General features: G+C 75.8%; 78 protein-coding genes and 1 pseudogene. 49 read left to right on the forward strand and 30 right to left on the reverse strand.

The annotated features are described in order from the left end of the window. The coding region (locus AB0L25_RS28315) for an ACT domain-containing protein (protein WP_500175757.1) at positions 1-715 on the reverse strand (715 nt) is incomplete at its 3' end. A gap of 196 nt (positions 716-911) precedes the next feature. Here AB0L25_RS28315 and grpE point away from each other — a divergent pair. The 8 genes from grpE (at position 912) to AB0L25_RS28355 (ending at position 13483) form a co-directional block, all read left to right on the forward strand. Beyond that, positions 912-1655, forward strand: coding sequence for a nucleotide exchange factor GrpE (gene grpE / locus AB0L25_RS28320; protein WP_500175758.1), 744 nt, complete (start codon positions 912-914; stop codon positions 1653-1655). Between the two features lie 10 nt (positions 1656-1665). After that, positions 1666-3249, forward strand: coding sequence for an Hsp70 family protein (locus tag AB0L25_RS28325; RefSeq protein ID WP_500175759.1), 1584 nt, complete (start codon positions 1666-1668; stop codon positions 3247-3249). A 59-nt stretch (positions 3250-3308) separates the two neighbouring features. Further along, positions 3309-5921: a SaeA-related protein gene (locus tag AB0L25_RS28330; protein WP_500175760.1), complete on the forward strand. Its 2613-nt coding sequence runs from the start codon at positions 3309-3311 to the stop codon at positions 5919-5921. After that, the gene (locus tag AB0L25_RS28335) at positions 5918-7201 is read left to right on the forward strand and encodes a TRAFAC clade GTPase domain-containing protein (RefSeq protein WP_500175761.1); all 1284 of its coding nucleotides are present in this window, start codon (positions 5918-5920) and stop codon (positions 7199-7201) included. The genes AB0L25_RS28330 and AB0L25_RS28335 overlap by 4 nt, the downstream gene beginning before the upstream one ends. Positions 7202-7203: 2 nt before the next feature. After that, positions 7204-9603 carry a GAP1-N2 domain-containing protein gene (locus tag AB0L25_RS28340; protein ID WP_500175762.1) on the forward strand — a complete coding sequence of 800 codons (2400 nt, stop codon included), beginning with the start codon at positions 7204-7206 and terminating at the stop codon, positions 9601-9603. Between the two features lie 4 nt (positions 9604-9607). Then, positions 9608-11356 carry a TRAFAC clade GTPase domain-containing protein gene (locus tag AB0L25_RS28345; protein WP_500175763.1) on the forward strand — a complete coding sequence of 583 codons (1749 nt, stop codon included), beginning with the start codon at positions 9608-9610 and terminating at the stop codon, positions 11354-11356. Between the two features lie 85 nt (positions 11357-11441). Continuing rightward, complete coding sequence (locus AB0L25_RS28350) at positions 11442-12050, forward strand: malonic semialdehyde reductase (protein WP_500175764.1); 609 nt, start codon at positions 11442-11444, stop codon at positions 12048-12050. An 83-nt stretch (positions 12051-12133) separates the two neighbouring features. Further along, complete coding sequence (locus tag AB0L25_RS28355) at positions 12134-13483, forward strand: multidrug effflux MFS transporter (protein ID WP_500175765.1); 1350 nt, start codon at positions 12134-12136, stop codon at positions 13481-13483. Here the strand turns inward: AB0L25_RS28355 and AB0L25_RS28360 are convergent. Next, complete coding sequence (locus AB0L25_RS28360; RefSeq protein ID WP_500175767.1) at positions 13465-14097, reverse strand: TetR/AcrR family transcriptional regulator; 633 nt, start codon at positions 14095-14097, stop codon at positions 13465-13467. The genes AB0L25_RS28355 and AB0L25_RS28360 overlap by 19 nt on opposite strands. 110 nt (positions 14098-14207) lie before the next feature. Between AB0L25_RS28360 and AB0L25_RS28365 the strand changes: the two genes are divergently transcribed. Next, the gene (locus AB0L25_RS28365) at positions 14208-15185 is read left to right on the forward strand and encodes a phosphotriesterase family protein (protein WP_500175768.1); all 978 of its coding nucleotides are present in this window, start codon (positions 14208-14210) and stop codon (positions 15183-15185) included. A 3-nt stretch (positions 15186-15188) separates the two neighbouring features. Here the strand turns inward: AB0L25_RS28365 and AB0L25_RS28370 are convergent, their stop codons facing one another. The 3 genes from AB0L25_RS28370 to AB0L25_RS28380 are packed head-to-tail and all read right to left on the reverse strand — an operon-like array spanning position 15189 to position 18294. After that, positions 15189-17054: an FtsX-like permease family protein gene (locus AB0L25_RS28370; protein WP_500175769.1), complete on the reverse strand. Its 1866-nt coding sequence runs from the start codon at positions 17052-17054 to the stop codon at positions 15189-15191. After that, complete coding sequence (locus tag AB0L25_RS28375) at positions 17054-17782, reverse strand: ABC transporter ATP-binding protein (protein WP_500175770.1); 729 nt, start codon at positions 17780-17782, stop codon at positions 17054-17056. The genes AB0L25_RS28370 and AB0L25_RS28375 overlap by 1 nt, the downstream gene beginning before the upstream one ends. After that, positions 17779-18294 (reverse strand): PadR family transcriptional regulator, encoded by a 516-nt coding sequence (locus AB0L25_RS28380; RefSeq protein ID WP_500175771.1) that lies wholly within the window; start codon positions 18292-18294, stop codon positions 17779-17781. Before AB0L25_RS28380 ends, AB0L25_RS28375 begins: the two co-directional genes overlap by 4 nt. 117 nt (positions 18295-18411) lie before the next feature. On the opposite strand from AB0L25_RS28380, the gene AB0L25_RS28385 reads away from it, so the two are divergent. The 3 genes from AB0L25_RS28385 to AB0L25_RS28395 all read left to right on the forward strand — a co-directional run bounded on the left by AB0L25_RS28385 (position 18412) and on the right by AB0L25_RS28395 (position 22601). Further along, positions 18412-19512: a S1C family serine protease gene (locus AB0L25_RS28385; protein ID WP_500175772.1), complete on the forward strand. Its 1101-nt coding sequence runs from the start codon at positions 18412-18414 to the stop codon at positions 19510-19512. Between the two features lie 113 nt (positions 19513-19625). Beyond that, positions 19626-21908 (forward strand): FdhF/YdeP family oxidoreductase, encoded by a 2283-nt coding sequence (locus AB0L25_RS28390; protein ID WP_500175773.1) that lies wholly within the window; start codon positions 19626-19628, stop codon positions 21906-21908. A gap of 39 nt (positions 21909-21947) precedes the next feature. Beyond that, the gene (locus AB0L25_RS28395; protein WP_500175774.1) at positions 21948-22601 is read left to right on the forward strand and encodes a DUF1707 SHOCT-like domain-containing protein; all 654 of its coding nucleotides are present in this window, start codon (positions 21948-21950) and stop codon (positions 22599-22601) included. Here AB0L25_RS28395 and AB0L25_RS28400 read toward each other — a convergent pair. Beyond that, complete coding sequence (locus AB0L25_RS28400; RefSeq protein ID WP_500175775.1) at positions 22598-23365, reverse strand: TetR/AcrR family transcriptional regulator; 768 nt, start codon at positions 23363-23365, stop codon at positions 22598-22600. The genes AB0L25_RS28395 and AB0L25_RS28400 overlap by 4 nt on opposite strands. A 164-nt stretch (positions 23366-23529) precedes the next feature. Between AB0L25_RS28400 and AB0L25_RS28405 the strand changes: the two genes are divergently transcribed. After that, positions 23530-24549 (forward strand): alcohol dehydrogenase catalytic domain-containing protein, encoded by a 1020-nt coding sequence (locus AB0L25_RS28405; protein ID WP_500175776.1) that lies wholly within the window; start codon positions 23530-23532, stop codon positions 24547-24549. Positions 24550-24576: 27 nt separating this feature from the next. Here the strand turns inward: AB0L25_RS28405 and AB0L25_RS28410 are convergent, their stop codons facing one another. Beyond that, positions 24577-25968 (reverse strand): amidase, encoded by a 1392-nt coding sequence (locus AB0L25_RS28410; RefSeq protein WP_500175777.1) that lies wholly within the window; start codon positions 25966-25968, stop codon positions 24577-24579. Continuing rightward, a complete protein-coding gene (locus tag AB0L25_RS28415) occupies positions 25965-26993 on the reverse strand; it encodes a D-2-hydroxyacid dehydrogenase (RefSeq protein WP_500175778.1) in 1029 nt (342 codons plus the stop codon). Before AB0L25_RS28415 ends, AB0L25_RS28410 begins: the two co-directional genes overlap by 4 nt. A 271-nt stretch (positions 26994-27264) precedes the next feature. Between AB0L25_RS28415 and AB0L25_RS28420 the strand changes: the two genes are divergently transcribed. The 9 genes from AB0L25_RS28420 (at position 27265) to AB0L25_RS28460 (ending at position 36166) form a co-directional block, all read left to right on the forward strand. After that, a complete protein-coding gene (locus AB0L25_RS28420; RefSeq protein WP_500175833.1) occupies positions 27265-27747 on the forward strand; it encodes a DUF3830 family protein in 483 nt (160 codons plus the stop codon). Positions 27748-27763: 16 nt separating this feature from the next. Then, entirely contained in the window at positions 27764-28525 is a 762-nt protein-coding gene (locus AB0L25_RS28425) for a maleate cis-trans isomerase family protein (RefSeq protein ID WP_500175779.1), read from the forward strand. Positions 28526-28558: 33 nt separating this feature from the next. Then, the gene (locus AB0L25_RS28430) at positions 28559-29341 is read left to right on the forward strand and encodes a maleate cis-trans isomerase family protein (protein ID WP_500175780.1); all 783 of its coding nucleotides are present in this window, start codon (positions 28559-28561) and stop codon (positions 29339-29341) included. Positions 29342-29357: 16 nt separating this feature from the next. Beyond that, positions 29358-30023 carry a GntR family transcriptional regulator gene (locus AB0L25_RS28435; RefSeq protein WP_500175781.1) on the forward strand — a complete coding sequence of 222 codons (666 nt, stop codon included), beginning with the start codon at positions 29358-29360 and terminating at the stop codon, positions 30021-30023. Between the two features lie 101 nt (positions 30024-30124). Further along, positions 30125-31378: an aspartate aminotransferase family protein gene (locus AB0L25_RS28440; RefSeq protein WP_500175782.1), complete on the forward strand. Its 1254-nt coding sequence runs from the start codon at positions 30125-30127 to the stop codon at positions 31376-31378. 133 nt (positions 31379-31511) lie between these two features. Then, positions 31512-32564, forward strand: a complete 1053-nt coding sequence (locus AB0L25_RS28445; RefSeq protein ID WP_500175783.1) for a hypothetical protein — start codon at positions 31512-31514, stop codon at positions 32562-32564. Positions 32565-32653: 89 nt separating this feature from the next. Next, the gene (locus AB0L25_RS28450; protein WP_500175784.1) at positions 32654-33763 is read left to right on the forward strand and encodes an agmatinase family protein; all 1110 of its coding nucleotides are present in this window, start codon (positions 32654-32656) and stop codon (positions 33761-33763) included. Positions 33764-33792: 29 nt separating this feature from the next. Continuing rightward, complete coding sequence (locus AB0L25_RS28455; RefSeq protein ID WP_500175785.1) at positions 33793-34983, forward strand: MFS transporter; 1191 nt, start codon at positions 33793-33795, stop codon at positions 34981-34983. A gap of 43 nt (positions 34984-35026) precedes the next feature. Further along, a complete protein-coding gene (locus AB0L25_RS28460; protein WP_500175786.1) occupies positions 35027-36166 on the forward strand; it encodes an acyl-CoA dehydrogenase family protein in 1140 nt (379 codons plus the stop codon). Positions 36167-36178: 12 nt separating this feature from the next. Here AB0L25_RS28460 and AB0L25_RS28465 read toward each other — a convergent pair whose 3' ends face one another. The 3 genes from AB0L25_RS28465 to AB0L25_RS28475 are packed head-to-tail and all read right to left on the reverse strand — an operon-like array spanning position 36179 to position 38709. Continuing rightward, on the reverse strand, positions 36179-36844 hold the full coding sequence (locus AB0L25_RS28465) for a TetR/AcrR family transcriptional regulator (protein ID WP_500175787.1): 666 nt from the start codon (positions 36842-36844) through the stop codon (positions 36179-36181). Positions 36845-36898: 54 nt separating this feature from the next. Continuing rightward, positions 36899-37558, reverse strand: coding sequence for a response regulator (locus tag AB0L25_RS28470; RefSeq protein WP_500175788.1), 660 nt, complete (start codon positions 37556-37558; stop codon positions 36899-36901). Continuing rightward, entirely contained in the window at positions 37555-38709 is a 1155-nt protein-coding gene (locus tag AB0L25_RS28475; protein ID WP_500175789.1) for a sensor histidine kinase, read from the reverse strand. The genes AB0L25_RS28470 and AB0L25_RS28475 overlap by 4 nt, the downstream gene beginning before the upstream one ends. Positions 38710-38832: 123 nt before the next feature. On the opposite strand from AB0L25_RS28475, the gene AB0L25_RS28480 reads away from it, so the two are divergent. From AB0L25_RS28480 to AB0L25_RS28490, 3 genes are read left to right on the forward strand one after another with little or no spacing between them, the layout of a single operon-like run. Beyond that, the gene (locus AB0L25_RS28480; RefSeq protein WP_500175790.1) at positions 38833-39744 is read left to right on the forward strand and encodes an ATP-binding cassette domain-containing protein; all 912 of its coding nucleotides are present in this window, start codon (positions 38833-38835) and stop codon (positions 39742-39744) included. Beyond that, the gene (locus AB0L25_RS28485) at positions 39741-40601 is read left to right on the forward strand and encodes a hypothetical protein (RefSeq protein WP_500175791.1); all 861 of its coding nucleotides are present in this window, start codon (positions 39741-39743) and stop codon (positions 40599-40601) included. Before AB0L25_RS28480 ends, AB0L25_RS28485 begins: the two co-directional genes overlap by 4 nt. A gap of 59 nt (positions 40602-40660) precedes the next feature. Further along, complete coding sequence (locus tag AB0L25_RS28490; protein ID WP_500175792.1) at positions 40661-42094, forward strand: MFS transporter; 1434 nt, start codon at positions 40661-40663, stop codon at positions 42092-42094. 63 nt (positions 42095-42157) lie between these two features. Here the strand turns inward: AB0L25_RS28490 and AB0L25_RS28495 are convergent, their stop codons facing one another. Beyond that, positions 42158-43294 carry a CaiB/BaiF CoA transferase family protein gene (locus AB0L25_RS28495; protein WP_500175793.1) on the reverse strand — a complete coding sequence of 379 codons (1137 nt, stop codon included), beginning with the start codon at positions 43292-43294 and terminating at the stop codon, positions 42158-42160. Positions 43295-43369: 75 nt separating this feature from the next. Further along, positions 43370-44863 carry a hypothetical protein gene (locus AB0L25_RS28500; protein WP_500175794.1) on the reverse strand — a complete coding sequence of 498 codons (1494 nt, stop codon included), beginning with the start codon at positions 44861-44863 and terminating at the stop codon, positions 43370-43372. A 363-nt stretch (positions 44864-45226) separates the two neighbouring features. On the opposite strand from AB0L25_RS28500, the gene AB0L25_RS28505 reads away from it, so the two are divergent. Beyond that, positions 45227-46942, forward strand: coding sequence for a serine/threonine-protein kinase (locus tag AB0L25_RS28505; protein ID WP_500175795.1), 1716 nt, complete (start codon positions 45227-45229; stop codon positions 46940-46942). 94 nt (positions 46943-47036) lie between these two features. Here the strand turns inward: AB0L25_RS28505 and AB0L25_RS28510 are convergent, their stop codons facing one another. The 6 genes from AB0L25_RS28510 to AB0L25_RS28535 all read right to left on the reverse strand — a co-directional run bounded on the left by AB0L25_RS28510 (position 47037) and on the right by AB0L25_RS28535 (position 56898). Next, positions 47037-49133, reverse strand: a complete 2097-nt coding sequence (locus AB0L25_RS28510) for a fibronectin type III domain-containing protein (protein ID WP_500175796.1) — start codon at positions 49131-49133, stop codon at positions 47037-47039. A gap of 91 nt (positions 49134-49224) precedes the next feature. Next, positions 49225-50166 carry a threonine ammonia-lyase gene (locus tag AB0L25_RS28515; RefSeq protein ID WP_500175797.1) on the reverse strand — a complete coding sequence of 314 codons (942 nt, stop codon included), beginning with the start codon at positions 50164-50166 and terminating at the stop codon, positions 49225-49227. Positions 50167-50220: 54 nt separating this feature from the next. Further along, positions 50221-52479, reverse strand: coding sequence for a transglutaminase TgpA family protein (locus AB0L25_RS28520; RefSeq protein WP_500175798.1), 2259 nt, complete (start codon positions 52477-52479; stop codon positions 50221-50223). Beyond that, a complete protein-coding gene (locus AB0L25_RS28525) occupies positions 52476-53630 on the reverse strand; it encodes a DUF58 domain-containing protein (RefSeq protein ID WP_500175799.1) in 1155 nt (384 codons plus the stop codon). The genes AB0L25_RS28520 and AB0L25_RS28525 overlap by 4 nt, the downstream gene beginning before the upstream one ends. A 10-nt stretch (positions 53631-53640) precedes the next feature. Next, positions 53641-54624 carry an AAA family ATPase gene (locus AB0L25_RS28530; RefSeq protein ID WP_500175800.1) on the reverse strand — a complete coding sequence of 328 codons (984 nt, stop codon included), beginning with the start codon at positions 54622-54624 and terminating at the stop codon, positions 53641-53643. Between the two features lie 147 nt (positions 54625-54771). After that, positions 54772-56898 (reverse strand): hypothetical protein, encoded by a 2127-nt coding sequence (locus AB0L25_RS28535; RefSeq protein ID WP_500175801.1) that lies wholly within the window; start codon positions 56896-56898, stop codon positions 54772-54774. Between the two features lie 281 nt (positions 56899-57179). Here AB0L25_RS28535 and AB0L25_RS28540 point away from each other — a divergent pair, with 281 nt between their 5' ends. The 11 genes and pseudogenes from AB0L25_RS28540 to AB0L25_RS28590 all read left to right on the forward strand — a co-directional run bounded on the left by AB0L25_RS28540 (position 57180) and on the right by AB0L25_RS28590 (position 68365). Beyond that, positions 57180-57941: a M50 family metallopeptidase gene (locus AB0L25_RS28540; RefSeq protein ID WP_500175834.1), complete on the forward strand. Its 762-nt coding sequence runs from the start codon at positions 57180-57182 to the stop codon at positions 57939-57941. Positions 57942-58020: 79 nt separating this feature from the next. Further along, the gene (locus AB0L25_RS28545) at positions 58021-58479 is read left to right on the forward strand and encodes a hypothetical protein (RefSeq protein ID WP_500175802.1); all 459 of its coding nucleotides are present in this window, start codon (positions 58021-58023) and stop codon (positions 58477-58479) included. 140 nt (positions 58480-58619) lie between these two features. Beyond that, a pseudogene (locus AB0L25_RS28550) lies at positions 58620-58865 on the forward strand (DsbA family protein); the annotation flags it as partial. After that, on the forward strand, positions 58862-59716 hold the full coding sequence (locus tag AB0L25_RS28555) for a cytochrome c biogenesis CcdA family protein (RefSeq protein WP_500175803.1): 855 nt from the start codon (positions 58862-58864) through the stop codon (positions 59714-59716). The pseudogene AB0L25_RS28550 and the gene AB0L25_RS28555, both read left to right, overlap by 4 nt. A gap of 225 nt (positions 59717-59941) precedes the next feature. Further along, positions 59942-60874, forward strand: a complete 933-nt coding sequence (locus tag AB0L25_RS28560) for an SWIM zinc finger family protein (protein ID WP_500175804.1) — start codon at positions 59942-59944, stop codon at positions 60872-60874. A gap of 55 nt (positions 60875-60929) precedes the next feature. Continuing rightward, complete coding sequence (locus tag AB0L25_RS28565; protein ID WP_500175805.1) at positions 60930-62438, forward strand: DUF5691 domain-containing protein; 1509 nt, start codon at positions 60930-60932, stop codon at positions 62436-62438. Then, entirely contained in the window at positions 62435-63535 is a 1101-nt protein-coding gene (locus AB0L25_RS28570) for an ATP-binding protein (RefSeq protein ID WP_500175806.1), read from the forward strand. The genes AB0L25_RS28565 and AB0L25_RS28570 overlap by 4 nt, the downstream gene beginning before the upstream one ends. Then, positions 63532-65745 carry a DUF5682 family protein gene (locus AB0L25_RS28575; RefSeq protein ID WP_500175807.1) on the forward strand — a complete coding sequence of 738 codons (2214 nt, stop codon included), beginning with the start codon at positions 63532-63534 and terminating at the stop codon, positions 65743-65745. The genes AB0L25_RS28570 and AB0L25_RS28575 overlap by 4 nt, the downstream gene beginning before the upstream one ends. Next, positions 65742-66935, forward strand: coding sequence for a VWA domain-containing protein (locus tag AB0L25_RS28580; RefSeq protein ID WP_500175808.1), 1194 nt, complete (start codon positions 65742-65744; stop codon positions 66933-66935). Before AB0L25_RS28575 ends, AB0L25_RS28580 begins: the two co-directional genes overlap by 4 nt. Positions 66936-66977: 42 nt before the next feature. Next, complete coding sequence (locus AB0L25_RS28585) at positions 66978-67361, forward strand: ArsR/SmtB family transcription factor (protein WP_500175809.1); 384 nt, start codon at positions 66978-66980, stop codon at positions 67359-67361. Then, positions 67358-68365, forward strand: coding sequence for a cation diffusion facilitator family transporter (locus AB0L25_RS28590; protein ID WP_500175810.1), 1008 nt, complete (start codon positions 67358-67360; stop codon positions 68363-68365). The genes AB0L25_RS28585 and AB0L25_RS28590 overlap by 4 nt, the downstream gene beginning before the upstream one ends. Positions 68366-68396: 31 nt before the next feature. On the opposite strand, the gene AB0L25_RS28595 is transcribed toward AB0L25_RS28590, so the two are convergent. Both AB0L25_RS28595 and AB0L25_RS28600 read right to left on the reverse strand, forming a co-directional pair. Further along, a complete protein-coding gene (locus AB0L25_RS28595) occupies positions 68397-69296 on the reverse strand; it encodes an amidohydrolase family protein (protein WP_500175811.1) in 900 nt (299 codons plus the stop codon). Positions 69297-69305: 9 nt separating this feature from the next. Next, positions 69306-70238, reverse strand: coding sequence for an alpha/beta hydrolase (locus AB0L25_RS28600; protein WP_500175812.1), 933 nt, complete (start codon positions 70236-70238; stop codon positions 69306-69308). A gap of 175 nt (positions 70239-70413) precedes the next feature. Between AB0L25_RS28600 and AB0L25_RS28605 the strand changes: the two genes are divergently transcribed. Further along, entirely contained in the window at positions 70414-71400 is a 987-nt protein-coding gene (locus tag AB0L25_RS28605) for a diacylglycerol/lipid kinase family protein (RefSeq protein ID WP_500175813.1), read from the forward strand. Positions 71401-71456: 56 nt separating this feature from the next. Here AB0L25_RS28605 and AB0L25_RS28610 read toward each other — a convergent pair whose 3' ends face one another. The 4 genes from AB0L25_RS28610 to AB0L25_RS28625 form a co-directional block, all read right to left on the reverse strand. Then, positions 71457-72044 carry a PadR family transcriptional regulator gene (locus AB0L25_RS28610; RefSeq protein WP_500175814.1) on the reverse strand — a complete coding sequence of 196 codons (588 nt, stop codon included), beginning with the start codon at positions 72042-72044 and terminating at the stop codon, positions 71457-71459. A 69-nt stretch (positions 72045-72113) separates the two neighbouring features. Beyond that, positions 72114-73667, reverse strand: coding sequence for an MFS transporter (locus AB0L25_RS28615; protein ID WP_500175815.1), 1554 nt, complete (start codon positions 73665-73667; stop codon positions 72114-72116). Continuing rightward, positions 73664-74218 (reverse strand): TetR/AcrR family transcriptional regulator, encoded by a 555-nt coding sequence (locus tag AB0L25_RS28620; protein WP_500175816.1) that lies wholly within the window; start codon positions 74216-74218, stop codon positions 73664-73666. Before AB0L25_RS28620 ends, AB0L25_RS28615 begins: the two co-directional genes overlap by 4 nt. Before the next feature lie 65 nt (positions 74219-74283). Next, the gene (locus tag AB0L25_RS28625; RefSeq protein WP_500175817.1) at positions 74284-75153 is read right to left on the reverse strand and encodes an oxidoreductase; all 870 of its coding nucleotides are present in this window, start codon (positions 75151-75153) and stop codon (positions 74284-74286) included. 96 nt (positions 75154-75249) lie between these two features. On the opposite strand from AB0L25_RS28625, the gene AB0L25_RS28630 reads away from it, so the two are divergent. Next, positions 75250-75942 carry a helix-turn-helix transcriptional regulator gene (locus tag AB0L25_RS28630; RefSeq protein WP_500175818.1) on the forward strand — a complete coding sequence of 231 codons (693 nt, stop codon included), beginning with the start codon at positions 75250-75252 and terminating at the stop codon, positions 75940-75942. 2 nt (positions 75943-75944) lie between these two features. On the opposite strand, the gene AB0L25_RS28635 is transcribed toward AB0L25_RS28630, so the two are convergent. From AB0L25_RS28635 to AB0L25_RS28645, 3 genes are read right to left on the reverse strand one after another with little or no spacing between them, the layout of a single operon-like run. Next, positions 75945-76337, reverse strand: a complete 393-nt coding sequence (locus AB0L25_RS28635; protein WP_500175819.1) for a hypothetical protein — start codon at positions 76335-76337, stop codon at positions 75945-75947. Then, entirely contained in the window at positions 76334-78835 is a 2502-nt protein-coding gene (locus AB0L25_RS28640) for a DUF4132 domain-containing protein (protein ID WP_500175820.1), read from the reverse strand. Before AB0L25_RS28640 ends, AB0L25_RS28635 begins: the two co-directional genes overlap by 4 nt. Positions 78836-78848: 13 nt before the next feature. Continuing rightward, positions 78849-80873, reverse strand: a complete 2025-nt coding sequence (locus AB0L25_RS28645; RefSeq protein ID WP_500175821.1) for a DUF4132 domain-containing protein — start codon at positions 80871-80873, stop codon at positions 78849-78851. Between the two features lie 118 nt (positions 80874-80991). Between AB0L25_RS28645 and AB0L25_RS28650 the strand changes: the two genes are divergently transcribed. The 5 genes from AB0L25_RS28650 to AB0L25_RS28670 all read left to right on the forward strand — a co-directional run bounded on the left by AB0L25_RS28650 (position 80992) and on the right by AB0L25_RS28670 (position 85545). After that, positions 80992-82449, forward strand: a complete 1458-nt coding sequence (locus tag AB0L25_RS28650; RefSeq protein ID WP_500175822.1) for a flavin-containing monooxygenase — start codon at positions 80992-80994, stop codon at positions 82447-82449. Positions 82450-82458: 9 nt separating this feature from the next. Continuing rightward, on the forward strand, positions 82459-83226 hold the full coding sequence (locus tag AB0L25_RS28655; RefSeq protein WP_500175823.1) for an SDR family NAD(P)-dependent oxidoreductase: 768 nt from the start codon (positions 82459-82461) through the stop codon (positions 83224-83226). Positions 83227-83328: 102 nt separating this feature from the next. Further along, positions 83329-84255: a DMT family transporter gene (locus AB0L25_RS28660; protein WP_500175824.1), complete on the forward strand. Its 927-nt coding sequence runs from the start codon at positions 83329-83331 to the stop codon at positions 84253-84255. 50 nt (positions 84256-84305) lie between these two features. Continuing rightward, positions 84306-85214 carry an NAD-dependent epimerase/dehydratase family protein gene (locus AB0L25_RS28665; RefSeq protein WP_500175825.1) on the forward strand — a complete coding sequence of 303 codons (909 nt, stop codon included), beginning with the start codon at positions 84306-84308 and terminating at the stop codon, positions 85212-85214. 10 nt (positions 85215-85224) lie between these two features. Then, on the forward strand, positions 85225-85545 hold the full coding sequence (locus tag AB0L25_RS28670) for a GroES family chaperonin (RefSeq protein ID WP_378300658.1): 321 nt from the start codon (positions 85225-85227) through the stop codon (positions 85543-85545). Here the strand turns inward: AB0L25_RS28670 and aztA are convergent. After that, complete coding sequence (gene aztA, locus AB0L25_RS28675) at positions 85536-86198, reverse strand: zinc ABC transporter ATP-binding protein AztA (protein WP_500175826.1); 663 nt, start codon at positions 86196-86198, stop codon at positions 85536-85538. The two genes, AB0L25_RS28670 and aztA, sit on opposite strands and share 10 nt — an antisense overlap. Before the next feature lie 48 nt (positions 86199-86246). Between aztA and aztB the strand changes: the two genes are divergently transcribed. From aztB to aztD, 4 genes are read left to right on the forward strand one after another with little or no spacing between them, the layout of a single operon-like run. Then, positions 86247-87125: a zinc ABC transporter permease AztB gene (gene aztB / locus AB0L25_RS28680; protein ID WP_500175827.1), complete on the forward strand. Its 879-nt coding sequence runs from the start codon at positions 86247-86249 to the stop codon at positions 87123-87125. Continuing rightward, complete coding sequence (locus AB0L25_RS28685; RefSeq protein WP_500175828.1) at positions 87122-88333, forward strand: PQQ-binding-like beta-propeller repeat protein; 1212 nt, start codon at positions 87122-87124, stop codon at positions 88331-88333. The genes aztB and AB0L25_RS28685 overlap by 4 nt, the downstream gene beginning before the upstream one ends. After that, entirely contained in the window at positions 88327-89274 is a 948-nt protein-coding gene (gene aztC, locus AB0L25_RS28690) for a zinc ABC transporter substrate-binding protein AztC (protein ID WP_500175829.1), read from the forward strand. Before AB0L25_RS28685 ends, aztC begins: the two co-directional genes overlap by 7 nt. Before the next feature lie 44 nt (positions 89275-89318). Beyond that, on the forward strand, positions 89319-90506 hold the full coding sequence (gene aztD, locus AB0L25_RS28695) for a zinc metallochaperone AztD (RefSeq protein ID WP_500175830.1): 1188 nt from the start codon (positions 89319-89321) through the stop codon (positions 90504-90506). A gap of 111 nt (positions 90507-90617) precedes the next feature. Here the strand turns inward: aztD and AB0L25_RS28700 are convergent, their stop codons facing one another. After that, the gene (locus AB0L25_RS28700; protein WP_500175831.1) at positions 90618-90845 is read right to left on the reverse strand and encodes a hypothetical protein; all 228 of its coding nucleotides are present in this window, start codon (positions 90843-90845) and stop codon (positions 90618-90620) included. Positions 90846-91124: 279 nt separating this feature from the next. Here AB0L25_RS28700 and AB0L25_RS28705 point away from each other — a divergent pair, with 279 nt between their 5' ends. Next, positions 91125-91328, forward strand: a complete 204-nt coding sequence (locus tag AB0L25_RS28705) for a cold-shock protein (RefSeq protein ID WP_500175832.1) — start codon at positions 91125-91127, stop codon at positions 91326-91328. Positions 91329-91416: the final 88 nt, after the last annotated feature.

Raw genomic sequence — 91416 nt, forward strand, 5'->3', positions numbered from 1 at the left:
CGCCCGCAGCGTCGCGGCCTTCCGCGCGGCGTCCTGCTCGGCCTTCTTCGCCGCCTTCAGCTCGACGCGGGTCTTGTTGTACTGCTCGGTGAGGACCGACGCCCAGCACCGTCTCCGCCGCGCCGACGAGCTGCTCGAGGCGGTACACCTCGGTCCGGTGGAACGGCGGCGCGCCCGTCCGGGCGACGACCAGTACGACCCTGCCCGCGGCGAGCGGGCAGATGGCGTACTGCGCGCCGTCCGGCGCGGTGAACGCGCGCGGCCGCAGCGGCGCCAGCGCGGGCAGCTCCTCCTGGAGCACGCCGCCGACGCTGGCGTGCGCGAGCATGGCGTGACCGTCCTCGTCGATCTCCGCGAGGCCCGCCCAGTCGGCGCTGAGCACCCCCGGCACCGCGTCCGCCAGGATCTGCGGGCCCCGGTCGGGGATGGCCGCGACCTGCCCGATGACGGCGGCGTCCGGATGGACGCCCGCGGGCTCGACGGTGGGCCACACGCCGACGATCTCCACCCCCGGGACCGCGCCCAGCCCGTCCACCAGCCGCCCGATGCCCGCCCCGGCGGGCCACGCCACCGTGAAGTCGTCCAGCGCCCGGCCGTTGTCGCGTTCGAGCACGGCCATCTGCACGACGTCGGCGCCCGCGGCGCCCAGCGTGCGCGCCACCTTGCCCAGCGACCCCGGGCGGTCCGGCAGTCGTATGCGAATTCGCAGCAACACGGTCACCTCCTATCCGCGATCGTGCACACGGGGTGCTACAGCCCCGTATCCCCCCTGTTACCCACGGATGAAGATGTCGAGGGGGCAGACTCGGCAAGTTCGGTGCTGGAATGGCGGGCTCGGGTCAAACTAGAGTTCACGGAAGGTCAACTGCGCTCTATCGCCTCTTGCCGCCTCACCATTAAGGTCACTGCACGTGTCGAGCGACGGGGAAGATCCGGTCAAGGACGGCCGGGACGACGCGGCGTTCCGCGCCGAGGTCAGGGACGCCCTGGCGGGGCTCGCCGCCCGGCTGGACCGCGAGCACGAACGGGCCGCGCACCGCGAGTCCGTCATCGACCGTCTCCACGAGGAGAACCAGCGGCTGCGGCGGGGCGAGCTGCAGGCGATGCTGGAGCCGGTCCGCACCGCGCTGTACCGGGTGCACGACCAGGCCCGCCGCCTGGCGACCGCCGAGGACGCCGGCGCGACGGCGAACCTGCTGGACGCGCTGGCCGACGACGTCGCGGACGCGCTCGCCCGGCTGGGCGTCGAGCGGTTCCGGGCCGAGCCCGGCCAGCCCTACGACCCGTCCCGGCACCGGCCCGTGGCGGTCGCGGCGGTCGCCGAGCCCGGCCGGGACGGCACCGTCGTCGAGGTGCGGTCCGACGGGTTCGAGGAGGGCGGCCGGGTGCTGCGCAAGGCGGCCGTCAGCGTCGGCCGGCTGGAGCCCCGCGCGAACGGCGCGGCGACGGCCGCCGCGGACGCCCCGGGCGCCGCCGACGAGGACGGCGCGGCGGACGACGCGAAGGACGACGGCATCGAGGACGGCGGCATCGAGGACGGCGGCGCGGACGATCGCGCGCCGAAACCGGCGGCTCCGATCGTCAGGTCCGGGTCAAGTCGCCGCGAGGCGGCCGGGCGCGGCGAGAGCATGAACAACTCGACTCGGGACCGATAGTGAGAGGGACATGGCTGTCTACGGCATCGACCTGGGAACCACGTACTCCTGCATCGCCGCGATCGACGACGTGGGGCGGCCGGCGGTCCTGCGGAACCTGGAGGGCACCGACACGACGCCGTCGGTGGTGTACTTCGAGAGCGGCGAGAACGTCGTGGTGGGCGCGACCGCGAAGGACACCGCGGTCCTGGAGCCCGAGAACGTCGTCAGCCTGATCAAGCGGGACATGGGCCGGGACGTGACGCGCCCGATGCACGGCATCGACTTCACGCCCGAGGAGCTGTCGGCGTTCATCCTGCTGAAGCTGGCGACGGACGCGCGGACGACGACGGGCGAGGAGGCCCGCGACGTCGTGGTGACGGTGCCGGCGTACTTCGGCGCGGCGGAGCGGGACGCGACGCGCAAGGCGGGGCGGATCGCGGGCCTGAACGTCATCGACATCGTGTCGGAGCCGATCGCGGCGGCGATCAACTACGGGGTGCTGAACCCCGACCTGAACCGGACGATCCTGGTGTACGACCTCGGCGGCGGCACGTTCGACACGACGGTCATCACGCTGCAGGACGGCCACATCGAGGTGGTGTGCACGGACGGCGACCACGAGCTGGGCGGCGCCGACTGGGACGCGCGGCTGGTGGAGCACCTGGCGGAGCGGTTCCGCGCCGAGCACCCGGACGCGGGCGACCCGCTGGACGACCCGCAGACCGAGCAGCAGCTCCGCCGCGACGCCGAGGACGCGAAGAAGGCGCTGACGACGCGGACGGCGCACACCGTGCGGGTGATGCACGGCGGGCGCGTCGCGGCCGTCGAGGTGACGCGGGAGAAGCTGGAGGAGCTGACCAAGGACCTCCTGGACCGGACGGTCGAGATCACCGGCCGGACGCTCGCGGCGGCCGCCGACAAGGGCGTCCACGACTACGACGACCTGGTGCTGGTGGGCGGGTCGACGAAGATGCCGGTGGTCGCGGCGCGGCTGGAGACCGAGCTCGGCATGATCCCCCGGCTGCAGGACCCCGACCTCGCGGTGGCGAAGGGCGCGGCGCTGTACGCGTTCGAGGAGACCTACCGGCGGCTGGTGCGGGAGGGCGCGGCCGAGCGCGCCGCGGACATGGCGATCCGGGCGGGGCTGTCGGCGGAGCAGCAGAAGCAGATCGCGGGACGCCGGATCCGGACGGTCGCGTCGCACGCGTTCGGGATCGTCGTGGTGGACCGGGACAGCGGCGACGAGAGCGTCGCGCACCTGGTGCACGCGAACGACGAGCTGCCCGCGGCGAAGACCGAGGACTTCTTCACCGTCTACGACGACCAGACGTCGGCCGACATCCGGGTGATGGAGCAGGCGGGCAGCGTCGAGTCGCCGGAGCTCGGCGACAACAACGAGATCGCGACCGGGGAGATCCGGGTGCCGCCGGGCAAGAAGGCGGGCTGGCCGGTCGAGGTGACGTTCGCGCTCGACTCGTCCGGGCTGCTGAACGTGACGGCGGTGGAGAAGGAGACCGGCGAGCGGCTCGACCTGAAGGTGGACGTCGGCCGCATGTCCGAGGAGGAGGTCGAGCGCTCGCGCAAGGCCCTCTCCAGGGTCAGGGTGAGCTGAGGACGGGCCGAGGTGCCGGGGGGTGCGGGGGATCGTCCCCCGCAGGGAGGCAGACGGTCGTGACGTTCGACGAGGAGTACCGCCGGGACGTGCTGGAGCCCGCGCGCGCCGCGGGCGACCAGCCGCCCGAGGACCTGCGCGTCCGGTACGCGCTGCCCGACCCGCTGGAGCCGGACGCCGTCACGGCGCGGGTCCGGGAGGTGCGGCAGTGCTGGCGGCGGGCGCGGGGGCAGCTGAAGTACCGGCGCCTGATCGACCGGCTGGAGGCGGAGCACCGGACGCTCGCGCCGCTGTTCGCCGCCGCCGAGCGCGGCGATCCGCGCGGCCTCGCCGACCGGCTGCACGGCGGGGCGGAGCGGGCGGAGCGGCGCCGGGCGGGAACGCGGGCGCGGCTGGTGGACGCGGCCGGCGCGCCGCGGATGGCGACGCCCGGCGAGGTCGCGGCGATCGCGCGCGCCGGGGGGATGGCGGCGGACGAGCTGGCGCGGCTCGCGGCCGCGGACGGCATCGAGGTCCGCGAGCCCGACCCGCTGCCGGCGTCCGCGCCGTACCCGGCGTTCCGGAAGGTGCGCGAGTCGCTCGACGTGCTCGGCGAGCGGCACCTGGCCGGGTTCCTGTTCGGTGAGCGGCCGACCGGGCCGATGCACGTGCTGGACGGCTTCGCGGCGGCCGACCGCACGCTGCGCCCGGACCGCGCGGCGGTCGCGGCGGCGGGCGAGCGGTGGGCGCGGCGGGCCCGCGACACGAGCACCACGCACGCCGAGACGATCCTGGCGGCGCTGCGGTCGGCCGACCCGGCGGAGCTGCTGCGGTACGACGTCGTGGACCGGCTGCGGGAGCGGTTCCGGCAGCGGGCGTCGGACCGGGCGCTGCTGCGGCACGCCGCCGAGGACCTGGGCGTCGCGGCCGGGGACGCGCGGCGGCTGGTGTTCGCGGTCGTGCGGGAGGCCGCGCCGGGCGGCGGCGGCCTCGCGGGGCGGCTGCGGGCGCTGCTGGACGCCGGCGAGGTGTTCGCGGCGGCCGAGCTGGCGGACGCGTCGGACGTCCCGGCGCCCGACGGCGGCGGGGAGCAGCCGGAGGAGCTGCTGCTGGCGGCGGAGGCGCGGCGGCGGCTCGACACGGCGCTGCGGCTGCGCGAGACGGCCGCCGCCGAACGCGACCCCGACCGGGCGTGGCGGCTGCTGGCCGACGCGCTCAAGCTGGTCCGGGACCTGCCGGGCGCCGCCGAGCACCAGCGGCGGCTCGCGCCCGCGCCCGTCCCGTCCGTCCGGGCCGACATCGAGTACGGCGACGGCGGCGGCGCGGTGCGGGTGTCGTGGGAGCCGTCGCCGTCGACGGCGGGCGAGGTGCTGTACCACGTGGTGCGGCGCCGCGGCCGTCCCCCGCGCGGCCCGGCGGACGGGCGTCCCGTGCAGGGCGGGCGCGACCCGGAGCCGCCGGTGAACGCGCCGCTGTACTACGGGGTCGTCGCGGTGCGGGGCGAGGCGGCGGCCGCGCCGGCGGTCGCGGGTCCCGTGGTGGTGCGGCCCGAGCCGTCCGGCGTCGAGCTGGTGCCGGGCGACGGGCGCGTCACCGGCCGGTGGCGGGCCCCGGCGGAGGCGGCGCGGGTCCTGGTGGTCCGGGACGGGACGGCCGTGCCCGCGGGGCGCGACGGGTTCGGCGAGCGGGTGCCGAACGGCCGCGCCCACACGTACCGGATCAGCGCCGTGTACCTGGACGAGGACGGGCGCGAGGTCGTCACGCCGGGCGTGCGGGCGGCGGTGACGCCGAGCGCGCCGCCCGACCCGGTGATGGAGCTGGCCGCCGTGCCCGACCCGGGCGATCCCGGGCTGGTGCGGGTGCGGTTCGCGCCGCCCGCGAACGGCCGGGTGGAGCTGGTGTTGGCGGACGGCGAGCCGCCGTGGCCGCGCAGCGCGCTCGTCCCGCTGGAGGAGGTGCGGCGGGAGACGCGGCGCGTCCCGGAGACCGCCGAGAGCGCCCCGGCCGAGGGACGCCTCGCGGTGCGGCCCGGGTCGGGCGGCTGGCTGGTCGCGGTGACGGTCGTGGAGGGCACCGCAGCGATCGGCGCCGCGCACCGGCACGTGAACCTGCCGCCGCCCCGCAGGCTGGTCGCCGAGCGGCGCGGCGGGCACGTCCACGTCGGGTTCGACTGGCCCCGCGACGTCGCCGAGGTCGACCTGCTGCACCGGGTGGCGGGCGCCGAGCCGGGGCACGAGGCGGTGAGCCGCGCCGCGTACGACGCGCACGGCGGCATCCGGGTGCCCGCGCCGGAGGACGCCGCCGTGGAGGTGACGCTCGCGTCCGCCGGGACGGTCGGCGGCGTCCGCACGACCGGGCCGCCGGTGACGGCGGTCGTCGCGGCGCGCACGGTCGTCCACTACGACGTGGTGCGGTCGGGCCCGCCGTGGCGGCGGTCGCTGACGATCCGGCTGACCGCGTCCCGCCCGGTCCGGGTGGGCCGGCTGTCGCTCGTCCTGCGGTCCGGGCGGGTGATGCCGCACCGCGCGGGCGACGGGGAGACGCTGCGGGCGTGGGAGCAGGTGCCGGTCCCCGGGGAGTTGTCGGCGCCCGCGCCGGACGCCGCCGGCCCGTACTGGCTGCGCTGCTTCACCGCCGACGACGACGTCGAGCTGTCCGACCCGCCCGTCGACCGGCTGCGGGTGCGCCGGTGAGCGGGCCGCCGCCCCGGGCGGGGCTGTCGCGGGCGGCGCTGGCGCGGGTGCCGCTGCCGGGGCTGCCGGGCGGGCGCCGCGAGGTGACGTGCCCGTACTGCTTCGCGGCCACCGCGCCGCAGCGGATCCCGTTCCGCTGCCGGGGCCGGGCCGGACGGCAGCAGGGGTGCGCGCCCGTGCTGGACGAGGAGCTCGCCGCCTACACCGGGTCGACGGCGGGCGCGTCGCTGCCGCCGGTGTTCGACCCGCCGGGCCGCCGCACCGCGCAGGCCGGGCGCGCCGACTGCCCCGCCTGCGGCCGTCCGACCGGGAACCGGGTGTGCCCGCGGTGCCACAACCCGCTGCCGCCGGCGTACTGCGACTCCCCCGGCCGGATCGTCGCGCTCGTCGGGGCGAAGAACGCGGGCAAGAGCACCTACATCGCGGTGCTGCTGCACGAGCTGATGAACCGGGTCGGCACCGAGCTGGACGCGTCCCTGGTGGCGTGCGACGACCGCACCATCGAACGGTACAAGCGGGACTTCGCGCGCCCCCTGCTGGAGGAGCGGCGGCTGCTGCCCACCACGGCGTCCGCCGCGACGAGCCCCCGCGAACCCCTCGTCTACCTGCTGACCCGCACCCGCCGGGGCCGGTTCGCGCGGGCCCGCAACGACTCGCTCGCACTCGTCCTGTTCGACACCGCCGGGGAGGACCTGCGCAGCCGCGAGGTCACCGACCTGCACCTGCGCTACCTGGAGGCCGCCGACGCGGTCATCTTCCTGGTGGACCCGCTGGAGCTGCCGGGCGCCCGGCCGGGCCTGCGCGACGCCGTGCCCGCCCCGCGCGTCCCGGGTGAGGACCCCGACAGCGAGCCGCTGAACGTCATCGCGCGCGTCACCGACACGCTGCGGGGCCGGCACGGCGCCCGGCCCGGCGAGCCGCTGCCCGTCCCGGTCGCGGTCGCCCTCACCAAGATGGACGCGCTGCGCCCCGACCTGCTGCGGCAGTCCGCGCTGCACCGGACCCGGACCGGGGCGGGCGTCCTCGACCTCGACGACCGCGACGCCGTACACGAGCAGGTGCGGGCGCTGCTGCACGACTGGCAGGCCGGGCAGCTCGACACCTACCTCGGGCAGCAGTACGCCGAGCACGCGTTCTTCGCGCTCTCCGCGCTCGGCGGCGTCCCCGAGGACGGGCGGGTCGGCGCGGGCGGCGTCCGGCCGCACCGCGCCGAAGACCCGCTCCTGTGGCTGCTGTACCGGTTCGGGATGCTCGACGGGGTTCGTCCGGGAGGCGAGTGACGATGGCGTGGCAGCTGCACTACACGTCCGTGCGGCACGGCCCGACCGGGCGGGCCGGGTTCCAGTTCGTCGCCGAGACCCCCGGGCTGCCCGAGGGCGCCCGCGCGGGCGTGCTGCCGCACCTGTCGTACCGTCCGCCGCCGGAGGCCCCCGCCGAACCGGGCGACGCCGAACTCGGCCGGTTCCCCGTCTCGCTGCTGTACGACCGGGTCGACGGCCGTCCGGTCCTGGTCCGGTGCCGCTACCTGGGGCGGGACTACTCGGGACGCTACGGCAACTTCTTCGGGCACGCCGTGGTCGCCGAGCCCGAGGAGCTCGAGGGCGTCCGCCCGGCGGAGCTGTGGCGGTCGCCGATCTGGGATCCGCGCCCGGCCGCCGGCGACCGGCTGGACAATCTGGACGAGCTGCCGCCCGGCGCGGCGCTCGCCCCCGAGGACCTCGCCCGCTGGCTCCCCGCGTCCGGCCCCGCCGACCCGTTCGGGACGCTCGGCGTCCTCGTGGGCGCGGTCGGCGAGCGGATCGCCGCCGGCGACGGCCGGGTGGTGCTCGTCGCCGACGACGTCGACACGATCGCCCGCTGGATCGCGCTGGTGTCGTACTCGCTGCCCGTCGCGGCCGCCGAACGGCTGACGTTCGTCACCTACAGCGCCGACCCGCAGCGCGCCGCCCAGCACCTCGTGGGCACGACGCCCGACGTCTGGACGGACGTCCGGCAGCACGCGTCCCACGCCCTGGCCGTCGATCTGCGCGAGGGCGTCCCGGACGCCCCGGCCTCCCGGCTGGCCCGCACCGTCACCCGCTGCTGGCGCGACGCCGACTTCGCGGGCCTCGACGCGCTCGCCGAACTCGCCGAGCTCGACGGCCTCGGCGCCGGGCCCGCCGCCGTCCTGCTCGCCCTCTGCCGCCCGGACGCGCCGGTCACGGCCGACGAGGAGCGCGCCCTCGCGGCCCTCCTCACCGCCCGGCGCCCCGCCCTGCCCGACTGGACGTGGCGGGACCTGCTGCCGCGCGTCCCGTCCATGTCCCTCGACCTGGCCGTCGCGATCCGCGCGGCCGCCGACGCGGCGGACGTCCCCGAGCTGGCCCGCGAGTGCGACCTGCGCGTCGCCATGCTGGCCCTCTCCGACCCCGCCGCCCGCCCCCACATGCCCACCCACCCCCACGACCCCCTCACCCCCGCCCCACCCCCCGCGCAAGCACCAGACCCAGCGGACGGGCGGGCGGAGTTGGGCACCCGGATTCCGGCGGCGCTCGCGGCGGCGCCGGACTTGGGCGAGGTCGCGGCCGTGGCGAGCGTGGCGGCGCGGGCGGGGGTGCCGGTCGGGCCGGACGAGCTGGCGGACGCGGCGGCCGGGTGCGTCCGGCGCGGCGCCCGCGATCTCGCGACGGCGCTTCCGGCCTGCCCCGGCGACCTCCGCGGCGCCCTGGTCGACGGCGTCCTCACGGGCCTGGCGGACGCGAACGGCGGCGACCTCGCCCCCGACCTGTGCGACTCGCTTTACGAGCACCTCGGCCGGCTGCGCGCCGTCCCGCACGTGGCCGTCCGGGTCCTGACGTCCGTGGCCCGCCGCGCCCCCGCCCATCGCCTGGAGATCACCACCGCCCTGCTCGACCTGGCCGACACCGCTCCCGGCGACGATGGCGCCCGGGCGGGCGCGGGCCGGGCGCGGGGGACGGTGGCGGTCGGGGGCGTGTCGAGCGGGGACTTGGACGCGGCGTTCGGGGAGGTCTGGGGGGCGCCGCCTTCGGTGGCGGAGTGCACGGCGCTGCTCGATGAGCACCAGGCCGTTGTGGGCGGGTATCCGGCGCTGGCCGTACTGCCGCGGCGGACGTTCGGGCGGCTGGCGGAGGGCGCGTTCACCGACGCCGGGGTGCTGCGGCTCGCGGCGCGGGTGGAGGCGGTCCTGCCGGGCGGGGCGGCGGCCGGGGACGCGGCGGTGGTGCGGGCGCACGCGGACGCGGTGACCGCCGACCGGCCCGGGGCCGCGGCGAAGGCCCTGACGGCGCTCGTCGGGGCGGGCGCGGCCGAGCGGCTGGCGGACGCGGCGTTCGGCGGGGCCGCGCGGCGGCTGTGCCGGCGCCCGCCGAAGTTCCGTGCGGCGCTGCTGGCGGCGCTGGACGCGGGCGTGCGGGCGCGGCTCGCGGGCTGCTGGACGGACGCGCTGCCGGCGCGGGCGCGGGCGGGACGGGCGCCGCTGCGGGGCGCGGAGATCGAGCAGCGGAACGAGCTGGTGGAGGTCGTGCTGCGGCTGCGGGGGCGGGACGTGCGGGAACCGGGCCTGGAGGCGTGGGCGCGGGCGGCCGCGGGCCGGTGGCTCGCGGGCCGGCAGCTCGACGCGTACCTGGGGCGCGCGCCGGAACTGCGGCCCGCGCTCCGCGAGCTGATCGCCGAGGGGAGGTGACCGGGTGCAGGGCGTCCTGGTGCTGATCCTGTTCGCGGTGTGGGCCGCGGTGATGTTCCTCGGGTTCGTGTACGTGTTCCCGGTGCTGTTCCCCGTGACGCTGGTGGTGGCGGGGGGCGCGGCGCTCGGGCTGTACTACCTGCACGCGTGCCGCACGCTGGCGCCGTCGACGTTGAAGGGGCCGTCGCCGGTCGCGGCCCCGGACGTCGCGTACCGCAACTACCTGCTGGTGCAGGTGTGGCGGGACTGGTGGACGATCACCCGGACGGTCGTGCCGCGGGTGTGGACGACGGCGTCGCGGACGGTCGCGTGGCTGACCCGGACGCTGCTGCTCGGCGGGCCGTGGGGGTTCTTCGCGTTCCCGTTCTGGCTCGCCCTGTGCGCGGGGATCGCGGCGGCGGCCGTCCCGGCGGCGGTGTTCGTGCTGGCGCTGACGGTGATGTACGGGGTCGTCGCGGCGGTGGGGCTGGTCGGCTGGCTCGCGTGCGTGCTGGTGCTCGCGGCGGTCGAGCGCGGGTTCATGACGTACGGGCGGATCCTGCAGACGTGCCCGCATCCGTTCTGTTACGAGCGGATCGCGCTGCCGGAGTACGAGTGCCCGGGGTGCGGGGCGCGGCATCCGCGGCTGGCGCCGGGCGCGGCGGGCGCGTTCCGGCACGTGTGCCGGTGCGGGGCGCGGCTGCCGACGACGGTGCCGCTCGGCCGGTTCCGGCTGGCGGCGTACTGCCCGCACTGCGGCGGGCGGCTGCCGGAGCGGATCGGACGGGTGCGGGTGGAGCCGCTGCCGTTCGTCGGGGGCCCGGCGGCGGGGAAGACGACGTTCATGGTGCTGGGCATCCGGGCGCTGCACGCGCGCGCCCACGCGGCCGGGGGGCGGCTGTCGTTCGTGGAGCGGCGGCACGCGGAGGCGTACGCGGCGGCGATCCGGGAGTTCCAGCGGGGCGGGCGGCTCGCGAAGACGGGCCCGGAGCTGCCGCTGGCGACGATGGTGGACGTGGACCTGCCGGGACGCGCGCGGCGGATCATGTACCTGTTCGACCCGGCGGGCGAGCACTACACGGGTGCGACGGAGGTCGAGTCGCTGCGGTACCTCGACCACGGCGAGGCGCTCGTGTTCGTCGTGGACCCGTTCGCGCTCCCGCAGGTGCGGCGGGCGCTGACCGGGAAGGAGCGGGAACTGGTCGACCGGGCGGCGGCGTCGTCGGACGAGGATCCGGCCGACACGCTGCAGCGGGTGCTGAACGAGCTGCGGTCGCGTCCCGACCGGGGCCGGCAGAAGCGCGTCGCGGTGGTGGTCACCAAGACCGACCTGCTGGCCCGCACCGAGATCGGCCGCGGCCTGGACGGCGGCGTGCGCGAGTGGCTCGCGGGCGTCGGGCTCGGCAACACCGTGCGGACGCTCGAGCAGGTCGCGGGGCGGGTCCGCTACTTCGCGTCCGGGCTGGGCGCCGAACCGGCCGACGTCGCGGATCTGCTGACGTGGGCGGCGGGGCTCGCGCCGGGCGCCGCGGCGGACGGCGCGCCGGTCGCGGCGGCGGATCCGGAGCCGCCGGGGACGGCGCCGCTGCGGGCGCCCTGGCCGGTGCGGGGGCGCGGCGCCGAGCGCGTCCCGGCCGGGTACCGGCTGGGACGGCTGGCGGTGCTGGGCGGGCTGTCGCTGCTGACGGTCGGGACGGTGACGGGCGCGGTCGTCGCGGCGGCGCAGCGGCTCTCGGACCTGACGATGCTGGCTCCCCCGCCGTTCTGGATGTGACGCACCCCACTGCCTGACGCGGCAGATAACGGACGGTCATCTCGTTGCACCCTGCGGAACCTCTCTTCCGACGAAAGGCTGCACGATGACCGCGATCGCGCCCGACGGCCTCCTCGCCCTGGCCGAGGACGCCCAGGACCTGCTGTTCCGCGAGGCACGCACGGCGAACACGTTCACGTCCAAGCCGGTGACCGACGAGCAGCTCCGCGCGATCTACGAGCTGGTGAAGTGGGCGCCGACCGCGATGAACGCCCAGCCGCTGCGGATCGTGGCGGTGCGCAGCGCGGCGGCGAAGGAGCGCCTGCTCCCGCTGATGGCGGAGGGGAACCGCGCGAAGACCGCGGCCGCGCCGATCTCGCTGATCGCCGCCGCGGACGAGGACTTCCACGAGCACATGCCGTCCATCTGGCACGTTCCGGACGCCCGCGAGCGGCTCGCCGCGAACCCGGGCCGCGCCGGGATGGCGCGGTTCAACGCGACCGTCCAGCTCGGCTACCTCATCCTCGGGGTCCGCGCCGCCGGGCTCGCCGCCGGGCCGATGGCGGGCTTCAACGCCGAGGCCGTCGAGAAGGAGTTCCTCGCGGGCGGCAACCTGCGCGCCATCGCGATCGTCAACGTCGGCCGGCCCGGCCCGGACGCGTGGTTCGACCGCAACGGGCGTCTGGAGTTCGACCAGGTCGTCACCGCCGTCTGAGTCCCGCGGGGTCCCCACCCCGGAGTCCGCACCGCCCGGCCGCGCACCCGCGGCCGGGCGCAGGCCGTTCACGGAGCACCCCCATGACCCAGTCCCCCCGGTCCCCCGACGCCACCCCGCCCGCCGGTCAGGCGGCCTCGGCCGATCACGCCGCGCCCGCCGCCCCCGCCGCGCACTCCGGGCACCCCGCGCCCACCGGATCCGGCACCGCGCTCGACGGCACCGCGCCGTCCGCGCCGTCCAGGCCCGGTGCCCGGTTCGGGCTGATCGCCGTGCTCGGCGCGCTCACCGCCATCGCGCCGCTGTCGACCGACCTGTACCTGCCCGCGCTGCCCGAGGTGGCCGACGACCTGGCGACCGGCGCGGTCCCGACGCAGCTCACGCTGACCGCCTGCCTGGTGGGGCTCGCGCTCGGGCAGGCCGTGGCGGGTCCGCTGAGCGACGCGCTCGGCCGCCGACGCCCGCTGCTCGCCGGGATGGCGATCTACACGATCGCGTCGCTGCTGTGCGCCGTCGCGCCGACCGTCGGGACGCTGATCGGGGCGCGGTTCGTGCAGGGCGCCGCCGGGGCCGCCGGGATCGTGATCGCCCGCGCGATCGTCCGCGACCTGTACGACGGCGTCGCGGCCGCCCGGTTCTTCTCGATGCTGATGCTGATCAGCGGGATCGCGCCCATCATGGCGCCGGTCGCGGGCGGGCAGCTGCTGCGGCTCGTGCCGTGGCCGGGCGTGTTCGCCGTGCTGTCCGGCGTCGGGGTGCTGCTGTTCCTCGCGGCGCTGCTCGGCCTGCGGGAGACGCTGCCCGCCGGGGAGCGGCAGACCGGCGGCGTCCGCGCGACCCTGCGCACGTTCCGGGCGCTGCTCACCGACCGCCCCTTCGTCGGGTACGTGCTGACGGTCGGGCTGTCGTTCGCCGCGATGTTCGTGTACATCTCCGGGTCGCCGTTCGTCCTGCAGGACGTCTACGGCATGTCGCCGCAGGGGTTCAGCATCGCGTTCGGCGTGAACTCGGTCGGCATCGTCGCGGCCGGGCAGGTCGGCGGGCGGCTCGCCGGGCGGGTGCCGCTGGGACGGCTGCTCGCGATCGGCCTCGGCATCGTCGTCGCGGGCGCGGCGCTGCTGCTGCTCGCGGTCGCCGCCGGACTGGGCGCGGCGTGGGCGCTGCCCGGCATGTTCCTCGTCGCGTCCGGGCAGGGGCTCGTCCTGCCGAACGCGACCGCGCTGGCGCTGTGGGGACGTGCGCCGCGGATCGCCGGGAGCGCGTCCGCGCTGCTCGGCGTCGGGCAGTTCACGCTGGGCGGCGCCGCCGGGCCGCTCGCGGGGATCGGCGGCGAGGACACCGCCGTCCCGATGGCGGTGTCCATCGCGGTGCTGGCGGTGCTGGCCGCCGCCGTCGCCCTCGCCGCGCGGTCCCGTCAGCCCGCCGGCGGCTGAGCGGTCCCGTTCTCCAGGGCGGCGAGGACGAACCCGGCGACCTCGTCGGCGAGCGCCTCGGCCGGCTTCGGGCCGTCCGCCCTCCACCACGCGGGCATCTGGTTGACCATGCCCAGCGCGACGATCGTGACGGTCTCGGCGGGGGTGGTGCGCGCGAAGACGCCCTCGCGCTGCCCCTGCTCGACCAGTCCGCGGAACGTCACGTGGTAGCGGCGCCGCTGCGCCCGCACCGACCGCATCCGGCCATGGTCGAGCCGGTGCATCTCGCGGCTGAACACCTTCGCCTCGTCGATGTGCTCGGCGGTGCTGCGGATCAGCCCGGTCAGGACGGCGCGGACGGCCTCGCGCGGCGGGGGCCGCTCGGCCAGCACCCGGTCGAGGTCGGCGAGCTGCCGGGCGATCAGCGAGTGGTAGATCTCGTAGAGCAGGTCGTCCTTGGAGTCGAAGTAGTGGTAGAGGGCGCCCTTGGTGACGGCCGCGGCCTCCACGATCCCCTGCACGGACGTCCCGTCGAACCCGCGTTCGGCGAACAGCCGCAGTGCCGCGGCGAGGATCCGCCGCTCCACCGGGCTCTCCCGCACGGGCCGGACGTCCGGGCGTTCGACGTCGGTCACCTGCGCACCTCCGCTGGGGTAGGGCATTGACGCGGCCGCGTCCCGCGTCCTAGCTTGCCAGAAACCGACCGGTCGGTATGCACCCCGGTGCATGTTCGGAGGTAGTTCGCATGGCCGAAGTCCAGACCGTCCGCGGCCCCGTCGACGTCGGCGCGCTCGGCCGCACGTTCATGCACGAGCACGTGTTCGTGCTGAGCACTGAGCACGTCGAGAACTACGGCGCGGGCGACTGGTGGGACGAGGACGAGAAGGCCGACGACGCCGTCCGCAAGCTGCGGCAGCTCGTGGAGCGGGGCATCACCACCATCGCCGACCCGACCGTGTGGGGCCTCGGCCGCTACATCCCGCGGATCGCGCGGATCGCCGAGCGGGTGCCCGAGCTCAACATCATCGCCGCGACCGGCATCTACACCTACAACGACCTGCCGTTCCAGTTCCACCACCGGGGCCCGGGCACGCTGCTCGGCGGCCCCGAGCCGATGATCGCCGACTTCGTCCGGGACCTGACGCAGGGCATCGGCGACACCGGGGTGCGGGCCGCGTTCCTCAAGTGCGCGGTGGACGCCCCCGGCCTCACGCCCGGCGTCGAGCGGGTGCTGCGGGCGGTCGCGGGCGCGCACCGCGAGACGGGCGCGCCGATCACCGTCCACACCGAGAGCTCGATCCACGCCGGGCGCGAGGTGGTGCGGGTGCTGCGCGAGGAGGGCGCCGACCTGGCGAAGGTGGTGATCGGGCACGCGGGCGACAGCAACGACCTCGACTACCTGAGCGAGCTCGCCGACACCGGCGCGATCCTCGGCATGGACCGGTTCGGCCTCGACGTGATCAACTCGACCGCCGACCGGGTGAGCACGGTCGTCGCGATGTGCGAGCGCGGCTACGCCGACCGGATGGTGCTGAGCCACGACGCGAGCTGCTTCATCGACTGGTTCGGCCCCGACCCCGACCTGCTGCGCGGCATGGCGCCGAACTGGAACTACCGGCACATCAGCGACGACGTCCTGCCCGCGCTGCGCGCCCGCGGCGTCACCGACGCGCAGCTCGACCAGATGCTCGTGGAGAACCCGCGCCGCTACTTCTCCCCCTGACGCTCACAGGACCCGCGCGACCGGGCGGTGCGCGGCCCGCCGCGCCGGGACGGCCGCGAGCAGCGCGACCGCGACGAGCACGCCGGGGACGACGGCCGCGAGCAGCGGCGCGGGGACGTCCACGGCGGCGGACCCGCCGCCGCCGAGGGCGAGCGCGGCCCGGTGCACCAGCAGGCCCAGCGGGATCCCGGCGACCGCCGCGACGGACGCCGGCAGGAGCTGCGCGGCGGCCAGCCCGGACGCGACCTGCCGGGGCGTCGCGCCGACCGCGCGGGCGAGCGCGGCGGTGCGGGAGGTGTCGAGCGCGGTCGTCCAGGCGGTGAGGACGGCGTTGACCGCCGCGAGGAGCAGCAGCGCCAGCGACAGCACCAGCATGATCTGCCCGACCCGCTCCGTCACCGGGTTCCCGGCGCCCGGGACGAACGCGGGGCCGGCCGCGCCCGCGTCCTCGGCGTCGACCTGCCGCCGCATGGCGAGCGCCGCGACCAGCATCGCGGCGGTGACCGCGGTGCTCGCGGCGGCGAGGACCGTGCGGCGGGGGCGCCGCGCGGCGATCCGCACGCCCAGCAGCAGCGGGACGGGCAGGCCCGCGGACAGCCCGACCAGCCGGGGACGGCGGCCCGGCCCGCGCACCGGTTCGTGCAGCGCGCGCGCCGTCCGGACCCGGGCGCCGCGCAGCGCCGGGACGGCCGTCGACGCGGCGGTGACCGCCAGCGCCGCGAGCAGCACGGCCGCGACCACGCCCGGCGTCGGGACGGGCGCGGTCGCGGCGCCGAGCAGGCCCGCGTTCGGCCCGGTCAGCAGCGGCGACGCGGCCCAGCCCGCGAGGAGCCCGGCGACCCCGGCGGCGAACGCGATCACCAGGTGCTCGGCCAGCAGGACGGCGCCGACCTGCGCGGGCGTCGCGCCGGCGGCCTTCAGCAGCCCGGCGCGGCGGCCCTGCTCGGCGAGCCGCCCGCCGACCAGCAGCGCGACGCACAGCCCGGCGAGGATGGCCAGCGCCCACGTCCCGGCGAGCAGCGCCCGGTCTGCGAGCCGCAGCTCCGCGGTCGCGTACGCGGCGATGTCCTGCGCCGCCACCACGCGCGCCGCCCGGGAGGCGGGCACGCCGCAGTCCCCCGCTCCGGGCGCGGGGCAGCCGTGCGCCGCGGCGAACGCGGGCGCGGCGGCGGGGTCGGTGAGCCGCAGCGGCATCGTCCAGGTCCGCTCCCGCGCGTCCAGCCGGGCGGCGTCGGCGCGGGTCGTCCAGACGAGGCCGGGGGCGGACGACGGGTAGGGGGCGCGGCCGGTCGTGACGGCGATGCCCGCGACGGGCAGGCGGCGGCCCCCGACGACGATCGCGTCGCCCGGCCGGACGCCCAGCGCCTCGGCGAACGCCCGCTCCACCACGGCCGTCCCGGGCGCCGCCCACCGGCCGTCCGTCACGTACGGCCGGTCGAGCCCGCCGGGCTCCCCCGGCGACCCCGCCGCCGAACGGCCGCCGGTGCCGTCGGTGGCGTCCGGGCGGGCGGGGTGCGCGGGGGCGGGGTCGCGGGCGTGCACGACCGCCTGGACCTCGACGTCCCCGGCCCGCAGCGTGGTCGAGAGGGTCGGGAAGGGGCGTCCCGCCGCGGCGACGCCCGGCTCGCGGGCGAGCGCCGCGAGGGCGGCCGGGTCCGGTGCGGCGGCGACCGCGTCGGGGCCCGCGGTCGCGGCGCGGGTGCGCTCCCACGGATCGTCGGCCGCGCCCCGGACGAGCAGGCCGAGCGTGAGGGTCGCGGCGGTGGCGGCGATCGCCACCAGCAGCAGGAGCGCCTGCGCGGGGCGGCGGCGCAGGTCGCGCAGCGCCAGCCGCAGGACGAGCGCGGCGCGGCCGGTCGGCGCGGCCATCAGACGAGCCCGGACAGCGAGCCGAGGCCGCCGGTCCGCCCGGTGAGGATCGTCTGGTCGACGAACGCGCCGTCCCGCATGGTGATCAGCCGGTCGGCGGTTCCGGCGATGCGGGAGTCGTGCGTGACGACGACCAGCGTGCGGCCCTCGGCGCGCAGCGCGGCGAACAGCCGCAGGACGTCGGCGGCGGCCGCGCTGTCGAGGTTGCCGGTGGGCTCGTCGGCCAGCAGCAGCGGCGGGTCGTTCACCAGGGCCCGCGCGACCGCGACCCGCTGCCGCTGCCCGCCGGACAGCGCGCTCGGCAGGTGCCCGGCGCGGTCGGACAGCCCGACGCGCTCGAGCAGGTGCGCCGCGCGGCGGCGGGCGGTGCGCCGGGACGCCCCCGCGAGCAGCGCGGGCAGCTCCACGTTCTCCACGGCGGTCAGCTCGTCGACCAGGTGGAACGCCTGGAACACGAAGCCGACGCGATCGCGCCGCATCCGCGCCGCGGCGGCCTCGGAGAGCCGGTCGATGCGGCGCCCGGCGAGGCGGATCTCGCCCGCGTCCGGACGGTCGAGGCCGCCGAGCAGGTGCAGGAGCGTCGATTTCCCGCAGCCGCTCGGGCCCACGACGCCGACGGTCTCGCCGGCCGCGACGTCCAGCCCGACGCCGTCCACGGCCCGGACGAGCGCGGGCCCGGACCCGTGGTGCCGGCACAGCCCCCGCGCGCTGATCACGTACTCGTTCACTCGGCTTCCTTCGTCCAGTGGGTCGCGCAGGCGTCGAGCCAGCGGAGGTCGGCCTGCAGGCGCAGCACGGCGCCCTCCAGCAGGAGCGCGGCGCGGCTCCCGGGCGGTTCGGCGAGCGCGGCGCGCTGCACGCCGGCGAGGCGGCGCAGCAGGTCGCGGCGCTGGGCGTCGACGATCTCGACGGGGTCGGCGAGGCGGGCGGCGCGGGCCGCGACGAGCTTGAGGTGGAACTCGGTGGGCGCGGTGCGCTCCCAGGCGGGCTCGGCGAGCCACGCGGCGACGCGCTCGCGGCCCGCCGGGGTGAGGTCGTGGACCTTGCGGTCGGGACGGTCGGACTGGCCGACCACGCGGGTCTCCACGAGCCCGGCCTTCTCCAGCCGCCGCAGCGTCACGTACACCTGGCCCGCGTTCAGGTCCTCGCCGAGCGGGCCGAGCGCGTCGCGCAGGCGCGCGCGCAGCTCGTACCCGTGCGCGGGTTCCTTGGCCAGCAGCGCCAGGACGATGTCCTGCATCGGCCCCCCTCCGTCGAGGCTTATAGATAACCGTTAGGCACAGCCGGGGTCAACTCGGCCGGGGACTAATCACCGGGGATCGGGAATTATGGGTGGAAAGGGGTGAGGAGGGGCCCAGTGAGCGAACTCCCCGGACGTCGCGGACACGGACGTCGCGGACTCCGTGCCGTGCTGCCGCCGGTGCTGCTCGCACTGCTGGCCCTGCTCGTCCCGTCCTGCCGCCTGCCGGGCGAGGAGACCGAGACCGCCGTCCCGCCCGTCACCGCGACGGAGGTCGCCCCCGAACGGACGGACTTCGCCGAGCGGCAGCCGGGCGTCGTCAACATCACGGCGGTGCGGGGCCTGGAGAGCACCCGGGCCGCCGGGACCGGCATCGTGCTGGACGCCTCGGGCTTCGTGCTGACCAACAGCCACGTCATCCAGGGCGCCACCGGGATCGAGGGCACCGACACCGACAACGACCGCACCTACCGGGCGCGGGTCGTCGGGTACGACACCTCCCAGGACATCGCGGTGATCCGGCTGACCGGCGCGACCGGGCTGCCGGCCGCGCGGTTCGCGCCGGTGTCCACGGTCGCGATCGGCGACCCGGTCACCGCCGTCGGTAACGCGGGCGGCGACGGCGGCGAGCCGAGCGTGGTCACCGGGCACGTCACCGCGCTGGGGCAGACGGTCACCGCGCGGGACGACAGCGACGGCAGCGTCGAGCGGCTCGCCGGGATGATCGAGGTGAGCGCGCCGATCAAGCCGGGCGACTCCGGCGGTCCGCTGCTGAACTCCGCGGGCCGGGTGATCGGGGTCAACACCGCCGCGTCGGCCGCGCTGTCGGCGCGCTCGCCGGACGGCGAGAAACCGCGCGGCTACGCCATCCCGGCGGACCGGGCGCTGGAGATCGCCGCGCAGATCCGGCGCGGGGAGGCGTCCGCGACCGTGCACATCGGCGAGACGGCGATGCTGGGCGTGATGGTGCGGAGCAACGGGACGGAGCCGGGCGCCCGCGTCGTCGAGGTCGTCCCGGGCGGCCCCGCCGACGCCGCCGGGATCCCGGTCGGCGCGGCGATCGTCACGTTCGGGGGGCAGGGCGTCGACTCGCCGTCCGCGCTGACCGGGCTGATGCTGCGCCGCCACCCGGGGGACGTCGTCCGCATCGAGTGGGCGCGCCCGGGCGGCGGGATCGTCGCCGCGGACGTCCGGCTGGCGGAGGGGCCGCCGCAGTGACCGCGCGGCGCGCGATCTGAGCTTTTTCCGTCTGCCGGAGTCCGGGCGTCCCCGGGGCGCGGTTCCGTGCGACAGTGGAAGGTCACAGCGCCGACCCCGACGAGGATGTGACCATGAGCCGCAAGGCCCCCACCGGCGACTTCGATGACGCCGGGCTGCAGGTGTCGAAGCCGAAGACGTGGGCGGCGGGCGTGCCCGGGGTGGCGGCCGCGCTCCGCCAGTCCTACGACCAGATGGGCGCCGGGCGGACGGCGCTGACGCTGCTGCGCGTCAACCAGAAGCGGGGGTTCGACTGCCCCGGGTGCGCCTGGCCGGAGGGCGACGAGCGGCACGTCGCGGAGTTCTGCGAGAACGGCGCGAAGGCCGTCGCCGAGGAGGCCACGACGCGGCGGATCACCCGCGAGTTCTTCGCCGCGCACACGGTCGACGAACTGGCCGAGCGGTCCGACCACTGGCTCGGGCAGCAGGGCCGGCTGACCGAACCGATGATCAGGCGCCCCGGCGCCGCCCACTACGAGCCCGTGAGCTGGGACGACGCCTTCGCGCTGCTGGCGTCCGAACTGAACGCCCTCGGCTCGCCCGACGAGGCCGTCTTCTACACCTCGGGACGGACGAGCAACGAGGCGGCGTTCGCCTACCAGCTGTTCGCCCGCGAGTTCGGCACGAACAACATGCCCGACTGCAGCAACATGTGCCACGAGTCGTCCGGGTCCGCGCTGACCGAGACGCTCGGCGTCGGCAAGGGCTCGGTGCTGCTGGAGGACCTGCACGAGGCCGACCTGATCTTCGTCGTCGGGCAGAATCCGGGGACGAACCACCCGCGGATGCTGTCGGCGCTGGAACGCGCCAAGAAGGGCGGCGCGCGGATCGTCGCCGTCAACCCGCTGCCGGAGGCGGGGCTGATGCGGTTCAAGAACCCGCAGCGGCCGTCCGGCGTCACCGGCCGGGGCACCGCGCTCGCCGACCGCTTCCTGCAGATCCGGCTGAACGGCGACCTCGCGCTCTTCCAGGCCCTCAACCGGCTGCTGCTGGAGTCGGACGCGCCCGGCGCGATCGACCGCGCGTTCCTCGACGCGCACACGCACGGCTTCGAGGCGTTCGAGAAGCACGTCCGCGGCCTCGACTGGGACGACGTCCTGGAGGCGACCGGGCTGACCCGCGGCGAGATCGCCGCGACGCTCGGGGACGTACTGTCCGCGGAGCGGATCGTGGTGTGCTGGGCGATGGGCCTCACCCAGCACCGCAACTCGGTGCCGACGATCCGCGAGGTCGTCAACTTCCTGCTGCTGCGCGGCAACGTGGGCCGCCCCGGCGCGGGCGTCTGCCCCGTCCGCGGCCACTCCAACGTGCAGGGCGACCGCACGATGGGCATCTACGAGAAGCCCGCGCCCGCCTTCCTGGACGCGCTGGAGGCCGAGTTCGGGTTCGCGCCGCCGCGCGAGCACGGCCTCGACACCGTCGACGCGATCCGCGCGATGCGGGACGGCGCGGCGAAGGTGTTCTTCGGGATGGGCGGCAACTTCGTCCGCGCCACGCCCGACTCGGCCGTCACCGAGGCGGCGCTGCGGAACTGCCGGCTGACCGCGCACGTCTCGACGAAGCTGAACCGCTCGCACGCGGTGACCGGCGAGTACGCGCTGATCCTGCCGACGCTCGGCCGGACCGAGCGCGACGTGCAGGAGTCCGGCCCGCAGTTCGTGTCCGTCGAGGACTCGATGGGCATGGTGCACGCGTCCCGGGGCCGGCTCGCGCCCGCGTCGGAGCACCTGCTGTCGGAGGTCGCGATCGTGTGCCGGCTGGCCCGCGCGGCGCTGCCCGCCTCGGTCGTCGACTGGGCGGCGATGGAGCGCGACTACGACGTCGTCCGCGACCACGTGTCCCGGGTGGTGCCCGGGTTCGCCGACTACAACGCCCGCGTGCGCGCACCGGGCGGGTTCGTCCTGCCGCACGCGCCGCGCGACGAGCGCCGCTTCCCTACCGCGACCGGCAAGGCGAACCTCACCGTCAACGAGCTGGAGGTGCTGCGCGTCCCGGAGGGGCGGCTGCTGCTGCAGACCGTCCGCAGCCACGACCAGTACAACACCACCGTCTACGGGCTGGACGACCGGTACCGGGGCATCAAGGCCGGACGCCGCGTCGTGTTCGTCAACCCGTCCGACCTGGCCAAGCTCGGTCTCGCGGACGGCGCCCTGGTCGACCTCGTGTCCGAATGGACCGACGGGACCGAGCGGCGCGCGCCGGAGTTCCGGATCGTCGGCTACCCGACCGCGCCCGGCTGCGCGGCGGCGTACTTCCCGGAGACGAACGTGCTGGTGCCGCTCGACAGCACCGCCGAGATCAGCAACACGCCGACGTCGAAGTCGGTGGTCGTCCGGCTGGAGCGGCGCGCGGATTGACCCTGCCCGCGGGGGTCCCGGGCGGATTAGGCTGGCTCCATGACGAACCTTCCCGATCGTTCCCGGCCGCCCGCGACGCCGGAGATGCGCGCGTCCGACGCCGACCGGGACCGGGCCGCGGACCTGCTGCGGGACGCCGCCGGTGAGGGTCGGCTGACGCTCGAGGAGCTCGGCGAGCGGCTGGAGGCGGTGTACTCCGCGCGGACGTACGCGGAGCTGGAGCCCATCACCCGCGACCTGCCGGCGACCGGGACCACCGCGCCCGCGCCCGCGCCGGACGGGGCCGTCGACTACCGGCCGCTTCCGGACGCGCCGTCGTGGAAGACGGGCATCGGGGTGCTGAGCGGCTTCCGCCGGTCGGGGGTGTGGAACGCGCCCCGGTCGTTCTTCACGTTCTGCTTCTGGGGCGGCGGCAAGATCGACCTGCGCGAGGCGCGGTTCACCGACGGGGAACTGACGATCCACGCGTGGGCGATCATGGGCGGCGCGGAGGTGATCGTGCCGGACGACCTCGCCGTGCACGTCCGCGGCCTCGGCATCATGGGCGGGTTCGACGGGCGCGCGAGCGGTCCCGGCGAGCCGGGCGCGCCCCGGGTCGTCGTCAAGGGTTTCGCGTTCTGGGGCGGCGTCGAGGTCAAGCGCCGCGCCCGCAAGGGCAGGAAGAAGAAGGACCGCAAGGAACTCGAGGACTAGCGCCCGTCGCGGTCGGCGGACGCCCGGGATCCGTCGGCGATCCGGTCGAGCCACTCCCCCAGCAGCGCGCTCTCGGTCGCGGTGAGGCCGGGGGCGGGCTCGTCGGCGAGCGCGGCGCGGAGCGCGACGGCGAGGGCGGCCGCGCCTCCTGTCCCGGCGGCGTCCCGGGCGCCGTCCCCGGTACCGTCCGGGCCACCGGACGCACCGTCCCGCGACGCGGCGGGGACGATCAGCGTGCCGAGCAGGGCGTCGCGCATGCGTGCGGGCAGGTCGCGGTCGGCCTCCCCGGAGATCAGCGCCAGCACCACGCCCGTCCCCGCGGCGTGGATCATGCGGGCGGCGACCTCGACCGGCAGCCGCAGCCGTCCCGCGCGGGCGACGGCGCCCACGAGCCCGAGCAGGATCTCGTGCGCCTCGACGGCCGCGGGCGGACGGCGGGCCGTCCCGTACATGAGCGTGTACAGCTCCGGGTTCGCCAGGCCGAACTCGAGGTGCAGGTCCCACCCGTGCAGCAGGTCGTCGACCGGGTCGCCGGTGCGGGGCTGCGCGCGTTTGCCCGCCAGGTACCGCTCGAACCCGTAGGCGGCGACGGCGTCGAGCAGGCCCTGCTTGTCGCCGAAGTGGTGGTAGAGGGTCGGGGCCCCGACCCCGGCGGCGGCGCAGACGGCCCGGGTCGAGACGGCGTCGCCGCCCGACTCGGCGACCAGCCGCGCGGCCGCCCGCAGGATCCGCTCCCGGGCGTCGACGTCCTTCTGCACAGTCACAACAACGATGCTACAGAAATTTTGCGAGCACCGATATGGACGTGTGACGTGCGCGAACGCGCATCGGCACCGCATCACTCCTATAGCAGAGCTACACGACTTGCTATATCGTCGTTAGCGGCGGTCGGCGCGGCCGCCACCGCAACGACGAAGGGAGCGCAGCCATGCGCAGCGCCGTTCTCACCGCACCGGGCAAGCCGCTGGAGATCGTCGAGCGCGACGTGCCCGCGCCCGGCCCCGGCGAGATCCTCGTCCGGGTCACCGCGTGCGGGATGTGCTTCTCCGAGGTCAACCACCTCCACGGCCACTACCCGTTCGGGACGTTCCCGACGGTTCCCGGCCACGAGATCACCGGCGTCGTCGAGGCGCTCGGCGACGGGGTGTACTGGCCCGCGCCCGGCACCCCGGTCGGCGCCGCCTGGATCCACGACTCCTGCGGGCGCTGCGACAACTGCGTCCGCGGCGACCAGATCCTGTGCATCGGCGGCCCGAAGCACGTCACGGGCGTCAACCGGGACGGCGGGTACGCCGAGTACTTCGTCGCCCGCGCCGGGTTCGTCACCCCGCTCCCCGAGGGCCTCGACCCGGTCGCCGCCGCACCGCTGATGTGCGCCGGGATCACCGCGTTCAACGGGCTCCGGCAGGGCGACGCCGCCGCCGGGTCGAAGGTCGCCGTGCTCGGCACCGGCGGCGTCGGGACGCTCGCCGTCCGGTTCGCGACGGCGATCGGCGCCCGCGTCGCCGTCGTGTCCCGGTCGCGGCGCGCCGAGGCGGACGCCCTGGCCCTCGGCGCCGAACTGTACGTCGCGACCGACGAGCAGGACCCGGCCGAGGCCCTGCGGGCCTGGGGCGGCGCGGACCTGATCATGAACACGGCGCCGAGCACCGCGGCGGCGCTGGCCGCGTTCGAGGGGCTGCGCCCGGACGGGACGCTGCTGTTCCTCGGCTTCGACGGCGCCGAGGCGTCGGTGCCGCCCGTCTCGCTCGTCCTGCACCGGCGGCGCGTCATGGGCAGCCCGTCGGGGTCCCCGCACGACCTGCGCGACACCCTCGCGTTCGCCGCCGCGCACGGCATCGTCCCGGACGTCACGCCGATCACGCTCGACGAGGCGCCCGGCGTGCTGGCCGCGATGGACGCGGGCACGCACCGGGGCCGCGCGGTGATCGCCTTCGACCGGCCCTGACGCCCGGCCCGGCCGCCGGGTGCGGCGTCAGGACCGCCAGGGGCGGGCCGCCTCGAACGCGGCGCAGGCCCGCATCACCAGGGCGTCGGCGTGGCGGGCGCCGACGACCTGCAGCCCGACCGGCAGCCCGGCCGCGGTCGTCCCGCACGGGACGCTCGCGGCGGGCTGCTGCGTCATGTTGAACGGGTAGGTGAACGGCGTCCAGCCCGTCCAGCGCGGGGACGGCGACCCGGCCGGGACCTCCACGCCCGCCTCGAACGCCGGGATCGGCATCGTCGGGGTGAGGAGCAGGTCGTAGCGCTCGTGGAACAGGCCCATGATCCGGCCCAGCTCCATCCGGCGGGCGGTCGCGGCGAGGTAGTCCAGCGCCGAGTACCGGGCGCCCTGCTCGCAGATCTCCCGCAGCCCCGGGTCGAGGGCCGCGAACCGCTCGGGCGTCAGATGCTCGACGACCTTGGCGGCCCCGGCGAACCACAGCACCTCGAACTCCGCGACGGGGTCGCCGAAGCCGGGGTCGGCCTCCTCGACCTTCGCGCCCAGCTCGGCGAAAGTCTCGGCGGCCGCCGCGACGAGCGCCGCGACCTCCGGATCGACCGTCGCGAACCCGAGCGCCGGGCTGTAGGCGACGCGCAGGCCGGTCAGGTCCGGCTCCCGCTCCGCCGGGGGAAGCCGGAACGGGGCCGCCGGCGGCGCGAGCGCCGACCAGTCGCGGGCGTCCGGGCCGCACACCGCGTCCAGCAGGAGCTCCGCGTCCCCGACGGTCCGGGTCATCGGCCCGACGTGCGCGAGCGTCCCGAACGGGCTCGCCGGGTAGTGCGGGATCCGCCCGTACGTCGGCTTGATCGTGAACGTGCCGGTGAAGCTGGCCGGGATGCGGACCGAGCCGCCGCCGTCGGTGCCGAGCGCGAGCGGCGCCATGCCCGCCGCGACGGCCGCCGCCGCGCCGCCGGACGACCCGCCGGCCGTCCGCGACGGGTCGGCGGGGTTGCGGGTGACGCCGGTCAGCGGCGAGTCGGTGACGCCCTTCCACGCGAACTCCGGCGTGGTGGTCTTCCCCGCGAACACCGCGCCCTGCGCGCGCAGCCGCGCCACCGACGGGGCGTCTTCGGTCCACGGGCCGGACGGGTCGATCGTCGTGGAGCCGCGCAGCGTCGGCCAGCCCTCGGTGAGCAGCACGTCCTTGATCGAGACCGGCACGCCGTCCAGCGGGCCGAGCGTCGTGCCGCGCCGCCACCGCTCGGCGGACGCCCGCGCCATCCCGAGGGTCGTGTCCGGGTCCACCAGGCAGTACGCGTTGAGGCGCGGATCGTCCCGCTCGATGCGGGCGAGGACGGCCTGCGCCGCCTCCACCGGGGACAGCGCGCCCGCCCGGTACCCCTCGATCAGCTCGGCTGCGGTCAGGTCGGCCGGGTCCGTCATCGTTCTACCCCCTCCGGCCGGCGCGGGGAGCCCGTCCCCACGTAGCCGAGTCGCTTGTCCACGACGTTGCGCAGCGGCCGGCCGGTCGCGAAGCGGTCGAAGTTCTCGACGAACAGCTCGACCAGCTCGTCCCGCCAGCCCACCGTGTCGCCCGACATGTGCGGCGACACGATCACGTTCGGCAGGTCCCACAGCGGGGACTTCTCCGGGAGCGGCTCCTCCTCGAACACGTCGAGGGCCGCGCCCGCGATCCGCCCGTCCCGCAGCGCCGCCACCAGGTCGTCCTGGACGACCAGCGCGCCGCGGCCCACGTTGATGAGCCGCGCCGACGGCCGCATCCGCGCCAGCGCGGCCGCGTCGATCATGCCGCGGGTCTGCGCGGTGAGGGGCGCGGCGAGCACGACGTAGTCGGCCTCGGCGAGCGGCCCGGCCAGCTCGGCGGCGGCGTGCACGTCGCCGAAGTCGGGGTCGCCGGTGCGGGCGGTGCGGCCCGCGCCGCTCACCCGCAACCCGCAGGCGGCCAGCCGCCGCGCGATGGCGCGGCCGATCGGGCCGGTCCCGACGACGAGCGCGCGGCGGCCGGTGATCCGCTCGGTCTCCCGGTGCCGCCAGCGCCGCTCCGCCTGCAACCGGACCGTCCCGTGCAGGTCCTTCGCGAACGACAGCACCAGCCCGAGAACGTACTCGGCGATCGGCTCGTCGAACACGCCTCGCGAGTTGGTGAGGACGGTGTCACTCTCGATCAGCCCCGGGAACATCATCCGGTCGACGCCCGCGCTCGCGATGTGCACCCAGCGCGGCGTCCGGGCGCCGTCCCCCTCCGGCCACGCCGAGGCGAGGGCGTCGGAGAGGAAATCCCAGACGAAGACCACGTCGGCCTCCGGAACGGCGGCGGCGAGGTCGGGTGCGCGCACGTACCGGACGTCCGCCCGGCTCTCCACGTCCGCCATCCCGGACGGCGCGGCGTCCCCCGTCAGCACCGCCACCACGGGCGGTGCACCGGCTGCGGGCGAAGGCTGCTGCATCGGCTCTGCTTTCGGGGTTCCGGGAGTTTACGTGATGGCAACTCGGGGAGGCATTGACACGCTAGGAAGGCTTCGTAGGATTGTCAACAATCAGCGCGGCCGACGATCGGCCCACCGACCGCGCTGATCGTGCTGCAAGACCGTCGCAACCGCTGCCCAAGCATGGCCAGGACGGATCCCAGAGCGCTCTAACGCAAGAGCAAGAGTCCTTTCGGGTGGCGACGCTCTCGCCCACCCCTGTTCCACGGGGAGGCCCGGCATGCCCAAGCTGATGACCATCTCCCTCGAGCGTCGCGGCGTCTCGTGCGTCGCGGAGCTCCTGGAGAAGGACGCGCCGCGCACCTGCGAGGCCGTGTGGCGCGCCCTGCCGCAAGGCGGCGACGCGTACCACGCCAAGTACGCGCGCAACGAGGTCTACACGATGGTCGAGTACTTCTCGGACGAGGAGATCGGCCAGGAGAACCCCACCGTCACCCCCATCCCGGGCGACGTCGTCCTCTTCTCCTTCCCGGGCGGGATGCTCGACCGGAAGTTCAAGGAGGAGAAGAACATCCACGAACTGCCCGGCGTCATCGACCTGGCGATCTTCTACGGCCGCAACAACCTGCTGCTGAACGGGGACGTCGGCTGGGTGCCGGGGAACGTCTACGCGACGATCATCGACGGCCTCGACCGGATGGCCGAGGCGTGCAACGACGTCTGGCGCTCCGGCGGCGTCGGCGAGCGGCTCGTCTACCGCCGGCACGAGGGTTAGAGCGGTGGCCGCGCAGATGACATTCGACCCCACGCTGGTCGTCGGTCCCGAACTGCTCGCCCAGCAGGGGATCGGCGTGGTCGCGCCCTTCGACTTCGCGCTCGACCGCGAGCTGTGGCGCTGGACGCCCGACGACGTGTCGCTGTTCATGACCCGGCTGCCGTACGTGCCCGTCCCGGTGACGGTCGAGATGGCGTCCGCGCTGTCGGACCACTCGATCGTCCGGCAGGCGGTCCGCGACGTGCTGGCGCCCGAACCGCTCGCGGTCGCGTTCGCCTGCGCGTCCGGCAGCTTCATCCGGGGCCGCGCGGGCGAGGAGACCCTGCACGAGACGATGCTGGCGGCGGGCGCGCCCGCGGCGGCGACGACGTCCGGCGCGCTGGTCGAGTCGCTGCGGATGCTGAACGTCCGCCGCGTCGCGGTCGTGACGCCGTACATCGACACGGTCACCGACCGGCTCGTGTCGTTCCTCGGCGAGCACGGCGTGGAGGTGGTGTCGTCGGTGGGGATGGGCCTGCTCAGCCACATCTGGAAGGTCGGCTACGGCGAGGTCGTCAGCGCGGTGTCCGCGGTCGACCGGCCGGACGCCGAGGCCGTGTTCATCAGCTGCACCAACGTGCCGACCTACGACATCATCGCGCCGCTGGAGCAGATGATCGGCAAGCCGGTGCTCACCTCCAACCAGGTCACGATGTGCTCCGCCCTGCGCGCGATGGGCCGGTCCGCGAACGGCGCCGGGCAGTCGCTGGTGCAGTTCGGCAGCCCGACCGCCGCCTGACCCGGAAGACCCTCGAGAGTAGGATTGTCGACAATGTCGCGAACCGAACTGAGCGCCGGTTTCCTCTATCCGGGCCACAGCGCCGAGGACGACTACCCGGCCATCGAGGCCGCCCTCGGCGACGTCCGCCTGCCCGTCGTGCACACGCTGATGCGCGAGGACGCCCACCGCGTGGACGCCCTCCTCGACGTCGGCGGCCCGGACGTCCTCGCCACCGGCGCGAGCAAGCTCCGGGAGCTGGACGTGGCCGCGGCCGTGTGGGCCTGCACCAGCGGCAGTTTCGTCTTCGGCTGGGAAGGCGCCGAACAGCAGGTCGCGGGCGTCGCGCGGGCCGCCGGGATGCCGGCGTCCAGCACGTCGTTCGCCTTCGTGAACGCGGCCCGCGCCCTGGGCCTCACCCGGGTCGCGGTCGCCGCGACCTACCCCGAGGACGTCGCCGAGAAGTTCGGCGACTTCCTCGGGCGCGCCGGCGTGACGGTGGTGTCGCTGTCCTGCAAGGGCATCGTCACCGCCGCCGAGGTCGGCACCCTCGGCCGCGAGGAGGTCCTCGCCTTCGTCGCGGCCAACGATCACCCGGACGCCGAGGCGGTGCTGGTGCCCGACACCGCGCTGCACACCGTGTCCTGGCTCGACGAGCTGGAGGCACGGGTCGGCAAACCGGTCCTTACGGCCAACCAGGTCAGCGTCTGGGAGGGCCTCCGGCTCGCGGGCGGCGCGTCGCCCTCCGGCGGGTTCCGGCCGCGCACCGGCTTCGGCCGGCTGTTCGCCGCGCCCGTTCCCGAAGCGGTTCCCGGACGTCCGGCCTGGAGGCTCTGACGAAAGGTGACCTCCCATGAGCCGATTGGGCGAGCTTGAACCAGTCCCCCGCAAGTCCACGGTGGAACTCGTCTCCGACGAACTCCGTGCCGCGATCATGTACGGCTCGCTCGAGCCGGGCGACCAGCTGGGCGAGGCCGAGCTGGCCGCCCGGCTGGGCATCAGCCGCGGGCCGCTGCGGGAGGCGATGCAGCGGCTCGTCCAGGAGGGCCTGCTGGTCAGCGAGCCGCACCGGGGGCTGTTCGTGATCACGCTGGACGAGGGCGACGTCGAGGACGTGTACCTGGCGCGGCTCGCGATCGAGCGCGCCGCCGGGAAACTGATCATGGAGCGGAACCGGGGCGAGGCCGTCGCCCGGCTCACCGACGCCCTGGAGGGCCTGGTCGAGGCCGCGCGCGAGCGCGACCGCGTGAAGATGAGCGACGCCGACCAGGCCTTCCACGAGGTGCTGGTGAGCGCGTCCGGCAGCCAGCGGCTCGAGCGGATGGCGCACACCCTGCTCGTCGAGACGCGGATGTGCCTCAACGCCCTCCAGGACACCTACCCCGAGCCGGACGACCTCGTCGAGGAGCACCGGCGCATCGTCGACGCCATCGGCGACGGGGAGGAGGAGCGGCTGCTGCGCCTCATCGAGGAGCACATGACCGACTCCATCGAGAGGCTGCGCAAGGAAACCGGGTAAAGACTGGCCCCACGGCCACATTCATGGCCCCTCCCCCTCCGCCCGGAGGGGTGCGGTGGCCTAGGCTGTCGATTGTCGACAATCTACCGAGAGGGGCTCCGATGGCGACGCTGTCACCTCTGCTGAAGCAGGCGACCCCCGTCCTGGCCGAGCGCGGCGAGGGCGTGTACCTCTACGACGGCGACGGCCGCCGGTACCTGGACTTCACCGCGGGCATCGGCGTCACCAACACCGGCCACTGCCACCCGCGCGTGGTCGCGGCCGCCCAGGAGCAGGTGGCCACGCTGATCCACGGGCAGTACACGACGGTCATGCACCGGCCGCTCCTGCGCCTCGTCGAGGCGCTCGGCGACGTCCTGCCGTCCGGTCTCGACTCGGTGTTCTTCCTCAACTCCGGCAGCGAGGCCGTCGAGGCGTCCATCCGGCTCGCCCGGCACGCCACCGGACGGCAGAACATCGTCGTCTTCCACGGCTCGTTCCACGGCCGCACCATGGGCGCCGCCGCGCTCACCACCGCCGGCACCAAGTTCCGCGCCGGGATCGGCCCGCTGATGCCCGGCGCCGTCGTGGCCCCGTTCCCGCAGGCCTACCGGTACGGGTGGGACGAGGACGAGGCCGTCCGGTTCGCGCTCCGCGAGCTCGACTACGTCCTCGCGACGACCTCGCCCGCCGCCGACACCGCCGCGTTCGTCGTCGAGCCGGTCCTCGGCGAGGGCGGCTACATCCCGGCGCCGCCCGCGTTCCTAGAGGGGCTCCGCGAGCGGGCCGACCGGCACGGCGCGCTCCTCATCGTCGACGAGGTCCAGACCGGCTACGGCCGCACCGGGAAGTTCTGGGGCCACGAGCACAGCGCCATGCGCCCCGACGTCCTCATCACCGCGAAGGGCCTGGCCAGCGGCTTCCCGCTCTCGGCGATCGCCGCGCCCGCCGCGATCATGGAGAAGGCGTGGCCGGGCTCGCAGGGCGGCACCTACGGCGGCAACGCGGTGTCGTGCGCCGCCGCGCTCGCGACCCTGGAGGTCATCCGCGACGAGGACCTCGTCGCCAACGCGGCCCGCCTCGGCGCCCGGCTGAACGACGGCCTGCGCAAGGTCGCCGCCGACCACCCGGTCATCGGCGACGTCCGCGGCCTCGGCCTCATGCAGGCCGGCGAGTTCACCACCGCCGACGGCGAGCCCGACGCCGCGACCGCCCAGCGCGCCCACCGCGCCGCCGCCGACCGCGGCCTCCTGCTGCTGACGTGCGGCGCGCACGGCAACGTCGTCCGGCTGATCCCGCCGCTGGTGGTGAACGAGGAGCAGATCGACGACGCCCTCGCCGTCTGGGCCGACGCGGTCGCCGAGGCGACCGCCTGACCCACCGCCCCGAACGCCCCGCGAGGCCCCGGCCCCGCGGGGCGTTCGCACGCCCGGGCCGCCGCGCCGGCCGCGAAAACCCGTGGCGGCGCCGTCCCGCGGACCCCGATGATGCGTCCATCGAGGAGGACGCATGACGGTGTTCGCGTGCGCCGGGTGCGGCGCCGTCCTGACCGCGCCGCTGTCGGAGGTCGCGCTTCCCGTTCTCGCGCACGGCCGCTACGGCCATGACCTCCTCCCCGCGCTCATGGACCCGGGCACCTACGCGGTGGACCCCGAGCCCTCCGGGCCTCCGTGGCGGCGCTGGAGCGAGATCGACCCGGACGAGGCGGCGGCGCGCGGCGTGTACGCCCCGGTGCCCGCCCTGTCCTTCGGCCCGCCGGGCGCGGTGGTGATCGCGCCGGGCGACGTCCGCGGCACCGTGCTGATCCCCGACAGGTGCGACGGCTACTGCCTGGGACTGGACGGCCGGGACGGCCCGAACCTCGCGTGCGCCGGGTGCGAACTGGCGGTGGCGACGCGGATCGACGACTGCTCGTTCTGGCAGGCGATCCGGCTCGATCCACGGACGGTGCGCCGGCTGCCCGGCGTTCGTCCGGCTGCCCCGGTCGCCGGATGGGAGGCGCTGTCCGGGGAGTACGCGGGGACGCCGCCGGTCGAACCGCCGGGGTTCTGGAGCCCGCTGTGGGAGGCGGCGGTGGGCGCTGCGCTGGCCCGCCTGCCGGCGGCCTCGACCGGTGCGCCGGTGACCGTCCCGGACGGGCCGATCGCCGACGCGTTCCGCCACGCCCTCGACACGCTGCTCCCGCGGGACGTCCGGCCGAAGACCCTCGCCCTGGCCGGGCCGGGGCTCCCCGGCCCCGACGGCGACATCGCCTTGGTGCCGGCGCACCCGCGGACGGGCGCGATCTGGGAGCCGCCCGGGACGCCGGATGCGGTGCCGCTGGACTTTCGCGTGTGGCGGTATCTGGCGTTCGGGGACGACCGGGTGCCCGTGCCCGTCACGGGCGGGCTGCCGGACGGCGTCCGCCGCGACGAGTCGCCGCCGCTGCTGCCCGGATGGCCGTTCCGGCCCGATCGGGAGGTCTTCCTCCGCACGCTGGCGCGGCTGCCCGAGGTTCGCCGTCCGTGGCTGCGACGGATCTACGACCGGATGCGCGAACACCCGTACGGCCATCCCTTCTGAGGCGAGCGAGGTCCGCCCGCCCGGGGGCGGAGCGACTACGCGCGTTAGGCCCCGTTCCGCGCGGGCATGGGACGCGGCGGGGAGGGAGCATGGGTACTCGACCACCGGGCGGGCAAGGGGATCGGGTCGACCCGTCGGAGTTCCCGCGTCGGGAGCCGGGGCCGATCAACGTGCAGCGGTACCGGCACGTTCCCGCGTACTCGGGGATCGCGACGTTCCTCGGCCTGCCCCTGTGCCTGACGCCCGAAGACCTGCGGGCCGGCGGCGTGGACGTCGCCGTGGTGGGCGCCCCGGTCGACATGGGGACCGGGCACCGCGGGGCGGCGTTCGGGCCGCGGGCGATCCGCTCGAGCGAGTGGATCATGGCGCACACGCCGGCGGCGCTGATGGAGTCCGACACCAGGACCAACCCGTTCGACGAGCTCACGGTCGTCGACTACGGCGACGCGGCCGTCGACCCGCTGAGCGTGGACGCGTCCATGGAGCCGATCCGCGGCGTCGTCCGGGAGATCGCCGAGACCGGGGCCGTGCCCGTCGTCCTGGGCGGGGACCACTCCATCCTGTGGCCGGACGCCGCGGCGATCGCCGACGTCCACGGTCCGGGCTCGGTGGGGGTCGTCCACTTCGACGCGCACGCCGACTGCGCCGAGTCCGTGCACGGGCACCTCGCCTCCCACGCGACGCCCATCCGGCGGCTCATCGAGGACGAGCACGTCCCGGGCCGCAACTTCGTGCAGGTGGGGCTCCGGTCGGTGCTCATGCCGGACGACGAGCTGCTGGCGTGGATGCGCGCGCACGGCATGCGGTCGCACTTCATGGCGGAGATCGACCGGATCGGCTTCGCCGCCGTCCTGGAGAAGGCGATCGCCGAGGCGCTGGACGGCCCCGAGCACCTGTACCTGTCGATCGACATCGACGTGCTCGACCCGGCGTACGCGCCGGGCACGGGGACGCCCGAACCGCCCGGCCTGACCCCGCGCGAGCTGCTGCCCGCGCTGCGCCGCATCTGCCACGAGACCCCGGTGGCCGGCATCGAGGTCGTGGAGGTGGCGCCGTACCTGGACCCGGGCAACACCACCGCGATGAACGCCCGCAAGGCGATCTTCGAGTGCCTCACCGGGCTGGCGCTGCGCAGGAAGGGCGTCCCGGGCCCGGCGTACCTGGACCCGATCGCCGCCGGGCTCGACGAGCCGTCCTGAGCGAAACCGGTTGCGGGAACGCCCGCGACTTGATCAACTCGTCCCTCGTGCGTACGTACCGGGAACTGTTCCGCTCGCCTGAATTCACGCCCCTGTTCGCGGTCTCGTCGGCGCAGTCCGCCGCGCTGACGGTCGGCGGGCTGGCGCTGAGCGTGCTCGTCTACGAGTCCACCGGGTCGCCGCTGCTGGCGGCGCTCGGCATGTTCGGTCCGGCGTTCGCGCACGTGGTGGGGGCCGTGGCGCTGCTGTCGGCGGCGGACCGGCTGCCGCCCCGGGGCGCGCTGGCCTGGCTGCTGGCGGTGTCCGGCCTCGGCACCGCCGCGCTGGCGCTCCCGGGGGCGCCGCTGTGGGCGGTGTTCGCCGTGGTGCTCGGGCTCGGCCTGATCGGCGCGGTGCTCAGCGGCGTCCGGTACGGGCTGCTCAGCCAGATCCTGCCGCCGGACGGGTACCTGATCGGACGATCGGTGCTGAACGCGGCGAACGGGGTCATGCAGATCGCGGGGTTCGCGCTGGGCGGCGTCCTGGTGGCGGCGATCTCGGCGCGGGGCGCGCTGCTCGCGGCGGCGGGGCTGAACCTGCTGGCGGCGGCCGTCGCCCTGGCGCGGCTCGCGGCCCGGGCGCCGCGCGCGCAGGGGCGGCCGTCGGTCGCCGAGACGTGGCGGGGCAACGCGATGCTGTGGTCGTCGCGGCCCCGGCGCTACGCGTACCTGGCGATGTGGCTGCCGAACGGGCTGATCGTGGGGTGCGAGGCGGTGCTCGTCCCCTTCTCGCCCGAGCACGCGGGGTGGCTGCTGGCGCTCACGGCCGTGGGGATGCTGGCGGGCGACATCCTGACGGGACGGTTCGTGCCGCAGGCGTGGCGGGCCCGGCTGGCGGTGCCGCTGCTGCTCCTGCTGGGCGTGCCGTACCTGGTGTTCGCGCTCGACCCGGCCGTCGCGGTGGCGGGCGCCGCCGTGCTGGTCGCGTCGGTCGGGTACGGGTCCACGCTGCTGATCCAGGACCGGCTGCTGGCGCTCACGCCGGACGACGTCCACGGGCAGGCGCTCGGCCTGCACTCCTCGGGGATGATGACCCTGCAGGGCGTCAGCGCGACGCTGGCCGGGACGATCGCCGAGTTCACGTCTCCCGCGACCGCGATGGCCGTCCTGGCGGCGGCCTCGATCGCGACCACGCTGGCCCTGGCGCCCGGCCTGCGGGCCCCGGTGCCCGCCGCCGGCTGACGCCTGTTAGATTCCGAGTCCAGTTCTACCGGCTGGAGGCGCGATGAGCATCTGGAACACCCCCGAACGCACGGCGCTGCGCGAGCTCGTCCGCGACTTCACCGCCAAGGAGATCGTCCCGCACCTGGCCGAGTGGGAGGACGCCGGGGAGCTGCCGCGCGACCTGCACGCGCGGGCCGCCGGGGCGGGGCTGCTCGGCGCCGGGTTCCCGGAGGCGGCGGGCGGGTCGGGCGGGGACGTCCTCGACCCGCTGGTGGTGACGGAGGAGATCATCGCGTCGGGCGGGTCGAGCGGGCTCGTCGCGTCCCTGTTCACGCACGGGATCGCGCTGCCGCACATCATCGCGTCCGGGAACGGGGACCTCATCGGACGGTTCGCGCGGCCGGTGCTGGCCGGGGAGATGATCGGCGCGCTCGGCATCACCGAACCCGGCACCGGCTCGGACGTCGCGGGCATCCGGACGACGGCGGTGCGCGACGGCGACGCGTACGTGGTGAACGGGGCGAAGCTGTTCATCACCTCCGGGGTGCGGGCCGACTTCGTCACCACGGCCGTCCGGACCGGCGGGCCGGGTTTCGAGGGCATCTCGCTGCTGGTGATCGAGAAGGGCTCGCCCGGGTTCGGGGTGTCGAGGCCGCTGCGCAAGATGGGGTGGCTCTGCTCCGACACGGCCGAGCTGTCGTTCGACGACGTGCGCGTCCCGGCGGCGAACCTCGTGGGCGCGGAGAACGGCGGGTTCCTGCAGATCGTGCAGAACTTCGTCGCCGAACGGCTGTCGCTGGCCGTGCAGGCGTACGCGACCGCGCAGCGCTGCCTCGACCTGACGCTCGGCTGGGTGCGCGAGCGCGAGACGTTCGGCCGTCCGCTGTCGTCGCGGCAGCTCGTCCGGCACAAGATCGCCGAGATGGCGCGGCAGGTCGAGGTGGCCCGCGCGTACACGCGCTCGGTCGCCGAACGGTACGCGGCGGGCGAGGACGTCCTGACCGAGACGGCGTACGCGAAGAACACGGCCGTCTACGCGTGCGAGCACGTCGTGCACGAGGCCGTCCAGCTGCACGGCGGCATGGGCTACATGCGCGAGTCGGAGGTCGAGCGGCACTACCGGGACGCGCGCATCCTCGGCATCGGCGGCGGCACGAACGAGATCATGAACGAGATCGTGGCGAAGCGCCTCGGGCTCTGACCCGGCCGCCGCTCAGCGGGCCCCGGCGACGAGGCCGCCGACCAGGGCGCGGAGGCCGTCGAGGTAGGTGTCCTCGGCGGTCAGCTCCGCCCAGCGCCCCGCGACCCCCGCGACGCGGGGCAGCTCGGCGGCGTCGACGTCCGCGAACACCCGCTCCCGGTAGGTGGGTCGGTCGTCGGACGCGCGCCGCCGCTCCCCCGCCGCGCGGACGATCATCTCGCCGGCGGTGTAGTACCAGACGGCCCGGTAGCCGTACACGGCCTCCTCGGGCGTGAGGCCGCACTCGATCAGGCTGTCCATGATCTGCTCGACGAACCAGAGCGCCTCCTGCGACATCAGGTCGTCGGCGGTGAGCACCTCGACGATCCAGGGGCAGGACGCGAGCGTCCGGCGGATGGCGGCCGCCACGACGACCACCCGTTCGCGCGGGTCGTCCGGCAAGTCGGGCCGGTGCAGGTTGCGCGCCGCGTAGTCGTCCAGCAGCAGGACGAGCAGCTGCTCCTTGTCGCGCACGTGGTGGTAGAGCGCCATCGGCGTGCCGCCGATCTCCTGAGCCAGCCGGCGCATGGTCAGCCGGTCGACGCCCTCGGCGTCCACGATCCGGCGGGCGGTCTCGACGATCTCCGCGCGCGAGAAGCGCGGCGGCCTGCCCTTGCGCTGCGCGGACGGTTGCGGCATCCCCCCATCATCGCCCATCCGGCCCCGCGCCCGGGCCGGGCCGGGCCGCCGCCGTCATCGCGACGGCGCCACCAGGCCGAGCTCGTAAGCGATGATCACCAGCTGGACCCGATCGCGGGCGTCCAGCTTGGCCAGCAGCCGGGTGACGTACGCCTTGACCGTGGCCACGCTGATGAAGAGCCGGGCGGCGATCTCGGCGTTGGTCAGGCCGCCGCCGACCAGGGTGAGCACCTCGCGTTCACGGTCGGTGATGCCGCCGGTCGTGCGGCGCGGCGCCGGGGACGGGCCGGGGCGCCGGGCGAACTCCTCGATCAGGCGGCGGGTGACGCTCGGCGCGATCAGGCCGTCGCCGGCCGCGACCACCCGGACCGCCGCCAGGATGTCGGTCAGCGCCATGTCCTTGACCAGGAAGCCGGACGCTCCGGCGCGCAGCGCGCCGAAGACGTGCTCGTCCTCGTCGAACGTGGTCAGCACGACCACGCGGGCGCCGTCCGGGTCCGCGGTGATGGTCCGGGTGGCCTCGATGCCGTCCGTGCCGGGCATCCGAATGTCCATGATCACGACGTCGGGCCGCAGGTCGCGGGCCGTCCGGACGGCCTCCGCGCCGTCCCCGGCCTCGCCCACGACCTCGAGACCGGGCGCGTCGGCGATGACCATGCGCAACCCGGACCGGACCAGGGGCTGGTCGTCGGCGAGGACGATCCGTACGGTCATGGCGCACCCACCGGAAGCCGGGCGGCGACCCGGAAGCCGCCCCCGGGGCGCGGCCCGGCGGTGAAATCGCCGTCCAGCAGCCCGACCCGCTCGCGCATCCCGGCGATGCCGTACCCGGCGCCGGGCCGCCGCGGGCCGGGGCCCGGGTCGACGACCTCGATCGCCAGCCCGTCGCGGGCGTGCTCGATCGACACCCGGCACCGGCCGCCGCCGGAGTGGCGCATCACGTTGGTCACCGCCTCCTGCACGATGCGGTACGCCGACCGGTCGATCTCGGCGGGCAGCGGGCACCGCGGGCCGCGCCATGTCAGGTCGACGCGGACGCCCGCGGCCGCCGCCGCCGCGGCGAGCCGGTCGAGGTCGGCCAGGCCCGGGGCGGGCGCGGCCGTCACCGGCTCCGCCCGGCGGAGCGCGCCGAGCATGTGCCGCAGGCTCGCGAGCGTCTCCCGGCTCGCGGTCTCGATGGCGCCCAGCGCCTCGCGGGCGCCGGCGGGCCGGGTGTCGATGACCAGCTTCGCCGCGCCGGCCTGGATCGCGATGATGCCCATGCTGTGCGCCACCGAGTCGTGCAGTTCGCGCGCGATCCGCAACCGCTCGGCCGTCACGGCCTGCGCGTGCCGCGCGCGGGCGCCGTCCCGGCTCTGCCGCAGCCAGGTGCCGGCCAGCCAGGCGATGACGGCCGTCAGCGCGACGATCAGCTCGGCGGAGGTGCCGATGGGGAAGCCGAGCAGCAGCCGCACGGCCGCGTACCCGGTGAGCGTACCGACCGCCAGGCTCGCGGCCGCCAGCGCGGTGCGCTGCGGGCGCGTCGCCGCGATGTGGGCCAGGGCGACCTCGGCCGCCAGGAACTGCGCGAACGTGATCTCGGTCGAGGTCAGCGCCATCGCCGTGAACGCCGAACCGGCCAGCAGCAGCGACAGCGCGATGAGCGGCCGGCGGCGCAGCAGTACCGCCCCCGCGAGCGCCAGGACGGCGGCCGCCAGCACGAACGCCCAGTGCGTCGCCGAGAGGTGATCGTAGGACAGCGCGCGGAAGGGCCGCGCCTCGCCCGGCAGCCGGATGCCCCTGGTGAGCGAGTACGCCGAGCCCGCGCACCAGGCCAGGCCCGTCCAGATGCCCGGAGGCAGGCTCCGCACGCGCGCGACGTCCATGCCCGTGATCGTAAGCCGCCTCGCCGCTTCGCCGCATTGGCCCGGGGTCGTACACCCGTGGTCGGCATGGAGGCAGCCGCCGGGCCGATGCGCCGGCGGCGCCCGCCGGGGCAGCGTGGACGGGTGATCGAAGCGAGAGAACTGACTAGACGGTACGGCCGCACCGTCGCCGTGAACGGGTTGAGCTTCACGGTGCGCCCCGGTGTCGTGACCGGATTCCTGGGGCCGAACGGCGCCGGGAAGACCACCACGCTGCGGATGATCCTCGGCCTGATCGCGCCCAGCGGCGGGACCGTCACCGTGGACGGCGTCCCGTTCCGCGACCGGGCGCGCGGACTGCGGCACGTCGGCGCGTTGCTGGACGCGGGCGACGTGCACGGCGGCCGCAGCGCCCTCGCGCATCTGTCCGCGCTGGCCCGCGGCAACGGCATTCCGCGCCGCCGGGTGGACGAGGTGCTGGCGGAGGTGGGCCTGGCGGACGCGGCGCGGCGGCGGATCGGCGGCTTCTCCCTGGGGATGAAACAGCGGCTCGGGATCGCCGGCGCGCTCCTGGGGGAGCCGCCCGTGCTGCTGTTCGACGAGCCGCTGAACGGCCTGGACCCCGAGGGCGTCCGGTGGGTGCGGGGGCTGTTCCACCGGCTGGCCGCCGAGGGCCGGACCGTTCTCGTCTCCAGCCACTTGATGTCCGAGATGGAGCACACCGCCGACGACCTGGTCGTCATCGGCCGGGGCGCGCTGATCGCGGCGGAGCCGCTGGCCGCGTTCGCGGCGCGGGGCACGCGGCGGAACGTGACCGTGCGCACGCCCGACCCCGCGGCGCTGGAGGCCGCGCTGGCCGCCGAGGGCGGCGCGGTGACCCGGGAGAGCGACGGTTCGTGCACGGTGACCGGGCTCGACGCCTCTCGGATCAGCGAGCTCGCCTTCCGGCGCGGCGTCCTGCTGCACGAGCTCATCACCCGGAGGTCCTCGCTGGAGGAGGCGTTCATGGAACTGACCGCGGACAAGGCCGAGTACCGGGCGGGAGGGTCCCGATGACCGCCATGCCTCTCGCGGACTCCCGGCCCCGCTTCACCGACCTGGTCGCGGCCGAATGGATCAAGGTGCGGTCGCTGCGCTCCACCTACGGCGTCTTCGCGGTGGGCGCGCTCGTCTCGATCGCGATCTGCGCCAACTCCGCCCGCTCCAACGTCCACCTGATCGCGAGCAGCGCGGATCCGGCGCAGCAGCGCACCGGGATCGACCCGCTGCACGCGGCGTTCGTCCCGGAGGCCTACCAGATCCTGATGGTCGTCGCGGCGAGCGTCGGGGCCATCGCCATCGTCGGCGAGTACTCCAGCGGCATGATCCGGACGACGTTCGCGGCCGTGCCCGCCCGCCGTTCGGTCGTCGCGGCCAAGGCGGCCGTGGTGACCGCCGTCATGACGGTCTACGGGACGCTGGTCGCGGCGTCGTCGTTCGGCCTGACCCAGGCGATCTACGACGCCGAGGGCATCGGCCTGCCGATCGGCGCGCCCGGCGCGCTGCGCGCCGTGGCCGGGGCCGCGCTGCTCGCGCCCGTGTCCGCCCTGGTGGGGATGGCCTTGGGTGCGCTCGTTCGGCATCCCGCCGGGACCGTCGTCGCGGCCGTCGGCGTGCTCGTCCTGCTGCCGCGGCTGTTCGAGGGCGACACGTACCGCTGGGTGAAGGAGATCGGCAACGCGATGCCCTACAGCGCGTGGGCCGCGCTGGTGGAGAACCCGGCGCACGACATGCGGCCAGGGGGCGCGGAGGGAGGGATGCGCCCGGTCGAGGCGTACCCCGTCACGATCACCGAGGCATGGATCGTGTTCGGCGCATGGGCGGCCGTCGCGCTGCTCGTGACCGTGATCGCCGTCCACCGCCGGGACGTCTGAGCCGCTCCCCCGGCGGCTCGGGGTGGACGGCCGGGGCTCGCCGGAGCTACTTTCTATACATGTACAAAAACTCGCGAGGGCGGCCCGGCGTGGTGCTGGCGGCGGCGTCCGTCGCCCAGTTCCTCTTCGCCATGGACATGGCCCTCATGAACGTCGCGCTGCCCGACGTCCGCGCGTCCCTCGGCTTCGCGCAGGCCGGCCTGTCCTGGGTCGTGCACGCCTACGCGCTGACCTTCGGCGGGTTCCTGCTGCTGGGCGGCCGGCTCGCCGACCTGTACGGACGGCGCCGCCTGTTCGCCGCCGGGCTGGCGGCCTTCGCCCTGTTCTCGCTGCTCGGGGGCCTCGCGCAGGCCCCCTGGCAGCTCGTCGCCGCGCGGGCGGGGCAGGGCGTGGCGGCCGCCGCCGCGGCCCCGGCCGCGCTCGCCCTGATCACCACGACCTTCACCGAGGGACGCGAGCGCGTGCGGGCGCTCGGCGTGTGGAGCGCGATGAACGCGGCGGGCGGCGCGCTGGGCGTCCTCGCGGGCGGGCTGCTCGCCGAGTACGCGGGCTGGCGCTGGGTCATGCTCGTCAACCTGCCGATCGTCGCGGCGGCCCTGGCGCTGGTGCCCGCGGGCGTCCCCGCCGACGCGCGGACCGGACGGCGGGAGCGGCTGGACGCCCTCGGCGCCGTCCTCGCGACCGGCGGCACCGGCCTCCTGGTGTTCGGCGTCGTCCGCACCGACGTCACCGGGTGGGCGTCCGCGACGACCCTCGGCACGCTGGCCGCCGCGGCGGCCCTGCTGGCGGGCTTCGTGGTCACCGAGGCCCGGACGGCGTCACCGCTCGTCCGGCTCGGGCTGCTGCGGAGCCGCTGGGTGGCGGGCGCGAACGTGCTGGTGTTCCTCGCCGCCGCCGGGCAGTTCGCGGCGTTCTACTTCGTCTCCCTGTACATGCAGGAGGTGCTCGGGATGGGCGCCGCCGCGACGGGCGCGGCGTTCCTGCCCTTCACCGTCGGCGTGGTGGCCGGGACGGTGCTCGCGACCCGCGTCGGCGCGACCCGCTCGCCGCGCGCGTCCCTGGTCCCCGGGACGCTGCTGGCCGCCACCGGCCTGGGCTGGTTCGCGCTGATCAGCCCGGACGGCGGGTTCGTCACCGACGTGCTGGGCCCGTCGGTGCTCACCAGCGTCGGCCTCGGCCTGGTGCTGGCACCGGTCGCCGCCGCCGCGACGACGGGCGTCGCCCCGCGCGAGGCGGGCACGGCGTCGGGCCTGCTGAACAGCTCCCGGCAGCTCGGCGGCTGCGTCGGCCTCGGCGCCCTCGCCACCGTGGCCGCCGGACGCGTCGCCGACCCCGCGTCGGCGGCGTCCGTCAACGACGGCTATGCGCTGGGCCTCGCCGTCGCCGCCGCACTGTTCCTCGTCGCGACGGCCGTCGCGCTGTCCCTGCCGCGCCGCACGCCCCCGCCGTCCCCCGTCCCCGTGGAGAACCGGCTGGAGGGGACGCGCCGGTGAACCGCGCCGGCGCCTGACGCGCCGACGCCCGGCGGCACCTCGGCCGCCGGGCGTCGTCGCGGGTCACGCCTGGGCGACGGCGCCGGACTCGATGAGGGCGTCGACGTCGTCGAAGCCGAGGTCGGTGAGGACGTCGCGGGTCTGGCCGCCGGGCAGGACGGGCACGCCGTCGGTCTCTGCGGGCGTGCGGGAGAAGCGCGGGGCCGGGGCGGGCTGGCGGTGGCCGCCGAGCTCCGGGAACACGTCGCGGGACGTGTTGTACGGGTGCTCCTTCGCCTCCTCCAGCGACAGGACGGGCGCGACGCACGCGTCGCTCGGGAGGAAGACCTCGGCCCACTCGTCGCGGGTGCGGGCCTTGAAGGCGGTGGCGAAGCGGTCGCGCAGGTCGGGCCAGCGGGCGGTGTCGTGCTGCCCGGGCAGGTCCTCCCCGTCGAGGCCGAGCAGGCGGACGAACTCCGCGTAGAACTGGGGCTCGATCGCGCCGACCGCCATGTGCTTGCCGTCGGCCGTCTCGTAGACGTCGTACCAGGGGGCGCCGGTGTCGAGCATGTTGACGCCGCGGCGGTCCTGCCAGATGCCGCCCGCGAGGAAGCCGTGGATGAACGTGGACAGGTGCGCGGTGCCGTCGACGATGGCGGCGTCGACGACCTGGCCGCGGCCGCTCGTCCGGGACTCCAGCAGGGCCGACAGGACGCCGACGACGAGGTACATGCTGCCGCCCGCGAAGTCGCCGAGGAGGTTCATCGGGACCTGCGGCGGGCCGCCGGCGCGGCCGATGGCGTGCAGGGCGCCGGTGACGGCGATGTAGCCGATGTCGTGGCCGGCGCTCTGCGCGAGGGGGCCGTCCTGGCCCCAGCCGGTCATCCGGCCGTAGACGAGGGCGGGGTTGCGGTCGAGGCACGCGTCGGGGCCGATGCCGAGGCGCTCGGTGACGCCCGGCCGGAAGCCCTCCAGCAGCACGTCCGCCTTCTCGACGAGGCGCAGGACGACGTCCCGGCCCCGGTCGGACTTGAGGTCGACCGCGACGGAGCGCTTGCCGCGGTTGGTGAAGTCGGTGGCCATCCCGGCGCCGACGGCCGAGGCGCGCTCCACCCGGATCACCTCGGCGCCGAGGTCGGCCAGCAGCATCGCGGCGAACGGACCCGGGCCGATTCCGGCCAGCTCGATCACCCGCACTCCGGAGAGCGGACCCTTGCCCATCTCGCGACCCCTTCACTGAACGTCGTTCGGTCCCTCCCAGTGTGCACCATCGGCGTAAGCGTGTGCTGACGCGGGTCAGCGGTCGCGGTCCCGGGCGGTGACCCGGACGGCGCCGCCCGGGTCGGGCGAGGTGCCGACGAGCAGCCGGCCCTCCGTGCGGGTGCGCAGCCCGCCGTCCGCGTGCGGGGTGAGGCCGCGGGCGGCGGCGGCGAGGTAGCGGCGGGTACCGTCCGGCGCCGTCCACCACGTGCCGCTCACCGGGCGTCGCACGTCGCAGGCGCCCGTCCGGATCCGTTCGTCCCGGGTGAGGAGCATCGCCTCGGACGAACCGGTCCCGTCGGCGAACGCCAGGCGGGTGCACGCCCAGTCGGCGCGGCCCCCGCCGTGCGGCAGCCGCCCGGTCCAGAAGTCCCACGCGACGGCCTCGGCGACCGACCGGTCCCGCTCGGCGGTGAGGCAGCCGAGCCGGTCCCAGAAGTCGCGGCCCGCGGGCCCGAGCCGTTCCGGGGGCGCGGCGTCGGTCGTCCGGTGGTCGGGCGAGCGGTAGGCCAGGACGGACGCGCGCGGGCCGCCGAGGGCCCCGACGGTGCGGGAGCCGACGTGGAACAGCGGGCCGCGGCCGCAGGGCGTCGCGGGCGCGACGGGCGCGGTCACGCCGTCGCGGACCGCCAGGGCCGCGCCGTCGAGGGTCTCGGGGGCGGCGTCCCAGGGGGCGAGCAGCCAGCGGTCCCCGGGCAGCGCGATCGGGGCGGCGGGGTCGGCGCCGGCGGCGCGGACCTCTAGCCCGGCCGGGGTGTAGCGGGCGAGGCGGGCGCCGCTGCGCATCACTGCGAGCGGCCCGCCCGCGGCGCGCCCGGCGTAGAGGAGCTGGGCGGCGTCGCCGGGCCGGTCCGCGCCGGTCTCCGCGGCCCAGGCGGTGGCGGCCTCCCGCAGGAACACCTGGTCGCGGACGAGGTCGCCGCGCGCGGGCCAGGCGTCCAGGCTCCGGACGGCGCGCCAGGCGTCCGGCGCGGCGGTGACGAGCCGCAGCGGCGGGGCGGGCGCCCGGGGCGGGCGCTCGGTGACCACCAGCGCGCCGACCAGGACGGCGGTGAGCGCGGCGGCCGTCACCAGCGGCAGCACCGACCGGTTCCGGACGGGCCGGACCGGCACCGGCTCGAACCGCGCGGGCCGCCGCGACGGTGGCACCTCGACCGCGTCGGCCGCCTCGATCACCTGCCAGGGGCGGCGCACCCGCAGCTCGATGAGCTGGTCGCGGACGGCGAAGCGCGGCATCCCCTCGATGTGCAGGAGCACGTAGGCGACGCGGACGCCGGGCTCCAGCTTGGCGAGCGCGACGGTCAGCGCGGGATCGGGCAGCCGGGCGGGCAGCGCGCGCAGCCAGGGCCCGAGGCCGATCTGCAGCCGGCGGGACGGCCGCATCGCGCGGCGCAGCACGCGGGTGCGGCGGCGGGCGAGCCCGGCCGCCGAACGGTCGCGGGCGCCGCGCGCGGTGCCGTCCACGATCCGCCGGGCGATCGCCAGCCGGTAGACGCGCTTGCCCCGGCCCGGCAGAACGAAATACGCCATTCGGACAAGGTCGCCGTACGCCGATTTGGCCGCGGGCGATTCCGCCTCCGGATTCGTCAGGACATCTTCCATCACGGCGCGCCACTCCGCTCCATGCGTTTCCCCGTTCGCGGATCCGAGGTTATGGGGCGCGCGGACCGGCGCGGAGCCGAATTGGAAGAACGCTGACGAAGGCCAAAGAATATGTCGTGCATTTCAGGACGAGTCGCCGGACGCTCCGGCGCCCCGGGCGTCCCGCCCTGCACCGAGAACGACCACGCCCGTTTCGTCCCCTCCCCGTACTACCCTGGGGATCTCCGGGGGACGCCCCGGACGTCCGCGCCCCCGCCGCGGTGAACGCAACCGAGAAGGATCCCCCGACGCATGACCGAGGACGTCCCGGGCTACCGGGTGCTGGAACAGGTCGGCGAGGGCGGCTTCAGCGTCGTGTACCGCGCGCACCAGGAGCGCCTCGACCGCATGGTCGCCCTCAAGGTGCTGTCGGTCAGCGCCGTCGACGACGCCGCGATGCGGCGCTTCCAGCGCGAATGCAAGATCACCGGACGGCTGTCGGGGCACCCCAACATCGTGACCGTGCTCGACACCGGCACGACCCGCTCCGGCCGCCCGTACATCGCGATGGAGTACTTCGAGCACGGCGCGCTGTCCGACCGGCTCGCCCGCGAGGGCCCGCTCGGCGTCGCCGAGGTGCTGCGCGTCGGCGTCAAGATGGCGGGCGCGCTCGCCGCCACCCACGAGACGGACGTGCTGCACCGCGACGTCAAACCGCAGAACGTCCTGCTGTCCCGGTACGGCGAGCCCGCGCTCGCCGACTTCGGCATCGCGCGCCTGGTCGACTCCTTCGACGCCACCCACACCCAGGCGTTCACCCCGCACCACGCCGCGCCCGAGATCCTCCAGGGCGGGCAGCCCGGCGTCGGCGCCGACATCTACTCGCTCGGCTCGACCCTGTACCAGCTCCTCGCCGACCGGCCCGCGTTCAAGGGCCCGCCCGGCGAGGGCATCGCGTTCCTCATGCTGCGCATCATGAACGACGCGCCCCCGGCCATCCCCCGCCCGGACGTGCCGCGGCAGGTGCAGGAGGTCATCGGACGGGCGATGGCGAAGACGCCCGAGCAGCGGTTCGCCAGCGCGGTCGAGTTCGCGCAGGCCCTGCAGAAGGTGCAGGCCGAACTGGGCCTGCCCGTCACCGACGTGGCGCACAGCGGCATGTCCACCCTGCCGCACCCGACGGGCGCCGGGCCGGTGCCGTTCTCCGACACCGGCGGAACGGCCCCGGCGAGCGGGCGGCTCTCGTTCCCCGACACCTCGGGCCCGCCGCCCGTCCCGGAGTGGGCGCCCACCGCCCGCGGGCCCGCGCCGACGCTCCCCCGCCCGGCCGCCCCGGCGCCGACCTCGGACACCTCGCCCTGGCACCCCAACGCGGCGCACTCCACGTCGCCCGGACCGCCCGTGTCGCCCACGGCGCCCGCGTCGTCCCGTCCGGAGTACCCCGCGTACGACGCGGCCCCGCAGCCGCTCCAGGCCGCCCCGCCCGTCCCGCCCGCCCCGGGCGCGGGCGCGGCGCCGGGCGCGCCGCACACGGGGCCGCAGGACGGGCCGTCCCGCGGGCTGATCGTCGCCGTGTGCGTCGCGCTCGTCGGCGGCCTCGCCCTCGGCATCGGCGCGCTCACGGCGTCCGGCGGCGAGGACCCGAAGGGGAACGCGCCTGCCGCGGGCGGCGGCACGCCGACGCCCCCGGCCGCGTCCGGGCCCCCCGAGCCGATCAGCGCCGAGCAGATCGCCGCCGCGCGCCCGCAAGGCCTGCGGGCCAAGGCCGCGGCGAACGGCGCGGTGCTCGCCTGGACGCTGCCCCCGGCCGCGCGCGAGCTCCCGCTGCTGATCCAGCGGGACCCCGCCGGTTCGGAGCCGATCAAGACGGTGGCCCCCGGATCGACGCAGACGGCCGTCTCCCCGCTCATCCCGAACGAGGACAACTGCTTCCGGATCGGCGCCGTCCTGCGCGTCAACCAGGGCGCCTCACCGGACGTGGCCTGGTCGAAGGTCGCCTGCGTGGCGCAGGCCCGGGGCGGAGCCTGAACGAGTCCGCCCCGCCCCGGTTCCGGGGTGGGGCGGATGGTCGTACGGCGCGAACGGGTCTATGGCTTGATCGGTCCGGCGGTCGCCGAACCGGTCACCCGCCGCAGTTCCAAACCGGAGGACCCGCGAGAGTGTTCCAGTTGCCCGGCGTATCGATCAGATAGCCGATGACGTAGCCGGTTTTCCCGTTATAGGTGATCTTCGTGTAGGTATTGCCGCTGAGGCTCGTATCCCTAGGGTGCGTGTAGCTAGCACCCTTCACCTTGCAATGCACCGTGACGTTCTCACCGTTGTTGTCGTACATCTCGGTAACGACGGAATTTCCGGACCCGGCGGGCGTATTCCTGACGAACGCGGTGGAATTACCATTCGAGGTGACCGGATAGGTGGTGTCCGGTCCCTCCAGCTGCACGTCGACGGTGGTGCCCGAGCCGGCTTCGGCGGCGTTCATGGACGTGACCGTGAACGTGTAGGCGCCGTTCGTCCAGACGTCGGTGAGGGCGGCGGACGTGCCGGTCACGACCTTCGAGCCCGTGACGGGGCCCGTCCACTCGACCTTGTACTGGGACGCGCCGCCGCCCGCGGGGGCGGCCCACGACACCGTGGTGCCGGACGACGTCGCCTGTGCGGCGACGTTGGTCGGGGCGCCGGGCGTCACGCACGGGCGCACGGGGTCGCTGGCCGCGGAGAGGACTTCCTGCGCCCGCCCCTGGGGGTCGGTGTACTGGACGGCCACGCGGAACCGGTACTCCTGCCCGCAGTCGCCGCCGGTCACGGTGAAGGCGGGCGCGGCGTTCGGCGCGACGGCGGCCGGGGTCGCGGTGAGGCCCGCCGGGACGTCCTTGAGCGTGTAGCCGGTGATGCGTTCGCCCTGGGAGGGCTGGAACGAGACCTGCATGGTCCCGTCGCCCGGCGCGACCGTGACGTTGGACGGGGCGGTGGGCGCGCCGGGCTGCCGGGGGTTCCCGGCCGGCGGCAGGACCGGGTCCTGGCCGGGCCGCCGCGAGGTACCGGGCACCGGGGGCGCGTCCCCGGTGCCCGGGAGCGGGATCTCGCGGCGGCGATCGCCGCCCGCGACCTGCTCGCGGTACTTGTCGACCGCCTTGGCCCGCCCCTGCCGGTCGACGACGACGGCGCCCGGGCCGTCCGGGTCGTTCGCCCACAGCAGACCGTCCTTGACGAACACCTCCAGGGGCGACTTCGGGCGGCCGACCGTGATGGGCTTCTCGAAGCGCTTGGACGCCGCGTCGTAGACGATGAGGGCCCCGGCGGTCTCGTCCGGGATGTACACCTTCGTGCCGAGGACCTGCGGCGCCCGGTAGCGGTGCCGGGGCATCTGCAGCCGCGTGCTGGTGTAGCGGCCGGTGCCGGTGTCGAGGGTGACGAGGGAGCCGGTGCCGGGGACCAGCATCGGGACGATCGTGCCGTCGGCGATCGCGGGGGCGAGCACCCCGCCGCGCCCGGCCTCGCGGACGCTGGAGGGCAGCGAGATCGTCAGCCGCGTCCCGGACGGCTCGACGACGGTGGCGGTCGCGGCGGTCGAGTCGACGACGATGGGGGTGCCGGCGGCGATCGTGAGCGTCAGGTCGTGACCGGGTTCGCCGACGTCGACGGGCTCGTGCAGCCGCCCGTCCCGGTATCCGGCGAGGCGCCCGTGCACGGCCACCGGCACCCACAGGTCGCCGCGGGCGCCGATCCCGGCCTGCCCGAGGACGGGGTCGAGCCGCGCGGCCTCGCCGACGGGCTGCAGGGTGATCGCGTCGAGCTGCTGCACGCCGCCGTTCACCGAGTCGACGGTGTAGGCGCGGCCGTCCTGCGCGAGGACCTGGATCCCGGCGCCGAACTCGGCGCTGCCGGCGATCTTCATCTGGGCGGGGTCGAGCCGGCTGACGACGCCGGTCTCCTGGTCGACGATGAGGATCGTCGTCCCGTCCTGCACGACCTTGATCCGGTTGCCGCGGGCGTTCGCGGGCAGCGGGGCCTTGCCGTCGACCTTGCCCGCGAGTCCGTTGACGTGGACGACCAGGCCCTTCGTCCGCGCGGACAGCCAGGCGCCGACGTCGGCGAGGTCGTACTTCGCGCTGGCCGCGCCGACCCCGTAGACGACGGCGGCGATCACGACCGCGCCGACGAGGCCGACGGCGATCTGCCCCGTCAGCCGGTCGCGCGTGAAGACGGCGCCTGCACCCACCCGTGGACCACCTTCCCCGATTCGCGCTCACCGTAGTGACTTCCGTCCGAGCGCCGGGGAAAATGACCGGATCCGGTCGCCGATGACGGGTTTAGTCGCCGTTTCCTGCGTCGAGGGCCCCGATGTACGTCGGGATCGTGATGTTGCGTCCGGACACCACGACGACGAGCCGTCCCGCGGCCTCGACGCGGCCCGCCAGGACGGCGGCGACCCCGGCGGCGCCCGCGCCCTCGGCGACGAGCCCGTGCTCGCTCAGCAGCCACCGCAGCGCGGCGCGGATCTCGGCGTCCGTGACGGCCGTCAGATCGGCGCCCCGGATCAGCCCGGGCGTGACGCAGCCGGGTTCGAGGTTGCCCGGCAGGCCGTCGGCGAACGTGTCGCCGACCGGCACCTCGACGACGCGTCCCGCCTCGACCGACGCCGACACGCCCCGCGACGCCGCCGACTCCACCCCGACGATCCGCACGTCGCCGCGTCCGCGCGCCCACAGGGACAGGCCCGCCGCGAGGCCGCCGCCGCCCACCGGCGCGACGACCGTCAGCGGGCCGTCGGCCTGCGCGTCGAGTTCCCGGCCGATCGTCCCCTGCCCGGCGATGACCGCCGGGTCGTTGTACGGGGAGACGTACCGGCCGGGCAGCGTCAGCGCGTGCGCCTCGGCCTCGTCGTAGGTCGTCCCGTACTGGACGAGCCGCACCGGGAACCCGCCGATGCGGTCGACCTTCGCGCGGGACGCGCGGGTGGACACCACGACGGTGACGTCCGCGCCCGTCTCGGCCGCCGCGAACCCCATCCCGAGGCCGTGGTTGCCCGCGCTCGCCGTGACCGCCGGTTCCCCGGCGGGCAGCGCGTCCACCGCCGCGATCGCGCCCCGCACCTTGAACGAGCCGGTCGGCTGGAACGTCTCGAGCTTCAGCAGCGCGCCGGGCGCGAGGCCCGACGGCACCAGCGGCGTGGGCGCGAGGCGCCGCGACACGGCGCGCCACGCGCGGTCCAGGTCGTCCGGTCCGGGGACACGGACGGGACGGGCCGTCATGGGCGTTCGCCGGGTCCGCCCGGCAGCGTCCGCGTGCGCATCCGACCACCCTAGTCAGCGTCCGGTGAGGGAGCGCGGGTGCAGGCGGCGGCGGAGGCGGCGCAGCCGCCCGGCCTTCGCGGTGACCAGCCGCCCGACGGCGTCGGTGTGCCGCCAGGCGCGGTCGGCGGCGGCCGCGTCCGGCGGCGACGGCGCGAAGCGGGTGCGGTCGACGAGTTCGGCGAGCGGGCCCAGCTCGCCCTGCGCGTCGGCGCCCACGCTGGACGCGCCGAAGCGTGCGACCTCCTGCGCGGTGAGGGTGCGGGACGCGCCGAGCCCCGCGTCGGCGAGGTGGTCGAGGGCCTGCCGCCAGGCACCCGCGATGCGTTCGGCGGGCGGGCCCGCCCGCCTGCGGCGGGTGCGGAGGGCGGGCGCGAGGAGGACGGCGAGGACGTACCCGAGGACGAGCGCCGCCCCGGCGATCGACGCGAACACCCACCACGGCGTGGGCTCGTCCCGTGCGGCCGTCCGCGCCGCCCGCTTCCCGGGCTTCTCGCCCGCCCCGGGCCCCTGCTGCGGGGACGCCGCGTTCTTCTGCGCCTGCTCGAGCCGCTGCGCCGACTCCCCCGCCGCGACGGCGTCGTTGTCCTTCGAGCGCCGCGCGTCGTCGGGCAGCGGGTTGAAACGCACCCAGCCGAGCTCCTCGAACTTGACCTCGGGCCACACCATCACGTCGCCCGCCCGCACCTGCACGGCCCCGCCGGCGCGCTTCCCGCCGGAGAACCCGACGACGAGCCGGCACGGCAGCCCCACCGAGCGGGCGAGCAGCGCGTACGCGGCGGCGAAGTGCTCGGGCGTCCCGCGGCGGCCCTCGGCGAGGAAGTAGTCGATCTGCCGGTAGCCGTGCCCGGGCGCCGCCGTCACGTCGTACTTCGCGTACCGCTTGAGGTACTCGGCGAGCATCGCCGCCTTCTGGACGCCGGTCGTCGCGCCGCGCGTCGCCGCCGCCGCGAACCGCGCGAACTCGTCGAGCTGCACGGGCTCCTTCGTCGCGCCCGGCCCCCACGGCAGCTTCAGGGCGGCGCGCGCCTCGGCGTCGCGGGCGACGCGGGCGCCTTCGAGGTCCTCGGCCCGCCACTCCGGGACGACCGACGTGACCGTGTACGAGCGCCCGGGCGTCAGCGGCTCCGCCGCGGCGAGCGTCCCGGCGGCGGGGTCGGCGACGACGGGCATGCCCTCGACGCGGCGCGGCCGGTCGGGCGCGGGGACCCACACGCCGGGCAGGTCCCGGACGGTGATCCGCTGCGTCGTCGTGTGCGACCGCTCCCGCTCCGGCCCCTCCGGCACACGGCTGCCCGTCGGGACGAACCGGGCCGTGGACGACCACGTCACCCCGTCGAACGCGTCGAGCACCGCGAGCCGCTCGATCTCCGGCCGGCCCGAGTCCACGGTGAACAGGACCTGGTCGGGGCGCAGCAGCCACCCGCCGACGCGGTCGAGGGGGCTGACGCCGTCGCGCTGCTGCGGCGGCGGCGCCTCCACCTGCTCGCGCGGGTCGTAGGGGTCGGCCGCGACCGGCACGACGGGCGCCACCAGGTACGCGAGGACGCCGAGGACGGTCGCGCACGGCACCCCGAGCGCGATCGGCCGCCACGCCGGGCCCGCGTCGGGCTCGCCGGAGCGGACCGGCGCCAGCACCGCGATCAGCACGACGGTCACGGCGGCGAGCGGCACGTTCGTCCCCGGGCCGTCCACGCCGAGCAGCAGCGCGACCGCCCACACCGCCAGGGCCGGGACGCACGGCAGCGCGCGCTGCGACGTGCGCAGCGCCACCTCCGCCGCCGCGAACGCCGCCAGCCACACGAGCACGCCGACCAGGATCAGCAGGCGCGGCTCGGCCGGGGCGGGCAGCAGCGTCGTCAGGATCTCCTTCCACCCGCTCAGCACGCCGTCCCGCAGCGTCTGCGGCAGGGTGCCCGCGCTCAGCGCGGGACGCAGCACGGTGAGCGCGGACGTCCCGGCCCAGGCGGCGACCGTCAGCACCAGCGACAGCCACAGCGGCCACGGCCGTCCCTTCTTGCGGGGCCCCGACAGTAGCGCGGCGAGCAGCGTCGGGACGACCGCCGCCACGGCGACCACGGGGATCACCGGCCCGTACCCGAACACCCGGTTGAAGGCGAGGCCCGCGACGGCCGCCAGCGCGGCCGTCACCGCGAGCGACGCGTACCGGGCGCCCGGCCGGATCCCCGGCGCCGCCTCGCGCGGCGCCGTCCCGGACCGGGCCCGCCCCGTCCCGGAGCCGCGGTCGACGGGCGGCGTCGTGCTCGCGCTCATCGGGCCGCCCCCAGCCGCCGCCACGTCTCCGGCAGGTCGTCCAGCACGGCCACGTCGGCGACCCGGACGCCCGGCGGCGCGGGCGCGGGACCGGGCGGGCGCACCCGCAGCACCACCACCCGGTCGAACCGGCCGCGCACCGCCGCGATCCGCCCCAGGTCGGCGTCGCCCGGCGTGACGACGACCAGCGAGCCGCCCGCGCGCACACGCCGCACCACGTCCATCGTCGGCTGCGGGCACTCCCGCGCGGCGACGCCGGTGAGCCGGTCCAGGATCTCCTCCACGTCGCCCGGGCCGCCCCGCGTCTCCGCGACCGGCCCGTTCCCCGTCAGCACCCGGACCGGGAAACCCGCCGCCGCGGCGCCCGCAGCGACGCTCGCCGCCGCGTCCACCGCCAGCTCGAAGTCGTCGGGGTCCGGCCAGCGCTCCGGGCGCGCCTCCAGCACCACCGTGGTCGTCGGGAGACTCGCGTCCACGAGCTGCCGCACCATCAGCGTCCCCGTCCGGGCCGACGACTTCCAGTGCACGTGCCGCAGCTCGTCCCCGATCACGTACTCGCGCAGCGCGTGGAACGTCGCCGTCCCCGCCGGGGACCGGTCGCTCGTCGGCCCCTCCAGATGGTGCGCGCGGCCCGACGGCAGCGGCGGCAGCACGACCGTCCGGGGGCGCACCAGCAGCGTCCCCGGCGCCCCGTACTCGCGGACCCGCCGCGCCAGCCGCAGCGGGTCGGCGCGCACCAGCCGCAGCGGGCCCACCGCGATCCGGCCCCGCCGGTCCGTCGGCAGCGCGTACGACACCGTCCGGGTCGCGCCCGCCCGCAGGCGCGGGACGTCCACCGCCACCTCCGCCGCGCCCGCCGCGTCGCGCGCGGTGAGCCCCCGCACGCCGCGCCCGGCGCTCGTCACGTGCAGCACCCCGGTCGCGGGCTCGCCGCGCCCGACCTTCGCGGGCGCGATCTCCCGCCGCACCTCCAGCCGCGGCCGCGGCAGCGTCCACAGCACGGCCGCCGCCACCGCGACCAGCCCCGCCACGGCGAACGCCGCCGGCTCGGGATACCCGAGCCACCAGCCCGCCGCGTACAGCACCGCCGACGCGACCGCAGTGCCCCGGCCCAGCGGCGTCAGCACGCCCGTCCCCCGCCCCTCGCCCACGCCCCGCCCCTCAGACGGCGGCGGCCTGCGGCGTCGGCACGTTCGCGAGCGCCTCGCCCACGACGTCCGCCCCGTCCCGCCCCCGCAGCTCCGCCTCCGGCGTCACGACGAGCCGGTGCGCGACCACCGGCACCGCGAGCGCCTTCACGTCCTCGGGCACCACGTACGCGCGTCCGGCCGCCGCCGCCCGCACCCGCGCCGCGCCCAGCAGCGCGATGCTCGCGCGCGGGCTCGCACCGAGCCGCAGGTCCGGATGCCCGCGGGTCGCCGACACCACCCGCACCACGTAGTCGTGCAGCGGCGGCGCCACGTGCAGCCGCCGCGCGAAGTCGATCATCCGGGCGAGGTCGTCCCGTCCCAGGACCGGCGGCAGCCGGTCGAGCATCGCGCCCGTCGGCGCGCCCGCCAGCATCGCCACCTCGGCCCGGTGGTCGGGGTACCCCATCGAGATCCGCATGAGGAACCGGTCGAGCTGCGCCTCCGGCAGCGGGTACGTCCCGTCCATGTCCACGGGGTTCTGCGTCGCCACGACCATGAACGGGCGCGGCACCGGATGCGGCCGCCCCTCCACCGTGACGCGCCGCTCCTCCATCACCTCGAGCAGCGCCGACTGCGTCTTCGGCGACCCCCGGTTGATCTCGTCCGCGACCGCGATGTTCGCGAAGATCGGCCCCGGATGGAACTCGAACGCGTTCTTCCCCTGGTTGAAGATCGACACCCCGGTGATGTCGCTCGGCAGCAGGTCGGGCGTGAACTGGATCCGCGCCCACTCCGCCTCGACCGACACCGAGATCGCCCGCGCCAGCGTCGTCTTCCCCACGCCCGGGACGTCCTCGACGAGCAGGTGCCCCTCCGCGAGCAGGCACGTCAGCGCCAGCTCCACCCGGTCCCGTTTCCCGCGCACGACCCGCTCCACGTTGCCCGCCAGCGCGGCGAACATCTGCGCGAACCGTCCCGCCATCGCGTCCGGGTCGACCCCGGCGTGCTCCGTCATCCCCTGCTCCCCGTGCTCACCGCCCGGCCCCGCCGGACATGTCGTGACTCGGACGCCGACACCCCGCCATCGGTTGCGCCCGACATCCACCCGCCGCCGCCTGGTCGTGCCTCGGCCCCGCGGCGGGCGGGTGGGCGCTCACTCGACTCATTCGGCGCATTCGAACAGTCCGTCCGAGGGGAAGCCGTTCTTGGACGTGGCGACCAGAGTGTCGTTGAGGTAGCCGTCGCCGTACTGCGTCTGGACCTTGTTCCAGATGTCGCTGCTGGTCCCGCTCTCGCTGTCGGTGTAGGCCTCGCCTCGGACCTGGCACACGACGGTCATCGTGATGATCTCGCCTCGCGGGATCCGGCCGTTCTGGGCTCCGCCGGTTCCCGGGGTGGACCGGATGATGGTGTTCGTCTGGCCGTTGTTCTGGTTCTGGAACTGCCGCGTCGGATAGGCCAGGTCGACGGTCGTCGCGACCGGGGTGGAGGTTCCGGCGCCGTTGCGGGCGGTGACGGCGATCTGGTGGCGGGCGTTGTTCGGCAGGCCGCCGACCGTGGCCGACGTCGACTCGGTCTCGAGCGTCCCGGCGGGCGTGGTGACCGTGTAGGTGACGTCGTAGCCCGGGGAGGCGTTCCACGTGAGCCGGGCGCCGTGGTTGACGGGCGTCGCGCGCAGGGCCGTGGCCGGGGGCGGGGCCTGGCAGGCGGTGGCGCCGACGTCGCCGGACGGGCTGTGCTTCGTCTTCCCCGAAGCGTCCCGGTACACGGCGGCGACCTTGAAGACGTGCGTGGTCGCGTCGCAGGTGAGGCCGCCGACGGTGAAGGCGCCCTCGGTCGCGGTGCCGGGGTGCGTCCGCGGGGACGCGGCGGCGACGGGGCGGCCGGCGGCGTCCAGGAGGACGAAGCCGGTGACCGGGAAGACGCCCCGCGGCTGCGGCGCGGCGGTGAACCGGACGACGACCGCGCCGTTCTCGCCGGACGCGGTGGGGGTCGGCGGGTCGGGGGCGGCGGGGTCGGGCTTCGCGGGCGGGCGGGGCGGGCCGCCGCGCCCGGAGCCGCGCCCGCCGCCGGTGTTGGCGCCGTCCCCGCCGCCGCCGGGGTCCGCCTGGACGGGAAGGGGGCGGCGGGCGCCGCCGGGGACGTCCTCCTCGTACTTCTGCACGCGCCTGACCGCGCCGTCGCGGGTGAAGGCGAGGGCGAGGGCGCCGTCGGGGTCGTTGAACCACAGCATGTGGTCGCGGACGAGCGCCTCGATCGCGCCGCCGGGACGGGTGGCGGCGATCGGCTCCCGCCAGGCGCCGGCGGCGGTGTCGAACACCAGGAGGCGTCCGGACGTGCGGTCGGGCAGGTAGACGCGGGACCCGAGGATGTGCGGGGGCGCGAACTCGTGGTCGGGGACGCGCAGCGCCACCGACTCGACGCGGCCGACGCCGGTGTCCAGCAGGTGCAGGGAGCCGCCCGCGCCGAGCATCGGGACGACCCCGCCGTCGGTCGCCGCGGGGACCTCGACGCCCCCGCGGGTCGCCGCGACCCCCGCGGGCAGCCGGATCGTCTGGACGCCCTCGGGACGCACGACGTGCGCGGTCGCGGACGTGCTGTCGACGACCACGGGGGTGCCGGCGGCGATCGTGAGGGAAAGGGTGTCGCCGGGTTCGCCGACGTCGACCGGGGTGCCGGGTCCGCCGTCGTGGAACGGGACGACCCGGCCGTCCCGCGGGACGGGCACCCAGAGGGCGCCCCGGCCGTCGATGCCCGCCTGGCCGAGGGGGGCCGCGAGGGTGGCGGCGGCGCCGAGGGGCGCGAGGCTGACGGGGTCGATGCGCTGGACGACGCCCTTCACGAGGTCGACGGTGTAGGCGGCGCCGCCGCCGACGGCGACCTGCAGGCCGGGGCCGCCCAGCCCGCGGGACCCGATGATCTCGAGCTGCGCCGGGTCGATGCGGCTGACGACGCCGGTCTCGGTGTCGACGAGCAGGACCGTGGTGCCGTCCTGGACGACCCGGATGCGATGCCCGCGCATCCCCGGCGGCAGCTCGGCCCTGCCGTCGACCTTGCCGGCGGGCCCGTTGGCGTGGACGACGAGGCCCTTGGCGCTCGCACCGAGCCAGGCGCCGACGTCGGACGGCCGGTAGCGGGCGCTCGCCGCGCCGACGCCGTAGACGAGCGCGCCGACGACCAGCACGCCCGCGAGCGCGATCGCGATCTGCCCCGTCAGCCGGTCGCGTCCGAAAGACCGGATGATCCCGTGCGGCTTCCCCGTCCGCGCGGGAGAGCGTCCGCCGCCCAATCCCGTCACCCTCTCGTCGCGCCGCCGTCCGCCCCCGCGGAGCCGGTGGCGCGGCGCCCGCCGTACGGGAGGGCACCATAACGGTTGTGCGGGTCGTACCGGAACGGAAGCGCACGGCTCGGGCCTGCCGCGACGCGGCGGGGCGGCGGGTCACGGGTGCGGGCGGGTGACATGTCTCACATTCGGCGGCGGCGTCGCCGTTCCGGGGGTGCGGAACCGAACGCGAGCCTTGTCCGCGACGTCCTACTGTTGGGCATCGCGACGAGGAATCCGGGGTGGACGTGGAGAACGCAAGCATCGCCGACCTGTGGGACCGCCTGACGGGCACGCAGCCGGACCCGCCGTGGTGGCTGGTCGCGCTCGTCGGCCTGGTGGCGCTCGGGACGGTGCTGCACGGCCCGACGTGGCGGGTCGCGCGGAACACGGTGACGATCGCGCACGAGGGCGGGCACGCGCTGGCGGCGCTGCTCACCGGCCGGAAGCTGGACGGCATCAAGCTGCATTCCGACACGTCGGGCGTAACGGTGTCGCGGGGCAAGCCGCACGGTCCCGGGATGGTGTTCACGGCGTTCGCCGGATACGTCGCCCCTCCCCTGCTCGGGCTGCTGTTCGCGGTGCTGCTGGCGGCCGGGCGGATCACCCTGATGCTGTGGTTCACGCTGGCCCTGCTCGCGGCGATGCTGGTCATGATCCGCAACGCCTACGGCGTGCTGTCGGTGGTCGGGACGGGCGCGCTGGTGTTCGCCGTCTCCTGGTTCGGGTCGGCGGAGGTCCAGGCGGGGTTCGCCTACCTGGCGGCGTGGTTCCTGCTGCTGGCGGCGGCCCGCCCGGTGGTGGAGCTGCAGCGGATGCGGGCGCGGCGGATGGCCCCGACCTCCGACGCCGACCAGCTCGCGCACCTGACCGGCGTCCCCGGGGCGGCGTGGGTGACGATGTTCGGCGCGGTCGCGCTCGCCGCGCTCGTCGCGGGCGGCGCGCTGCTCGCCCCGTCCGACCTGTCGCCGTCCGACCTGCCCGACCTGCCCCTCATGCCCGGTAACTGACCGGGCCCGCCGTGTTCGCCCGCGGCCCGGGCGGCCGTAGGGTGAACGTGTACCGCACCCTCCTTAACGGGAACGCTCCATGGCCGCCGGCAGCCTCGCCCGCACCGCCCGCCGGGCCGTGCGCGGCGCCGCCGCCGAACGGCCGCTGCCCGTGCGGGTGCTGGTGATCGCGCTGATGCCGCTCGCCGTCGCGGCGGCCGTCTGCCTGAAGCCGGTCGACCGCGCGGAGGCGTCCGCGCCGCCCCCGGCGTCCGGCCCCGGCGCGGCGCCGGCGGCCGTCCACGTCCAGGCCGGCGGGCCGGACGCGCCGGACGCGCCGGACGCGCCGGACGCGCCGGACGACGAGCGGTACTGCTCGAACCAGAAGACCACCCCGGGGCAGTCCGCCCCGAACGCCGCGCCCGAGGCGCCGTCCACGCTCGTCCCGGCGACCCTCGCGCCGCCGCCCCGCGTCCCGGCCGTGCGCACCGCACGGAACGAGATCGGGCCCGCGCCGCCCGAGCCCCGGCACATCCCGCTCTCCGTACTGCGGATCTAGAGCCGCGCGCCGCTCCGCGCGCGGCCCGTCGGCGTCCCCTCGGCGCCGCACGGACCGTCACGGTCACTCCACGGCCCTGGGAGTTCCACGACGTCGCCTACGGCAAGGAGCGCAAGCGCAACAGCGGCGCGTTCTCCCAGGACGACCTCGCGAAGATGGCCCGCGAGGCGGGGGTCCCCGACATCGACCAGTTCCGCCTCGACATGACGCTCGACCCCGCCGTCGAGGCCCTGCGGCGCGACATGACCGAGGGCTACGAGCTCGGCGTCCCCAGCACCCCGGCGTTCCTGATCAACGGCAAGCCGATGCTGGGCGCGCAGCCGTTCGAGGTGTTCGACGGCGAGATCCGCGCGGCGCTGCGGCAGGCGGAGGGGGCGGGCCGGTGACGCCCGACATCGGCATGACCGCCGCGTTCCTCGGCGGCCTGCTCGCCCTGCTCAGCCCGTGCAGCGCCCTGCTGCTCCCGGCCTTCTTCGCGTACGCGTTCACCGGCACGTCGCAGCTCGTCGGGCGCACCGTGGTCTTCTACGCGGGGCTGTGCACCACGCTGGTGCCGCTGGGCGTGGCCGGATCGTTCGCGGGCCGGCTGTTCTACGGGCACCGCGACGTGCTGGTCGCGGTCGGCGGCTGGACGGTCATCGCGCTCGGCGTCGCGCAGATCGCCGGGCTCGGCTTCGCGTTCCGGCGCGTCCGGGACCGGGCGGCGCGGATCCGGCCCGGGTCGTCCGGCTCGGTGTACGCGCTCGGCGCGCTCTACGGCCTGGCGGGCTTCTGCGCCGGGCCGGTGCTGGGCAGCGTGCTGACGGTGTCCGCGATGAGCGGTGCCCCGCTGTACGGGGGCGTCCTGCTGGCGGTCTACGCGCTCGGCATGGCGCTGCCGATGTTCGTCCTCGCGTTCTGCTGGGACCGTTTCGGGCTCGGCCGCAAGCGGTGGCTGCGCGGCCGGGCGTTCCGGGTGGGACGGCTGGAACTGCACACCAACTCGCTGGTGTCCGGCGCGTTCTTCATCGTGCTCGGGGCGCTGTTCCTGCTGTTCGACGGCACGTCCGCCATGCCCGCGCCGCTCGACGTGGACGCCGAGTTCGCGGCGCAGCGCTGGGTGCAGGACGTCGCCGGGCGCGTCCCGGACGGCGCCGTGGTCGCGACCGTCGCGGGCGTCGCGGCGGCGGGCGTGCTGCTGGCGCAGCTCGTCCGGGCCCGGCGCGCCGTCCGGGAGCGCGAGCCGACGCGGCGCTGACGGGGGCCGGATGCGGTCAGCGGGGTCGTCGCCGGCGCGCGGGCGGACCACGATGGTGCATGGCCGACACGAAGCTCGATCGCGGCAAGTACCACCGCAAGCGCAGGGCCCGCCTCCGCCGGACCCGCCGCCGCTCCCGGCCCACCGCCGGACGGAACCGACGGCGCGCCTGACGGGGAGTCAGCGCCCCAGAGAATGTCGGACCCCGCCGGTATTTTCGGGTTCGTGAGGGACCTCGGGACGGGCGAGCGGCGGGGCCGCCGGGTCGACGACGGCCTCGCCGAGCTGGACCGCTGGCTGCGCGACCAGGTGGCGCACGGGCTCGCCCGCGCCGAGCGGGCGCCCTACCGGCTCTGGGACGACGCGGCGCGGCGGCTCGTCGACGCGCAGGCGGGCGCCCTCGCGGCGCGGGTGCGCGCGCTCGCGGGCGTCCCCCGGGAGCCCGGCTGGCCGGGCCGCCTGCTGGCGGAGTACGCGCTGCTGCGGCTGCTCGTCCGCGCGCACCGCCGCCGGGACGCCCTGCCCGCGGGGCTGCACGGCACGGTCCGGGCGCGCGTCGGGTTCCCGGTCGCGCGGGACGCCGTCCTGCGCGACGGCGAACGCGTCCGCGACCGCTGGTGGGTGCTCGGGACGCGCGACGCCGCCCAGGACGTCCTCACCGCGCGGCGCGTCTGGCTGCGCGGCGAGCGGACGGGGCGCCCGGCGCTGCTGCTGACGTTCACCGGCCCGAACGACGCGCCCGAACCGGCCCCGCCGCCCGGCGCCCGGTTCGAGGCCGAACTGGCGTACTACCCGGGCGCGCTGCCGCTGCGCGCCCTCGTCGCCGAGCGCCTCGCGCCGGACGAGACGGGCCCCGGCGCGCCGCCGGGCACGAGCGTCCAGGGCTTCCTCGACGAGCACGCGGACGCCGTCGCGCACGACCCGTGGCTCGACCGCTACCCCGCGACGCTCACCGACGTACGCCTCGCCCGGGACGCGACGGGCGCCCTGTTCGCCGTCGACGAGCCGGGCGACGCGCTCCCGCTGCGCGGCCCCGTCCCCTGGACCCTCCTCGCCGTCGCGGGCGGCGAACGCGTCACCCTCGCGGGCGAGTGGACCCCGCGCGGCCTGCGCCCACTCACCACCTGGCACCCGGCCGAAGGCGCGGTACCGCTGTGAGGACGTCTGCGCCGAGGGCCGCGGTCGTGAGGGGGGCGGATGTGAGGGGGCGGATGTGAGCGGGTGGGAGGAGCATGTGGCGGCGGCGCTGCTCGGTACCGAGCGGCGCGATCCGCCCGTCCTGGACGGGGCGGGCGGGGAGGACGACGCGGCGGCGCGGCTGCTCGATCAGGCCGCGCTGCTGACCGTCCGGAGGCGCGCCGGGGTCGTCGCCGCGCGCGGCGGGGACCTCGAGCCGGTCGCGCCGGCGCCGGTCGAGCACGCGCCGGCGGTTCCGGACGCGGCGGCGGCGCGGCTCGCGCGGATCCTGGCCGGGGAGCAGATCCGGGTGCTGCCGGAATGGCTGGACGCGGCGGCGGGGCGCGGCCTGCGGGTGCCCGCACGGCTGCTGCCCGCGCTGCTGGAGCGGGGGCGCAGCGACCGGATGCTGCGGCCGTCGATCGCGCGGGCGGCCGGGCGGCGCGGCATGTGGCTGGCGCTGCAGAACACCGACTGGGCGTACCTGGTGGGGGCGGGCCCGGTCCGGTCGGGCGACGACCCGGCGGGCGCGGAGGCGTGGCGGAGCGGCACCCGGCACCGCCGGGCCGCGTACCTGTCGGGGCTGCGCGGCACCGACCCGGCGGCGGCGCGCGACCTGCTCCGCGAGACGTGGGACCGTGAACCCGCGCCCGACAGGGCCGCGTTCCTCGGGACGTTCGCGTGGGGGCTCTCCCTCGACGACGAGGAATTCCTGGAGGCTGCGCTGGACGATCGGGGCAAGGACGTCCGGCAGCTCGCCGCCGACCTGCTCGCCCGGCTGCCCGGCGCGGCGTACGGGGAGCGGATGGCGGAGCGGGCCCGGCGCTGCCTCACCCTGCGGTCCGGGGCGCCGGACGGCCCGTGCATCGAGGTCGAGGCGCCGCACGAGCACGACGCGGGGCTCGCGCGCGACGGCGTCCCGTTCCATCCGGGCGGGTCGTTCGCGCCGCGCCCGGGCGGCGGGCCGGTGGGGACGCGGGCCGCGTGGCTGCGGGAGATCCTCGCCCGGACGCCCCTGGCGACGTGGACGTCGGCGTTCGGGCCGCCCGACGGGATCGTGCGGCTGCCGGTCGCGGGCGGCGGTGCGGGCGACCTGCACACCGGTTGGGCGCGCGCCGCACTGAACCAGCGGGACGTCGAGTGGGCGCGGGCGCTGCTCGGCGGCGGCGCCGCCGTCGACGAACCGGAGGCGCTCGCCGACCTGCTGGGCGTCCTGCCGGCGGACGAGCGGGGCGCGGCGGCGGCCGGGCTCGTCCGGGGGGCGCCCGACCGGGCGGAGCTGCTCCGGCTGCTGGAGCGGGTGCCGGGCCCGTGGACGGGCCCGCTCGCGGCGGCCGTCGTCACGATCCTGACCGGCTCGGCCGGGCAGCCGACGCGCGCCGCCGAGCACACGCTGGTGCGGCTGTGCCGGGTCGCCGACCTGCGCCTCGACCCGGCCGCCGCCGAGCGGCTGGCCGGGCATCCGGTGCGCCCGCACCCGCGGCCCCTCACCGACCTCGTCGAGACGCTGCGGTTCCGCGGCGCGATGCTGAAGGAGCTGAGTTGACCACTCCCCCGAACGGGTCCGGCGCCGTCCTGCGGCCGCACGCGGAGCAGGAGCACGCGGCGGAGCTGGCGCGGATCGCCGAGCACGACGACCGGCCGCGCCCGCCCGGCTGGCGGCTGTCGCCGCAGGCCGTCACGGTGTACCTGCTCGGCGGCGACCTGCCGGACGGGACGGCGATCGTCCCGAAGTACGTGGGTCCGCGGCGGCTCGTCGAGGTGGCGGTGGCGACGCTGGCGACCGACCGGGCGCTGCTGCTCCTCGGCGTGCCGGGGACGGCGAAGACGTGGCTGTCGGAGCACCTGGCGGCGGCGATCAGCGGCGACTCGACGCTGCTGGTGCAGGGCACGGCGGGCACCCCGGAGGAGGCCGTCCGGTACGGGTGGAACTACGCGCGGTTGCTGGCGGAGGGCCCGTCGGAGGGGGCGCTGGTGGAGAGCCCGGTCCTGCGGGCGATGCGGCGCGGGTCGGTGGCGCGGATCGAGGAGCTGACCCGGATGCCCGGCGACGTCCAGGACGCGCTGATCACGATCCTGTCGGAGAAGGCGCTGCCCGTGCCGGAGCTCGGCACGGAGGTGCAGGCCCGCAAGGGGTTCACGGTGATCGCGACGGCGAACGACCGCGACCGGGGCGTGAACGAGCCGTCCAGCGCGCTGCGCCGCCGGTTCAACACGGTCGTGCTGCCGCTGCCGGACACGATCGAGGACGAGGTCGAGATCGTCGCCCGGCGGGTCGCGCAGATCGGCGCGGGGCTGGAGCTGCCGGAGACCCCGGCGGGGCTGGAGGAGATCCGCCGGGTCGTGACGGTGTTCCGGGAGCTGCGGTCGGGGCTGACCGGCGACGGCCGCACCCGGCTGAAGTCGCCCGGCGGGACGCTCGGCACCGCGGAGGCGATCTCGGTCGTGACGGGCGGGCTGGCGCTGGCGGCGCACTTCGGGGACGGGGTGCTGCGGGCGGCCGACGTGGCGGGCGGGATCGTCGGCGCGGTCGTCCAGGACCCGGCGTCCGACCGCGTGGCCTGGCAGGAGTACCTGGAGACGGTCGTGCGCGACCGTCCGGGCTGGGGCGACTTCTACCGGGCGTGCCGGGAGGTCTCTTGACGGTCGAGGTGTTCGGCGTCCGGCACCACGGTCCCGGTTCGGCGCGCGCGCTGCGCACGGCCTTGGAGGAGTTCAAGCCGGACGCGGTGCTGGTCGAGGGCCCGCCGGAGGCGGACGCGCTCGTGGGGCTGGCGGGCGAACCGGAGATGGTCCCGCCGGTGGCGCTGCTCGCGTACTCGCCGGGGGACGCCGACGGCGAGGGCCGCCGGTCGGCGTTCTGGCCGTTCGCGGAGTTCAGCCCCGAGTGGCAGGCGATCCGCTACGGGGTGGGCGCGGGCGTGACCGTCCGGTTCTGCGACCTGCCCGCCGCCGTCGCGTTCGCCGCGTCCCCCGACGGCCCCGCCGGACGGGACGTCCGGGTCGACCCGCTCGGCGAGCTGGCGCGGGCCGCCGGGCACGGCGACCCCGAACGCTGGTGGGACGACGTCGTCGAGCACCGGGACGGCGGCCCGTCCCCCTTCCCCGCGATCCTGGAGGCGATGGCGGAGCTGCGGGAGCGCGCGGGCCCGCCCGCCGGGGCGGAGGAGCGGCGCGAGGCGTACATGCGGCGGACGCTGCGGCGCGCCGTCAAGGACGGGCACGAGCGGGTGGCGGTCGTGTGCGGCGCGTGGCACGCCCCGGCCGTCCTCGCCGACGTCCCCGCCGCGCACGACGACCGGACGCTGCGCGGACTGCCCCGGGTGCGGGTCGCGATGACGTGGGTGCCGTGGACGCACGGCCGGCTCGCCGCCCGCGCCCACTACGGCGCGGGCGTCGCGTCGCCCGGCTGGTACCACCACCTGTTCACCGCGCCCGACCGGCCCGTCGAGCGGTGGCTCGCCGGGGCCGCGCGGGTGCTGCGCGGCGAGGACCTGCACGTCTCCCCCGGCCAGGTGATCGAGGCGGTCCGGCTCGCCGGGTCCCTCGCGGCGCTGCGCGGGCGCCCGCTGCCGGGCCTGGACGAGGTCACCGAGGCGGCCCGCGCGGTGCTGTGCGAGGGCGCCGAACCCCGCGTCGAGCTGCTGGAACGGCGCCTCGTCGTGGGCGAGCGCCTCGGCTCGGTGCCGCCCCGCACCCCGATGGTGCCGCTGCAGCGCGACCTGCACGCCCGGCAGCGGCGGCTGCGGCTGCGGCCGTCCCCCCGGCCCCGCGACCACGACCTCGACCTGCGCCGCCCCTTCGACCTCGACCGCTCCCGGCTGCTGCACCGGCTGCGGCTGCTCGACGTCGACTGGGGCGTCCCCGCCGGGGGCCGCTCGACCGGGACGTTCCGGGAGACGTGGACGCTCGTGTGGCGGCCCGAACTCGACGTCGCGCTGATCGAGGCGGGCGCCTACGGGACGACCGTGCACGGCGCCGCGACCGTCCGCGCCGAGGCGCTCGCCGCCGACGCCGACGACCTCGCGGAACTCACCGACCTCGCCGAGCGCTGCCTGCTCGCCGACCTCGGGGAGGCGCTGCCCGCCGTGCTGCGGGCCCTCGCCGACCGCGCCGCCGTCGACGCCGACGCCCTGCACCTGATGGCGGCGCTGCCCGCGCTCGTCCGGACCCTGCGGTACGGCGACGTGCGCGGCACGTCCCGCGACCGGCTCCGCGCCGTCGTGGACGGCCTCCTCGTGCGGATCCGTGTGGGGCTCGCGCCCGCGCTGTCGGGCCTGGACGAGGACGCCGCCCGTGCGGCCCTCGACCGCGTCGACGCCGTCCACGGCGCGCTCGCGCTGCTCGCCGACGAGGCCCACCTCGCCCGCTGGCGGCGCGCCCTCGAACGCCTCGTCGCCCGCCCGGAGGGCCTGCACGGCCTGATCGAGGGCCGCGTCACCCGGCTGCTGCTGGACGCGGGCCGCCTCGACGACGCACCCGACCGGATGGCCCGCGCCGTGTCCGCGGGCGTCGCACCGGCCCGCGCCGCCGCGTGGGTCGAAGGGTTCCTGTCGGGGGGCGAGCTGTCCGGCGGCGGGCTGATCCTCATGCACGACGAGGGCCTCCTGCGCCTCGTGGACGGCTGGCTCGCCGAGCTGCCCGCCGCCGCGTTCACCGACGTGCTGCCGCTGCTGCGCCGCACGTTCGCGACGTTCTCCGCCGCCGAGCGCCGCTCGATCGGCGCCCGCGCCCGCCGCCTGCACGACCCGCGTCCCGCCCGCCCCGACGCGTCCCCCGCGGACGTCGACCCGGCCCGCGCGGAGCCCGCCGCCGCGACCGTCCGCACCATCCTCGGCTGGGAGGCCCCATGAGCGGCGCATCGGACGGGACGGACGGGCACGACGAGCGGATGCGGCGGTGGCGGCTGGTGCTCGGGGGCGGGCCCGCCGACGGGACGGGCGTCCCGCTCGCCGGGGACGACGCGCGGATGGACGGGGCGCTGGAGCGGCTCTACGGGGGCGACTCCGGGGAGCGGCGGGCGCGGCCGGGGCGGCGCGGGGCCGGGCTCGGGGACTCGGCGCCGTCGGTGGCGCGGTGGCTCGGCGACGTGCGCGCGTGCTTCCCGTCGACGGTCGTCCAGATCATGCAGCGGGACGCGATCGAGCGGCTCGACCTGGCGCGGCTGCTGCTCGAGCCGGAGATGCTGGACGCCGTCGAGCCGGACGTCCATCTCGTGGGCACGCTGCTGGCGCTGAACACCGTGCTGCCGGACCGGGCGCGGGAGTCGGCGCGGGCCGTGGTGCGGCGGGTCGCGGACGACCTGGAGCGGCGGCTCGCGCAGCGCACCCGGTCGGCGGTCGGCGCCGCTCTGGACCGGTCCGCGCGCACCGCCCGCCCGGCGCGGGCCGCCGACGTCGACTGGGAGCGGACGGTCCGCGCGAACCTGCGGCACTACCTGCCGGACCGGGGGACGATCGTCCCGGAGCGGCTGGTCGGGCACGGGCGGCGCGGACGCGCGGCGCTGCGGGACGTGGTGCTGTGCGTCGACCAGAGCGGGTCGATGGCGGCGTCGGTGGTGTTCGCCGGGGTGTTCGGCGCGGCGCTCGCGTCGCTGCGGTCGCTGCGGACGTCGCTGGTGGCGTTCGACACGTCGGTGGTGGACCTGACCGGGCGGCTGCACGATCCGGTGGACGTCCTGTTCGGCACGCAGCTGGGCGGCGGCACCGACATCGGGCGCGCGCTCGCCTACTGCGCGGAGCTGATCACCCGGCCGTCCTCGACGGTCCTGGTGCTGATCAGCGACCTGTTCGAGGGCGGTTCGCGGGACGAGCTGCTGCGCCGCGCGGCGGCGCTGACGTCGTCCGGGGTAAGGGTGGTGGTGCTGCTCGCGCTGTCGGACGACGGGACGCCCGCGCACGACCACGGGAACGCGGCGGCGCTCGCCGCGCTGGGCGTGCCCGCGTTCGCGTGCACGCCGGACGCGTTCCCCGACCTCATGGCGGCCGCCGTCGAGGGCCGTGACCTGCGAGGATTCGCCGGAGGAGGGCGGACCCCGGGGTGAGCGCCTGGCCTCCGGCCCGGGCTCTGCGCTATGTTTGCACATATGAGCACTTCTTCAGATGTCGCGGCGGCCGAGGAATGCGCCGTCCGGGTCGTCGATCCGGAGAAGGTCGCCCTGGTGCGGGCCGCGCTGCCGGACGGGGAGACGATCGGCGAGCTCGCGCAGGTGTTCGGGCTGCTGTCCGACCCGGGCCGGCTGCGCGTGATCACCGCGCTGCTGGAGGGCGGCGAGATGTGCGTGTGCGACATCGCGGCGTCCTGCGGGCACTCGGAGTCGGCGGTGTCGCACGCCCTGCGGCTGCTGCGGGCGAGCCGGGTCGTCCAGGTGCGGCGGTCCGGGCGGCGGGCGTACTACCGGCTGGACGACTCGCACGTGCGGATGCTCCTGGACCTCGCCCTCGCGCACGTCGGGGAGGACGGGTCATGACGGCGGAGCACGGCCACGGCCACGAGCACGGCGACGGGCACGGCCACGGGCACGGGCACGGCATCTCCGCGAGCGCGGACCGGCGGCTGCTCGGCGGGGCGCTCGCGCTGATCGTGGGCTACATGTCGGTCGAGGTGGTCATCGGCTTCCTCGCCGGGTCGCTGGCCCTGATGACCGACGCGGCGCACATGATGACGGACGCGTTCGCGATCGCGCTCGCGCTGGTGGCGATGCGGATCGCGGCCCGGCCGCCGAAGGGCGGCTACACCTACGGGCTGCGCCGCTCGGAGATCCTGTCGGCGCAGCTCAACGGGCTGACGCTGATCCTGCTCACGGTGTACTTCGTCTACGAGGGCGTGCACCGGCTCATCGACCCGCCGGAGGTGGACGGCCGGTTCGTCTTCTTCACGGCGCTCGCCGGGGTCGGGATCAACCTGATCGCGACGTGGCTGATCAGCAAGGCGAACCGCAGCAGCCTGAACGTCGAGGGAGCGTTCCAGCACATCCTGAACGACCTGTTCGCGTTCATCGCCACGGCGGTCGCGGGGCTGCTGGTCTGGACGGCCGGGTTCGCGCGGGCCGACGCGATCGCGTCGCTGGTGGTCGCGGCGCTGATGCTCAAGGCCGGGTACGGGCTGCTGCGGGACGCGGGCCGCGTGCTGATGGAGGCCGCGCCCGCGGGCGTCGATCCGGCCGAGCTGGGCGCCCGGCTGGCGCGGCGGCCGTGCGTGGAGGAGGTCCACGACCTGCACGTGTGGGAGGTCAGCTCGGGATACCCGGCGCTGTCGGCGCACGTGCTGGTGGACGGCCAGGGCGACTGCCACGCGGTGCGCCGGGACCTGCAGGAGGTCCTGCGGGCCTGGTACGGGATCACGCACACGACGCTTGAGGTCGACCACGTGGCGGCGTCCGCCGTCCACTGCGACGACGCGCACGGGCCCCGGCACGTGTCGGACTCGCCGGAGCCGCACCGGCACGCGGGCTCGGCGCCCTGCGACCACTGACCCGGCCGGGCGCGTCCCCGGCCGGGCCGGGTCAGCCGGGGACGCCGAACAGCTTCGCGGGGCCGTCCCAGCAGACGGCGCGGAGCCAGTCGTCGCCGAGGTCGAGGCGGGCGAGGCCCTCGAGCTGGTGGGCGTACGCGTAGGGGATGTTGGGGAAGTCGGTGCCGAACAGGACGCGCCCGGCGAGGCCGAGGTCGCGCAGCCGGGGCATGAGGGCGTCCGGGAACTCCGACAGGCCGAAGTCGGTGAACACCATCGTGGTGTCGAGGTGGACGCCCGCGTACCGGTCGGCGAGCTCGAAGAACCCGTCGCACTCGGGGGCGCCCATGTGCGCGACGATCGCCGTCAGGCGGGGGTGCCGGGCGAGGACGTCGCCGAACGGGCCGGGTCCGGTGAAGCCGTTCGCGACCGGGCCCGACCCGGCGTGGACGAGCGCGGTGACGCCCGCGTCGGCGAGCGTCCCCCACACCTCGTCGAGTTCGGGCGCGCGCGGGTCGAACCCGCCGACCTGCAGGTGGACCTTGAACACGCGGGCGCCCGCGTCGATCGCCCGGCGGACGTAGCCGGCGGCACCGGGCTCGGGGAAGAACGTCCCGGTCTGGACGCATTCGGGGACGCGCTCGGCGAATCCCGCGGCCCACGCGTTCAGCGACTCGGCCATGCCGGGACGGTGCGGGTACAGCAGGGACGTGAACGCGCGGACGCCGTGGTCGCGCAGGAACGCGAGCCGCTCGTCCTCGGGGTGCCGGTACCGGATGGGCCACTCGGTGCCGATCAGCGGCCCGGCCCGGTCGAAGTACTCCCACACGGCGTCCATCAGGCGCGGCGGCATGAAGTGGGTGTGGACGTCGATCAGCCCGGGGAGGCCCAGCGCGCGCCAGAAGCCGGTGATCTCGGCGTCCGAACGCGGTCCAGAACGTGATTCGGTCACGCCCGCACTCTACGTGATCTCGTCCAGGAGGACGGGCAGGGCGGCGCGCAGCTCGCGGCGCCAGTACGGCCACGTGTGGGTGCCCCGGTAGAAGTGCGTCGAGATCGGGATGCCCAGCTTGCGCAGCTTGTCGGCGAACTGGCGGCCCACGGTGTGCGCGAGCGCCTCCAGCGGGTCGCGGTCGGCGGGGGCGGGGCGCGGGTCGTACGGGCCGGGGGCGCCGTCGCCCGCGCTCACGTACAGCCGCGTGCCCGCGAGCCGGTCGGCGAGGTCGAACGGGTTGTGCTGCCGCCAGACGATCCGCTGCCGTTCGGGGTCGCCCCACACGTCCGTCCAGTCCCGCCCGGGCTCGGCGATCGCGACGCCCAGCTCGACCAGGTCGGCGGCGTCGAGGGCGGACGGGTCGGCGTGCAGGGTGTGCAGGGGGCCGCTGAACGACGCGGCGGCGCGGAACACGCCGCGGTGCCGCGCCGCGTAGGCCATCGCCCCGAAACCGCCCATGGCGTTGCCCGCGACGGCGCTCTCGCCGCCCGCGCGGTACCCGCGCTCGAGGATCTGCCGGAGCTCCGCCAGGTGGAACGTCTCCCAGCGCGGCGCGCCGCCCTCGCCGCGGTTCCACCAGTCGGTGCAGGCGCCGCAGCGGCCGCCGTCCGGCATGACGACGATCACCTCGGCGGCGGCGGTGAGGTCCTCGACGTCGGTGTGGTCGGTCCACGCCCGGTGGTCGGCGCGGCCGTCCGCGCCGTGCAGCAGCCACAGCGACGGCCAGGTGCGGGACGCGTCCCGCGACCAGCCCGGCGGCAGCAGCAGCCGGACGCGCGCGACGCCCGTCAGGACCGGGGATCGGACCGCCAGGTCCAGGACGCGGGGCCGGGGCCGGTGCTCCGCGACGACCGCGGCGCCGTCGTCGGAGGGGGCCGTGAAGAACGTCGCGCTGCGCATGGGCCACCCCCGCGGGAATTTGGCTGCCGTCAGCAGAAATGTCCCCGCTTCCCGCGGTGTTTCAACGTTGAGTAATCGGTTTATAAAATATCGGGCCGGGGATCGCGGTCCACGTCACCGGTAGGGTGACGCCGAACGGGGAATGGGCGATCGGCCCGGAGGCGGAGCACCTGAGATGCGCAGCAAGACCGAACTGGAGTCGGCCATCCGGTCCGGCGGCCGGGCCGTGCTGGTGATCAACGCGCGGTCGCGCCGCGGGCGCCGGCTGTACGGGACGGCTCGGCGGCTGCTGGACGAGGCGGGGCTCGAGTTCGTCCGGGTGTTCCCGGTGACCGACCCGGGGAAGCTGCGCGGCCTGTTCGAGGACGTCCTGGCGCTGGAGCCCGACCTCGTCGTGGTCGGCGGCGGGGACGGGACGGTCGCCGAGGCGGTCGGGAACCTCGCGCACCGCGACATCGCGCTCGGCGTCCTGCCGCTCGGCACCACCAACAACTTCGCGCGCAGCCTGGAGCTCCCGCTCGACCTGCCGGGCGCCGTCCGCACCCTGTGCGTCGGCGGCCCGGCGGGCGGCAAGGTCGCGGACGTGGACGTCGGCTGGTTCGACAGCACCGACGACCCGCGCGGCGAGGGCCCCGGCGACGACCGCGCGCACCTCTTCGCGAACATGGTCAGCATCGGGCTGTCGGTGCACGTCGCGGGCAGCGTCCCGCACCTGCTCAAGCGGTACGCGGGGCGGGCGGCGTACGCGCTGACGGCGGTGGGCCTGCTGCCCCGGCACCGGGCGTTCACGGCGCGGATCACCATCGACGGCGAGACCCGCGAGATGAAGACGCACCAGCTGAACGTCGCCAACGGCGCCCACCACAGCGGGACCCGCATCGCCCGCGACGCCAGCCCCGACGACCGGCTGCTGGCCGTCTACCGGCTGGGCGACGAGCGGCGGCTGCGGCTCGCGTCGGCGACGGCCCGGCACGTGCTGACCGGGCCGCGCCGCTCGCTCGCCGAGGACGTCTTCCTCACCACCGACCGCGTCGAGATCGAGACCGATCCGCCGCTGCGGGTCGACGTGGACGGCGAGGTCCGCGGCCGGACGCCGGTGACGATCCGGCTGCGCGGCAACGCGCTGCGCGTCGTCGTCCCGCAGACGTTCGTCGACACCTGATCGGCCCGCACCCGGCCGCGCCGGGCACGGGCCGGGGTGCGGCTCCGGGGAGGGGCCTAACCGGTCGTGCCGGCGGCCGCGGCGGTCTCGGGCGCCTCGCCCGCCATGACGTACGCGCCCGCCTCGAGCCGCTCGATCAGCCCGTGCGTCCACGCGGTGGCGGCGTCCGCGGAGTGCGTCCACCAGCCGAGCAGCTCCCGCAGGTGGTCGCCCGGGTCGAGCCGCTCCGCGGGAGGGCTCACCGACGCCCGCCAGGTCGCGAGGCCGTCGAGCCGCTGCCGCAGCAGCGCGATCGCCTCGGCGCGCGGCAGCTCGGTGAGGAAGCCGAGCCCGGCGGTCAGCATCTCGGGGTGCCGGACGTCGACCGTCCCGAGCGCGCACCGCAGCAGCCGCAGGAACTCCTCCCGGCCCGCGTCGGTGATCTCGTAGTCCACGTGCGGGGGGCCCGCGTCGCTCTCCTCGACGCCGTGGGCGTGCAGCAGGCCCTCCTTGGCGAGCTGCCTGAGCGCGTGGTAGATCGAACCGGGGTTCACGTGCGCCCACTCGTCCGATCCCCACGACAGCAGCTCGCGCCGGACCGTGTAGCCGTGCGCCCGCCCCGACCGCCGCACGCCGCCGAGCACCAGCAGCCGCGTCGCCGACATCTGGCTCCCTTCCCATCGGGTGACGCTCCAGGCTACGGCCTCGGCGGGTCCGGACGCGGCGGGGGCGGGTCAGTGATCGGCGGCCGACAGGTCCAGATCGCGGGGGGTGAGGCGCCACACGACGGCGGCGGCGGCCAGCATGAGGAGCGCGCCGGCGAGGCCGGTCAGCCCGAGGGAGTGCTCGAACGCCGTCCGCGCGATGTCGGCCAGGGACGCGTTGACGCCGCCCGCGACGTCCAGCGCGCCGGTGAGGGACTCGCGGGCCGCCTCCGCGGCGCCGCCGGTGACGCCCATGGACGCCAGCTCGCCGGTCGACAGGTCGCCGCGGTAGACGGCGGCGGCGAGGCTGCCGAGCAGCGCGATGCCGAGGGCGCCGCCGATGTCGTAGCTGGTCTCCTCGACGGCGGCGGCGCTGCCCGCCTGCTCGGGCGGCGCGCCCGCCATGATGACGGCGGACGCGATCGCGAGCGACCCCATGCCGAGCCCGATCAGCATCAGCGCGAGGGCGACCGGCCAGTACCCGATCGGCTGCGGGGCCAGGCCGAGGACGGCGAAGCCGAGCCCGGCGATCGCCAGCCCGCCCGCCAGGACGGTCCGGGCGCCGACCCGCGCGGCGACCGCGGGGGCGGCCGGGGACGCGATGATCGCGGCGAGCGCCGTCGGGAGCAGCCGCAGGCCGGTCTCCAGCGGCCCGTAGCCCTGGACGAGCTGCATCCACTGGGCCATCAGCAGCATCATGCCCGCCATCGCCAGCTCGGTGGTCATGGCCGCGAGGGCGCCCGCGCTGAACGAGGGCGTGCGGAACAGCCGCAGTTCCAGCAGCGGGTCGGGACGGCGGAGGCAGCGGCGGACGAACCAGCCGAGCGTCACCGCGGCGACCGCGATCGACACCAGCGCGGTGGCGTCGGTGACGCCGTACTTGCCGGCGCTCTTGATGGCGTAGACGAGCGCGACCATGCCGGCCATCGACAGCACGACGGCGGGGAAGTCGAGCGGCCCGGGGCGCGGGTTGCGGGCCTCCGGCAGCAGGACGAGCCCGGCGACGATCGCCACGACCATCACCGGCACGTTGACCAGGAACGCCGAGTGCCAGGAGAAGTGCTCCAGCAGGAACCCGCCGACGATGGGGCCGAACGCCGCGCCGACCGCCGCCATGGCCGCCCAGACGCCGAGCGCGGTGGCGCGCTCGCGCCCGTCCGGGAACAGGGTGCGGATCATGGACAGCGTGGACGGCATGATCATCGCGCCGCCGACGCCGAGCAGCGCCCGCACGGCGATGACCTCGCCCGGGCTGTCGGCGAACACGACCAGCACCGAGGCGGTGCCGAACACCGCGAACCCGGTGATCAGCATCCGCTTGCGGCCCCAGCGGTCGCCCAGCGCGCTGACGGTGACGAGCAGGCCCGCGACGACGAGGGCGTAGACGTCCACCATCCACAGCAGCGACACGGTGTCGGGCCGCAGGTCGGCGGAGATCGCCGGGAGGGCCACGTTGAGGATGGTGATGTCCATGACGACGAGCAGCAGGCTCGCCGACAGGACGGCCAGGCCCGCCCAGCGGCGCGGATCCGGCGCGGCGGTCGCGCGGGGGGCGTCCGGGGCCTGCGGGGTCTTGGCGGTCACGGCCGCGCCCCCGTCCCGGCGAGGAAGGTCTCGGCCATCAGCCGGGCGGCGTCGCGCGGCGCGATGTCGCCGCGCCGCAGGCTCTCCCGGGCCGCGACGCACATCCCGTAGACGATGTTGGAGATCCACCGCGGCGGCATGTCGGCGCGCAGCGCCCCGGACCGCTGGGCGGCCGCGTAGAGGACGATCTCGCGCTCCTCCAGCCGGTCCAGGCGTTCCCGCAGGCGGTGCGCGTCCGGCACGGTGAACGTGAACGACCAGCCGTGCTCGTGCGCGAGGTCGGCGAAGGTCTCCAGCAGCGCCCGGACGGCCGCGAGGTGCACGTCCGGGTCCGTGGACGCCGCGGCGGCGTCCACCCCGGTGGCGTCGAGGGCGGCCTCCCAGCGGTCGAGCGCCTGGGTGCCGATCTCGTCGATCAGCTCGTCCCGTCCGGCGAAGTGGCGGTGCAGGGTGGCCCGGCTGATCCCGGCGGCCTCGGCGAGGTCGGCCATCGAGGCCGCCGGGTCCTCGTTCAGGCGGCGCAGCGCCGCCTCGATGATCTTCTCGCGCATCCGCATGCGCGATACCCCCGTATCAAATGAGACGTGTTTGCCTCACATGATACATAGACGTTTCACTACTCGGCGCCGCCCGACAGGTCGGCGAGGTCCTCCGGGGTGAGGCGCAGGTCGGCCGCGGCCATGTTCTCCTCCAGGTGCCCGAGCGACCCCGTACCGGGGATCGCGAGCATGACCGGGGACAGCGCGAGCAGCCCCGCGAGCAGCACCTGCGCGGGCGTCGCGCCGTGCCGCCCGGCGATCCGCGCGACGCGGGCGTCGTCCGGGATGCCGAAGCCGCCCAGCGGGAAGTACGGGACGCACGCGATCCCCGCGGCCTCGCACTCGGCGAGCAGGGCCGCGTCCTGCGGCATCGTGACGTCGAACCGGTTCTGGACGCACGCGACGGGGGCGATCGCCCGCGCCTCCGCGAGCTGCGCCGCGTCCACGTGGCTGACCCCGAGATGCCGGACGAGCCCCTCCTCGCGGAGCCCGGCGAGCACCTCGAACCGCTCGGCGATCGACTCGCCGCCCGGCTCGTCCAGACCGCCGGGGCGCAGGTTGACGAGGTCGAGCCGGTCGAGGCCGAGCTCGGTCAGGTTCTGCTCGACCTGGGCGCGCAGGCCGTCCGCCGCCACCTGCCCGGTGGGGAACGGGTCGTCCGGTCCCTTGTACGGGCCGACCTTGGTGGCGATCACGAGCCCCTCCGGGTAGGGGTCGCCGAGGGCCTCCCGGATCAGCCGGTTCGCCGCGACGCCGCCCCGCTCGTAGAACGCGGCGGTGTCGATGTGGTCGACGCCGAGCTCCACGGCCCGCCGCAGGATCTTCAGGCCGGTGCCGGGGTCGCGCGGCGGGCCGTCGACGTCCCCCGCGGGCAGCCGCATCGCGCCGAACCCCATCCGGCGGACCCGAAGGTCCCCGCCGAGCATGAAATGCGTGTCGTTCGTCATGCCACCAACCGTGCCGTTTTGCCCCGATATGAGCGAGCGGCTGGCAACTTGCTGCCAGCTGGCCGCCCGCCCCGCGCGGTGGCACACTGGACGGCGATGAGCGTCGGCACCCGCACGGGCACCACCCCCGGCAGCACGGACCTCAACGTCACGCTGCGCGGCGAGGCCGCGCTGCTCGAACGCGCCGGGCACCTGTTCGAGGCGCGCGAGGAGTTCGCCTGCGCCGCCCGCGACCTCGACACCTGGGCGCTCCCCGGCTTCCGCGAGCAGATCCTCGCCCGGCGGCGGGTCATGCGGCACGCGCCCGCCGTCCGCAAGCTCTACAACCCGGAGGCGCTGGCGACCGAGGAGGCCGAACGGCACCTGCTGGACGTCGCGCGCGCGGGAGTCACCGTCCGGATCTGCACCGCCCCGCTGCCGTACGAGACGATCGTCGTCGACCGGCGCGTCGCGATCCTGGCGGGCCGGTCGCACGCCGGGGTGCGCGAGTACACGGTCGTCCGCTCGCCGGGCGTGGTCGCGGGCGTCGTCTCGCTGCTGCAGGCCGCCTGGGACCGGTCGGCCGACCTCACCGACCACCGCCGCGACCGGGCGCCCGCGCTCACCGACGAGAGCCGCCGCATCCTGCGGCTGCTCGCCGAGGGGCTGAAGGACGAGGCGGCGGCGCGGCGGCTCGGCATGTCGCTGCGCACCTACCGGCGGCGCGTCGCGGAGATCCTCGTGCTGCTGGACGCCGAGTCGCGCTTCCAGGCGGGGCTGCGCGCCCACGAGCTGGGGCTGCTCCCCTAGGGTCAGCCGCCCGCGAGCGGGACGAGCCGGACGAAGACCAGGTCGGGATCGGCGGTGAGGTCGACCTCCTCGTCGAGGTCCTCGACCTGCCGGTCGCCGGCCAGCACGAAGAACCCGTTCGCGGCGAACGCCCGCTCGGCGATCTCGGCCTGCCGCTCCCAGTCGAGCCGCCGCGGCTCCCGCAGCCGGTACCCGCCCGGCTCGGCGACGGCGCCGTCCGGCCGGACGAGCCCGGTGAACCGCTCGGACACCGCCGCGTTGTGCCGCGCGACCTCCTCCCGGACCCGCAGCCGGATCAGCTCCCGGACGGTCATCCGCGCGGGCAGCCCCGCCACGGCGAACTCCGCGACGGGCCGGCCGACCGCGGTCTCGTCCCGGAAGGTCACCTCGGTCATCGCGCACCTCGCTCGATCTGCTCCAGGACGGACGGGTCGGTGATCGTGTCGTCGGCGGCGAGCAGGAACGCCTTGCTGAGGATCAGCGCGAGCCGCTCCTCCTCGAACGGGAGGAACACCCGCCCGGACGGCCGCCGGTCGGGGACGACGCACAGGTACGCGCCGTCCGGTTCCATCTGGACGTTCGCCGACCCCAGGTGGATCCGGTACGTGCGCAGCGCGCCGCGCACCACGAGGAACCGGCCGTCCAGCTCGCACCGGCCGGCGATCTTCGTGCGGGGCAGGACGCGGGCGAGGGCGTCGCGGCGGGTGAGCGCGCTCTCGTCCAGCTCGCCGAACCGGGCCCGCTCCCAGTACGCGAGCGCCGGGCCGTCGCCCGTCCAGTCGGGGTCGGCGGCGATGGAGGTGACGGAGACGAACAGGTCCACGTCCCGCATCGCCTCGCTGAACACCGCCGGGGGGACGTCGGCGAGGTCGGCCGCGCGCCACGCGCCGTCCGCGCGCCGGTCGAACCGGATCCGGTCGGTGCCCGCGAGGTCCTCGGGCCCGGGCTCGGCCAGCACGTGCGCGAACCGGATCCGCCACTCCCCCGCCAGGACGCGCGACGCCTCGTCCGCGGCACCGCCGTCCCACGGGCCGAGCAGGCCGCTCGTCCAGCCGCGCGCCCGGAACAGCGCGAACATCCGCCGGTAGCGGACGAGGTGCCCGGCGAACCGGGCCGAGTCCGTGCGGGCCTCCCGCTCGGCGGGCGTGAGCCGGTAGGTCTCGCGGAACGCCTGCTTGAACGGCTGCCGCACGCCCGACCCGACGATCGCGTCCCGCCAGGCCCGGACCTCCTCGGCCGGGGCGCCGACCGGATGCCAGAGCCGCACCGCGGCGTCGTCCCGCGCGTCGGGGAGCGCGCCGGTCCCGGGCAGGACGGCCGTCCACGCGCCCGGCGCCGTCTCGACCTCCCAGATCAGGGCGCGCACGGTCGCGCCCGCGACCGGATGCCGGACGAGCCGGTCGCGCCACCACCCGAACGGGTGCGCGGCCCGGACGGCGAGGCCGCCCTCCAGCGCCCGGCAGAGCGTGGCGAGCTGGGCGCCGACCCGCTTGACGAGGTCGCGCAGCTCCTTCACGGCGTCCTTGTGGTCGCGGCGGACGGCCGCCGGGACGCTCCGCAGCTCCCGGCCGTCCTTGGTGAACGCCAGCCGCGCCGCCGTGCCTTCGATCGTGATCACGGCGGTGTGCCCGCCGAGCTCGCGGCGGAGCACGCCGTCCGGGCCGAAGCCGAGGTCGGGCAGGCGGAGCGCCACCTCGGTCCGCTCGGCGAGGGCCGCGTCGGCCTTCTTCAGCATCCGGTCGAGCTGCTTGGGCACCGCCGCGTGCCGGACGAGCCCCCGCACGTTCCGGAGCGCCGCGACGAGCTCGGGCGTCGGGACGTCCTGCGCCGCACGGCCGATCTCGTAGAGCAGGGCCTGGGACGGCAGCGTCTTCGCGGCGGTCGGGGCGACGGCGATGCCGGGCAGCAGCGCGTCGAGCAGGGCGGGCAGCCACGGCGCGTCGGCGGCGAGCGCGACGCGCGCGGCGCGGCCGAGCGCGATCACCTCGTCCGCCGCGAACGCCTTGTCGGCCTTGTATGGAATCGTCCCGTCCTGGACGGCGCGGGCGCGGTCGGCCGCCTCCCGCAGCGCGCTCTCGGCCCACGCCGCGTACGCGGGGATCGCGGCGGCGCGGTGCCAGGCGTCCGGCAGGGGCGGCGGCGCGGTGTGCGTGCGGCGCCGGTCGAGCTCGGTCAGCCCGACCCGCTCGGCCGGCCCCAGCCCCGCGATGGCGTCGATCTCCCCGCGCGCGATCGGCGCGGCGTCCCGGGAGAGCCGCCCGACGACCTCCGCGAGCAGCCCACCGCCGGACCCGCCCCCGCCAGCACCGGCGTCGTCGACAGCCGCCCCAATCAAAGCGGCCCCACCCAACGCGGCCCCATCCGAAGCGGCCCCGTCCGAATCACTCCCACCCGGATCGGCCCCACCCGGACCAACCCCACCCGCAATGGTCCCGTTTCGGCCCTCGTGCTCCGGGGCGGTGAGACCGGCCACGGCGAGGAGGGTGAGGGGGGCGCCGAGTTCGTCCGCGTCCAGGAGGTACCGGACGAGCGTGCGGGCGGGCTCGGCGAGGCCGCCGGGCCACGGGCCGGTGCAGCGGACGAGCGCGGCCGTGCCGAGCGTGAGGTCGGCCCACTTGCGGTGTGCCAGGCCCGTGACCAGGGCGTCGAACATCCGGCGGCACGCCTCGGGGGTGAAGGCGGGCTGCCGCTCGGCGGCGGCGCGCTCGACCGCCAACCGGACGCTCGTCGCCTCCCACGCGCCGACCGTGCCCGGCACCGCGTACGCGGCGGGCAGCAGGTCGCCGAGGGCCGTGTCGGGCAGGCCGGCCAGTTCGGCGCCGGTGACGACGAACCGCTCGTCCTCGGGCGCGGGGCCGGTCATGACGCGCAGCAGGCGGGCGGCGAGGTCCATGCGGGCTCTTGGCTCAGCGGGTGATCTGGCGGCGGATGGACGGGTCGGTGATCTCGTCGTCGGCGGCGAGCAGGAACGCCTTGCTGAGGATCAGCGAGAGCCGCTCGTCCTCGAAGGGCAGGAGCACCCGCCCGCCGGACCTCCCCTGGACGATGCACAGGTAGGCGCCGTCCGGTTCCATCAGGACGTTCGCGGACCCGAGGTGGATGTTGTAGGTGCGGAGCCCGCCGCGGACCACGAGGAACCGGCCGTCCAGCGTGCAGCGGTCGGCGATCTTCGTGCGGGGCAGGATGCGCGCGAGCGCGTCGCGGCGGACCTCCGCGCTCGCCGTCAGGTCGCCGAACGCGTGCTCGCGCCAGTACGACCGGTACCGGTCGTCGCCCCGGTCGGCCCATTCGGGGTCGGCGGCGATGGAGGCGACGGCGACGAACAGGTCCACGTCGCGCATCGCCTCGCTGAACACCGCCGGGGGCACCTCCGCCAGCGGCGCCTCCCGCCAGTGCCGCCCGTCCCGCCGCTCGAACCGGACCTGGTCGGTGGACGCGTGCTCGGCCTCGTACCCGGCGACCGACACGAGGTCGTGGAAGTAGCACGCGCGCCACGTCCCGTCCGCGAACTCGCCGCGCGCCTCGCCGTCGCCGCCGCCGTCGTAGGGGCCGAGGTGGTTCGAGTGCCAGCCGCGCTCCTTCAGCAGCGCGTACAGCCGCTGGTAGCGGACGATGTGCCCGGCGTACCGGTTGGAGTACGTGCCGGTCCCCTCCTCCGCCGGGGTGAGCAGGTAGATCTCCCGGAACGCCTGCTTGAACGGCTGCCGCACGCCCCCGGCCGCGACGTGCTCCCGCCAGCCGCGGACCTCGTCGGCGGTCGCGCGGACCGGATGCCACAGCCGGACGTGCGCGGACCGCTCGGGCGCCGCGCCGGGCGGGACCGCCCGCCACACGCCGTCCGTCCCCTGGAACTCCCAGATCAGGCTGCGCGCGACCGCCCCGGTGACCGGGTGGTCGCGGTAGTGCGCGCACCACTCGGCGAACGGCCACGTGCGCCCGGCCGACAGCAGCGCCTCGACGCGGCGGCGCTCGTTCGCGAGCGTGCCGCGCACCTCCTTCGCGAGCGCCTTCAGCTCGGCGAGCCCGTCGGCGAACTGGTCCTTGACCACCGCAGGCGCCGTGCGCGCGGTGCGCCCGTCCGGGCCGGTGAACGTGATCCGGACGGTCGCGGCGTCCTCGATCGCGAGCCGGGCCGTGCACCCGCCGAGCGTCCGGGTGACCGAGCCGTCCGGGCCGAGGCCGTGCGAGGGGACGCCGCGCTCCACGACCTGCTCCGGGGTGAGCCCGAGCCGCTCGCCCGCCGCGGCGAGCGCCGCGTCGAGCTGCTTGCGCAGGCCGCGGTGCCGGATGCGGGCCCGCAGCGCGGTGAGCGCCGCGAGGCCGCCGGGGTCGTCGACGGCGCCGAGCGCGTTGATCGCCGCACCCGCGATCTTCTGGTTCTCCATGAGCGGCGCCGGACCCGACACGGGCGCCGCGTCCGCGACGACCTCGGCCCCGGCCGTCCAGACCGTGGTGCGGGGCTCGTGGCCGACGGGCGCCGGACCGCAGGCCGTCCGGCCACCGCCCCGGGCGCGCAGCGCGAGCGTCGCGAGGTGCCCGGCGACCGCGCCGCCGCCGGTCAGCGCGGCGGCCCAGGCGACGCCCCGCGCGAGGTCGGCGTGGGCGTCCCCGACCAGGTAGTGGGTGTGGGCCCGCCAGTCGTCGTCCTCGTCGTCCCACGTGAAGGGGCCGCCGTGGTACGCGCTGCACATCGGGGCGTCCTCGGCGAGGATCCGGACGGTCTCGGCCAGCGCGACGCGCGCGTCGGCGGCGGCGGCGAGGGCGGTGCAGGTCCGCCGCCACCGCTGCGACGGGCGCGGGCCGGACAGGCCGCCCAGGTGGCGGACGAGCGCGGCCGCGGCCGCCGCGTCGGGCAGGGCGCGGAGCGGAACGGTCCACGGGGCCGCGGGGAGCGCGGGCGCGTCCGGGGAGAGCGCGGGTGCGTCGGGCATGGGGCCGATCGTGGCAGAACTCCCCGACAAAACGCCCGTTCCGCCGCTCTGGTCAGTGACCTCATGGTCACCTACGCTCGGAGCAGAGTTCACCAGAACGAGATTCGGGACGGCGCCCATGACGCACAACGTGGTGATCATCGGAAGCGGGTTCGGCGGCATCGGGATGGCCATCCGGCTCGGCATGGCCGGGGTCCGCGACGTGGTGATCCTGGAGAAGGCCGGCGAGCTGGGCGGCACCTGGCGCGACAACACCTATCCCGGCGCCGCCTGCGACATCCCGTCGCACCTCTACTCGTTCTCCTTCGAGCCGAAGACCGACTGGACGCGCCGGTTCCCGCCGCAGCCCGAGATCCTCGACTACCTGCGGCACTGCGCCCGCAAGTACGGCGTGCTCGAGAAGATCAGGTTCGGCACCGCGGTCACCGAGGCCCGGTTCGACGAGGACGCCGCGCTGTGGCGGATCTCCACGACGGGCGGCGAACTGGAGGCGCGCGTCCTCGTGTCGGCGTCCGGGCAGCTCAACCGGCCCGCGCTGCCCGACATCGCGGGCCGCGAGTCGTTCGCCGGCCCGAGCTTCCACTCCGCCCGCTGGGACCACGGCGTCGACCTGCGCGGCCGCCGCGTCGCCCTGGTCGGGACGGGCGCCAGCGCGATCCAGATCGTCCCCGAGCTCGCCCGGGAGGTCGCCGAGCTGCACCTCTTCCAGCGGACGCCCCCGTACGTCATCGACAAGCCCGACCGGCCGTACCCGCCGTGGAAGCAGTCCGTCCTCCGGAACGTGCCGGGCGCGTACGGGCTGAGCCGCGCCCGCATCTACGCGCAGCTCGAGTCGCGCGCGCTGGGCTTCTTCAAGTACCCGAAGCTGATGAGGCTCATGGAGAACCGGTTCCGGCGGGACCTGCGCGACGCCGTCGGCGACCCGGGCCTGCGGCGCGCCCTGCAGCCCGGCTACCGGATGGGCTGCAAGCGGATCCTCGTGTCCAACGACTACTACCCGGCGCTCACCAGGCCGCACGTCCACCTGATCACCGACCCGATCGAGCGGATCACGCCGTCGGGCGTCCGGACGTCCGGCGGCGAGCACGCGGCCGACGTGCTGGTGTACGCGACCGGGTTCAGCACCACCGACTTCCTCGCCCCCATGAAGATCGTCGGACGGGACGGGCGGGAGCTGAACGAGGCGTGGCGGGACGGCGCCCGCGCCCACCTCGGCATCACGGTCAGCGGCTTCCCGAACCTGTTCCTGCTGTACGGCCCGTACACCAACCTCGGGCACAACTCGATCATCTACATGCTGGAGTCGCAGTTCCGGTACGTCGTCGGCTGCGTGCAGGCCCTGCGCCGCCACCGCCTCGACTGGATCGAGGTCCGCCCGCGCGTCGAGGACGCGTTCGTCCGCGAGATGCGCGAGCGGATGCGCGCCACCGTGTGGGAGGCGGGCTGCGACAGCTGGTACCGGCGGGAGGACGGGACGGTCGTGAACAACTGGCCCGGGTTCACGTTCGCCTACCGCCGCGCCACCCGCCGCCCCGACCCGCGGCACTTCCGCGCACGCCCCGCTACCACTGGGTAGGCTCGGCGCATGCCGACCGCCTTCATCACCGGCGCGACCGCCGGCATCGGCGCCGCCTTCGCGCGGCGCCTCGCGTCCGACGGTTTCGACCTCGTGCTGCTCGCCCGCGACACCGCCCGCCTGGACCGGGCCGCCGCCGACCTGCGCGACCGGTACCGGGTGCGCGCCGAGACGCTGACCGCCGACCTCGCCACCGAGGAGGGCCTCGCCGCCGCCGAGGAGCGCGCCCGCAAGGACGTCGACCTGCTGGTCAACAACGCCGGGTTCGGCAACCGCGGCGTCTTCCTCGACGTCCCCGTCTCCGACGAGCTCACCATGCTGAAGGTGCACTGCGAGGCCGTCCTGCGCCTCACCCACGCCGTGCTGCCCGGCATGCTCGAGCGCGGCCGCGGCGGCGTCGTCAACGTGTCGTCGGTCGCGGCGTTCGCGACGCGCGGCACCTACGGCGCGTCCAAGGCGTGGGTGGTGAGCTTCAGCCAGGGCGTCGCCGCGGACATCGCGGCCCGCTCCGGCGGCCGCGTCCGCGTCATGGCGCTCTGCCCCGGCTTCGTGCACACCGAGTTCCACGAGCGCGCCCGGATGGACATGTCGGACGTCCCGGACTTCATGTGGCTCGACAAGGACGCCGTCGTCGACGCCGGGCTCCGCGACCTCCGCCGCGGCGCGCGCGTCAGCGTCCCCGGCGCCCAGTACAAGGCGATCGTCGGCCTCACCCGGCTGGTCCCGCAGGGCCTCGTCGCGCGCATCTCGTCCAAGCGCGGCCGCAGATACGACTGATCCCTTGTCACGCGGGACTCGGCGGGGCAAGGTAAGAGGGCACGTTGCTCTTCCGGCGCGCGAGCGGCGTCCTTCGCCCTGCACGCCGAGAGGTCATTTCGCATGCACGACCCGGGCCACGCCGCCCTCGCGCTGATCGCGACCACCACCTACTACATCGCGTTCCTGATCTTCCGGGTGTCCGCCCGCCGGATGGAGCCGCTGCGCGGCGGGCGGCCGTTCCGCGTCGCCCGGCTGATGCTGACCGACCCGATCTGGCTCGGCGGCGGGCTGCTGCTGTTCCTCGGGCTCGGCTACGAGATCGTCGCGTTCTCGCTGCTGCCGCTCACCGTCGCCCAGCCGGTCTTCGCCGTCGGCCTCGTCCTGCTCGTCGCGTACGCCGTCTGGTTCCTCGGCGAGCGGCTGACGCCCCGCGAATGGACGAGCATGGCGCTGTTCGTCCTCGCCACCCTGCTGATCGGCATGTCCGCCGACCCCGCCGGCGAGCCGGTCGCGGACGCGACGCTCGCCGGCACCCTCGCCTCGCCGTGGCCGATGCTCGCGCTGTGCGTCCCGGCGTTCCTCGTCGCGGCGCTCGTCTGGCTCGTCGGGGACCGCAAGGCCGGCGGCCGGCACGCCCGCCGGCTGTCCGGGGTCGCCTACGGCATCGGCGCCGGGGCCTGCGCGGGCCTCGCCGAGGCCGGGATCCGCGGCATCGCGCTCGTCCACGCCGAGACCGGCGGCCTCCGCGCGATCCTGGAGTCGCCGTACCCGTACCTCACGCTCGGGTTCGCCGCGATCGCGCTCGGACAGCTGCAGGTCGCGCTGCAGCGCTGCCGGGTGTCGATCGTCGCGGCCGTCCTGACCGTCATCGGACGGCTGTACCTGATCGTCAGCGGGACCGTCCTGTTCGGCGAGGAGTGGCCGCGCGAGCCCGGCCCGTTCCTGCTGCGCACGGCCGGTTTCGGCCTGGCCCTCGCCGCCCTCGCCCTGTTCCCGCGCTACGAGCAGGACCCGCGCGCCGAGGAACGCGTGAAAGCCGCCGCCTGATCGGCGGCCGCCCCCTGCATCGACCCGCCTGATGGGCGATGCTGGGACGCATGCGGATCCTGGTGACCGGGGCGGGCGGCTACATCGGCTACGCGGTGGCGCGGCGGCTCGCCGAGGCGGGCCACGAGGTGGACGGGCTCGTCCGCCGCGACGCGGACCTCCCGCGCGGCGTCCGTCCCGTCGCGGGCGACCTGCTCGGCGCCCTGCCGGCGGGGCCCTACGACGGCGTGTGCCACCTCGCGGCGCTCACCCGCGTCCGCGCGTCGTTCGACGATCCGCTCGCCTACTACGAGACGAACGTGCAGGGCACCCTCGCCCTCCTGCGCGCCGTCGGCCGCGGCGGGACGCGCCTGGTGTTCGGCTCGACCGCCGCGGTGTACGGCGTCCCGCCCGGGGGCGGGCCCATCCCGGAGACGGCCGGGACGGCGCCGGCGAGCCCGTACGGCGCGACCAAGCTCGCCGCCGAGCAGATGATCCGGCACCACGCCCGCACGGGCGCGATCGGCGCGGTGATCCTGCGCACGTTCAACGTGTCCGGGTCCGTCGACGGCCGTCCCGACCCCGACCTCACCCGGCTGATCCCGAAGGCGCTCGCGGTGGCCGCCGGGCACGCACCGCACCTGGAGGTCAACGGCGACGGGCTGGCGGTCCGCGAGTACCTGCACGTGGACGATCTCGCGGACGCGTACGTCCGCGCCGTGGAGGCGGTCCGGCCGGGCGAGGACCGCGTCTACAACGTCGGGACGGGCGCGGGCGCGGCCGTCCACGAGGTGGTCGCGACCGTCGAGCGGGTCACCGGGCGGCCGGTCCGCGCGCTGCGGCGCCCGGCCCGGCCGGAGCCCGCGGAGCTGGTGTGCGACGCCGCCGCGATCCGCGCCGACCTCGGCTGGCGGGCGTCCCGCGCCCTCCCGGAGATCGTCGGGGACGCCTGGAACGCCCTCACCCGCACAAACGACTAAACTCGCCCGCGTGTCCGAGCCGAAGTTCGAAGTCCAGATGCTTCACGACCGTGTCATGATCAAGGTCGAGAAGGACAGCGGGGAACGCCGCAGCACCGGTGGGATCGTGATCCCCGCGACGGTCGAGGAGACCAACCGCCTGGTCTGGGGCGAGGTCTGCGGGGTCGGCCACCACGTGCGCGTCGTCAAGCCCGGCGACCGCGTCCTGTTCCACCCCGAAGACCAGTACGAGGTCGAGATCCAGGGCGAGAACTACCTGGTCATGCGCGAGCGCGACCTGCACGCCATCGCCAGCGAGCGCCCCGAGCACGGCACCGGCCTCTACCTCTGATCCCGCGCTAGGGCCGGCTCCTCGGCGAGCCGGCCCTCCTTCAGCGGCAGCCGGTGGTCGGCGCGCGCCGCCGCGTCGGCGTCGTGCGTCGCGTGGACGATCGTGACGCCGTCCGCGACGAGCTCGCCGAAGATCTCGAGGATCCGCTCCCGGGAGTCGCGGTCGAGGCCCGCCCCCGGCTCGTCGAGCAGCAGCAGGTCGGACCGCTGCGCGAGCCCCTGGGCGATGAGCACGCGCTGGTACTGGCCGCCGGACAGCTCGCCGAGCTGCCGGCGGGCGAGGCCGGCGACGCCCACGCGCTCCATGCAGTCCGCGATCAGCCCCCGGTCGGCCCCGGTGAGGGGCCGCCACCAGCCGCGGTCCACCCACCGCCCCATGGCCACGGCGTCCCGCACGGTCATGGGCATCGCGGCGGGGACGTCGGTGTGCTGGAGCACCAGCGCGGGCCGCCGGTCCCCGGAACGCTCCACCGTGCCCGCCGTCGGCCGGAGCGCCCCCGCGAGGACGCCGAGCAGCGTCGACTTTCCCGAGCCGTTGTGGCCCACGAGGGCGGTCACGCGCGCCCGCGGCACCCGGGCCGTGATGTCGTGCAGCACCGTCGTGCCGCCGTAGCCCGCCCGGATCCCGCGCATCGTGATCGCCGTCTCGTCCATCGACCCTCCTTGCTAACGATAACGGTTTTCATTGTACGATCCTTGCTCATGGAGTGGCTTTTCGCCCCCTTTGGGGTGTCTTTTGTCGAGCGGGCGCTGGTGGGCGGGTTGCTGGTCTCCGGCATCTGCGCGCTCGCGGGCACCTGGGTCGTGCTGCGCGGCATGGCCTTCCTCGGCGACGCGATGTCGCACGGCATGCTGCCCGGCGTCGCGGCGGCGTCCCTGCTGAACGGAAGCCTGTTCGTGGGCGCCCTGCTCAGCGCGGCCGCGATGGCGCTGGGCGTGACGGCGCTGTCGCGGTCGCCGCGGCTGTCCCAGGACACCGGCATCGGGCTGCTGTTCGTCGGCATGCTCGCCACCGGCGTGATCCTGGTGTCGCACTCGCAGAGCTTCGCGGTGGACCTGACCGCCTTCCTGTTCGGGGACGTCCTCGCGGTGCGGCCGCGCGACCTGGCCGTCCTCGCGGCGGCGCTGTGCGTCGCGGCCGGCATCGCCGCCGCGGGCCACCGCGCGTTCGTCGCGCTGACCTTCGATCCGCGCAAGGCGCGGACCCTGGGCATGCGGCCCCGGCTCGCGAACGGCCTGCTGCTGGCGCTGCTGACGCTGGCGATCACCGCGTCCTTCCACGTGGTGGGCACCCTGCTGGTGTTCGGGCTGCTGATCGCGCCGCCCGCGGCGGTGGTGCTGTGGGCGCGCAGCGTCCCGCTGGTGATGGCCGGGGCGGCGCTGCTCGGCGCGCTGTCGACCTTCACCGGCCTGCTCGTCTCCTGGCATCTGGGCACCGCGGCCGGGGCGACGATCGCCGCGACCGCGGTGGCCCTGTTCTTCCTCTCCGCGCTGGGCGCCGGCCTGCGCGACCGCCGTCCGCGCGGTGCCCCGGCGCGGCCCGGAGGCTCCCGACGAAAGGAACCCGAGTACTCGTCATGATCTGTGGCAGCACGAGACGCGCCCGGTGGCGCGCGCCGGTGACCGTCCTCGCGGCGGGGGTCCTCCTCGCGGCGTGCGGCGGCTCCGGCGGCGAACAGGAGTCCGCGGGCGCCGAACCGACCCCGCACGGCTACGTGGAGGGCGCCGAGGAGACGGCCGAGGCGCAGTGGCGGCTCGTCCTGACCGAGGCGGGCGGCGGCCGGATCCACACGCTCGACCCCGCGACCGGCGAGACCGCGCCCGCGGGCGAGGCGGCCGGGGTCACGGCGGCGCGCACCGACGGCCGCTTCGCCTACCTGTCGACCCCGAACGGCCTGCGCGTCTTCGACGGCGGAACCTGGACGGTCGACCACGGCGACCACGTGCACTACTACCGCGCGGACGCACGGACGGTGGGCGACGCGGACGTCCCGGAAACCTCCGGCGTCAGCGGCGACCTCGCCGTGACCGCCCTGGCGGGCGGCGGGGAAGTGCGCGTCCTCGACCGGAAGGCCCTCGACTCCGGGAAGCTCGCCGAACTCGCGCGCGTCCCGGGCCGGGCGGCCGTCGCCCATGCCGAGCACCTGGTCGTCGCCTCCGCGGCGGGCGAGGTGACGGTCCACCGGCGGGACGGCCGCCGCGTGTCGCGGCTCCCCGAGGCGTGCCCCGAGCCCGCGGGGCAGGCGACGACCCGGCGCGGCGCCGTCCTCGGCTGCGCGGACGGCGCGCTGCTCGTCACCGGCGAGGACGGAACGTTCCAGGCAGCGAAGATCGCCTACCCGGGGACGGTGCCGCGCGACGAGCGGGCGGCGGACTTCCGCCACCGCCCCGGATCGGACGTGCTCGCGGCGCGGGCCGGGGACGAGGGCGCCTGGGTGCTCGACGTCCGCGCCCGCGCGTGGCACCGCGTCGGCGACGGGCCCGCGGTCGCGGTGAACGCCGTCGGCGAGGACTCGCCCGTCCTCCTGCTCGGCGAGGACGGCGCGCTGCGCTCCTACGACCCGGCGACGGGCGAGGAACTCGCGCGCACGGACCTGCTGGACGACATGGGCGGCGCGGACGGCGCGGACGGCGCGGCGCCGGTGATCGAGGTCGACACGGCACGCGCCTACGTCAACGACCCGGCCGCCAAGACCGTCCACGAGATCGACTACAACGACGAGCTACGAGTGGCGCGCACGTTCGACCTGCCCTTCTCCCCCGCGCACATGGTGGAGACGGGATGGTGACCGCGCCGGCGCCCCGTCCCGCGGACGGCCGCCGCCGGGGCCTCGCCGCGCTGCTCGCCGTGCTCTGCCTGGCGGTCGCGGGCTGCTCCGCACTGGGCTCCGAACGGACCGGGATCGTCGTCACCACGAACATCCTCGGCGACGTCACGCGCGCCATCGTCGGCGACCGGGCCGAGGTGACGGTGCTGATGAAGCCGAACGCCGACCCGCACTCGTTCGGCGTGTCCGCGCGGGACGCCGCGCGCATCGAGGAGGTCGCGCTGCTGATCCACAACGGGCTCGGCCTCGAGGAGGGCGTGGCCCGCAACGTGCGGGCGGCCGAGGACCAGGGCGTCCCGGCCCTCGCCGTCGGCGCGGAGGTCGACCCGATCCCCTACGCCGGGGGCGACACCGCGCGCGAACCGGACCCGCACTTCTGGACCGACCCCGTCCGGATGCTCGACGCCGTCGACGTGATCACGGACCGGATCGTCGAGCACGTCGACGGGATCGACGAGGCGGGGGTCCGCGCGGCCGCCGCCGCGTACCGGGCGAAGGTCGAGGAGCTCGACGCGTACATGCGCGGCGAGTTCGCGAAGATCCCGCCCGGCCGCCGCAACCTCGTCACCGACCACCACGTGTTCGGCTACCTCGCCCAGCGCTACGGCTTCGAGGTCGTCGGGGCCGTGATCCCGAGCGGCACCACGCTCGCCTCGCCCAGCGGCTCGGACCTGAAGTCGCTGGCCGACGCGGTCCGCGGGGCGGGCGTCCGCACCGTGTTCGCCGACTCCTCCCAGCCGGACCGGCTCGTGCGCGTCATGGCGCGGGAGACCGGGCTCGACATCGCGGTCGTCCCGCTCTACTCCGAGTCGCTCACCGCCGCCGACGGCGGCGCCCCCACCTACCTGCGGATGATGCGCGCCAACACCGAGGCCATCGCCAAGGGCCTCGCGGCGCGCTGACCCGCACGAACCCGACCGATCCCCCAGCGGAAATGAGACGAGAGATGAGACACCCCCTGCGATCCCGGACCCGCGCGCGGGCCGCGCTGCCCGCGACGGTGGTCGCGCTCGGCCTCGCGCTGAGCGCGTGCGGCCAGAGCGACGGCGACTCCGCCGCGCAGAGCGAGACGTCCGCGCCCGCCGCCGTCAAGGTGAAGGACCCGCTGGTCGCGACCTACGACGGCGGCCTGTACGTCCTCGACCCCGTGACGCTCAAGGTCGTCGAGGACATCCCCCTGGACGGCTTCAACCGCGTCAACCCCGCCGGCGACGGCCGCCACGTCATGGTCTCGACGTCCACCGGCTTCCGCGTCCTGGACGCCGCGGGCGCCCGGCTCACCGACGACGAGTTCGCCGCGCCCAAGCCCGGCCACGTGGTGCACCACGCGGGCAAGACCGTCCTGTTCGCGGACGGCACCGGGAAGGTGACGATCTTCGACCCGACCGAGCTCGGCGGCGGGCTGCCCGAGACGCGGACCCACGACAGCGAGCACGCGCACCACGGCGTCGCCGTCGCGCTCTCCAACGGCGAGCTGCTGACCACGCTCGGCACCGAGGAGGAGCGCACCGGCGTGCACGTCCTCGACGCGAACCGCAAGGAGGTCGCCCGCAGCGAGGAGTGCCCGGGCGTGCACGGCGAGGCGACCGCCCAGGGCGAGGCCGTCGTCATCGGCTGCGAGAACGGCGCGCTGATCTACCGCAACGGCGAGATCACCAAGGTGAAGGCGCCCGACGAGTACGGGCGCATCGGCAACCAGGCGGGCCACGAGGAGTCCCCGATCGTCCTCGGCGACTACAAGACCGACCCCGACGCCGAACTCGAACGTCCCGAACGGGTCTCCCTCATCGACACCCGGACCGGCGACCTCGAACTCGTCGACCTCGGGACGAGCTACACGTTCCGGTCGCTGGCGCGCGGGCCCCACGGGGAGGCGCTCGTCCTCGGCACCGACGGCGCCCTGCACGTCATCGACCCCGAACGCGCCGAGGTGACGAAGAAGATCGAGATCATGGGCGCGTGGCGGGAGCCGCTGGAGTGGCAGCGGCCCCGGCCCACGCTCCTCGTGCGCGACCACACCGCGTACGTCACCGACCCCGGCGGCCGCACGGTGTACGCCGTCGACATCGAATCGGGCGAGGTGAAGACGAAGGCTCAGACGCCGCAGCCCACCAACGAGCTGACCGGCGTCTGAGGACGGCCGCGGACAGGCCGCGGGCGCCCGCGCCACGGGCGTCCCGCGGCCTCCGCCCGGGAGCGGGCGGGAGGACCGCGGCGGGCCGGGCCCCGGAAGGGCCCGGCGGACTCAGAGCTTGAAGAGCTTCGCGAACGGCGCGAGGATCCTGACCCTCTCCGTCCCGAAGTCGACCAGGACGGCGCGTCCGGGCTCGATCTCCAGAACGCGGCCGAGCCCGTACTTGTCATGGCTGACGCGGTCCTGGAGCTCGAACTCCTTGACCGGCGGCGCCGCGGGCGGTGGTTTGAACGGACTGGTCGGCAGGTGTCGCCGCTGAGCGGGCTTGGACGTTTTCATCACTCCTCAGTATGCGCTCACCGGGTCACTACCGGGAGACGCCCCGATGTCTGACATGAAATTTACCCGTGCGTCACCGCCGCCCGCGCAAGATTTCCGCGCATCCCCGGATTCGTGTGGTAGCGTACTAATCGGTTGCGGTTCCCATAGACATGTTTCTGGTGCGCTTGCGGCGTTCGGCCTCAAGCGCATTTTTGTTGTTCTGGATCTTCCGGATGGGCCATCGCGGCAGCCCGGTGCGCAGGTCGCGCGCCGGGAACCGACCTGAAGGAGATCGACATGACCACCGGCACCGTCAAGTGGTTCAACGCGGAAAAGGGCTTCGGATTCATCGAGCAGGACGGCGGCGGCGCCGACGTCTTCGCCCACTACTCCAACATCGCGGCCCAGGGGTTCCGTGAACTCCAGGAGGGCCAGAAGGTGTCGTTCGACATCACCCAGGGCCAGAAGGGCCTGCAGGCGGAGAACATCGTTCTCGCCTGATCGTCCGGCGGGGGGGGGGGGGGCGGCCCCCGCCCCCCCCCCCCCCCCCCCCCCCCCCACACACCCCACACCACCACGCGGCAGCCCA

Source organism: Spirillospora sp. NPDC052242 (assembly GCF_040679555.1).
Taxonomy (GTDB): domain Bacteria; phylum Actinomycetota; class Actinomycetes; order Streptosporangiales; family Streptosporangiaceae; genus Spirillospora.

Bases quoted from the DNA above. Each gene is read 5' to 3' on its own strand.
- aztB (WP_500175827.1), top strand. From the start codon at position 86,247: ATGGAGTGGCTTTTCGCCCCCTTTGGGGTGTCTTTTGTCGAGCGGGCG.
- AB0L25_RS28475 (WP_500175789.1), bottom strand. From the start codon at position 38,709: ATGGACGTCGCGCGCGTGCGGAGCCTGCCTCCGGGCATCTGGACGGGC.
- AB0L25_RS28410 (WP_500175777.1), bottom strand. From the start codon at position 25,968: ATGACGGACCCGGCCGACCTGACCGCAGCCGAGCTGATCGAGGGGTAC.
- AB0L25_RS28470 (WP_500175788.1), bottom strand. From the start codon at position 37,558: ATGACCGTACGGATCGTCCTCGCCGACGACCAGCCCCTGGTCCGGTCC.
- AB0L25_RS28370 (WP_500175769.1), bottom strand. From the start codon at position 17,054: ATGGCCGCGCCGACCGGCCGCGCCGCGCTCGTCCTGCGGCTGGCGCTG.
- AB0L25_RS28530 (WP_500175800.1), bottom strand. From the start codon at position 54,624: ATGACGGAGCACGCCGGGGTCGACCCGGACGCGATGGCGGGACGGTTC.
- AB0L25_RS28435 (WP_500175781.1), top strand. From the start codon at position 29,358: ATGAGCCGATTGGGCGAGCTTGAACCAGTCCCCCGCAAGTCCACGGTG.
- AB0L25_RS28340 (WP_500175762.1), top strand. From the start codon at position 7,204: ATGGCGTGGCAGCTGCACTACACGTCCGTGCGGCACGGCCCGACCGGG.
- AB0L25_RS28420 (WP_500175833.1), top strand. From the start codon at position 27,265: ATGACCATCTCCCTCGAGCGTCGCGGCGTCTCGTGCGTCGCGGAGCTC.
- aztA (WP_500175826.1), bottom strand. From the start codon at position 86,198: ATGGACGAGACGGCGATCACGATGCGCGGGATCCGGGCGGGCTACGGC.
- AB0L25_RS28630 (WP_500175818.1), top strand. From the start codon at position 75,250: ATGAGCGTCGGCACCCGCACGGGCACCACCCCCGGCAGCACGGACCTC.
- AB0L25_RS28600 (WP_500175812.1), bottom strand. From the start codon at position 70,238: ATGCGCAGCGCGACGTTCTTCACGGCCCCCTCCGACGACGGCGCCGCG.
- AB0L25_RS28665 (WP_500175825.1), top strand. From the start codon at position 84,306: ATGCGGATCCTGGTGACCGGGGCGGGCGGCTACATCGGCTACGCGGTG.
- AB0L25_RS28545 (WP_500175802.1), top strand. From the start codon at position 58,021: ATGGCCGCCGGCAGCCTCGCCCGCACCGCCCGCCGGGCCGTGCGCGGC.
- aztC (WP_500175829.1), top strand. From the start codon at position 88,327: ATGGTGACCGCGCCGGCGCCCCGTCCCGCGGACGGCCGCCGCCGGGGC.
- AB0L25_RS28415 (WP_500175778.1), bottom strand. From the start codon at position 26,993: ATGCAGCAGCCTTCGCCCGCAGCCGGTGCACCGCCCGTGGTGGCGGTG.
- AB0L25_RS28485 (WP_500175791.1), top strand. From the start codon at position 39,741: ATGACCGCCATGCCTCTCGCGGACTCCCGGCCCCGCTTCACCGACCTG.
- aztD (WP_500175830.1), top strand. From the start codon at position 89,319: ATGAGACACCCCCTGCGATCCCGGACCCGCGCGCGGGCCGCGCTGCCC.
- AB0L25_RS28405 (WP_500175776.1), top strand. From the start codon at position 23,530: ATGCGCAGCGCCGTTCTCACCGCACCGGGCAAGCCGCTGGAGATCGTC.
- AB0L25_RS28440 (WP_500175782.1), top strand. From the start codon at position 30,125: ATGGCGACGCTGTCACCTCTGCTGAAGCAGGCGACCCCCGTCCTGGCC.
- AB0L25_RS28460 (WP_500175786.1), top strand. From the start codon at position 35,027: ATGAGCATCTGGAACACCCCCGAACGCACGGCGCTGCGCGAGCTCGTC.
- AB0L25_RS28645 (WP_500175821.1), bottom strand. From the start codon at position 80,873: ATGCCCGACGCACCCGCGCTCTCCCCGGACGCGCCCGCGCTCCCCGCG.
- AB0L25_RS28610 (WP_500175814.1), bottom strand. From the start codon at position 72,044: ATGTCGGCGACGCGGCTGCTGGTGCTCGGCGGCGTGCGGCGGTCGGGG.
- AB0L25_RS28445 (WP_500175783.1), top strand. From the start codon at position 31,512: ATGACGGTGTTCGCGTGCGCCGGGTGCGGCGCCGTCCTGACCGCGCCG.
- AB0L25_RS28505 (WP_500175795.1), top strand. From the start codon at position 45,227: ATGACCGAGGACGTCCCGGGCTACCGGGTGCTGGAACAGGTCGGCGAG.
- AB0L25_RS28465 (WP_500175787.1), bottom strand. From the start codon at position 36,844: ATGCCGCAACCGTCCGCGCAGCGCAAGGGCAGGCCGCCGCGCTTCTCG.
- AB0L25_RS28395 (WP_500175774.1), top strand. From the start codon at position 21,948: ATGACGAACCTTCCCGATCGTTCCCGGCCGCCCGCGACGCCGGAGATG.
- AB0L25_RS28380 (WP_500175771.1), bottom strand. From the start codon at position 18,294: ATGCAGGACATCGTCCTGGCGCTGCTGGCCAAGGAACCCGCGCACGGG.
- AB0L25_RS28450 (WP_500175784.1), top strand. From the start codon at position 32,654: ATGGGTACTCGACCACCGGGCGGGCAAGGGGATCGGGTCGACCCGTCG.
- AB0L25_RS28325 (WP_500175759.1), top strand. From the start codon at position 1,666: ATGGCTGTCTACGGCATCGACCTGGGAACCACGTACTCCTGCATCGCC.
- AB0L25_RS28390 (WP_500175773.1), top strand. From the start codon at position 19,626: ATGAGCCGCAAGGCCCCCACCGGCGACTTCGATGACGCCGGGCTGCAG.
- AB0L25_RS28605 (WP_500175813.1), top strand. From the start codon at position 70,414: ATGCGCAGCAAGACCGAACTGGAGTCGGCCATCCGGTCCGGCGGCCGG.
- AB0L25_RS28620 (WP_500175816.1), bottom strand. From the start codon at position 74,218: ATGCGCGAGAAGATCATCGAGGCGGCGCTGCGCCGCCTGAACGAGGAC.
- AB0L25_RS28635 (WP_500175819.1), bottom strand. From the start codon at position 76,337: ATGACCGAGGTGACCTTCCGGGACGAGACCGCGGTCGGCCGGCCCGTC.
- AB0L25_RS28515 (WP_500175797.1), bottom strand. From the start codon at position 50,166: ATGACGGCCCGTCCCGTCCGTGTCCCCGGACCGGACGACCTGGACCGC.
- AB0L25_RS28655 (WP_500175823.1), top strand. From the start codon at position 82,459: ATGCCGACCGCCTTCATCACCGGCGCGACCGCCGGCATCGGCGCCGCC.
- AB0L25_RS28660 (WP_500175824.1), top strand. From the start codon at position 83,329: ATGCACGACCCGGGCCACGCCGCCCTCGCGCTGATCGCGACCACCACC.
- AB0L25_RS28365 (WP_500175768.1), top strand. From the start codon at position 14,208: ATGGCCGAAGTCCAGACCGTCCGCGGCCCCGTCGACGTCGGCGCGCTC.
- AB0L25_RS28650 (WP_500175822.1), top strand. From the start codon at position 80,992: ATGACGCACAACGTGGTGATCATCGGAAGCGGGTTCGGCGGCATCGGG.
- AB0L25_RS28520 (WP_500175798.1), bottom strand. From the start codon at position 52,479: ATGAGCGCGAGCACGACGCCGCCCGTCGACCGCGGCTCCGGGACGGGG.
- AB0L25_RS28495 (WP_500175793.1), bottom strand. From the start codon at position 43,294: ATGGGCAAGGGTCCGCTCTCCGGAGTGCGGGTGATCGAGCTGGCCGGA.
- AB0L25_RS28500 (WP_500175794.1), bottom strand. From the start codon at position 44,863: ATGGCGTATTTCGTTCTGCCGGGCCGGGGCAAGCGCGTCTACCGGCTG.
- AB0L25_RS28705 (WP_500175832.1), top strand. From the start codon at position 91,125: ATGACCACCGGCACCGTCAAGTGGTTCAACGCGGAAAAGGGCTTCGGA.
- AB0L25_RS28700 (WP_500175831.1), bottom strand. From the start codon at position 90,845: ATGAAAACGTCCAAGCCCGCTCAGCGGCGACACCTGCCGACCAGTCCG.
- AB0L25_RS28640 (WP_500175820.1), bottom strand. From the start codon at position 78,835: ATGGACCTCGCCGCCCGCCTGCTGCGCGTCATGACCGGCCCCGCGCCC.
- AB0L25_RS28590 (WP_500175810.1), top strand. From the start codon at position 67,358: ATGACGGCGGAGCACGGCCACGGCCACGAGCACGGCGACGGGCACGGC.
- AB0L25_RS28425 (WP_500175779.1), top strand. From the start codon at position 27,764: ATGACATTCGACCCCACGCTGGTCGTCGGTCCCGAACTGCTCGCCCAG.
- AB0L25_RS28355 (WP_500175765.1), top strand. From the start codon at position 12,134: ATGACCCAGTCCCCCCGGTCCCCCGACGCCACCCCGCCCGCCGGTCAG.
- AB0L25_RS28350 (WP_500175764.1), top strand. From the start codon at position 11,442: ATGACCGCGATCGCGCCCGACGGCCTCCTCGCCCTGGCCGAGGACGCC.
- AB0L25_RS28585 (WP_500175809.1), top strand. From the start codon at position 66,978: ATGAGCACTTCTTCAGATGTCGCGGCGGCCGAGGAATGCGCCGTCCGG.
- AB0L25_RS28580 (WP_500175808.1), top strand. From the start codon at position 65,742: ATGAGCGGCGCATCGGACGGGACGGACGGGCACGACGAGCGGATGCGG.
- AB0L25_RS28430 (WP_500175780.1), top strand. From the start codon at position 28,559: ATGTCGCGAACCGAACTGAGCGCCGGTTTCCTCTATCCGGGCCACAGC.
- AB0L25_RS28625 (WP_500175817.1), bottom strand. From the start codon at position 75,153: ATGACGAACGACACGCATTTCATGCTCGGCGGGGACCTTCGGGTCCGC.
- AB0L25_RS28685 (WP_500175828.1), top strand. From the start codon at position 87,122: ATGATCTGTGGCAGCACGAGACGCGCCCGGTGGCGCGCGCCGGTGACC.
- AB0L25_RS28490 (WP_500175792.1), top strand. From the start codon at position 40,661: ATGTACAAAAACTCGCGAGGGCGGCCCGGCGTGGTGCTGGCGGCGGCG.